Origin of the sequence: Streptomyces sp. NPDC028722 (assembly GCF_040637655.1) — a bacterium.
Lineage (GTDB): Bacteria > Actinomycetota > Actinomycetes > Streptomycetales > Streptomycetaceae > Streptomyces.
In genome coordinates, this window is record NZ_JBEZWU010000022.1 from 1 (window position 1) to 115,343 (window position 115,343).

At 73.0% G+C, this 115,343-nt stretch carries 91 protein-coding genes, 2 tRNA genes and 2 pseudogenes (1 of these 95 running past the window's edge); 51 read left to right on the forward strand and 44 right to left on the reverse strand.

What is annotated here, in order from left to right; translation table 11 throughout:
* Positions 1–97: 97 nt before the first annotated feature.
* From AB0F03_RS27900 to AB0F03_RS27970, 15 genes are all read right to left on the reverse strand, one after another.
* A complete protein-coding gene (locus tag AB0F03_RS27900) occupies positions 98–4,849 on the reverse strand; it encodes an Rne/Rng family ribonuclease (protein WP_361996728.1) in 4,752 nt (1,583 codons plus the stop codon).
* A gap of 262 nt (positions 4,850–5,111) precedes the next feature.
* Positions 5,112–5,888: a TIGR03936 family radical SAM-associated protein gene (locus tag AB0F03_RS27905; RefSeq protein ID WP_361996730.1), complete on the reverse strand. Its 777-nt coding sequence runs from the start codon at positions 5,886–5,888 to the stop codon at positions 5,112–5,114.
* Positions 5,889–5,934: 46 nt separating this feature from the next.
* Positions 5,935–7,056, reverse strand: a complete 1,122-nt coding sequence (locus AB0F03_RS27910) for a hypothetical protein (protein WP_361996731.1) — start codon at positions 7,054–7,056, stop codon at positions 5,935–5,937.
* Between the two features lie 37 nt (positions 7,057–7,093).
* Entirely contained in the window at positions 7,094–7,693 is a 600-nt protein-coding gene (locus tag AB0F03_RS27915) for a hypothetical protein (RefSeq protein WP_361996733.1), read from the reverse strand.
* Between the two features lie 323 nt (positions 7,694–8,016).
* Entirely contained in the window at positions 8,017–9,978 is a 1,962-nt protein-coding gene (locus tag AB0F03_RS27920; protein WP_361996735.1) for a TIGR03960 family B12-binding radical SAM protein, read from the reverse strand.
* A 70-nt stretch (positions 9,979–10,048) separates the two neighbouring features.
* The gene (locus tag AB0F03_RS27925; protein WP_361996737.1) at positions 10,049–11,551 is read right to left on the reverse strand and encodes a CYTH and CHAD domain-containing protein; all 1,503 of its coding nucleotides are present in this window, start codon (positions 11,549–11,551) and stop codon (positions 10,049–10,051) included.
* Between the two features lie 51 nt (positions 11,552–11,602).
* Entirely contained in the window at positions 11,603–12,799 is a 1,197-nt protein-coding gene (gene rodA, locus AB0F03_RS27930; RefSeq protein ID WP_361996739.1) for a rod shape-determining protein RodA, read from the reverse strand.
* A complete protein-coding gene (gene mrdA / locus AB0F03_RS27935) occupies positions 12,796–15,054 on the reverse strand; it encodes a penicillin-binding protein 2 (RefSeq protein WP_361996741.1) in 2,259 nt (752 codons plus the stop codon). The genes rodA and mrdA overlap by 4 nt, the downstream gene beginning before the upstream one ends.
* A 172-nt stretch (positions 15,055–15,226) precedes the next feature.
* Complete coding sequence (mreD, locus tag AB0F03_RS27940; RefSeq protein WP_361996743.1) at positions 15,227–15,904, reverse strand: rod shape-determining protein MreD; 678 nt, start codon at positions 15,902–15,904, stop codon at positions 15,227–15,229.
* Positions 15,905–15,916: 12 nt separating this feature from the next.
* Entirely contained in the window at positions 15,917–16,855 is a 939-nt protein-coding gene (gene mreC, locus AB0F03_RS27945; RefSeq protein ID WP_361996745.1) for a rod shape-determining protein MreC, read from the reverse strand.
* Positions 16,856–17,020: 165 nt separating this feature from the next.
* Entirely contained in the window at positions 17,021–18,040 is a 1,020-nt protein-coding gene (locus AB0F03_RS27950; protein WP_358688792.1) for a rod shape-determining protein, read from the reverse strand.
* Between the two features lie 220 nt (positions 18,041–18,260).
* Positions 18,261–18,674, reverse strand: a complete 414-nt coding sequence (gene ndk / locus AB0F03_RS27955; protein ID WP_356816305.1) for a nucleoside-diphosphate kinase — start codon at positions 18,672–18,674, stop codon at positions 18,261–18,263.
* A 65-nt stretch (positions 18,675–18,739) separates the two neighbouring features.
* Positions 18,740–19,102: a DUF4233 domain-containing protein gene (locus tag AB0F03_RS27960; protein ID WP_361996746.1), complete on the reverse strand. Its 363-nt coding sequence runs from the start codon at positions 19,100–19,102 to the stop codon at positions 18,740–18,742.
* 7 nt (positions 19,103–19,109) lie between these two features.
* Complete coding sequence (locus AB0F03_RS27965; protein WP_361996748.1) at positions 19,110–20,627, reverse strand: folylpolyglutamate synthase/dihydrofolate synthase family protein; 1,518 nt, start codon at positions 20,625–20,627, stop codon at positions 19,110–19,112.
* Positions 20,628–20,838: 211 nt separating this feature from the next.
* Entirely contained in the window at positions 20,839–23,463 is a 2,625-nt protein-coding gene (locus tag AB0F03_RS27970) for a valine--tRNA ligase (protein WP_361996750.1), read from the reverse strand.
* 137 nt (positions 23,464–23,600) lie between these two features.
* Between AB0F03_RS27970 and AB0F03_RS27975 the strand changes: the two genes are divergently transcribed.
* Positions 23,601–24,596 carry a hypothetical protein gene (locus AB0F03_RS27975; RefSeq protein ID WP_361996752.1) on the forward strand — a complete coding sequence of 332 codons (996 nt, stop codon included), beginning with the start codon at positions 23,601–23,603 and terminating at the stop codon, positions 24,594–24,596.
* A 64-nt stretch (positions 24,597–24,660) separates the two neighbouring features.
* Here AB0F03_RS27975 and clpX read toward each other — a convergent pair whose 3' ends face one another.
* The 5 genes from clpX to AB0F03_RS28000 form a co-directional block, all read right to left on the reverse strand.
* Positions 24,661–25,947 carry an ATP-dependent Clp protease ATP-binding subunit ClpX gene (gene clpX, locus AB0F03_RS27980; protein ID WP_361996754.1) on the reverse strand — a complete coding sequence of 429 codons (1,287 nt, stop codon included), beginning with the start codon at positions 25,945–25,947 and terminating at the stop codon, positions 24,661–24,663.
* Between the two features lie 171 nt (positions 25,948–26,118).
* Complete coding sequence (locus tag AB0F03_RS27985) at positions 26,119–26,784, reverse strand: ATP-dependent Clp protease proteolytic subunit (protein ID WP_361996756.1); 666 nt, start codon at positions 26,782–26,784, stop codon at positions 26,119–26,121.
* A 69-nt stretch (positions 26,785–26,853) separates the two neighbouring features.
* The gene (locus AB0F03_RS27990) at positions 26,854–27,459 is read right to left on the reverse strand and encodes an ATP-dependent Clp protease proteolytic subunit (protein WP_361996904.1); all 606 of its coding nucleotides are present in this window, start codon (positions 27,457–27,459) and stop codon (positions 26,854–26,856) included.
* Positions 27,460–27,764: 305 nt separating this feature from the next.
* The gene (tig, locus tag AB0F03_RS27995) at positions 27,765–29,171 is read right to left on the reverse strand and encodes a trigger factor (protein WP_361996758.1); all 1,407 of its coding nucleotides are present in this window, start codon (positions 29,169–29,171) and stop codon (positions 27,765–27,767) included.
* 181 nt (positions 29,172–29,352) lie between these two features.
* A tRNA-Pro gene (locus AB0F03_RS28000) sits at positions 29,353–29,429 on the reverse strand.
* Between the two features lie 160 nt (positions 29,430–29,589).
* On the opposite strand from AB0F03_RS28000, the gene AB0F03_RS28005 reads away from it, so the two are divergent.
* A tRNA-Gly gene (locus AB0F03_RS28005) sits at positions 29,590–29,660 on the forward strand.
* A 387-nt stretch (positions 29,661–30,047) separates the two neighbouring features.
* Here the strand turns inward: AB0F03_RS28005 and AB0F03_RS28010 are convergent.
* A complete protein-coding gene (locus AB0F03_RS28010; protein WP_361996760.1) occupies positions 30,048–30,242 on the reverse strand; it encodes a hypothetical protein in 195 nt (64 codons plus the stop codon).
* 439 nt (positions 30,243–30,681) lie between these two features.
* On the opposite strand from AB0F03_RS28010, the gene AB0F03_RS28015 reads away from it, so the two are divergent.
* The gene (locus tag AB0F03_RS28015; RefSeq protein WP_361996762.1) at positions 30,682–31,860 is read left to right on the forward strand and encodes an acyltransferase family protein; all 1,179 of its coding nucleotides are present in this window, start codon (positions 30,682–30,684) and stop codon (positions 31,858–31,860) included.
* Between the two features lie 45 nt (positions 31,861–31,905).
* Here the strand turns inward: AB0F03_RS28015 and AB0F03_RS28020 are convergent, their stop codons facing one another.
* Entirely contained in the window at positions 31,906–32,436 is a 531-nt protein-coding gene (locus AB0F03_RS28020; protein WP_361996764.1) for an HD domain-containing protein, read from the reverse strand.
* Between the two features lie 55 nt (positions 32,437–32,491).
* The gene (locus AB0F03_RS28025; RefSeq protein WP_361996766.1) at positions 32,492–33,664 is read right to left on the reverse strand and encodes a PP2C family protein-serine/threonine phosphatase; all 1,173 of its coding nucleotides are present in this window, start codon (positions 33,662–33,664) and stop codon (positions 32,492–32,494) included.
* Positions 33,665–33,825: 161 nt separating this feature from the next.
* Here AB0F03_RS28025 and AB0F03_RS28030 point away from each other — a divergent pair, with 161 nt between their 5' ends.
* Positions 33,826–35,067 (forward strand): GNAT family N-acetyltransferase, encoded by a 1,242-nt coding sequence (locus AB0F03_RS28030; protein ID WP_361996768.1) that lies wholly within the window; start codon positions 33,826–33,828, stop codon positions 35,065–35,067.
* Positions 35,068–35,170: 103 nt separating this feature from the next.
* On the opposite strand, the gene AB0F03_RS28035 is transcribed toward AB0F03_RS28030, so the two are convergent.
* Together AB0F03_RS28035 and AB0F03_RS28040 are read right to left on the reverse strand one after the other, a co-directional pair.
* Positions 35,171–35,980 (reverse strand): DNA-formamidopyrimidine glycosylase family protein, encoded by an 810-nt coding sequence (locus AB0F03_RS28035; RefSeq protein ID WP_361996770.1) that lies wholly within the window; start codon positions 35,978–35,980, stop codon positions 35,171–35,173.
* Between the two features lie 48 nt (positions 35,981–36,028).
* Positions 36,029–36,517: a ribose-5-phosphate isomerase gene (locus AB0F03_RS28040; RefSeq protein ID WP_361996772.1), complete on the reverse strand. Its 489-nt coding sequence runs from the start codon at positions 36,515–36,517 to the stop codon at positions 36,029–36,031.
* A 214-nt stretch (positions 36,518–36,731) separates the two neighbouring features.
* On the opposite strand from AB0F03_RS28040, the gene AB0F03_RS28045 reads away from it, so the two are divergent.
* Positions 36,732–38,150 (forward strand): amino acid permease, encoded by a 1,419-nt coding sequence (locus tag AB0F03_RS28045; protein ID WP_361996774.1) that lies wholly within the window; start codon positions 36,732–36,734, stop codon positions 38,148–38,150.
* A 75-nt stretch (positions 38,151–38,225) separates the two neighbouring features.
* Here the strand turns inward: AB0F03_RS28045 and AB0F03_RS28050 are convergent, their stop codons facing one another.
* On the reverse strand, positions 38,226–38,807 hold the full coding sequence (locus AB0F03_RS28050; protein WP_361996776.1) for a biotin transporter BioY: 582 nt from the start codon (positions 38,805–38,807) through the stop codon (positions 38,226–38,228).
* A 448-nt stretch (positions 38,808–39,255) separates the two neighbouring features.
* Between AB0F03_RS28050 and AB0F03_RS28055 the strand changes: the two genes are divergently transcribed.
* The 8 genes from AB0F03_RS28055 to AB0F03_RS28090 all read left to right on the forward strand — a co-directional run bounded on the left by AB0F03_RS28055 (position 39,256) and on the right by AB0F03_RS28090 (position 47,788).
* A complete protein-coding gene (locus AB0F03_RS28055) occupies positions 39,256–40,455 on the forward strand; it encodes an ROK family transcriptional regulator (protein WP_361996778.1) in 1,200 nt (399 codons plus the stop codon).
* A 205-nt stretch (positions 40,456–40,660) separates the two neighbouring features.
* Positions 40,661–41,704: an ABC transporter substrate-binding protein gene (locus AB0F03_RS28060; RefSeq protein WP_361996779.1), complete on the forward strand. Its 1,044-nt coding sequence runs from the start codon at positions 40,661–40,663 to the stop codon at positions 41,702–41,704.
* Positions 41,701–42,549, forward strand: a complete 849-nt coding sequence (locus AB0F03_RS28065) for an ABC transporter permease (RefSeq protein WP_361996781.1) — start codon at positions 41,701–41,703, stop codon at positions 42,547–42,549. Before AB0F03_RS28060 ends, AB0F03_RS28065 begins: the two co-directional genes overlap by 4 nt.
* Positions 42,525–43,259 carry an ABC transporter ATP-binding protein gene (locus AB0F03_RS28070; protein WP_361996783.1) on the forward strand — a complete coding sequence of 245 codons (735 nt, stop codon included), beginning with the start codon at positions 42,525–42,527 and terminating at the stop codon, positions 43,257–43,259. Before AB0F03_RS28065 ends, AB0F03_RS28070 begins: the two co-directional genes overlap by 25 nt.
* Positions 43,256–44,611, forward strand: coding sequence for an LLM class flavin-dependent oxidoreductase (locus AB0F03_RS28075; protein WP_361996785.1), 1,356 nt, complete (start codon positions 43,256–43,258; stop codon positions 44,609–44,611). The genes AB0F03_RS28070 and AB0F03_RS28075 overlap by 4 nt, the downstream gene beginning before the upstream one ends.
* A gap of 11 nt (positions 44,612–44,622) precedes the next feature.
* On the forward strand, positions 44,623–45,513 hold the full coding sequence (locus AB0F03_RS28080; protein WP_361996787.1) for a TauD/TfdA family dioxygenase: 891 nt from the start codon (positions 44,623–44,625) through the stop codon (positions 45,511–45,513).
* Between the two features lie 119 nt (positions 45,514–45,632).
* Positions 45,633–47,018, forward strand: a complete 1,386-nt coding sequence (locus AB0F03_RS28085) for an amino acid permease (protein ID WP_361996789.1) — start codon at positions 45,633–45,635, stop codon at positions 47,016–47,018.
* 122 nt (positions 47,019–47,140) lie between these two features.
* A complete protein-coding gene (locus tag AB0F03_RS28090) occupies positions 47,141–47,788 on the forward strand; it encodes a superoxide dismutase (protein ID WP_361996791.1) in 648 nt (215 codons plus the stop codon).
* 112 nt (positions 47,789–47,900) lie between these two features.
* On the opposite strand, the gene AB0F03_RS28095 is transcribed toward AB0F03_RS28090, so the two are convergent.
* Together AB0F03_RS28095 and AB0F03_RS28100 are read right to left on the reverse strand one after the other, a co-directional pair.
* Positions 47,901–48,515, reverse strand: a complete 615-nt coding sequence (locus tag AB0F03_RS28095; RefSeq protein ID WP_361996792.1) for a histidine phosphatase family protein — start codon at positions 48,513–48,515, stop codon at positions 47,901–47,903.
* A gap of 45 nt (positions 48,516–48,560) precedes the next feature.
* Positions 48,561–49,982 carry an FGGY-family carbohydrate kinase gene (locus AB0F03_RS28100; protein ID WP_361996794.1) on the reverse strand — a complete coding sequence of 474 codons (1,422 nt, stop codon included), beginning with the start codon at positions 49,980–49,982 and terminating at the stop codon, positions 48,561–48,563.
* Between the two features lie 178 nt (positions 49,983–50,160).
* Between AB0F03_RS28100 and AB0F03_RS28105 the strand changes: the two genes are divergently transcribed.
* Genes AB0F03_RS28105 through AB0F03_RS28140 form a run of 8 tightly spaced genes read left to right on the forward strand, consistent with a single transcriptional unit; the run spans position 50,161 to position 58,767 of the window.
* On the forward strand, positions 50,161–51,585 hold the full coding sequence (locus AB0F03_RS28105; protein ID WP_361996795.1) for an extracellular solute-binding protein: 1,425 nt from the start codon (positions 50,161–50,163) through the stop codon (positions 51,583–51,585).
* On the forward strand, positions 51,585–52,469 hold the full coding sequence (locus tag AB0F03_RS28110) for a sugar ABC transporter permease (RefSeq protein WP_361996797.1): 885 nt from the start codon (positions 51,585–51,587) through the stop codon (positions 52,467–52,469). The genes AB0F03_RS28105 and AB0F03_RS28110 overlap by 1 nt, the downstream gene beginning before the upstream one ends.
* A complete protein-coding gene (locus AB0F03_RS28115; RefSeq protein ID WP_361996799.1) occupies positions 52,466–53,290 on the forward strand; it encodes a carbohydrate ABC transporter permease in 825 nt (274 codons plus the stop codon). Before AB0F03_RS28110 ends, AB0F03_RS28115 begins: the two co-directional genes overlap by 4 nt.
* Complete coding sequence (locus AB0F03_RS28120; RefSeq protein WP_361996801.1) at positions 53,287–54,375, forward strand: ABC transporter ATP-binding protein; 1,089 nt, start codon at positions 53,287–53,289, stop codon at positions 54,373–54,375. Before AB0F03_RS28115 ends, AB0F03_RS28120 begins: the two co-directional genes overlap by 4 nt.
* Positions 54,372–55,199, forward strand: coding sequence for a DeoR/GlpR family DNA-binding transcription regulator (locus AB0F03_RS28125; protein WP_361996803.1), 828 nt, complete (start codon positions 54,372–54,374; stop codon positions 55,197–55,199). The genes AB0F03_RS28120 and AB0F03_RS28125 overlap by 4 nt, the downstream gene beginning before the upstream one ends.
* Positions 55,177–56,250, forward strand: a complete 1,074-nt coding sequence (locus AB0F03_RS28130) for an ABC transporter ATP-binding protein (protein WP_361996805.1) — start codon at positions 55,177–55,179, stop codon at positions 56,248–56,250. The genes AB0F03_RS28125 and AB0F03_RS28130 overlap by 23 nt, the downstream gene beginning before the upstream one ends.
* A complete protein-coding gene (locus AB0F03_RS28135; RefSeq protein ID WP_361996807.1) occupies positions 56,247–57,272 on the forward strand; it encodes a 2-hydroxyacid dehydrogenase in 1,026 nt (341 codons plus the stop codon). Before AB0F03_RS28130 ends, AB0F03_RS28135 begins: the two co-directional genes overlap by 4 nt.
* 34 nt (positions 57,273–57,306) lie before the next feature.
* Complete coding sequence (locus AB0F03_RS28140) at positions 57,307–58,767, forward strand: FGGY-family carbohydrate kinase (protein WP_361996808.1); 1,461 nt, start codon at positions 57,307–57,309, stop codon at positions 58,765–58,767.
* On the opposite strand, the gene AB0F03_RS28145 is transcribed toward AB0F03_RS28140, so the two are convergent.
* Positions 58,754–59,416, reverse strand: a complete 663-nt coding sequence (locus AB0F03_RS28145; protein ID WP_361996810.1) for a DsbA family protein — start codon at positions 59,414–59,416, stop codon at positions 58,754–58,756. The two genes, AB0F03_RS28140 and AB0F03_RS28145, sit on opposite strands and share 14 nt — an antisense overlap.
* A 140-nt stretch (positions 59,417–59,556) precedes the next feature.
* Between AB0F03_RS28145 and pepN (AB0F03_RS28150) the strand changes: the two genes are divergently transcribed.
* Positions 59,557–62,139: an aminopeptidase N gene (gene pepN, locus AB0F03_RS28150; RefSeq protein WP_361996812.1), complete on the forward strand. Its 2,583-nt coding sequence runs from the start codon at positions 59,557–59,559 to the stop codon at positions 62,137–62,139.
* 207 nt (positions 62,140–62,346) lie between these two features.
* Positions 62,347–63,402 (forward strand): hypothetical protein, encoded by a 1,056-nt coding sequence (locus AB0F03_RS28155; protein ID WP_361996814.1) that lies wholly within the window; start codon positions 62,347–62,349, stop codon positions 63,400–63,402.
* Positions 63,403–63,430: 28 nt separating this feature from the next.
* Here the strand turns inward: AB0F03_RS28155 and AB0F03_RS28160 are convergent, their stop codons facing one another.
* From AB0F03_RS28160 to AB0F03_RS28170, 3 genes are all read right to left on the reverse strand, one after another.
* On the reverse strand, positions 63,431–64,219 hold the full coding sequence (locus AB0F03_RS28160) for a hypothetical protein (RefSeq protein ID WP_361996816.1): 789 nt from the start codon (positions 64,217–64,219) through the stop codon (positions 63,431–63,433).
* Positions 64,220–64,374: 155 nt separating this feature from the next.
* Positions 64,375–65,517, reverse strand: a complete 1,143-nt coding sequence (locus tag AB0F03_RS28165) for a serine hydrolase domain-containing protein (protein ID WP_361996818.1) — start codon at positions 65,515–65,517, stop codon at positions 64,375–64,377.
* A 91-nt stretch (positions 65,518–65,608) separates the two neighbouring features.
* Positions 65,609–67,369 carry a TIGR03767 family metallophosphoesterase gene (locus AB0F03_RS28170; protein WP_361996820.1) on the reverse strand — a complete coding sequence of 587 codons (1,761 nt, stop codon included), beginning with the start codon at positions 67,367–67,369 and terminating at the stop codon, positions 65,609–65,611.
* A 468-nt stretch (positions 67,370–67,837) separates the two neighbouring features.
* Here AB0F03_RS28170 and AB0F03_RS28175 point away from each other — a divergent pair.
* Positions 67,838–67,978 (forward strand): annotated as a pseudogene (locus AB0F03_RS28175) (CGNR zinc finger domain-containing protein); the annotation flags it as partial.
* A gap of 156 nt (positions 67,979–68,134) precedes the next feature.
* A complete protein-coding gene (locus AB0F03_RS28180) occupies positions 68,135–71,434 on the forward strand; it encodes a S8 family serine peptidase (protein WP_361996822.1) in 3,300 nt (1,099 codons plus the stop codon).
* A 154-nt stretch (positions 71,435–71,588) separates the two neighbouring features.
* Here the strand turns inward: AB0F03_RS28180 and AB0F03_RS28185 are convergent, their stop codons facing one another.
* On the reverse strand, positions 71,589–72,470 hold the full coding sequence (locus tag AB0F03_RS28185; RefSeq protein ID WP_361996824.1) for a hypothetical protein: 882 nt from the start codon (positions 72,468–72,470) through the stop codon (positions 71,589–71,591).
* A 1-nt stretch (position 72,471) separates the two neighbouring features.
* Positions 72,472–73,020 carry a sigma-70 family RNA polymerase sigma factor gene (locus tag AB0F03_RS28190; RefSeq protein ID WP_361996906.1) on the reverse strand — a complete coding sequence of 183 codons (549 nt, stop codon included), beginning with the start codon at positions 73,018–73,020 and terminating at the stop codon, positions 72,472–72,474.
* 330 nt (positions 73,021–73,350) lie between these two features.
* Here AB0F03_RS28190 and AB0F03_RS28195 point away from each other — a divergent pair, with 330 nt between their 5' ends.
* The 3 genes from AB0F03_RS28195 (at position 73,351) to pepN (AB0F03_RS28205) (ending at position 77,677) form a co-directional block, all read left to right on the forward strand.
* Positions 73,351–74,370, forward strand: a complete 1,020-nt coding sequence (locus AB0F03_RS28195) for an aspartate-semialdehyde dehydrogenase (protein WP_361996826.1) — start codon at positions 73,351–73,353, stop codon at positions 74,368–74,370.
* A gap of 328 nt (positions 74,371–74,698) precedes the next feature.
* Positions 74,699–74,950 carry a hypothetical protein gene (locus tag AB0F03_RS28200; RefSeq protein ID WP_361996828.1) on the forward strand — a complete coding sequence of 84 codons (252 nt, stop codon included), beginning with the start codon at positions 74,699–74,701 and terminating at the stop codon, positions 74,948–74,950.
* 153 nt (positions 74,951–75,103) lie between these two features.
* A complete protein-coding gene (pepN, locus tag AB0F03_RS28205) occupies positions 75,104–77,677 on the forward strand; it encodes an aminopeptidase N (RefSeq protein ID WP_361996830.1) in 2,574 nt (857 codons plus the stop codon).
* 94 nt (positions 77,678–77,771) lie between these two features.
* Here the strand turns inward: pepN (AB0F03_RS28205) and AB0F03_RS28210 are convergent, their stop codons facing one another.
* Positions 77,772–78,737, reverse strand: a complete 966-nt coding sequence (locus tag AB0F03_RS28210) for an EamA family transporter (RefSeq protein WP_361996832.1) — start codon at positions 78,735–78,737, stop codon at positions 77,772–77,774.
* Between the two features lie 156 nt (positions 78,738–78,893).
* On the opposite strand from AB0F03_RS28210, the gene AB0F03_RS28215 reads away from it, so the two are divergent.
* On the forward strand, positions 78,894–79,394 hold the full coding sequence (locus AB0F03_RS28215; protein WP_361996834.1) for a MarR family transcriptional regulator: 501 nt from the start codon (positions 78,894–78,896) through the stop codon (positions 79,392–79,394).
* A gap of 71 nt (positions 79,395–79,465) precedes the next feature.
* Here AB0F03_RS28215 and AB0F03_RS28220 read toward each other — a convergent pair whose 3' ends face one another.
* Positions 79,466–80,983, reverse strand: coding sequence for an FAD-dependent monooxygenase (locus tag AB0F03_RS28220; RefSeq protein ID WP_361996908.1), 1,518 nt, complete (start codon positions 80,981–80,983; stop codon positions 79,466–79,468).
* Positions 80,984–81,332: 349 nt separating this feature from the next.
* Between AB0F03_RS28220 and AB0F03_RS28225 the strand changes: the two genes are divergently transcribed.
* On the forward strand, positions 81,333–81,923 hold the full coding sequence (locus AB0F03_RS28225; protein WP_361996836.1) for a TetR family transcriptional regulator: 591 nt from the start codon (positions 81,333–81,335) through the stop codon (positions 81,921–81,923).
* A gap of 149 nt (positions 81,924–82,072) precedes the next feature.
* Here AB0F03_RS28225 and AB0F03_RS28230 read toward each other — a convergent pair whose 3' ends face one another.
* The 3 genes from AB0F03_RS28230 to AB0F03_RS28240 form a co-directional block, all read right to left on the reverse strand.
* The gene (locus AB0F03_RS28230; RefSeq protein ID WP_361996837.1) at positions 82,073–82,360 is read right to left on the reverse strand and encodes a hypothetical protein; all 288 of its coding nucleotides are present in this window, start codon (positions 82,358–82,360) and stop codon (positions 82,073–82,075) included.
* Between the two features lie 178 nt (positions 82,361–82,538).
* Positions 82,539–84,632 (reverse strand): 4-alpha-glucanotransferase, encoded by a 2,094-nt coding sequence (malQ, locus tag AB0F03_RS28235; RefSeq protein ID WP_361996838.1) that lies wholly within the window; start codon positions 84,630–84,632, stop codon positions 82,539–82,541.
* Positions 84,633–84,887, reverse strand: a complete 255-nt coding sequence (locus AB0F03_RS28240) for a hypothetical protein (RefSeq protein ID WP_361996840.1) — start codon at positions 84,885–84,887, stop codon at positions 84,633–84,635.
* A 158-nt stretch (positions 84,888–85,045) separates the two neighbouring features.
* Here AB0F03_RS28240 and AB0F03_RS28245 point away from each other — a divergent pair, with 158 nt between their 5' ends.
* The 5 genes and pseudogenes from AB0F03_RS28245 to AB0F03_RS28265 all read left to right on the forward strand — a co-directional run bounded on the left by AB0F03_RS28245 (position 85,046) and on the right by AB0F03_RS28265 (position 89,779).
* Entirely contained in the window at positions 85,046–85,654 is a 609-nt protein-coding gene (locus tag AB0F03_RS28245) for an RNA polymerase sigma factor (RefSeq protein WP_361996909.1), read from the forward strand.
* The gene (locus AB0F03_RS28250; RefSeq protein WP_361996842.1) at positions 85,651–86,988 is read left to right on the forward strand and encodes a zf-HC2 domain-containing protein; all 1,338 of its coding nucleotides are present in this window, start codon (positions 85,651–85,653) and stop codon (positions 86,986–86,988) included. Before AB0F03_RS28245 ends, AB0F03_RS28250 begins: the two co-directional genes overlap by 4 nt.
* Before the next feature lie 109 nt (positions 86,989–87,097).
* Positions 87,098–87,852: pseudogene (locus AB0F03_RS28255) on the forward strand (ATP-binding cassette domain-containing protein).
* On the forward strand, positions 87,849–89,171 hold the full coding sequence (locus tag AB0F03_RS28260) for a hypothetical protein (protein ID WP_361996844.1): 1,323 nt from the start codon (positions 87,849–87,851) through the stop codon (positions 89,169–89,171). Before AB0F03_RS28255 ends, AB0F03_RS28260 begins: the two are co-directional and overlap by 4 nt.
* Positions 89,168–89,779 carry a hypothetical protein gene (locus AB0F03_RS28265; protein ID WP_361996845.1) on the forward strand — a complete coding sequence of 204 codons (612 nt, stop codon included), beginning with the start codon at positions 89,168–89,170 and terminating at the stop codon, positions 89,777–89,779. Before AB0F03_RS28260 ends, AB0F03_RS28265 begins: the two co-directional genes overlap by 4 nt.
* A gap of 16 nt (positions 89,780–89,795) precedes the next feature.
* On the opposite strand, the gene AB0F03_RS28270 is transcribed toward AB0F03_RS28265, so the two are convergent.
* On the reverse strand, positions 89,796–90,332 hold the full coding sequence (locus tag AB0F03_RS28270; protein WP_356816364.1) for an HNH endonuclease: 537 nt from the start codon (positions 90,330–90,332) through the stop codon (positions 89,796–89,798).
* Positions 90,333–90,671: 339 nt separating this feature from the next.
* Between AB0F03_RS28270 and AB0F03_RS28275 the strand changes: the two genes are divergently transcribed.
* From AB0F03_RS28275 to AB0F03_RS28345, 15 genes are all read left to right on the forward strand, one after another.
* Positions 90,672–91,760, forward strand: a complete 1,089-nt coding sequence (locus AB0F03_RS28275; RefSeq protein ID WP_361996911.1) for a mechanosensitive ion channel family protein — start codon at positions 90,672–90,674, stop codon at positions 91,758–91,760.
* Between the two features lie 322 nt (positions 91,761–92,082).
* Positions 92,083–92,703 (forward strand): Uma2 family endonuclease, encoded by a 621-nt coding sequence (locus AB0F03_RS28280; RefSeq protein ID WP_361996847.1) that lies wholly within the window; start codon positions 92,083–92,085, stop codon positions 92,701–92,703.
* Positions 92,704–92,957: 254 nt separating this feature from the next.
* On the forward strand, positions 92,958–94,166 hold the full coding sequence (locus AB0F03_RS28285) for an ROK family transcriptional regulator (protein WP_361996849.1): 1,209 nt from the start codon (positions 92,958–92,960) through the stop codon (positions 94,164–94,166).
* Positions 94,167–94,234: 68 nt separating this feature from the next.
* Entirely contained in the window at positions 94,235–95,578 is a 1,344-nt protein-coding gene (locus tag AB0F03_RS28290; RefSeq protein WP_361996851.1) for an ABC transporter substrate-binding protein, read from the forward strand.
* Positions 95,578–96,519, forward strand: coding sequence for a sugar ABC transporter permease (locus AB0F03_RS28295; RefSeq protein ID WP_361996853.1), 942 nt, complete (start codon positions 95,578–95,580; stop codon positions 96,517–96,519). The genes AB0F03_RS28290 and AB0F03_RS28295 overlap by 1 nt, the downstream gene beginning before the upstream one ends.
* A gap of 2 nt (positions 96,520–96,521) precedes the next feature.
* Positions 96,522–97,415: a carbohydrate ABC transporter permease gene (locus AB0F03_RS28300; RefSeq protein ID WP_356816369.1), complete on the forward strand. Its 894-nt coding sequence runs from the start codon at positions 96,522–96,524 to the stop codon at positions 97,413–97,415.
* A gap of 7 nt (positions 97,416–97,422) precedes the next feature.
* Positions 97,423–98,688, forward strand: a complete 1,266-nt coding sequence (locus AB0F03_RS28305; RefSeq protein ID WP_361996855.1) for a 6-phospho-beta-glucosidase — start codon at positions 97,423–97,425, stop codon at positions 98,686–98,688.
* The gene (locus AB0F03_RS28310) at positions 98,679–99,671 is read left to right on the forward strand and encodes a BadF/BadG/BcrA/BcrD ATPase family protein (RefSeq protein ID WP_361996857.1); all 993 of its coding nucleotides are present in this window, start codon (positions 98,679–98,681) and stop codon (positions 99,669–99,671) included. Before AB0F03_RS28305 ends, AB0F03_RS28310 begins: the two co-directional genes overlap by 10 nt.
* Positions 99,672–100,049: 378 nt before the next feature.
* Positions 100,050–101,393 (forward strand): hypothetical protein, encoded by a 1,344-nt coding sequence (locus AB0F03_RS28315; protein ID WP_361996859.1) that lies wholly within the window; start codon positions 100,050–100,052, stop codon positions 101,391–101,393.
* Positions 101,394–101,407: 14 nt separating this feature from the next.
* The gene (locus AB0F03_RS28320; protein WP_361996861.1) at positions 101,408–102,433 is read left to right on the forward strand and encodes a glutamate ABC transporter substrate-binding protein; all 1,026 of its coding nucleotides are present in this window, start codon (positions 101,408–101,410) and stop codon (positions 102,431–102,433) included.
* 41 nt (positions 102,434–102,474) lie between these two features.
* Positions 102,475–103,755, forward strand: a complete 1,281-nt coding sequence (locus AB0F03_RS28325; RefSeq protein WP_361996863.1) for a hypothetical protein — start codon at positions 102,475–102,477, stop codon at positions 103,753–103,755.
* On the forward strand, positions 103,752–106,535 hold the full coding sequence (locus AB0F03_RS28330) for a tetratricopeptide repeat protein (RefSeq protein WP_361996865.1): 2,784 nt from the start codon (positions 103,752–103,754) through the stop codon (positions 106,533–106,535). Before AB0F03_RS28325 ends, AB0F03_RS28330 begins: the two co-directional genes overlap by 4 nt.
* Positions 106,536–106,538: 3 nt before the next feature.
* The gene (locus tag AB0F03_RS28335; protein WP_361996867.1) at positions 106,539–107,864 is read left to right on the forward strand and encodes a PP2C family serine/threonine-protein phosphatase; all 1,326 of its coding nucleotides are present in this window, start codon (positions 106,539–106,541) and stop codon (positions 107,862–107,864) included.
* 97 nt (positions 107,865–107,961) lie between these two features.
* Positions 107,962–109,305, forward strand: a complete 1,344-nt coding sequence (locus AB0F03_RS28340) for a VWA domain-containing protein (RefSeq protein WP_361996869.1) — start codon at positions 107,962–107,964, stop codon at positions 109,303–109,305.
* Between the two features lie 58 nt (positions 109,306–109,363).
* A complete protein-coding gene (locus AB0F03_RS28345) occupies positions 109,364–110,995 on the forward strand; it encodes an FHA domain-containing protein (RefSeq protein WP_361996871.1) in 1,632 nt (543 codons plus the stop codon).
* Positions 110,996–111,001: 6 nt separating this feature from the next.
* On the opposite strand, the gene AB0F03_RS28350 is transcribed toward AB0F03_RS28345, so the two are convergent.
* Positions 111,002–111,979 carry a methyltransferase domain-containing protein gene (locus tag AB0F03_RS28350; RefSeq protein ID WP_361996873.1) on the reverse strand — a complete coding sequence of 326 codons (978 nt, stop codon included), beginning with the start codon at positions 111,977–111,979 and terminating at the stop codon, positions 111,002–111,004.
* A gap of 159 nt (positions 111,980–112,138) precedes the next feature.
* Here AB0F03_RS28350 and AB0F03_RS28355 point away from each other — a divergent pair, with 159 nt between their 5' ends.
* A complete protein-coding gene (locus tag AB0F03_RS28355) occupies positions 112,139–112,543 on the forward strand; it encodes a globin (RefSeq protein ID WP_361996874.1) in 405 nt (134 codons plus the stop codon).
* Positions 112,544–112,628: 85 nt separating this feature from the next.
* On the opposite strand, the gene AB0F03_RS28360 is transcribed toward AB0F03_RS28355, so the two are convergent.
* The 3 genes in view from AB0F03_RS28360 to ettA are tightly spaced (at most 6 nt apart) and all read right to left on the reverse strand, a layout consistent with a single transcriptional unit that may run on beyond the window.
* Positions 112,629–113,306 carry a hypothetical protein gene (locus AB0F03_RS28360; RefSeq protein WP_361996876.1) on the reverse strand — a complete coding sequence of 226 codons (678 nt, stop codon included), beginning with the start codon at positions 113,304–113,306 and terminating at the stop codon, positions 112,629–112,631.
* Positions 113,303–113,731: a thioesterase family protein gene (locus tag AB0F03_RS28365; protein ID WP_361996878.1), complete on the reverse strand. Its 429-nt coding sequence runs from the start codon at positions 113,729–113,731 to the stop codon at positions 113,303–113,305. Before AB0F03_RS28365 ends, AB0F03_RS28360 begins: the two co-directional genes overlap by 4 nt.
* 6 nt (positions 113,732–113,737) lie before the next feature.
* On the reverse strand, positions 113,738–115,343 hold the 3' portion of the coding sequence (gene ettA, locus AB0F03_RS28370; RefSeq protein WP_361996880.1) for an energy-dependent translational throttle protein EttA. Its footprint extends 59 nt past the window's final position; the window shows 1,606 of its 1,665 coding nt (coding positions 60–1,665); its start codon lies beyond the right edge, outside the window; it ends in the stop codon at positions 113,738–113,740.

A 115,343-nucleotide genomic window follows, 5' to 3' on the forward strand; every position in this document is an offset into this window, starting at 1 on the left:
CGTCGGTATCGCCCGGGCCATGGGCGACTCCGGGATGACCATGACCCAGACGGCCGCCGTGATCGGCACGGCGCAACCGGCCGCACACCCGCGGGCGTCAGCCCTCGTCGTCGGCGGTGGGGACCGTGGCGGTCTTCTTCGCCGTCGACTTCGCGGCGGCCGTCTTGGCGGTCTTCGTCGCCTTCTTGGCCGTCGTCTTCTTGGCGGCCGTCTTCTTGGCCACGGTCTTCTTGGCGGCGGCCTTCTTCGCCGGCGCCTTCTTGGCCGCCTTGCGGGCGGTCTTCTTGGCCGGCGCGACCTCTTCCGCGGTCTCCTCGGCCACCGGGGCCTCGGCCACCGCGGGCTCCGCCGGGGCCGACGGGACGACCACGACGGCCGCCTCCTCGGACGCGGTCGGCGCCGTGGCCTTGCGCACCGCACGGCGGCGCGGGCGGGCCGGTGCCGCGGCCTCGGCGGGCACGGGCGCCTCCTCGGCGGCCGGGACCTCGGCGACGGGCGGCGCGGCCGGCGCCTCGGCCACGGGCGCGGCCTCCGGCACCGTCACGACGGCCGCCTCGGCGCCCTCGGGCGAACCGGCCGGGGCCGACACCTTACGGGTCGCCCGACGGCGCGTACGGCCCTTGGGCGCGGCGTCCTCGGCGGCCGGAGCCTCGGCCTGCGGCGCCGGGACCACCTGGTCCTCGGCGGCCACGGGCTCGGCCAGCGCCTCGGCGGCCGGCTCGGGCAGCACCGGGCGCGTCGCCGCCTCCTCGGCGGTGACGTGCTGCGCGGTCGGAGCCGCGGCCGGCTCGGCCTCGGCGGCGGACCCCGCCTCGGCGGTCCCGGCCCACTCGGCCTCCTCGGCCCACTCGGACCTGGCTGCCCGCTCGGCCCGCTCGGCCCTGGATGCCCGCTCGGCCCGCTCCGGCTTCGGCGCGCCCGCCGGAGCCGACGCCCGGCGGCCCGCCCGGCGGCGCGAACGGCCACGGGTGGCCGCCGCCTCCGCCTCGGCGACGCTGCTGTACAGCTCCTCGTCCGGCGCGAACTCCGGCCCGGGCAGCGCGAGCGGCTCGGCGGCCTCGGCGGCCACCTCCACGGCCGTCTCCACCTCGGGCTCGACGGCCTCGCCGGTCTCCACGGCCACGGCGGCGGTCTCGTGCACGTGCTCCTGGGCGTCGCCGCCCCGGCCGCGCTTCTTGCGCTTGCCGCCGCCGCCGTTCGCGGTCACCTGCTCCAGGTGGACGACGACACCGCGGCCGTTGCAGTGGACACAGGTCTCGGAGAACGACTCCAGCAGGCCCTGGCCGACCCGCTTACGGGTCATCTGGACCAGGCCCAGCGAGGTGACCTCGGCCACCTGGTGCTTCGTACGGTCCCGGCCCAGGCACTCCAGCAGGCGGCGCAGCACCAGGTCCCGGTTCGACTCCAGGACCATGTCGATGAAGTCGATCACGATGATGCCGCCGAGGTCGCGCAGCCGCAGCTGACGCACGATCTCCTCGGCCGCCTCCAGGTTGTTCCTGGTGACCGTCTCCTCCAGGTTGCCGCCCTGGCCGGTGAACTTGCCGGTGTTGACGTCGATGACGACCATCGCCTCGGTCCGGTCGATCACCAGCGAACCGCCGCTGGGCAGCCAGACCTTGCGGTCCAGCGCCTTGGCGAGCTGCTCGTCGATCCGGTAGGTGGCGAAGACGTCGGTCTCGGACGTCCACCGCGACAGCCGCCCGGCCAGATCCGGGGCGACGTGCGCGACGTACCCGTGGATCGTCTGCCAGGCCTCGTCACCACTGACGATGACCTTGGAGAAGTCCTCGTTGAAGATGTCGCGCACGACCCGGACGGTCATGTCCGGCTCGCCGTAGAGCAGCGTCGGCGCACTCGAACCGCCGCCGTTCTTGGCCTTCTTCTGGATGTCCTCCCACTGCCCCTGGAGCCGCTCGACGTCGCGGCGCAGCTCCTCCTCGCTCGCGCCCTCGGCGGCGGTGCGCACGATGACGCCCGCGTCCTCGGGGACGATCTTCTTGAGGATGGTCTTCAGCCGGGCCCGCTCGGTGTCGGGCAGCTTGCGGCTGATGCCGGTCATCGAGCCCTCGGGCACGTACACCAGGTAGCGGCCGGGCAGGGAGACCTGGCTGGTCAGACGCGCGCCCTTGTGGCCGATCGGGTCCTTGGTGACCTGCACGAGCACGGGCTGCCCGGACTTCAGGGCGGACTCGATGCGGCGCGGCCCGTTGGCCATGCCCAGCGCACCGAAGTTGACCTCACCGGCGTACAGCACCGCGTTGCGGCCCTTGCCGATGTCGATGAAGGCGGCCTCCATCGACGGCAGCACGTTCTGGACCTTGCCCAGGTAGACGTTGCCGACGTACGAGGTCGACTGCTCCTTGTTGACGTAGTGCTCGACGAGCACACCGTCCTCGAGCACGCCGATCTGGGTGCGCTCGCCGTGCTGGCGGACGACCATCACCCGCTCGACGGCCTCGCGGCGGGCCAGGAACTCGGCCTCGGTGATGATCGGGACCCGGCGGCGGCCCTGCTCGCGGCCCTCCCGGCGGCGCTGCTTCTTGGCCTCCAGACGGGTCGAGCCCTTGATGGACTGCACCTCGTCGGACGGCTCGCTGGGCTTGCGCGGCTCACGGACCTTGACGACCGTGCGCTCCGGGTCGTCGACGGACGGCTCGGGTTCGGCAGCCGTGTCACCGGCCCGGCGACGGCGGCGGCGCCGGCGGCGGCTGGTGGAGCTGGAACCGGCGAAGTCGTCGCCCCGGCTGTCGTCGGCGTCCTCGTCCTCCTGCTCGGCGGTGTCCTCGGCGTCCTGCGCGGCCTGCTCGGCGGCGAGCTCGTCGCCCTCGGCGTCGGCGCCGTCGCCGTCGGACGCGTCACCGCGCCGGCGGCGGCGTCCGCCACGGCGGCGACGGCGGCGCGAGCCGGACTCCTCGAAGCCGTCGGCGCCCTCGGCGTCGTCGCTCTCGTCCTCGGCGAGGTCCTCGGCGGCCTCCGGAGCCTCGTCGGCGTCCTCGGGCTCCTCCGCTTCCTCGTCCTCGTCCTCGGCCACGGCCCGCACCGGCCGCGTCTCCTCGGGGGCGCCGCGGCGGCGCCGGCGGCGGCGCGAACCGGTCTCGGCGCGCTCCTCCGCGCGCTCCTCCCCGCGCTCCTCCGTGTACTCCTCGGTCTCCTCCGCACCGGCGGCCGAGACCGAGGCCGCGGCCTCGGCGGCGGCCCGCTCCGGGGTCTGGAACCTGGGCTCGGTGAACACCGGCGCCTGGAAGACGGCGACGGCGGGGCGGGCGGGCCGGCGCGGGCCGTCGGCGTCCTCGGCGGACCGGGACGCGGCCGGGCGGGCGGGCTCGGCGAACCCGGACGCGGCGCGCTCGCCCCGGCGGCGGGCGCGGCGCTGGGTCCCGCCCTCGGCGGCCGGCGCGGGGGCCTGCGTCGCCCGGGCGGGCTCGGCGGTCCGCGCGGTCTCGGGGACCTGCGGGGCCTGGGTCTGCACTGCGGGCTCCTCCGCCTGCTCGGCCTCCTCGCTCACGGGCGTACCGGTGGGCGCGGACACCCGGCGGGTGGCCCGGCGGCGCGTACGACGCGGAGCGGCCTCCTCGGCGGCGTCCTGGACGCCCTCCTCGGCGGCCGGGACCTGGGGGGCCTCGGGCGCCTCCGGCGCGACGGGAGCGGCCTCGGCGACGGCCGGGGTCTCCTCGGCACCCTGCGGGGCACCGGCGGGCGCGGACACCCGACGGGTGGCCCGGCGACGCGGACGCGCGGCGGGGGCGTCGGTCCCGGCAGGGGCGACCGCTTCGGCGGCGGGCGCCTCGGGCGCCTGCGGCGCGACGGGAGCGGCCTCGGCGACGGCCGCGGTCTCCTCGGCACCCTGCGGGGCACCGGCGGGCGCGGACACCCGACGGGTGGCCCGGCGACGCGGACGCGCGGCGGGGGCGTCGGTCCCGGCGGGTTCCTGCGCCGTCTCGGCGTCGGCGGCCGGGGCGGAGGCGGGCGCGGCGGCCGGGACCACGGTCTCGGCGGGCGCGGCCTCGGCGGGCGCGGCCTCGGCGGGCGCGGGCGCGGCGGTGGGTGCCGACACACGGCGGGTCGCGCGACGGCGCGGACGCCCGGCGGGGGCTTCCTCGGCGGGCTCCGCCGCGACAGCGGGCTCGGCGGCCTCAGCGGTCGGCGTGGTCCCGGAGGTCTCCGTGGCACCCGAGGCGGCACCCAGGGCGCCTTCGGTGGCCGTCGACACGCTGCGCGTGGCCCGGCGCCGGGTACGGCGCGGAGCGGCTTCCTCGGCAGGCTGTTCCGTCACGGAGGGCTCCTCCGCAGCAGCGGTGTCAGGGGACTTGGTGGGCTCGACGGTCCTGGCGGTCTCCGGCGCGCCGGCCGCCCCGTCGGTCGGCGTCGCCACGCTGCGCGTGGCCCGGCGGCGGGTACGGCGCGGAGCGGCTTCCTCGCCGACGATGACGACCCCGGCCTCGGCGACGGCGGCGTCCGCCGGCTCGGCGTCCGCGGACGCGGCCGGTACGACGGTCTCCGCGGTCTCGGCGGGCGCCGGGGAGCCCACGGGCGCGGACACCCGGCGGGTGGCCCGGCGGCGCGGACGCGCCGGTGCGGCCTCCTCGGCGGCGGGCGCCTGCGCGGCGGCGGCAGCCCCGGGCAGCTGTTCGGTGCCCTGGGTGTCCTCGGTGCTCTCGGTCACCGCGGCGACCTCGTCCGCGTCAGCGGCCGGTATGGCCGGCACGGTGACCTCGGCGGACGCCTCCGCGGGCCCGGCGGGCGGGCCCGCCGGGCGGGAAGCGGCACGGCGACGCCTGCGCGGCGGCAGGGTGTCGCTGGGGGTATTGAGTTCGGAACCCTCAGTGGGTTCGGTCGGCTCGAGCATGCGGGCGTTTCTCCCGTCAGGCTCCCGGGCGCCGCGCCTGGTCCGTCGGCGGTCTCTGGGGACCGTCCGCCGTTGACGTCCGCGGCCCGCGCGATACGCGGTGGCCGCCGTCCGGGGCGCGGGCGCCGCACGGGAGCACTCTGTGTCCTGTCTCGCCGGTTCCGTACGCCTTGTCGGTACGGCCTGGCGAAAGTCTTATGGTCGGTGCGCTGCCCGACCCAGGTGGCTCCCGAGTACGAGGGCGGCGCTACGACGTCCGTCCCTACGCGGAACCTTCCGGCGTCGGCGCCGTCGCGGCGGCAACCGGTGCGGCCGTAAGGGCCTGGGCTGCCTCGCGGTCGGGCGCGAGCGGGTCGGTCACCGTGCCGGTCTCTTCATCGAGCAGCCCCTGCGCCAGCCTGGTCACCGCAGCGGGGACCGGCGGCGCCAGGTCGGCCACGGCGCGGAGACCGGACAGGACGTCGTCGGGTCGTACGGCAGGCGTCACGTGCCGAACAACCAGCCGCAGTATCGCACAGGGCAGGTCCGTCGGCCTATCAGCCGGCGATCCGTGCGTGTCCAGGCTCACCACGGCGGGGCGGGCGTCGAAGGTACGGACGCCGTTCTTGGTCGTGCGCTGCACCTCGACGGCGTCGGCCGCGGCGAAGGCCGCGACCGCGCGTTCCGCGTCGGCCGGGTCGACCCCGTCCAGCCGCAGCTCCCAGACGGAGGCCGTCAGCCGGTCGGCGAGACCCGAAGTCCGCGCCTCCACCGCGTCGATGACGTCGAGCCCGGCGGGCAGCGACTCGTCGAGGAGGACGCGCAGGGTCTCCGGGTCGCGCGCCTGGGTGAGCGCGATCTCCAGGTACTCCGCCTCACTGCCCGTGCCGGTGGGTGCGGCATTGGCGTACGACACCTTCGGATGCGGCGTGAACCCCGCCGAGTACGCCATGGGCACCTCGGCGCGGCGCAGCGCACGCTCGAAGGCGCGCTGGAAGTCTCGGTGGCTGGTGAACCTCAGGCGGCCGCGCTTGGTGTAGCGCAGTCGGATGCGCTGCACCGCGGGTGCGGGCGGCGGGCCTTCGGGCTGTCGCTTGCCCAGTGTCCTAGTCCTTCGTGAGAGCGGTCGTACTGTTACCAAGACTACGTGCCGCGGCGCCCGAGGGTTCCCGCCGGTCGGCCGGACCCGGCCGGCCGGGTCCGCCGAACAGCATCCGGCGGGCCTCCGCGCGGGCCTGCCGCACGGTGGCGCGGGCCGTGGCCAGGGCCTCCCGGCCGGCCCGGCCCACGGCGCGCACGCCGTCGGCGACGGGCCGCAGGACGGCGTCCCGGACGACGTGCCCGACCGGAGTGAGGACGCTGCGGTACACCCAGAGCGCCGGCTCGACGAACATCCACCGCAAGAGGGTCCCGAGCGCCCGTCCGACGGCCCGGGAGATCCGCCCGGCGATCCGCCAGGCGTGCCCGAGCGCGTCCCCCACCTCGCGGGCGACGACCGTGAGGAACCGGCCGACGGGTGCGAGCACCCAGCGCCACAACGCCAGGGCGGGCAGGACGAGCAGGCCGAACAGGACACGGCCGGTCCAGTTCAGGGCCAGGCCGGCACCGGTGGCGAACAGTCCCAGCAGCCACCCCAGACCCCGCACGCACCAGGCGACGGCCCGGCCGGCGGGGGCGAGGACCCAGGTGTACAGCCACCGGGCCGGTACGACCAACAGGTGGCGCGCCAGCCAGGCGACGGCCGTGTACGTCCCGGTCCCGAGGACGGCGAGCACCGCGCCGACGCCCGTGAGCAGCCGGGCCAGCCCATGCCCGACCGGGCTGAGCACGCGCGCGTACACCCACGTCAACGCGGCGCCGGTCCCGCGCGCGAGCCGGGCGAGGGCATGGCCCACGGGGGTCAGGACCCAGCGGTACAGCCACACCGCCGGTACGCCGACGAGGACCGCAGCGAGCCAGGCCAGCGCCCGGCCGGCGGGCACCATGACGTAGCGCCACACCCCCACGAACGGCCACACGAACACCGCCCTGCCCAGCCACAGCAGGGCCCGCCCGAACGGCCTGAGCACGGTGTCCCGCAGCAGCCGCCCGGTGGCCACGAGGGCGTCCCACACCATGCGCACCGGCACGACCAGGACGAGCACGACGATCCGCACCGGCAGGCGGACGGCGACGACGAGGCATCCTTCGGGCTGCGGCTGCTCAGGGGGCGGCTCTCGGAGTTCCATACCCGGATAGACGCCGGGGCCGCCCGTTCGGATCCGGCTACAGCACCCGCGCTTTGTACGCCTCGGGATAGTGCTCGGTGAACTTCACGGCCACGACGAGCAGGGCGATGGGGACGACCCAGTTGAACCAGTCGTCCTGGGCCGGGTACCGGACGGCCAGCCAGGTCGAGACCGTCATCAGGGCGAAGACCGCGCCCCACACCGCCGTCAGCACCCGGTTGATGTGCCGGAAGACGGGCGAGTCCCACACGGCCCGGGGCGACGACTCGCGGGCGTACTGCGCGGTGAAGGGGTCGGCGAACAGCGATCCGAGCGCCACGAGGGCCACCAGTCCGTTGGAGATGACCTGGGCGTACGTCTCCACCCAGACCAGCTGCCCGCGGTCCAGGGCCAGCGCCAGGACCGAGAGCACGGCGAAGAACACGATGCCGGTGATGTCGAGGGGCCGGATCCTGCCGTTCAGGATGTCCCGCCCCGACAGGACGATCGCGGCGATCAGCGCGGCGAGGGCCGCGTACTCCCAGGTGGAAGGGCTGGCGACCACGCCGAAGATGATCCACGGCGCGAACGAGAAGAAGACGCCGCCGGTGCTCACGGGTTTCTTCGGCGGGGCCTTCGCCGCCGTCTGCTGAGCCATGGGAGCTCCTCCCGTCAGATCCGCGGCCACCCCCTCCACTCCATCGTGCCGTCACCGAACCCCGAGCCGCCCGTCGTGCGGCCCGGACACGGGCGCCCCAGCGGGAAAGACGGGGCCGGACGGCCGGCGGGTGTCGACACGCCCCCGGGGGAGCCGCCATGACCTGCCGGTGAACTTCAGCCAGTCGTGGGCCGCCAACGTCTCAGTCGTGGGCCGCCAACGTCTCACCGGAGTCCGGACGGTTGGTGTGCGCTTCGCACTTCGCGCGGATGCGGCACCGACGGGCGAGGGGGCGAGGCACTCGATCGAGCGCCCCGCTCACCTCAGTGCGTGTGGCCGCCCGAAGTCGGGGTCGGCGTCGCGTTCTTGACCGTGAGGGGAAGCAACTTCTTGCCGGTCGGGCCGATCTGGATGGACGTGTCCATCTGGGGGCACACGCCGCAGTCGAAGCACGGGGTCCAGCGGCAGTCCTCGACCTCGGTCTCGTCGAGGGAGTCCTGCCAGTCCTCCCAGAGCCAGTCCTTGTCCAGGCCGGAGTCCAGGTGGTCCCAGGGCAGGACCTCCTCGTAGGTGCGCTCGCGGGTGGTGTACCAGTCGACGTCGACGCCGAAGGGGGCCAGCGCCTTGTCCGCGCAGGCCATCCAGCGGTCGTAGGAGAAGTGCTCGCGCCAGCCGTCGAAGCGGCCGCCGTCGTCGTAGACGGCGCGGATGATCGCACCGGTCCTGCGGTCGCCGCGGGAGAGCAGGCCCTCGACGATGCCGGGCTTGCCGTCGTGGTAGCGGAAGCCGATCGAGCGGCCGTACTTCTTGTCACCGCGGATCTTGTTGCGGAGCTTCTCCAGGCGCGCGTCCGTCTCCTCCGCCGACAGCTGGGGAGCCCACTGGAACGGGGTGTGCGGCTTGGGCACGAAGCCGCCGATCGACACCGTGCAGCGGATGTCGTTGGCGCCCGAGACCTCGCGGCCCTTCTGGATGACGTGCATCGCCATGTCGGCGATCTGGAGGACGTCCTCGTCCGTCTCCGTCGGCAGGCCGCACATGAAGTACAGCTTCACCTGGCGCCAGCCGTTGCCGTAGGCGGTGGCGACGGTCCTGATCAGGTCCTCTTCGGAGACCATCTTGTTGATGACCTTGCGCATCCGCTCCGAGCCGCCCTCGGGGGCGAAGGTCAGGCCCGAGCGGCGGCCGTTGCGGGTCAGCTCGTTCGCCAGGTCGACGTTGAAGGCGTCGACGCGGGTGGAGGGCAGCGAGAGGCCGATCTTGTCGTCGGTGTAGCGGTCCGCGAGGCCCTTGGCGATGTCACCGATCTCCGAGTGGTCCGCGGAGGACAGGGAGAGCAGGCCCACCTCCTCGAAACCGGTGGCCTTCAGGCCCTTGTCGACCATGTCGCCGATGCCCGTGATGGAGCGTTCCCGGACGGGGCGGGTGATCATGCCGGCCTGGCAGAAACGGCAGCCGCGGGTGCAGCCGCGGAAGATCTCCACCGACATCCGCTCGTGGACCGTCTCGGCCAGCGGCACGAGGGGCTGCTTGGGGTACGGCCACTCGTCCAGGTCCATGACGGTGTGCTTGGACACGCGCCAGGGCACACCGCTGCGGTTCGGTACGACACGGGCGATCCGGCCGTCGGGGAGGTACTCGACGTCGTAGAACGCCGGGATGTACACCCCGCCGGTCCTCGCCAGGCGGAACAGGACCTCCTCGCGCCCGCCGGGGCGGCCCTCCGCCTTCCACTCGCGGATGATCCGGGTCATGTCGAGCACGGCCTGCTCGCCGTCGCCGATCACGGCCGCGTCGATGAAGTCGGCGATCGGCTCCGGGTTGAAGGCCGCGTGGCCGCCGGCCAGGACGATCGGGTCGTCGACCGTGCGGTCCCGGGACTCCAGCGGGATCCCGGCCAGGTCGAGGGCGGTGAGCATGTTGGTGTAGCCCAGCTCCGTGGAGAAGCTGATGCCGAACACGTCGAAGGCCTTCACCGGGCGATGGCTGTCCACCGTGAACTGCGGGACCCGGTGCTCGCGCATCAGCGCCTCCAGGTCCGGCCACACGCTGTAGGTGCGCTCGGCGAGGACGCCCTTCTGCTCGTTGAGCACCTCGTAGAGGATCATGACGCCCTGGTTGGGCAGACCGACCTCGTACGCGTCGGGGTACATGAGCGCCCAGCGGACATCGCACTCGTCCCACGGCTTGACCGTGGAGTTGAGCTCGCCGCCGACGTACTGGATCGGCTTCTGCACGTGCGGGAGCAGAGCTTCGAGCTGCGGGAAAACCGACTCGACAGGCATCTCGCGAACCTTCATGAGCTGACAGGGGGGACCCTTCAGCGTAACCCGGCCGGCGGCTCCCCCCGAACGCTCAGCCGGACGCCCCGGTCCCCGTCCCGCGCCACCGCGCGGGCAGCTCCGCCTGGGCCGCGGCCGCCCGTGCCTCCTCCCTGCCGTACAGCACCCCGTAGGTGAACGCGCTCTCCCCCGCCGCGTGCGCCACCGCGGCCAGCTCGCGCAGGACACGGCGGGCCATGACGCTGTCCTGGTGGCCGCCGAGGAGGGTGGTCAGGGACTTCATGTCCTTGGTCAGGGTGCGGGCGGGCGCGCCGAGGGCCGCGGTGGCCGCCTCGGCCGCGTAGCGGGTGCGCTTGGCCTTCTTGCGGGCCTCGTGCAGGGCGAGGTCGCGTTCCTCGCCGGGCGGCAGGCGCAGCGCGTGCCGCATGGCCCGCGTCAGCTTCTTCTCGCCCTTGTGCACGGCCTTGGCGAGGGTCTTCGCCGGTTTCTTCCCGGCCGCCTTCAGCAGCGGCGGGTCGGCGAGGAGGGCGTCCAGGCGGTCCAGCAGGCTGAGGTAGCGGCGGGAGTCCAGGATGCCGGTCAGGTGGGCGTGGGCGCCGGTGCGGCGGGGGTCCGCCCAGGCGGCGAGGCGTTCGCGGACGGGGCCGGTGACCAGGCCGGACGGCAGGGCGCCGAGGGCGGTCGTCAGCCGGTCGGCCAGCACCTCCTGGTCGCGGCCTGCGCCCAGCTCGCCCGCGAGCCACTTCAGCTCGGCACCGACGGGGCCGGTGACCTCGCGGTCCAGCACGCTGCCGAAGGAGCGCAGGGTGCTGCGGGCGCGCCGGGTGGCGACACGCATCCGGTGCACGGCGTCGGGCAGGCCGCGGCGCACGGCGGGGTCCAGCCCGACCAGGGCGTCCCGCTGGGCGCGGAGGTAGGCGAGGACGTGGTCGCCGGCGGTCCGGGGCGCCGGGGGCCCGCTGTTCCTCTCGCGGCGCTGACCGGCGGTGCGTTCCAGGGCGTGGGCCAGTTTGGACGGCGATGCGGAGGGGCGTAGGCCCGCCTTGCGCAGTCGTTTGTCCACCCGGTCGAGGAAGGCGGGGTCGCCGCCGTCGGCGAGTTCCACCTCTATCTCGGTCCACCGGGCGCTCCCGCCCGTGCCGGTGAGCCGCTCGGCGGTCACGGCGTCGACGCTCGCCTCGGCCAGCAGGGTGCCGTCGGCGTCGACCAGGTGGCTCACGTCCCGGGCGGAGCGCAGCCGGACGAGGGGGATCAGCTCGCGGTCCCGGACGCGGGAGCGGACGAGGGCGGCGATCTCCTCGGGGACGGTGTCGGACAGCGGGGCCCGGATCTCGTCGCGGACTCCGGGGGCGACCGGGAACTTCAGGTGCCAGCCGGCGTCCGAGCCGCCGGTGCGGCGGCGCAGGGTGAGCGAGGCCGCGGCCAGGCGTTCGTCGGCGGTGTCGTAGTAGGTGGCGTCCAGTTCGGCCAGGCCCTGGTCGAGGACGGCCGCCACCCCGGCGACTCCGGTCAGGTCGGGGAGCCCGCTGTCGTCGGATTCGTACTTGCGCTCGATCTCGCGTTTCGCGTCCGCCATGCCCCGAATCTAGTGCCCGGGGCGCCGGCGGGGCAGGGGGCCGCCGTGGGCCTACGCGGACATCGGACGCTGCACCTTGATCGACTGCAACAGGCCCAGCGCCACCCACACCGCGAACATCGACGAGCCGCCGTACGACACGAACGGCAGCGGCAGACCGGTGACCGGCATGATGCCGAGGGTCATGCCGATGTTCTCGAAGGACTGGAAGGCGAACCAGGCGACGATTCCGGCGGCGACGATCGTCCCGTACAGCTCCGTGGAGTCACGTGCTATCCGGCAGGCGCGCCAGAGGACGACGCCGAGCAGGAAGATGATCAGGCCCGCGCCGACGAAGCCCAGTTCCTCCCCCGCGACCGTGAAGACGAAGTCCGTCTGCTGCTCGGGCACGAACTGGCCGGTGGTCTGGGAGCCGTGGAAGAGCCCGGCGCCGGTGAGCCCGCCGGAGCCGATGGCGATGCGGGCCTGGTTGGTGTTGTAGCCGACGCCCGCCGGGTCGAGGTCGGGGTTGGCGAACGCCGCGAACCGGTTGATCTGGTACTCGTCCAGGATGTGCAGCTGCCAGATCGCGATGCAGCCGATCACCCCGGCGATGAGCAGGCCGAACACCCAGCGGTTGGAGGCACCGGAGGCGAGCAGCACGCCGAGGATGATCGCGACCATCGCCAGCACCGAGCCGAGGTCCGGCATGAGCAGCAGGATCAGGATCGGTACGGCGGCCAGGCACAGGGACTGGAACGCGGTCCGGTGGTCCGGGTACGGCCTGTCGCCGGCGTCGACCCGGGTGGCCAGCAGCATGGCCATGCCGAGGATGATCGCCACCTTGAGGAACTCGGCGGGCTGGAGCGAGAAGCCGCCGATGACGAGCCAGTTGCGCTGGCCGTTGATGGTGGCGCCGAGCGGGGTGAGGACGACCAGGGCGAGGAGCACCGACAGGCCGTAGAGCATCGGCACGGCGTTGCGCAGGGCCCGGTGGCCGAGCCAGACGGTGGCGATCATCAGGGCGATGCCGATGCCCAGGTTCATCAGGTGCCGGAGCAGGAAGAAGTACGGGTCGCCCTGGTTCAGCTCGGTGCGGTTGCGGGTCGCCGAGTACACCAGCAGCGAGCCCATCAGCGACAGGGCGGTGGCCGCGAGCAGTATGGGCCAGTCCAGCCGGCGGGTCAGCGAGTCGCGCGCGAAGATCCTGGTCCAGCCGGCCCGCTCGGGGCCGTACCCGGAGACGGAGAAGCTGTTCGTGCCGGTCATGAGGGCGTCCTCCGGCTTCCCGTCCCGCGGGACCGTCTGCGGGTCCTGCGGGTGTCGCGGTTGCCCGTGGTGGTCGGGGCGGTGCCCGCGGGCTGTTGGTCGTCGCCGTTGGTGGGGTTGCTCTTCTGGGCGGCCTCGGCGTCCTTCGCCGGGTCGCCGGTGACCTTGGGGGCGGCGATGGTGCCGTCCGGGCGGACCTTGGGCAGGCCCTGCTGCGGCTCGGACAGCATCGCGCGCTTCTTGTCGACGGTGCCGTCGGCCTGGACGCCGTAGAGCGCGCTGTAGATGTTGCGGACGGCCTCACCGGAGGCCCCGGAACCCGTACCGGCCTGGGCGATCGTCATGATCACCGTGTAGTCCTTGGAGTAGGTGGCCAGCCAGGACGTGGTCTGCTTGCCGTAGACCTCGGCCGTGCCGGTCTTGCCGTGCAGCGGGATCTTGTCCTGCGGCCAGCCGCCGAACTTCCAGGCGGCCGTACCGCGGGTGATGACGCCGGCGAAGGCGTCGTTCATGCCCTTGAGGGTGGCCTGGCTGACCGGCAGTCTGCCGCGTTTGGTCGGCTTGATCTCCTGGACGGTCTTTCCGTCGGCGCCGATGACCGCCTTGCCGATGGTCGGCTGGTACATCGTGCCGCCGTTGGCGACGGCGCCGTAGATCACGGCCTCCTGGATCGGCGTGACGAGGGTGTCGCCCTGGCCGATGGAGTAGTTGATCTCGTCGCCCTCGCGCATCTTGTTGCCCTCGAGGCAGTTCTCGTAGGCGATCTTCTCGACGTAGGAGCCGTCCTTCTTGCCGGACCGGCACCAGGCGTCCTTGTTGGCCTTCCAGTAGTTCAGCTTCCACTGGCGGTCCGGGACGCGGCCGGTGACCTCGTTGGGCAGGTCGACGCCGGTCTCGGCGCCGAGGCCGAACTGGTGGGCGGCCTTGAAGAAGTAGTCCTTCGGCCGGCCCTTCTTGGGGTTGATGCCGCCGTCGCGCTTCCACTCCCGGTCGGCGAGACCGTAGAAGACGGTGTCGCAGGAGACCTCCAGGGCGCGGCCGAGGGAGATCGGCCCGAAGTTCTCGCCCTCGAAGTTCTTGAAGACCTGGCCGCCCACCGAGTAGGAGCTGGTGCAGGGGTAGCGGCCGTCGAACGCGTAACCGGCCTCGACCGCGGCGGCCGTGGAGACCACCTTGAAGGTCGAGCCGGGGGCGGCCTGGCCCTGTATGGCCCTGTTGAGCAGGGGGTAGTCCGAGCCCTTGCCGGTGAGGGCCTTGTAGTCCTTGCCGGAGATGCCGCCGACCCATACGTTCGGGTCGTAGGTCGGCGCGGAGGCCATGGCGACGATCCGGCCGGTCCTGGCCTCCATCACCACGACGGCACCGGAGTCGGCCTTGTAGTTCTCGCCGGTGATCTTGTCGTACTGCTGGCGGGCGACCTTCATCGCCTTGTCGAGTTCGTACTCGGCGACCCGCTGGACGCGGGAGTCGATGCTCGTCACCAGGTTCGAACCGGACTCGGCCGCGTCCGACTTGGCCTTGCCGATGACCCGGCCGAGGTTGTCGACCTCGTAACGGGTGACGCCCGCCTTGCCGCGCAGCACCTTGTCGTACTGGCGCTCCAGGCCGGAGCGGCCGACCATGTCGGAGCGCAGGTAGGGCGAGTCGGTGTGCTGGGCCTGCTGGATCTCGGAGTCGGTGACGGGCGAGAGATAGCCGAGGACCTGCGCGCTGTTGGACTTGCCGGGCGCCGGGTAGCGGCGGACGGCCTCGGGCTCGGCGGTGATGCCGGGGAAGTCCTCGGAGCGCTCGCGGATCTGGAGGGCCTGCTTGGCGGTGGCCTCGTCCGTGATGGGGATCGGCTGGTAGGGCGAGCCGTTCCAGCAGGGCTGGGGGGTCTTGGCGTCGCACAGCCGGACCTTCTGCATGACCTCCTCGGGCTTGATGCCGAGGACGCCGGCCAGCTTGGCGAGGACGGCCTTGCCGTCGTCCTTCTGCTTCAGCAGGTCGGTGCGGGAGGCGGAGACGACCAGACGGGTCTCGTTGTCGGCGAGGGGCACGCCCCGGGCGTCCAGGATGTCGCCGCGCACGGCGGGGTCGACGACCTGCTGGACGTGGTTCCCGGAGGCCTCCTTCTGGTACGCCGCGCCCTCCCGGATCTGGAGGTACCACAACCGGCCGCCGAGCGTGCCGAGGAGGGAGAGGACGAGGATCTGGATCACGACGAGCCGGATCTGGACCCGTGGGGTCCGGCCGGTCTCGGGGATGTTGGTCACTGCGGTGTCTCCCCCTCTCCCTGTGCGGATGTGCGGGCGCCGGACGCGGTGCGGGGCGCGTGGGTGCGCGGCGCTTCTGTGCGGAACCGCTGCGGGTGTACGCATGAGGAACGGCCGGCCGGTGCGCCCGCGTTCCGCGCGAGCTGACCCGTTCGGGTGAACTTCCAGGCGGTCACAGCCGCTTGACCCCCTTGATGCGGCCGACCCGGGCGGACCGCGTGCGGGCCTTGGCCTTCAGGGCGCCGACCCCACCGCGCCGGCCGCCGACGCGCAGGCCGGTGCCGGAGGACAGCCAGCCCGAGGAGATGTCACCGGCCGTCGCCGCGGGGCCGGTCTCGGTGAGCGGGTCGTTGTCGGCGCGGCGGGCCAGCCACATCACCCCGGGCACCACGAACGGGGCGAGCAGCAGGTCGTACAGGGCGGCCGAGAACAGCAGTCCGGGCAGGCCGACATGGCGGGCGGCGGTGTCGCCGACCAGGGCGCCCACCCCGGCGTACAGCAGGGTGGAGCCGACGGCGGCGGCGACCACGACGGCCATCGGGCCGGTCGCCGACTTCAGCCGGCCGTTCTCCGGCCTGATGAGCCCGGCGGCGTAGCCGGTGACGCAGAGCACGAGCGCGTAGCGGCCCGCCGCGTGGTCGGCGGGCGGCGCCAGGTCGGCCAGCAGGCCGGCGCCGAACCCGACGAGGGCGCCGCCGACATGGCCGTACACCATCGCCAGACCGAGGACGGTGAGCAGCAGCAGGTCGGGGACGGCGCCCGGCAGGTGCAGCCGGGCCAGGACGCTCACCTGGATCACCAGGGCCACGACGACCAGTGCGCTGGAGAGCAGGATCCGGTTGACACGCATGGGATTCAGCTCCTACTGCTGCTGTTCGGTGGCGGGGGCACCGGCGGACGGGGTGACCGTGACGGTCACCGTCGGCGTCGGGTGCGGCTGGGACTTGGCCGGGAGCACGGTGTCCCGCGGGTCCTTCTTCGGGGCCGACACGACCACGCCGACGACGTCGAGCTTGGTGAAGCTCACGTACGGGGTGACGTAGAGGGTGCGGGTGAGGCCGCCGCCGGAGGGGTCGACGCGGGAGACCACGCCGACCGGGACGCCCGGCACGAACGGCTTGTCGGCCTGCGAGCCGAAGGTGACGAGCCGGTCGCCCTTCTTCACCTCCGCCTTGCCGTTGAGCAGTTCCACGCGCAGCGGGCGGTCGCCCTGCCCGGAGGCGAAGCCGAGTTCGTCGTCGCCCTCCATGCGGGTGCCGACGGTGAAGTCGGGGTCGTTGGCGAGCAGCACGGTGGAGGTGCTGGGGCCGACGGTGGTGACCCGGCCGACCAGGCCGTCACCGTTGAGGACGGTCATGTCCCGTTTGATGCCGTCGTCGGCGCCGGCGTCGATGGTGATGGTCCAGGAGAAGCCCTGCGCCGAGCCTATGGCGATGACCTGGGCGCCCTTGACGCCATACTGCCCCTCGCCGGCGGTCTTCAGCAGGCTGTCGAGCTGCCGGAGGCGGCTGCGGTTGCGGTCGTCGCTGCCGAGCTTGGCCTTGAGGGCCGCGTTCTCCTTCTCCAGCGCGGCGAGCCGGTCGTGCCGGCTGCCGGAGTTCCGGATCGCGGAGACGGCGTTGCCGACCGGGTCGACCGCGGAGGACAGCCCGTTCTCGACCGGGCCGAACACCGTGGCGGCGGCCTGCCGGGCACCGTCGACCGGGGAGTTGCGGCCCCCGCGGATGTCCACTGTGATCAGCGCGAACGCGATGGCGACCAGCAGGACCAGGAGCAGCCGGCTCTCTTTCGTGTCCCTCACGTGCGGCGGCCGTGCCCTTCCTCAAGTAGGAATGCGGGAGCCCCTGGGCAACGCGCGTGACGCGGCGTCGGCCCGGGAGGCCCATTCGTGGGAGCTTATGCCTCTATGTCAACGATCCGCCGCACGAGAGGAGAACATCTCGTACGGCGGACCGGAGGAGTCGCGTCATCTGCGCGGCTGGGCGTCCAGGACCTGCTGGAGCGCCTCGAACTCCTCGACGCACTTGCCGGAGCCGAGCGCCACGCTGTCCAGCGGGTCCTCGGCGATGTGGATCGGCATGCCGGTCTCGCGGCGCAGCCGCTCGTCGAGCCCGCGCAGCAGCGCGCCGCCGCCGGTCAGGACGATTCCCCGGTCCATGATGTCGCCGGACAGCTCCGGCGGGCACTTGTCGAGGGTCGTCTTGACCGCGTCGACGATCGCGTTGACCGGCTCCTCGATCGCCTTGCGGACCTCGGCGGCCGAGATGACGACGGTCTTCGGCAGTCCGGACACCAGGTCCCGGCCGCGGACCTCGGTGTGCTCGTCGGCCTCGAGTTCGTACGCCGAACCGATCGTGATCTTGATCTGTTCCGCCGTCCGCTCACCCAGCAGGAGGCTGTACTCCTTCTTGATGTACTGGATGATCGCGTTGTCCAGTTCGTCGCCGGCGACGCGGATCGACTGGGCGGTGACGATGCCGCCGAGCGAGATGACGGCGACCTCCGTGGTGCCGCCGCCGATGTCCACCACCATGTTGCCGGTGGCCTCGTGGACCGGCAGACCCGAGCCGATGGCGGCGGCCATGGGCTCCTCGATGATGTGCACCTGACGGGCGCCGGCCTGGGACGACGCCTCGATGACCGCGCGGCGCTCGACGCCCGTGATGCCCGAGGGCACGCAGACGACGACCCGCGGCCGGGCCAGGTACCGCCGCTTGTGGATCTTCAGGATGAAGTAGCGGAGCATCCGCTCGGTGATCTCGAAGTCGGCGATGACGCCGTCCTTCAGCGGGCGGACGGCCACGATGTTGCCCGGCGTCCGGCCGATCATCTTCTTCGCTTCGGCACCGACCGCGAGGATCCCACCCGTGTTGGTGTTGATCGCCACGACGGACGGCTCGTTCAGTACGATCCCGCGACCCCTGACGTACACCAGCGTGTTGGCGGTCCCGAGGTCGACAGCCATGTCACGGCCGATGAACGACATTGAGTTCCCCATCCGGATTCATCTGGCCTTCCTGAGCTTTGAGGGCATGTCAGGACGGCGAGGCGGGTGCTGTGACGTGAAGGCTTCCATCGTAAACGCGCCTGCACGAACACTGCGCGAGGGTCTCCGCCATTGTCACCAGATGGCGTGCCGCCTCGCTTGTGGAGAGGGGCGTTCGGGGACGTGCGTTCCCTCGATCGCCGGTACCGGCCCGCGGGTGTTACGCGCGGCCCGGGAAGAAGATCTTCACCTCGCGCTCGGCGGACTCCTCGGAGTCGGAGGCGTGGATCAGGTTCTCCCGGACGATCACGCCGAAGTCGCCACGGATCGAACCGGGCGCGGCGGCGATCGGGTCGGTCGGGCCGGCCAGTTGCCGCACACCTTCGATGACCCGCTCACCCTCGACGATCAGCGCGACGACCGGGCCGGAGGACATGAACTCCACCAGCGGCTCGTAGAACGGCTTGCCCTTGTGCTCGCCGTAGTGCTGTTCCAGCGTGTCCTGGTCCAGGGTGCGCAGCTCCAGCGCGGTGATCTGCCAGCCGGCCTTGCGCTCGATACGGCTGATGATCTCGCCGGTCAGGCCTCGACGGACGGCGTCGGGCTTGAGGAGGACAAGGGTGCGCTGGCTCACGAAGGGCTCCTTACGCGGCGGACGGGTGCGGTGGGACGAGATTACAGGGCGTGTCGGAGCCCCTGTCACGCAGCGTCAACCGGGGAGGAGGTGGACTCGGCCTGCGCCGCGAAACGGGCCTTCGCCTCGTCCACCTTTCTCCCGAAGTGCACCGATGCCCACCACAGGGCCGCGAAGACCGCGCCCAGGAAATACATGGTCGGGACGAAGACACCGGAGACGATCAGGGCGATCTGGAGGGCCCAGCCGAGGGCCACGCCGCCGGGCCGGGTGACCATGCCGCACAGCAGCACACACAGCAGCATGGCGATGCCGCTGACCAGCCACACCGTCGTCATGGACAGATCCGGGTCCTTCATGGCGACGAGCCCGGCGAAGCCGATGATGAAGAACTCGCCGATCAGCGTCGATGCACAGAGCGTACGCACGGGATTCTCAGCCCTTTCCCAGCAGCAGCCGGGCCTCGCCGACCGTGATGACGGAACCGGTGACCAGCACGCCGCCGCCGGAGAACTCGCCCTCCTCCTCGGCCAGCGTGATCGCGGCCTCCAGGGCGTCCGGCAGCCGCGGCTCGACCTGGACCCGCTCGTCGCCGAACACCTCGACGGCGATCGCGGCCAGCTCGTCCGCGTCCATGGCCCGGTGGCTGGAGTTCTGCGTGACGACGACCTCGGCGAAGATCGGCTCGAAGGCCTCCAGCACCCCCCGCACGTTCTTGTCGCCGCTCGCGCCGACGACCCCGATCAGCCGGCTGAAGTCGAACGCCTCCCGCACCGCCTCCGCGGCGGCCTCGGCGCCCGCCGGGTTGTGCGCGGCGTCCAGCACGACCGTCGGGGAGCGCCGTACGACCTCCAGACGGCCCGGCGAGGACACCGCGGCGAACGCCTTGCGGACGGTGTCGATGTCCAGCGGCTCGGCGCGCTGCGCGCCGACGCCGAAGAACGCCTCGACGGCGGCGAGCGCGACGGACGCGTTGTGCGCCTGGTGGGCGCCGTGCAGCGGGAGGTACACCTCGGGGTACTCGCCGCCGAGGCCGCGCAGCGTGACCAGCTGTCCGCCGACGGCGACCTGCCGGGCGACGATCCCGAACTCCAGCCCCTCGCGGGCGACCGTGGCGTCCACCTCGACGGCCTTCTTCAGCAGCACCTGCGCCGCGTCCACCGGCTGCTGGGCCAGGATGACCGTCGCGCCCTGCTTGACGATGCCGCTCTTCTCGACGGCGATCTCCGCGGGCGTCCCGCCGAGGCGGTCGGTGTGGTCCAGGTCGATCGGGGTGATGACGGCGACGTCGCCGTCGATCACGTTCGTCGCGTCCCAGGAGCCGCCCATGCCGACCTCGACCACGGCGACGTCGACGGGCGCGTCCGCGAAGGCGGCGTACGCCATGCCGGTCAGGACCTCGAAGAAGGACAGCCGGTACTCCTGGGCGGAGTCGACCATCTCCACGTAGGGCTTGATGTCGTGGTACGTCTCCACGAACCGCTCGGCGGAGACCGGGGCGCCGTCCAGGCTGATCCGCTCGGTGACCGACTGCACGTGCGGGCTGGTGTAGCGGCCGGTGCGCAGCTCGAAGGCGCCGAGCAGGGCCTCGATCATGCGGGCGGTGGAGGTCTTGCCGTTGGTGCCCGTGATGTGGATCGAGGGGTACGCCCGCTGCGGCTCCCCCAGCACGTCCATCAGCGCGGCGATCCTGGCGACCGAGGGCTCCAGCTTGGTCTCGCCCCAGCGGGTGGCCAGCTCCGCCTCGACCTCGCGCAGGGCCTTGTCGACCTCCGGGTCCTCCGGGCGCCCGGGTACGTCGGCCTGCGGGGCGCCGCCGCCCTGGGTGCGCAGGGTGCGGCTGCCGGCCTCGATCACCGCGAGGTCGGGGTCGCGGTCGGTCTCTTCCGCGATCAGCTCCTCGAAGGCGTCGAGGGGGTCGGGGGTGTCACTGGTGCCGGGGTGGTCGCTCACGGTGCCAGTCTACGGAGCGGGCGGGGACTCCGGGGCGCAGGTTCGGGGTGGCTCGTCCCGTGGCACCGGCCGCGGGTCCGTCGTGGCCGGTCGCGCGGTTCCCCCGCGCCCCTCGGGGGCATCCGCGCGGCCTGCGGGAGCGCCCGGCCCGGGGCACGCGAAGGCTCCCGGAGCCTCGCGGCCACGGGAGCCTTCGACGGCGTACGGGCGCCTACGCCTGCGGCAGCCTGTCCAGCTGGGACCGGAGGCGGGCGATGTCCTCCTCCGCCTTGGCCAGGCGGCCGCGGATCTTGTCCACGACGTTCTCCGGGGCCTTGGCGAGGAACGCGTCGTTGCCGAGCTTGGCGTTCGCCTGGGCCATCTCCTTCTCGGCGGCGGCGAGGTCCTTGGCGAGGCGCTTGCGCTCCGCGGCGACGTCGATCGTGCCGGACAGGTCGAGGGCGACCTCGGCGCCGGCGACCGGGAGGGTCGCCGTGGCCGTGAAGGCGTCGCCCTCCGGCTGGAGGCGGAGCAGCTGGCGGATGGCGGCCTCGTGCGGGGCGAGGGCCGTACCGTCGAGCGTCAGCCGGGCCGGAACCCGCTGACCGGGCTGGAGGCCCTGGTCGGCGCGGAAGCGGCGGACCTCGGTGATGACGGACTGGAGGGTCTCGATCTCCCGCTCGGCGGCCCGGTCCCGGTAGCCCGAGTCCGTGGGCCACTCGGCGATCACGACCGACTCGCCGCCGGTGAGCGTGGTCCAGAGGGTGTCGGTGACGAACGGGACCACCGGGTGCAGCAGCCTGAGCGTGACGTCCAGGACCTCGCCCAGGACGCGCTTGCTGACCTCGGCCGGCTCGCCGCCCGCCTGGAAGACGGTCTTGGACAGCTCGACGTACCAGTCGAAGACCTCGTCCCAGGCGAAGTGGAAGAGGGCGTCGGAGAGCTTCGCGAACTGGAAGTCCTCGTAGTGGGCGTCGACTTCGGCGACCACCGAGTTCAGCCGGGACAGGATCCAGCGGTCCGTCGCCGACATCGCCGACGGCTCCGGCAGCGGGCCCTGGACCGTCGCACCGTTCATCAGCGCGAAGCGGGTGGCGTTCCAGATCTTGTTGGCGAAGTTCCGGGAACCCTGGACCCAGTCCTCACCGATCGGGACGTCGACGCCGGGGTTGGCGCCGCGGGCGAGCGTGAAGCGCAGGGCGTCGGAGCCGTACTTGTCCATCCAGTCCAGCGGGTTGACCGCGTTGCCGAAGGACTTCGACATCTTCTTGCCGAACTGGTCGCGGACCATGCCGTGCAGGGCGATGGTGTGGAACGGCGGGGTGCCGTCCATCGCGTACAGGCCGAACATCATCATCCGGGCGACCCAGAAGAAGAGGATGTCGTACCCGGTGACCAGGACGGAGTTCGGGTAGAACTTCGCGAGCGACTCGGTCCGTTCGGGCCAGCCGAGGGTCGAGAACGGCCACAGGCCGGAGGAGAACCAGGTGTCGAGGACGTCGGTGTCCTGGTGCCAGCCCTCGCCGGTGGGCGGCTCGTCGTCGGGGCCGACGCAGACGACCTCGCCGTCCGGGCCGTACCAGACCGGGATGCGGTGGCCCCACCACAGCTGGCGCGAGATGCACCAGTCGTGGAGGTTGTCGACCCAGTCGAAGTACCGCTTCTCCATCTCCTGCGGATGGATCTTGACCTTGCCGTCGCGGACGGCGTCCCCGGCGGCCTTCGCGAGCGGGCCGACCTTGACCCACCACTGCATGGACAGGCGCGGCTCGATGGTGGTCTTGCAGCGGGAGCAGTGGCCGACGGAGTGGACGTACGGCCGCTTCTCGGCGACGATCCGGCCCTCGGCGCGCAGGGCGGCGACGATGGCCGAGCGGGCCTCCAGCCGGTCCAGGCCCTGGAAGGGGCCGTGCGCGGTGATGACGGCGTGCTCGTCCATCACGGCGATGGACGGCAGGCCGTGCCGCTGGCCGATCTCGAAGTCGTTCGGGTCGTGGGCCGGGGTGACCTTGACGGCGCCCGTGCCGAACTCGGGATCGACGTGCGCGTCGGCGACGACCGGGATGGAGCGGTCGGTCAGCGGCAGCCTGATGCTCCGGCCGACCAGGTGCCGGTACCGCTCGTCGTCGGGGTGGACGGCGACGGCCGTGTCACCGAGCATCGTCTCGGCGCGGGTCGTGGCGACGACGAGCGTCTCGTCACCCTCGCCGTACGTGATGGAGACCAGCTCGCCGTCGTCGTCCTGGTACTCCACCTCGATGTCCGAGATGGCCGTCAGACAGCGCGGGCACCAGTTGATGATGCGCTCGGCGCGGTAGATCAGCTCGTCGTCGTACAGCTTCTTGAAGATCGTCTGGACGGCCTGGGAGAGGCCCTCGTCCATGGTGAAGCGCTCACGGGACCAGGCGACACCGTCACCGAGGCGCCGCATCTGACCGCTGATCTGACCACCGGACTCGGCCTTCCACTGCCAGACGCGCTCGACGAACGCCTCCCGGCCGAGGTCGTGCCGGGACTTGCCCTCCTTGCCCAGCTCCCGCTCGACGACGTTCTGCGTGGCGATACCGGCGTGGTCCATGCCGGGCTGCCACAGCGTCTCGTAGCCCTGCATGCGCTTACGGCGGGTGAGGGCGTCGATGAGGGTGTGCTCGAAGGCGTGCCCGAGGTGCAGGCTGCCCGTGACGTTCGGCGGCGGGATGACGACGGTGTACGGCGGCTTCTCGCTCTTCGCGTCGGCCTCGAAGTAACCCCGCTCCACCCAGCGCTCGTACAGCGGCCCCTCTACATCGGCCGGCGCGTACTGGGTCGGCAGTTCGGAGTCGGGCGCGGGTGGCTGCTGCTGAGCGTTCTCGGTCACGGGGCTCAGTTTAGGGGTGTCACGGGGCCGTCCCGAAACGGGTTTGTTCTGTAACGGTGCGGCCCCCGGTGCCGTGGCTTTTCCGGGCCTGGGCCAGGATGTCGTGAACACATAAGCTTCTGGAGGGGACCCCAGCAATGAGCAACGACCAGCCGGGCCCGTACGGCCAGCCGCCCCAGCAGCCGGGCCCGTACGGCCGGCCGGGGCAGCCTGGGCCGTACGGCCAGCCGGGCCCCTACGGCCAGCAGCCGCAGGCTCCGCAGCCCGGCTACGGCTATCCCCAGCAGGCCCCTCAGGCCCCTCAGGCCCCTCAGGCCCCTCAGGCCCCGCAGCCCGGTTACGGCTACCCGCAGCAGGGCGCGCCGCAGCGGCCCGGCGCGTACGGCCAGCAGCCGCCGACCCCGCCGTACGGCCAGCAGCAGCCCCAGTACGGCGTGCCGCAGGCGCCGCAGGCCGGCGGGGGGAAGAAGAAGACGGGGATGATCATCGGCGCGGTGGCCGTGGTGGCCGTCGTGGCGGTGGGCGCGTGCTTCGTGCTGGGCGGCAAGGACGGCGGCGGTGTCGCGGACGACGGTCCGCACAAGCTGACGACTCCGCCGACGGTGCTGAGCGAGTACAAGAAGGCCAAGAGCCAGTCGGACAGTATGACGTCGAGCGACCTCAAGGACGCCGAGAAGTGGGGTGTGCACGACCCCAAGGACGTCACCGCCGACTACGAGTCCGGCGACCCGGCCAACCCGCTGAGCAAGAAGCAGATCAAGTTCGGCGGGGTGTACGGCTCGATCGACGATCCCGAGAAGGCCGTCGACGCGATGTTCGCCTACATGAAGAAGGAGAGCACCAAGGAGAGCGCCGACGGTGTCGGCCTGGTGGGCGAGCCGAAGCAGTACAAGCCCGCCGCCCTGGGCGGGGCGGTCCTGAAGTGCCAGCAGATCAAGGGCCAGAACCCCAGCAGCTCGTCCGGGGGTCCCAAGGAGATGACGTTCGACGTCTGCATCTGGGGCGACAAGAGCACGCTCGGCATGGTCATGCCGATGGACATCGCCACCCTCGCCTCCGGCCGGGGCAGCGACCCGGCGGCCGACGCCGAGCTGACGGCCAAGTTCCGCAACGAGGTCCGCGTCAAGGCCTGACGCCGCCGCGGGACACGCGAAGGGGCCCCGGCCGGTCGGCCGGGGCCCCTTCGCGTGCGAGCGGTCACGCCGTCTTCTGCTCCCCCGGACCCCGGCCCCGGGCGTCGCGCGGGATGAGGGTCGGGTTGACGTTGGAGAGGACCACGTCGGCGGTGATGACGACGCGGGCGACATCCTTGCGGGACGGGACCTCGTACATCACGCCCTGGAGGACCTCCTCCATGATGGCGCGCAGGCCGCGGGCGCCGGTCTGGCGGAGGATGGCCTGGTCGGCGATGGCCTCCAGCGCCTCACGCTCGAAGTCCAGCTCCACGCCGTCGAGTTCGAAGAGGCGCTGGTACTGCTTGACGAGCGCGTTGCGGGGCTCCACCAGGATCTTCAGCAGCGCCTCGCGGTCCAGGTTGTGGACGCTGGTGATCACGGGGAGGCGGCCGATGAACTCGGGGATCATGCCGAACTTGACCAGGTCCTCCGGCATGATGTCCTCGAAGACGTCCTTGGCCTCGAGCTCGCGCTTGGACAGGATCGTCGCGCCGAAGCCGATGCCCTTGGCGCCGGCCCGGGACTCGATGATCTTCTCCAGTCCCGCGAAGGCACCGCCCACGATGAACAGCACGTTCGTCGTGTCGATCTGGATGAACTCCTGGTGGGGGTGCTTGCGGCCGCCCTGCGGCGGGACGGAGGCCGTGGTGCCCTCCAGGATCTTCAGCAGGGCCTGCTGCACGCCCTCGCCGGAGACGTCCCGGGTGATCGACGGGTTCTCGCTCTTGCGGGCGACCTTGTCGATCTCGTCGATGTAGATGATCCCGGTCTCGGCCTTCTTGACGTCGTAGTCCGCCGCCTGGATCAGCTTCAGCAGGATGTTCTCGACGTCCTCGCCGACGTAACCCGCCTCGGTCAGCGCCGTCGCGTCGGCGATCGCGAAGGGGACGTTCAGCATGCGCGCCAGGGTCTGCGCGAGGAGGGTCTTGCCGGAGCCGGTGGGGCCCAGCAGGAGGATGTTCGACTTCGCCAGCTCGATGGCATCGTCCCGGCTGCTCCCGCCGCCGTTCTCGCCCGCCTGGACCCGCTTGTAGTGGTTGTACACCGCGACGGAGAGGGCTTTCTTGGCGGCCTCCTGGCCGACCACGTAGCCCTCGAGGAACTCGTAGATCTCGCGGGGCTTGGGCAGCTCCTCCCAGCGCACCTCGCTGGTCTCGGCGAGTTCCTCCTCGATGATCTCGTTACAGAGATCGATGCACTCGTCGCAGATGTACACACCGGGCCCTGCGATGAGCTTCTTGACCTGCTTCTGGCTCTTGCCGCAGAACGAGCACTTGAGCAGATCGCCGCCGTCACCGATGCGTGCCACGGTGTGCTTCCCCTTCGCCTGGGAGACGCCTGGACGCTTACGAGTCCAGCGACTCCTGGTGCTGCCTTATGTCCGACGGTACCTTGCCGGGCCGGGTGTTCGGGCCCCCCTTGGCAGGGTTCACTTTGACGTGCACCGTGCCAAGAGGGACTCAGAGTGCCGCGTTCCGCTTCAGCGGACGGCGCTGTTGTTCAGCTTGCGGGTGGAGATGATCTGGTCGACGAGGCCGTACTCCAGCGCCTCTTCGGCCGTGAGGATCTTGTCGCGCTCGATGTCCTCGCGGATCTTCTCGATCGGCCGGCTGGTGTGCTTGGCCAGCATGTCCTCCAGCTGCTCACGCATCCGGGTGAACTCGTTGGCGATGATCTCCAGGTCGGAGAGCTGGCCGCGGCCGGTGGAGCCGGCCGGCTGGTGGATCAGCACGCGGGAGTTCGGCAGCGCCATGCGCTTGCCGGGCGTACCGGCGGCCAGCAGGATGGCCGCGGCGGACGCCGCCTGGCCCATGCAGACCGTCTGGATGTCCGGCTTCACGAACTGCATCGTGTCGTAGATCGCCGTGAGGGCGGTCATGTCGCCGCCGGGGCTGTTGATGTAGATGGAGATGTCCCGGTCCGGGTCCATCGACTCCAGGCACAGCAGCTGCGCCATGACGTCGTTGGCCGAGGCGTCGTCGATCTGGACACCCAGGAAGATCACGCGCTCCTCGAAGAGCTTCGCGTACGGGTCGTACTCGCGGATGCCCTGGGAGGTGCGCTCGACGAAGCGCGGGATGACGTAACGGTTGTCCGGGCGGGGCCCTTCGTACATGCCGTTGGCGGCGCCGGGGAAGTTGCTCATGGGGTGTTCACCGTCCTGGTGGCGTTCTGGGGGCTGGGGTCTAGGCGGTGCGTGGCGTGGCCGGGCCGGTCAGGCACCGGTGCCGCCGCCTCCCGGAACACCCGAGGCGTGCGTGATGATCTCGTCGATGAGACCGTACTCCTTGGCTTCTTCCGGGGTGAACCAGCGGTCGCGGTCGCCGTCGCGGATGATCGCCTCGACCGACTGGCCCGAGTGCCGCGCGGTCAGCTCTGCCATGCGCCTCTTGGTGCGCAGCAGGTACTCGGCCTGGATCTTGATGTCGGAGACCGTACCGCCGAGGCCGGCGGAGCCCTGGTGCATCATGATGTCGGCGTGGGGCAGCGCGAAGCGCTTGCCCGCGGCACCGCCGGTGAGCAGGAACTGGCCCATCGAGGCCGCCATGCCCATGGCGATCGTCACCACGTCGTTGGGGATGTACTGCATGGTGTCGTAGATCGCCATGCCGGCCGTCACCGAGCCACCGGGGCTGTTGATGTAGAGGTAGACGTCCTTCTCCGGGTCCGCGGCCAGGAGCAGCAGCTGTGCGGTGATCTTGTTGGCGATGTCGTCGTCGACCTGCTGGCCGAGGAAGATGATCCGCTCGCCGAGCAGCCGGTTGTAGACCTGGTCGCCGAGGCCACCACCGAAGGAAGGCTCGCCGGCGGCGGAGGGCATCAGATTCGTCACGTATCCACCTGCTCGTCTTACGACGGCGCCGGGCCGTCTCACGTCGTCCTGCCGGAGGCTTGGCGGGGGGCTTCAGGAGACTCCCCTGCCCCCGTATTCATGGACCCTAACGCTCAGGTCCCCTCGGGGAATCCCGGAGATGGGGGTGTTCGCCGGGGGCGTAGAGGCTCCACCCGGGCACCGGCGCGGTTCCCGGGCGTGGCGCGCGGGCCGGGCGGCCGCGCCGGTACGCCGACGGGCCCCGGGGAAGCTCCCCGGGGCCCGTCGGGCGTGCGTCAGAGGCGCCGCGGGACTCAGCCCTCGGTGCTCTCCTCGGTCTTCTCGTCGGCCTTCTCGTCGGTGGCGGCCTCGGTGGCGGCGGCCTCGGCCGGCGCCTCCTCGGTCTCCTCCTCGTCGTCCAGGTCGACGACCTCACCGTTGGTGTCCTTCACCGTGGCGGACTCGACCACGACGGCCAGGGCCTTGCCGCGGGCGACCTCACCGACGAGGAGCGGCACCTGGCCACCCTCGACGACGGCCTGGGCGAACTGGTCGGGGGACATGCCGGAGGAGGCCGCACGCCGCATGAGGTGCTCGGTGAGCTCCTCCTGGTTGACGTTGAGCTGCTCCTTCTTGACCAGCTCGTCCAGGACGAACTGGGTCTTGATGCCCTTGACCGCTGCCTCGCGGGTCTCGGTCTCGAACTCCTCGGCGGTCTTGCCCTGGATCTCCAGGTACTTGTCGAGGGTCAGGCCCATCTGGCCGAGCTGGTGGTGCTCCAGGTTGTGCTTGCGGGTGTTGATCTCGTCCTCGAGGAGCTTCTCGGGGACCGGGACCTCCACCAGCTCCAGCAGCTTCTCCAGGACGCGCTCCTGGGCCTGCGTGGCCTGGTCGAACTGCTTCATGTTCGCGAGGCGCTTACGGCTGTCGGCCCTCAGCTCCTCCAGGGTGTCGAACTCCGAGGCGAGCTGCGCGAACTCGTCGTCCAGCTCGGGCAGTTCGCGGGCGGCGACCTGGGTGACCTTGACGGTGACCTCGGCCTCCTTGCCCGCGGCGGAGCCACCCTTCAGCTCGGAGGTGAAGGTGGCCTCGCCACCGGCCTCCAGGCCCTTCACGGCGTCGTCGATACCGTCCAGCAGCTCACCGGAGCCGATGGTGTAGGAGACGCCGTTGGCGATGCCGTCCTCGAGGACCTCGCCGTCGACCTTGGCCTCCAGGTCGATGGTGACGACGTCACCCTCCTCGGCGGCACGCTCGACCGGGGAGGTCGAGGCGAAGCGCTCGCGCAGCTGCTCGACCGACTTCTCGATGTCCTCGTCGGTGACCTCGACGGCGTCGACCTCGACCTCGATACCGGAGTAGTCCGGGATCTCCAGGGCCGGGCGGATGTCGACCTCGGCGGTGAAGTTCAGCGTCTCGCCGTCCTTCAGCTCGGTGATGTCGACCTCGGGCTGACCCAGGGGGTTCAGGTCGGCGCCGTTGACCGCCTCGGTGTAGAACTTGGGCAGCGCGTCGTTGACGGCTTCCTCCAGCACCGCACCGCGGCCGAACCGCTGGTCGATCACGCGGGCCGGGATCTTGCCCTTACGGAAGCCCTTCACCGTGACCTGCTGGTTGATCTTCTTGTACGCCGCGTCGAGGCTGTCCTTGAGCTCCTCGAAGGGCACCTCGACAGTGAGCCGAACCCGGGTCGGGTTCAGGGTCTCCACGGCGCTCTTCACGGTTCGGTCTCCTTGTGGCTGACTTCTTGGTTTCTGCCGGAGCCAGACTGGTCCCGGCGGATCTAGCCGCCCGGAGGAGTTCGTAGGCCGAGTGGGCCGGGACACACGGGCGCGCAGCTTGCATAGTAACCGCAGCCGGTCAGCGCCCCCAAAAGGCGGGCATCACGACGTCAGAGCCTGATGGTCGGGGTGGCGGGATTTGAACCCACGGCCTTCCGCTCCCAAAGCGGACGCGCTACCAAGCTGCGCCACACCCCGTCTGGTGCGACACGTAGGGTACATGCCCGGCCCCTTCTCGGCGGCCGTATTCTCCTGGACGGCGGGCGCGCCACCCCCGGTGCGCGACTCGTTGGCCTCGACGGCGGGCGACCCGCTACGATGCTCCAGTGCCGAGGTCACCGACCTGCGGCGCGACACTGCGGGCGTAGCTCAATGGTAGAGCCCTAGTCTTCCAAACTAGCTACGCGGGTTCGATTCCCGTCGCCCGCTCTGTACGACTCAGGGCCAGGCCGGAGGATCACCCCTCCGCCTGGCCCCGGTCATTTCCGCAGCCGCGTCCGGCCCGCCGTGCCCCCGGCGTGCCCCGTCGCTCCCGCCCTCTGTCGAGCAGGTCGGCCGAGCCGGGGCCGGGACCGCGCAGGGGGATGATCCGCTCATGCGCATACGACGAGGGGCCCGCTGGGTCCTGTGGGGGCTGTGGGCCGCGTGCCTGGCGTTCAGCGTCTGGTTCTTCGCGGAGGTGACGATGCTGTTCCTGGAGGCCGAGTCCTGGTGACGCCGGCGAGGTGCGGACGGCTCAGAGCCGGGCCGAGGTGGATCCTCCGCCCGGCCCTGATCGTTTTCTTCGGGCCGCGCGCTGCCGCGGGGCCCGGCGGGTCAGAATCTGATCGAGTTGATCGACTCCGCTATCGAGTGCATGAAGCGGTTGATGGACGGCGCCATGCCGGTCGAGGCGAGGAAGAAGCCGAAGAGGATCGCGACGACGGCGGGGCCGGCCTTGATGTTCCCCCCTCGGATCAGCACCACGAGGATGATCGCCAACAGCAGCACAACGGACAGTGAAATGGCCACAACTGATCCCACCCTCGGTCGGTCCGCTCTCCCGGCCCGGAGGTACGGCCACGCACCCCCGCCAGGACCATCGTGCCACCAACCCGGCCTCAGTATGCGGCGTGTGACAGAACGTCGGGCGGCGGACCGCCGCGGACGACGCCCCGCACGGCAATTCGAGCGGGCCCGGGCACACGACTCGCGGCGGAATTCCCCGACTTCGTTTCCGTGTCCACACATCCCGTGCGCAGGTAATTCGAATTGGGGACATCGAGGCCGCGTATGCCCCAATTAGTCGGCATGAATCGGGACATCACGGGTGAACAGCCGGCATCCACGGGCGCACCCTCACGTGGACAGGGGTGGCACGTTCCGCCAATCAGTGGGTACCCGGGGGCGATAACCAGGAATGACTGCGGGCGTTTCACGGAATGCCGCAGACGACGCTAGGGTGCCTGAGATGTTTGAAGCCGCCTCGTCCCACGGCCAGAACCGCAGGCCACTCCCCCCGGCACAGCCGCCGGCGGACGGAGTGCCCGGCCCGCGCACCCCGGTGAGCGCGCAGGAGGGGCGGACGCGGGCGGACAGACCCGGCCGGCAGCGGGACGCGTTCTTCGACAACGCCAAGTACCTGGCCATCGTGCTGGTCGCGATGGGGCACGCCTGGGAGCCGCTGAAGGGCGACAGCCGGATCCTGGAAAGCGTGTACACCGTCGTGTACTCCTTCCACATGCCGGCGTTCATCATCATCTCCGGCTTCTTCTCCCGCAGTTTCGACATGCGCCCCGACCGGCTGAAGCGGCTGATCACCGGGGTCGTCGTGCCCTACGTCCTGTTCGAGTCGGCGTACCCGCTCTTCAAGAACCTCGTCACCGGCTCCCACGAGGAGATCACCCTCCTCGATCCCTGGTACCTCACCTGGTTCCTGGTCGCCCTGTTCGTCTGGCGGCTGACCACGCCCATCTGGAAGCTGGTGCGCTGGCCGCTGCCGCTGGCCCTCGGCCTGGCCATGCTGGCCACCGTCTCCCCGGCCATCGGCGACGACCTCGACCTCCAGCGCGTCCTCCAGTTCCTGCCCTACTTCGTGCTCGGCCTGTGCCTGAAGGCCGAGCACTTCCACCTGGTGCGCCGCCGCTGGGTGCGGATCGCCTCGGTGCCGGTGTTCGCGGCGGCGCTGGCGGTCGGCTGGTGGGCGGTGCCGCGGATGAACACCGCCTGGTTCTACCACCGTGACGCCGCGCAGGAGCTGGGCGCCCCCTGGTGGTGCGGCCCGGTGATGACGCTCGCGCTGATGGGCTGCTCGCTGGTGCTGACGGCCTGCTTCTTCGCGTGGGTGCCGAGCCGGACGACGTGGTTCACCACGCTCGGTGCGGGCACCCTCTACGGCTATCTGCTGCACGGCTTCCTGGTGAAACTCGGCGACTACCGCGGCTGGTTCGAGCAGCCCTGGCTGCACCGCCCGCTCGGTGAGATCGCGGTGACCGTGCTCGCCGGCGCCGTCGTCACGGTGCTGTGCACCCGGCCCGTACGGCGCGTGTTCCGCTTCGCCATGGAGCCGAAGCTGGAGTGGGCGTTCCGGCAGGACGCGGCGGCGCAGGCCCGCGAACGGCAGAGCCGGCGCGAGACGGTCAGCGTCTGAGGCCCGGGACGGCCGGCGTCCGAGCGGTTTGCGTCACGGTGCCGCTCACCGTTCCGTCACCGGTCCCTCCACCCGCTCCGCTTCCGGCTCCGTCGCGCGTTCCGCTTCCGGTCCTGCCCCGGCTTCCGGCGCCGGGTCCGGGCCGAGGAGGGCGCGCATCCGGGCGTACTTGGCGGTGAGCCGGGCGCGGGTCGGCCCGTCGAGGGCCGCGAGGCGGCGGGGGTCGGCGTTGTGCGCCAGGTCGGCCTCCTTCACCAGGCGCGCGCCCGGCGTGGCGAGGACGCGGCGCGCGTAGGCCTCCGGCGGCTCTCCCGGCCGCCTGGTGAGGGCGCGCACGATCGCCTTGGTCCGCGGGGACAGCGCGGCGTCCGCCAGCCACTCCTCGCTCAGCGCGTCGTCCTCCACGGCGTCGTGCAGCCAGGCCGCCGCGATCTGTTCCGGGTCACCGCCCCGGGCGCGTACGCCCTCGGCGACGGCCGCGAGGTGTTCGGCGTACGGCCGCCCCGCCTTGTCGGTCTGCCCCTGGTGGGCGGTGCGCGCGAGGGCCTCGACCTCGGCCGGCGTGAGCTGGGTCATGGCCCCAGTGTCCCCCGGGGCCCGCGCGCGGCGGTGCCGGGGCGGCGACGGGGGCTCAGCGGGCGCTCACCGAGGACTCGTGGCAGATCAGCAGCAGCGCCCGGTCGTCGTTGACGTCCTTGGCGACCGCCTCGATGAGGTGCCAGGCGGCGCCGTGGAAGCCGCCTGCGACATAGCGGTCGGCCTCGCCGGTGAGCCGGTCGATGCCCTCCACGATGTCCCGTTCGGAGGTCTCCACCAGCCCGTCGGTGAACAGCATCAGCACGTCTCCGGGCCGCAGCGAGCCCTTCACGGGGTCGAACTGGGCGCCGTCGTACACGCCGAGCAGGGGTCCCTCGGCGGCCTTCTCCTCCCAGCGTCCGCTGCCCGCGCTGAGCTGGAGCCCCGGCGGATGGCCGGCGGAGTACAGCTCGTAGTCCCCGGAGTCGAGGTCCAGGACGAGGTGGATGGAGGTGGCGAAGCCCTCCTCCCAGTCCTGGCGCAGGAGATAGCCGTTGGCGGCCGGGAGGAAGGCGTGCGGGGGCAGGGAGCCGAGGAGGCCGCCGAAGGCGCCGGACAGCAGCAGGGCGCGCGAGCCGGCGTCCATGCCCTTGCCGGACACGTCGGTGAGGACGACCTCCAGGGTCCGGCCGCCGTTCGTGCGGGCCGCGACGACGAAGTCACCGGAGAAGGACTGGCCGCCGGCCGGGCGCAGCGCCATCTCGTGGTGCCAGCCCCGCGGCAGTTCGGGGAGCTTGCTCTGCACGCGGATCCGCTCGCGCAGGTCGAACAGCATGGTGCCGCCGCGCCGCCAGGGCACGCCGACCCGGCTGCGGAACTGCGCGGTGAGCAGCCCGAAGAAGCCGCACGCGGCGACCACCAGGACGATGCCCGGGGTGACCCGGGAGGGGCCCTCGGTGTATGGGCCGAGCCGCACCGACTCCACGATCAGCGCGGTGGCCGCCGCCGCGTACAGGCCGAGCAGGCTGGCCGGGCGCAGCAGCAGGCCGCCCGCGACGATGGGCAGCACCAGGGTGGCCGGTGAGCACCACACCGAGTCGACCAGGGTCATGGCCGCGAGCAGGGGGACGGTCAGCAGCAGTCCGGCGAAGGCGATCCAGTCGGAGCCGTCGCCGCGGAAGTAGTCCACGGCGCTTCTGCGCAGCCCGACGCGGGCCCGGTGCCACTGCATCTTGCACCGGGCCGTGAACGTCTCGGCCTTCGCGCGCCGCGCTCGTCCTGCTGCCATTAGTCCGGGACCCTATCCAGCGGACCGGCCGCTTGGCACGGGAGGTCCCACTTGTCCCCCGTGCGGGGCTCCGCTTCGCCGTCCCGCCGCCTGCCGGGTGCCGGAGGGTGCCCGGGGGATATTCGCTGGCCCGTCCCCTGCCGCCCTGATAGGCATGGCGCATGGGGACTGACCGCGAGACCGGGCCGAGGGTGCTGCGCGAGGACGAGTGGGACCGGTGGTACGACGCCTTGTACCGGTCCTTCGGTGCGGGGCCGGCGCCGGCCGAGGAGCGGGCGCTGGACCGGTCCGTGACCGAGTTCGACCGTTCTCTCGCCGTCTGGGACGGGGACGCGGTCGTCGGCACGGCGGGGGCGTTCAGCTTCCGGATGACCGTGCCGGGCGGGGCCGCGGTGCCCACGGCCGGGGTGACGATGGTGGGCGTGGTGGCCACCCACCGCCGGCGCGGGGTGCTGACCTCGATGATGCGCCGCCAGCTGGACGACGTCCGCGCGCTGGGGGAGCCGCTCGCGGTGCTGACCGCGTCGGAGCCGGCCATCTACGGCCGGTTCGGATACGGCGCGGCGACCTTCCGGGTCGGCGCCGAGATCGACACGAGCCGGGTGACGCTGGACGTGCCGGCCGGTACCGACGAGGTGCGGCTGCGGTACGCGGAGCCGGCCGATGTCCTGGACGCCTGCGAGGCCGTGTACGCGGCCCTGGTGCCGGGGCGGCCGGGCATGCTGGCCCGGCGGCCCGGCTGGGAGCGGGCCGGGCTGCTCGACCCGGAGAGCCGGCGCGAGGGCGGGTCGGCGCTGCGGTGCGTGGTCGCCGAACGGGACGGCAGGACCAGCGGTTACGTCCGCTTCCACACCCGCGGCGCCTGGAACGAGAGCGGTGCCGACGGCACGGTGCACCTGCGGGCCCTGGCCGCGCTCGATCCCGTGACCGAGGCCGCGCTGTGGCGTTTCCTGTTCGGCATCGACCTGATGACGACGGTGTCGGTGCGGTCGCGGCCGGTGGACGACGCCTGGCGGTACCTGGTCTCCGACACCCGCCGCTGCAAGCCGCGGCTGGGTGACGACGCCTATGTGCGGCTGGTGGACGTGGGGCCGGCCCTGTCGGCGCGCACCTATCAGGTACCGGTGGATGTCGTGTTCGAGGTGGCGGACGCCTTCTGCCCGTGGAACGCGGGGCGTTGGCGGCTGACGGGTGACGCGAAGGGAGCGAGCTGCGAGCGGACGGCCGACGCGGCCGATCTCGCCCTGTCCGTACGGGAGCTGGGCGCGGCCTACCTCGGCGGGGTGAGCCTGCTGTCGCTGGCGGCGGCCGGGCGGGTGCGGGAACTGCGGCCGGGGGCGCTGGCGGAGGCGTCGTCGGCGTTCGGCTCGGCGGTGGCCCCGTGGCTGCCGCACGGCTTCTGAGGGCACCGGCGCCCGGGTCCGGTGCGGGGGCGGTGCCCGGGTTGCCCCGCGGCCGTCGGCGTCACCGGCGCCGGTGACCCGGCCGGCCGCACCGCTGCCGACGTCAGTGTCGCTGGCAGCCGGGGCACCAGAAGAGGTTGCGGGCGGCGAGGCCGGCGGTGCGGATCCGCTCGCCGCAGACGTGGCAGGGCAGGGTGGCGCGGCGGTAGACGCACACCTCGCCGCCGTGGTCGTCCACGCGGGGCGGGCGGCCCATCGCCTCGGGGGTGTGCTCCGGGCGGACGGTGTCGATCCGGTTGTTCCGCACCCCCTCGCGCATCAGCGTGGCCAGGTCGGCCCAGAGGGCGTCCCACTCGGCCGGGGTGATGTCCCGGCCGGCCCGGTAGGGGTCGATGCCGTGCCGGAAGAGGACCTCGGCGCGGTAGACGTTGCCGACGCCGGCGACCACCTTCTGGTCCATGAGCAGCGCGGCGATCGTCGTTCGGCTGCGGGAGATCCGCCGGTACGCGGCGCCGGGGTCGGCGTCCTCGCGGAGCGGGTCGGGGCCGAGCCGGTCGTGGACGGCCCGCTTCTCGGCGTCCGTGATCAGGGCGCAGGTGGTGGGGCCGCGCAGGTCGACGTAGGCCGTGTCGTGCGCGAGCCGGAGCCGGACGGTGTCCGTGGGCGGGGGCGCGGGACCGTCACCGAAGCCGACCTTGCCGAAGAGGCCGAGGTGGATGTGGACCCAGTCGGCGTCCCGGAAGCCCAGGAAAAGGTGTTTGCCGTGGGCCTCGGTGGCGGTCAGCCCGGTGCGGTCCAGGAGGGCGGCGGCGTCGGAGAACTTGCCCTGGGGGCTGGTGACCCGCGGGGCCGTGCCCAGGAAGCGGGCGGCGTAGTCCTGTGCCAGCCGGTGGATCGTGTGCCCCTCTGGCACGGTCGCCGTTCCTTCCCCTCCTGCGGTTCCGCCTGCTCCCGGGGAGCGTCAGTCCTGCTGCGGGTGGTGGGCGGGGATCGGCGGGAGGTCGCCCGTGGTCTCGTACGCCGCCAGCATGTCGATGCGGCGGATGTGGCGCTCGTCACCGGAGAAGGGGGTGGCGAGGAAGACCTCGACGAACCTGGTCGCCTCCTCGGTGCTGTGCATGCGCGCGCCGACGGCCACCACGTTGGCGTCGTTGTGCTGGCGGCCGAGCGACGCCGTCTCCTCGCTCCAGGCCAGCGCGGCGCGCACGCCCTTGACCTTGTTCGCGGCGATCTGCTCGCCGTTGCCGGAGCCGCCGATCACGACACCGAGGGCCTCCGGGTCGGCCGCCGCCTTCTCCGCGGCGCGCAGGCAGAACGGCGGGTAGTCGTCCTGGGCGTCGTAGAGGTGGGGCCCGCAGTCGACGGGCTCGTGGCCGGCGGCCTTCAGCCACTCGACGAGGTGGTTCTTGAGTTCGTAGCCCGCATGGTCGGAGCCGAGATACACGCGCATGCCACGAGTGTGACACGCCCGTTCCGGGGCAGCAGCCCCGGGTGCCGCGGGCGAAGAGGATCTCGGAACTGTGAGGGGCACCATAGAACCTCAAGGAAACCTCAGGTAACAATCCGGATTCAGAGGTTCCCGAATTGGTTGGCCTCAGATTCACTGGACCGACTCGTACACCGCTCGTACGGGCAGCTCCACCTGGCGCAAAGGAAATCCGTCCATGACCCCTGGTTCGGGCCTCCAAGCAGGACTCAAGAACCGCCATCTGACGATGATCGCGATCGGCGGCGTCATCGGAGCCGGCCTCTTCGTCGGCTCCAGTTCCGGTATCGCCACCGCGGGACCCGGCATCCTCCTGTCCTACGCCCTCGTCGGCACGCTCGTCGTGCTGGTGATGCGCATGCTCGGCGAGATGTCCGCCGCCAATCCGACCTCCGGCTCGTTCTCCGCGCACGCCGACCGTGCGCTGGGCCGCTGGGCCGGGTTCTCCATCGGCTGGCTGTACTGGTTCTTCTGGGGCGTCGTGCTCGCCGTCGAGGCGACCGCCGGCGCGAAGATCCTCGAAGGGTGGGTGCCGAACATCCCGCAGTGGGGCTGGGCACTCATCGTGATGACCGTGCTGACCGCGACCAACCTGGTCTCCGTCGGCTCCTACGGCGAGTTCGAATTCTGGTTCGCCGGCATCAAGGTCGTGGCGATCGGCGCGTTCATCGTCATCGGTCTGCTCGCCGTGTTCGGCGTGCTGCCGGGCGTCCACGCCGACAAGGCGTCCTTCGGCAACCTCACCTCGCACGGCGGTTTCCTGCCGCACGGCCCGGGCGCGATCCTCACCGGCGTCCTGCTGGTCGTCTTCTCCTTCATGGGCAGCGAGATCGCGACCCTGGCGGCCGGGGAGTCCGAGGACCCGCAGCGGGCGGTCACCAAGTCGACCAACAGCATCATCTGGCGGATCGGCGTCTTCTACCTCGGCTCGATCCTCATCGTGGTCGCGCTGCTCCCGTGGGACGACGCCTCCATCGCGAAGGACGGCTCCTACGTCGCCGCCCTGAACTCGCTGGGCATCGCGCACGCCGGCGAGATCATGAACGTCATCGTGCTGACCTCGGTGCTGTCCTGTCTCAACTCCGGCCTCTACACGGCCTCCCGGATGGCCTTCTCGCTCGGCGAGCGGGGTGACGCCCCGAAGGCGTTCGCGCGGGTCAACAGCCGGGGCGTGCCGATGACGGCGATCCTCGCGTCGGTCGTGTTCGGCTTCGTCGCCGTCTTCTTCAACTACCTGTCCCCGGACAAGATCTTCCTCTTCCTCGTCAACTCCTCCGGCGCGGTCGCCCTGTTCGTGTGGCTGGTCATCTGCTTCTCGCAGCTGCGGATGCGCAAGATCATCGAGCGGGAGGCGCCGGAGAAGCTCGTCGTCCGGATGTGGCTCTACCCGTACCTGACCTGGGCGACGGCCACGCTGATCGTGGGCGTCCTCGTCTACATGCTGTTCGACACCGAGCACGACGGCCGCGAGACCGTGCTGCTGTCGCTGCTGGTCGCGGCGGTGGTGCTGGTGATCGCCCTGGTGAAGGAGCGGCTCGCCGCGCGCCGTGCGCCCGCGGCGGCCGAGGCCCCGGCCGACAAGGTGTCCATCGGCTGACCCGGCACCACGAGCGGCAGGGCCGCACCCCCCGGCATACGTCGGGTGGTGCGGCCCTGCCGCGTTCCGGGTGCCTCAGCGTTCGCCGGTGAGCTTCCAGGCCGTGGGCAGCGCGCCCATCGCCAGGGCCGCCTTGAGGGCGTCGCCGACGAGGAACGGGGTGAGGCCGGCCGCGACCGCCTGGGACGCCGACAGGTGGGCGGCCAGGGCCAGGTACGGCACGCCGACGGCGTAGATGACGGCCTCGCCGAGGATCATCGTGCCCGCCATGCGCAGCGGCGAGCGGTCGGCGCCGCGCCGGGCCAGGGCGCCGACGAGGGCGGAGGCCAGCAGCATGCCGAGGACGTAACCGAAGGAGACCAGACCGGCGCCGGAGGCACCGCCCGCGAACCACGGCACGCCGGCCACACCGGCCAGCGCGTACAACGCGAGGGAGAGGAAGCCGCGGCGGGCGCCGAGCGTGGTGCCCACGAGCAGCGCGGCGAAGGTCTGGCCCGTCACCGGCACCGGGGAGCCGGGCACCTGGACCGACAGCTGGGCCGCGAGGCCGGTGAGCGCGGCACCGCCGAGGACGAGGACCGCGTCGCGGACGCGGGACGCGGGGAGCAGGTCGGCGAGGACTGCGCCGGGGCGGGCGGTGGCGGTGGCGGTGCTCATGGGGACTCCGCGAGGTGGTGTGGACATGTCGGGACACCGCGACGCTATCCCAGCGCCCGGACGCCGATCACCGTCGGCGCTCGACAAAGGGAGGAACGGCCGCTTGGTGTGCTTCGCACAAAGGAGGCCACCGACACCTGTGCGGGCGTGATACCGGTCACTGAGGCAGGGACGCGCCGCTCACTCCCCCACCCGGGCCGACGACTGTAGGGACCCACCAAAAGCCCCTCGCGTGTCCGTCTCGCCCGTCGGTCGCCGTCTGGGCAGCGCGGGGGCGTTTTGCTAGCTTCGCTCGCATGGTTGCCCAGGCCCGGTACTTCACCTCGCGTCGCTATGTCGACCTGCGACGCCAGGGCACGGCCACCTGTCGCCGTCCCGGGTAGGGGCGGGCTGCGGCACGCCCCTGTCCTCCGTGACGTGTCGGCCCCGTTCCCGAGGACGGTTCTCCATGCCCCGTACCGCGGCATCCACCCTTGTCTCCCCCGTTCCGCGTGCCGCCGACAGCGACCGGCGGCGCACCAGCGCCAGCCTCGTGCTGCGCTCCGTCCTGGAGCACGGCCCGGTGGCGCGCAGCACCATCGCCCGGCTGACCGGCCTGTCGCCCGCGTCGGTGACCGAGCACTGTGCCCGGCTCACCGGACTCGGGCTGATCCGCGAGTCGGCCGCGCCCCGCCGCTCGGGCGGGGTCGGCCGGCCGCACGTCCCCGTCGAACTGGACGACGCCCGTTTCCTGGTCGCCGGGGTGCACGTGGCCGTGCCGTACACCACGGTCGCCCTGCTCGATCTGCGCGGCCGGGTGGTGGCCCGGCGGGAGCTGAAGCACGAACGCACCGATCCCGGCCGGGTGCTGGCGCGGGCCGCCGAGGGACTCGGGGCGCTGCTCGCCGGGGTGCCGGGCCGGCGCCCGCTGGCGGTCGGGGTGGCGGTCGGCGGCTGGGTGGACCGGGAGAGGGGCACCGTGGTCGAGCACGAGCTGCTGGGCTGGCGGGACGTGCCGGTGCGGGAGCTGCTCGGTGCCCGCACGGGTCTGCCGGTCCGCGTGGACGGGCACGCGCGGGCGCTGGTGAACGGGGAGCGGCTGTTCGGGCGGGCCCGGGGCAGCCGCAGCGTGCTGCACCTGTTCGTGGGCAACGTGGTGGACGCGGCCTTCGCCACCAACGACGAGGTGCACCACGGGCCGCGTTCGGCGGCCGGGGCGATCGGCCATCTGCCGGTGCCGGGCGGCACCGAGCCGTGCGCGTGCGGCGGTACCGGCTGCCTCCAGGCCGAGCTGAGCGAGCGGACGCTGTGCCGGCGGGCGCGGGCGGCCGGGGTGACCGACTCGGCCAATCCGATGCACGTGGTGGCCGCGGCGGCGGCCGGGAACGCGGTGGCCCGGCGGCTGCTGGTGGAGCGGTCGCGGATGACCGGGCGGGCGGCCGGGCTGCTGCTGGACGTGCTGAACCCGGAGACGGTCGTGGTGACCGAGGTCGGGGTCATGCACGTCGACGGCTGCCTCGGCGCGTTGCGGGAGGCGGTGGGCACCACCCGTTCGGCGCACGTCCTGCCGACGAGTTTCCCGGACCACGTGCTGGCGACGGCGGGCGGTTCGGTGGCGCTGGACACTTTGTTCCGGGATCCATTGAGCACGTCACCTGAGGCTATTTAATTCAGAAACTCGGAATGTTGACAGGGGCCGTCCATGACCGGGAACATCCTGGTCATGGACACGCATATGAGCTGTCGCACCTTCTGTTGCTGACACATTGCCGCGCATGAAGCGCGTGTTTCCGTTGCGTGTTCCCCCTTCTTCCGGCCTGCCCGCCCGGAATTCTTTCTGTCTTTCCTTTTTTCCACTCCCAGGGAGTGCTCCCATGCACCGTCGTGTCTTTCTCACCTCCCTGCTCGGCGCGTCCGCCGCCGTGGCGGGTCTCAGCGGCTGCGCCGACGGCGAGGCCACCGCCGCCACCCCGGGCGCGGCCACCAGGCCGCTCGCCGGCAAGGTCCCGGCCGGCACCAGTCTGAAGATCGCCTCGTACCAGAACGTGCAGCAGTTGCAGTTCCGGCTGGCGAAGCTGCCCCGGCTGCCGTTCACGGTGTCGAGCTGGGCGAACATCGGGGCGGGCCCGGATGTCATCAACGCCTTCCGCGCCAGGTCCCTGGACGTCGCCAACAACGCGGGCATCCCGCCGATCCAGGCGCACTACCAGGGCTTCGACGCCAAGATCGTCGCGATCGACATCACCCGCAGGCCCAACTACCTCTTCGCCACCAGGCCGGGCAGCGGCATCCGCACGGTCGCGGGCTTCCGGGGCAAGCGGCTCGCCTTCTCCCAGGGGCAGGCCCAGGGCGTCGTCCTGCTGCGGGCGCTGAAGCAGGCGGGCCTGAAGTACGACGACGTGACACTGGTCCCGCTGACCAGCAACCAGTTCCTGACCGCCCTCCAGTCCGGCCAGGTCGACATCGCCCCGCTCGCCAACAACCAGGCCCCGGCGTACCTCAAGCAGTACGGGGACGAGGGCGCCCACGCCATCAGGACCGACGTCGTCGACCTGCTCAACCTGCTGTGGGCCCCGCAGTCCGTGCTGGACGACCCGGCGAAGGCCGCCGCGATCGCCGCCTACATCCCCGAGTGGGCCAGGGGCCAGGTGTGGCAGTACGAGCACCCGGACGTGTGGAACGAGGAGTTCTTCGTCAAGACGCAGAACCTCAGCCCGGACCAGGCCAGGTCCATCACCGCCCTCGCCAACAAGCCGCTCTTCCCGCCCAGTTGGGACGAGGCCGTCAAGTGGGAGCAGGAGACCGCCGACCTGCTCGCCGAGGGCGGCTTCGTGAAGAAGTTCGACGTGTCCTCCCTCTTCGACCACCGCTTCGAGTCCATCGCCGCCAAGGCCGTACCCGAGGAGTACCGGAGGTGACCACCGTGACCACGACGACGACCGCGCCGCCCGCGGCAGCGGCCGGGGAACTCCCCCAGGTCCGCAGGCGCCGCCGCCTCTCCCCCGGCCGCCGGCTGCCCGCCGCCCGGCTGGCCGGACCGCTGGTGGTGCTCGCCCTGTGGGCCGGCGCCTCGGCGGCCGGGCAGCTCGACCCGGGCGCGATCCCCGCACCCTGGACCGTCCTGCGCACCGCCGGCCACCTGTGGACCGACGGCACGCTGCCCACCGATGTGCTGACCTCCCTGGAACGGGCCGGGTACGGCTTCGCGATCGGACTGACCGCCGGGGTGCTGCTCGCGCTCGCCGCCGGCCTCAGCCGGACCGGGGAGGCGCTGATCGACGGCACGGTGCAGCTCAACCGGGCGATACCCACCCTCGGGCTGATCCCGCTGTTCATCCTCTGGCTGGGCATCGGGGAGACGTTCAAGATCGCCGTCATCGCGATCGTCGTCTACGTCCCGATCTACCTGAACACGCACGCCGCGCTGTCCGGCATCGACAGCCGCTTCGTCGAACTCGCCGAGGTGCAGGGCCTGTCACGGCTCGCCTTCGTCCGCCAGGTGGTCGTCCCCGGCGCGCTGCCCGGATTCTTCGTGGGACTCCGGCTCGGGGTGACCGGCTCCTGGCTGGGCCTGGTGGTGCTGGAGCAGATCAACGCCACCAGCGGGCTCGGCTACCTGATGTTCCAGGCGCAGAACTACGGCCGGACCGACGTCATCCTGGTCGGCCTGCTCATCTACGGCGTCTTCGGCCTCGTCTCCGACAGCGTGGTCCGTCTGATCGAACGGAGGGTGCTGTCGTGGCGCCGCACACTGAGCAACTGACCCGGTCCGCCGTCCGGCTGCGGGGCCTGACCCGGTCGTTCGAGGGCCGTACCGTCCTGGACGGCATCGACCTCGACCTGCCCGCCGGCCAGTTCACCGCCCTGCTCGGGCACAGCGGCTCCGGCAAGTCCACCCTGCTGCGGGCGGTGGCCGGCCTGGACCACGGGGTGGCCGGCAGCGGCCGGCTCACCGCGCCCGAACGGGTCTCGGTGGTGTTCCAGGACTCCCGGCTGCTGCCCTGGCGCCGGGTGCTGGACAACGTCCTGCTCGGCCTGGACGGCAAGGACGCCGAGGAACGCGGCCGGGCGGCGCTGGCGGAGGTCGGGCTGAAGGGCCGCGAGCGGGCCTGGCCGGGCCAGCTGTCCGGCGGCGAGGCCCAGCGCGCCGCACTCGCCCGCTCCCTGGTCCGCGAGCCCGAACTGCTGCTCGCCGACGAGCCGTTCGGCGCGCTGGACGCGCTGACCCGGATCCGGATGCACCACCTGCTGCGCGAGCTGTGGAAGCGCCACCGGCCCTCCGTGCTGCTCGTCACCCACGACGTCGACGAGGCGATCGTGCTCGCCGACCGGGTTCTCGTCCTGGACGAGGGCCGGATCGGTCTCGACCTGACCATCGACCGTCCCCACCCGCGCTCCTACCGGGAGCCGGTGCTGGGCGAGTACCGCGAGCGGCTGCTGGCCGCCCTCGGTGTCACGGAGGACCACCGATGACCACCAGACAGCTCCACCTGAACGCGTTCCTGATGAACACCGGCCACCACGAGGCGTCGTGGCGGCTGCCGGAGAGCGACCCGTACGCCCACGTCGACCTCGCCCACCACGTCAGGCTGGCGCGGATCGCCGAACGCGGCACGTTCGACTCCCTCTTCCTCGCCGACGGCCCCCAGCTGTGGAGCAACCTCGCCCAGCGGCCGGCCGGTGCCCTGGAACCGCTCACCCTGCTGACCGCGCTGGCGACGGCCACCGAGCACATCGGGCTGATCGCCACCGCCTCCACCTCCTACAACTCGCCCTACAACCTGGCCCGCAAGTTCGCCTCGCTGGACATCATCAGCGGCGGCCGGGCCGGCTGGAACATCGTCACCACCGCCGGCGCGGAGGCCGCCCGCAACTTCGGCCTGGAGCACGAGCCCGCGCACGCCGAGCGGTACGCCCGTGCCGCCGAGTTCCTCGACGTGGCCCTTAAGCTGTGGGACAGCTGGGAGGACGACGCGGTCGTCGCCGACAAGGCGGCCGGTGTCTGGGGCGACGACAGCAGGATCCACCCGCCCCGGCACCGGGGGACGTACTTCAGCGTCGCCGGCGCCCTCAACGTCCCGCGCACCCCGCAGGGCTATCCGCTGCTGGTGCAGGCCGGCTCCTCGGAGGACGGCAAGGCGTTCGCCGCCCGGTACGCGGAGGCCGTGTTCACCGCGCAGCAGACCCTCGCCGACGCGCAGGCCTTCTACCGCGACCTCAAGGCCCGCACCGAGCGGGCCGGGCGCGACCCGGAGCACGTCAAGGTGTTGCCCGGGATCGTCCCCGTCCTCGGGTCGACGGAGGCCGAGGCGCGGGCGAACGAGCAGGTCCTGGAGGACCACATCGTGTACGACCACGGGGTGGCCCGGCTGGAGAGCCTGCTCCAGCTGGAACCCGGCACGCTGGAGCTGGACGCCCGGCTGCCCGCCGACCTGCCGCCCGAGTCGGCCGTCGAGGGCGCCAAGAGCCGCTACACGCTCGTCGTGGAGCTGGCCCGGCGCGACAGGCTCACCGTCCGGCAGCTGATCGGCCGGCTCGGCGGCGGGCGCGGGCACCTCACCTTCGCCGGGACGCCCGAGCAGGTCGCCGACCAGATCGGGACCTGGTTCACCGAGGGCGCCGCCGACGGCTTCAACATCATGCCGGCCGTGCTGCCCTCCGGCCTGGAGGTGTTCGTCGAGCACGTCGTGCCGATCCTGCGCGCCCGGGGCCTGCTGCGCACCGCGTACGGCCCCCGGCAGACCCTGCGGGAGCGCTACGGCCTGCCCCGCCCCGCCAACCAGTACGTGACCGCCGCTACCTCCCCCGCCCCCGCGCTCGTCTGAAAGGACCCGTCATGTCCCTGGAGATCACCAAGGTCACCGCGCGCATCGGCGCCCGGGTCACCGGCGTCGACATCACCCGGCCGCTCGCCCGGGAGCAGGTCGCCGCGCTCCGCGAGGCCCTGAACACCCACAAGGCGCTGGTCTTCGACGCCGGCGACCTGGACGACGCGGGCCAGCAGGCCTTCGCCCGCCACTTCGGCGACCTGACTACCGCGCACCCGACGGTCGGTGCCGTCGACGGCGCCCCGAACGTGCTGCCCGTGGACAGCGAGCGGGGCCGGGCCAACCACTGGCACACCGACGTGACGTTCGTGCTGAACCCGCCGCAGGCCAGCACCCTGCGTTCGATCACCGTCCCGCCGTACGGCGGCGAGACCCTGATCGCCAACGCGGCCGCCGCCTACCGGGACCTGCCCGAGCCGCTGCGCCGCTTCGCCGACACCCTGTGGGCCGAGCACACCAACGACTACGACTACGCGGTGCCGGAGGAGGAGATCGACGAGGAGCGGGCCGCCCAGCGCGCCCGGTTCACCTCCATCTCGTACCGCACCGTCCACCCGGTGGTCCGCGTCCATCCGCTGACCGGTGAGCGCGGGCTGTTCGTCGGCGGGTTCGCGCAGCGGATCGTGGGCCTGTCGGCGGGCGAGTCCCGCAAGGTCCTGGACCTGTTCCAGGCGTACGTCACCCGGCCGGAGAACGTACTGCGCTGGCGCTGGTCGGAGCGGCAGCTGGTCCTCTTCGACAACCGCATCACCCAGCACTACGCCATCGACAACTACGACGGGCAGCCGCGCCGGCTGCACCGGGTGACCGTGGCCGGTGACATCCCGGCCGGCATCGAGGGCAAGGAGAGCTACTCGATCGAGGGCGACGCCTCGCACTACACGCCCGTGGCGGCGTGACGGTCCCTGCACGCTGCGTGCGGCAGATGTCCGGATAGTGGGCGGCCCCTTCGCGTCAGCGGACGGGCCGCCCAGACTGGCGGGGTTTTTATCCTTCCTTGACCGGGAGAGCCGCGCCCATGCCCAGCAGCACGACCACGAAGACGCCGCCGGACCAGCAGACGGACGGCTCCCTCTCCCACGGCCTCAAACAGCGCCATCTGTCGATGATCGCCCTCGGCGGGGTCATCGGCGCGGGCCTGTTCGTCGGTTCCGGGGCGGGGATCGCCGCCGCCGGACCGTCCATCGTCATCGCCTACGCCCTCTCCGGCCTCCTGGTGATGCTGGTGATGCGGATGCTCGGCGAGATGTCGGCCGCCTACCCGTCCTCGGGTTCCTTCTCGGCGCACGCCGAGCGGGCGATCGGCCCGTGGGCGGGCTTCGCCGCGGGCTGGTCGTTCTGGGTGCTACTGTGCACGGCCGTCGGCCTGGAGGGCATCGGCGCCGCGCACATCGTGCAGGGCTGGCTGCCGGGCACCCCGCAGTGGGCCTGGGTCGCGCTGTTCATGGTGGTGTTCTGCGGGGCGAACCTGGCCGCCGTGAAGAACTTCGGCGAGTTCGAGTTCTGGTTCGCGGCGCTGAAGGTCGGCGCGATCAGCCTGTTCCTGATCCTGGGCGTGCTGGCCATCGCGGGCGTGCTGCCGGGCACGGACTCCCCCGGCGCCTCGCATCTGTCCGACTTCCTGCCCCACGGCAACGAGGGCCTGCTGGTCGGACTGCTCGCCTCGGTGTTCGCGTACGGCGGGCTGGAGACGGTCACCATCGCGGCGGCGGAGTCGGAGGACCCGGTGCGGGGTGTGGCGTCCGCCGTCCGCACGGCGATGTGGCGCATCGCCCTGTTCTACATCGGCTCCATGGCGGTCGTCGTCACGCTCGTCCCGTGGGACTCCAAGGAGGTCGTGGAGAAGGGCCCGTACGTGGCCACCCTGGACCACCTGGGCATCCCCGGCGCGGGTCAGCTGATGAACGTGGTCGTCCTGGTCGCCCTGCTGTCCGCGATGAACGCCAACATCTACGGCTCCTCGCGCATCGCCTACTCGCTGGTCGGGCGCGGCCAGGGCCCGAAGGCGCTGGCGCGGCTGTCCGGCGGGGTCCCCCGGATCGCGGTGCTCACCTCCTGCGTCCTCGGTTTCGTCTGCGTGATGCTGAACTACTGGCGTCCGGACGACATCTTCCGCTGGCTGCTGAACATGATCGGCGCGGTCATCCTGGTCGTCTGGATCTTCATCGCGGTCTCGCAGCTGCTGCTGCGCCGCCGGATCGAGCGGGAGGCGCCGGACAAGCTCGTCGTGCGCATGTGGGCGTTCCCGTGGCTGACCTGGGCCGCGCTGGCCGGCATGGCGGCGATCTTCGTGCTGATGGCCCGGGAGCCGGACACCCGGGTGCAGCTGTACTCGACGGGCACGATGACCCTGGCCCTGGCGGTGGCGGGTTATGTGTGGCAGCGGGTGCGCGCCCGCCGCTGATCCGGCCCCCGCACGCGACAGGCCCCCATGGACGACACGTGGGGGCCTTTGTGTTGCCCGGGCGTTCTTGTTGCTAGCGTGTACCTGCAAGTGACTTGCAATAAGGTTGGAGGGGATCACCCATGCCCGTCTACACGCTGCCCGAACTGCCCTACGACTACTCCGCGCTGGCCCCCGTGATCAGCCCCGAGATCATCGAGCTGCACCACGACAAGCACCACGCGGCCTATGTGAAGGGCGCCAACGACACCCTGGAGCAGCTCGCCGAGGCACGGGAGAAGGAGGCGTGGGGCTCGGTCAACGGCCTGGAGAAGAACCTGGCCTTCCATCTGTCCGGGCACATCCTGCACTCGGTCTACTGGCAGAACATGACCGGCCCGAAGGACGGCGGCGGCGAGCCGCTGGCCGCCGACGGTGTGGGCGCACTGGCCGACGCGATCAAGGAGTCGTTCGGTTCGTTCGCCGCGTTCCGGACGCAGCTGTCCAAGGCCGCGGCCACCACCCAGGGTTCGGGCTGGGGCGTGCTCGCCCACGAGCCGCTGAGCGGACGCCTGATCGTGGAGCAGGTCTACGACCACCAGGGCAACGTCGGCCAGGGCGCCGTCCCGATCCTGGTCTTCGACGCCTGGGAGCACGCCTTCTACCTCCAGTACAAGAACCAGAAGGCCGACTTCATCGAGGCCATGTGGCAGGTGGTGGACTGGCAGGACGTCGCACGCCGTCACGAGGCCGCCAGGTCCCGCGCGGACGTGCTGCTGCTCGCGCCCTGACCGGCCGCTGATCGTCCTGCCTCGTGATCGTCTTCTCACCCTTCACGGCGGCAGGCGGATGAAGGGAGGGCCCCCGCGAGGACGTGACTCGCGGGGGCCCTCCTGTCGTGCGTCAGTCGCAGGGCACGTTCAGCGACAGCAGCGCGGCCCGGTCGCCGTCGACGCGGATCTCGGACAGCGCCGCGTTGCGCAGCCGCGGGAACACCCTGCGGTACTCGGCCAGGGGGATGCCCAGCAGGGAGCACAGGACGAGCCGCAGCAGGGTGTTGTGGGCGACGACCAGGACCCGCCCGCCGGGGTGCGCGGCGGCGATGCGGCGCAGGGCGGCGGCGCCGCGCCCGGCCGCCGCGCGGGGGTCCTCGGCGCCGGGGAACGGGTGCGCCACCGGGTCCCGCCGGAACGCCTCCGCCGCCTGCGGGTCCTCGGCCGCGAACTGCGCGAGCGTACGCCCCTCCACCACGCCGAAGTCGCATTCCCGGAGGTCCGGTTCGCGGTGCGGGGTGACGCCCAGGGCCCGGCAGGCGGGCCCGGCGGTGGCGCTCGCCCGGGACAGGGGCGAGGTCCACACGGCGTCCACCGGGTGCGCGGCGGCCCACCGCCCCAGCGCCTCGGCCTGGGCACGCCCGGTGTCGGTCAGGGCCACGTCGCTGACCCCGGCGTACCGGTTCCGGGCGTGCCAGACGGTCTCGCCGTGACGGGAGAGGAGAAGCGTGGTGGGGGTGGTCATGGCCGCCAGTATCGCGGTCACCCCCGCCACCGCGCCGCCCCGTCGCTACATCCGGGCCCGCGCGTGGCCGGCCACCGCACCCGGCAGCCAGCCCCGGGCCTCCAGCTCCGCCACCAGCCGCGCGTACGGCTCGGTGAACCGCGCCGTGCGGCCGGGCCGCGGTTCGACCGTCGTCCCCGCCCGCACCATGCCCTCCGCCGTCTCGGCGAGCGTCGGCGCCGCCCCCGTGCCGTACGCGGCCAGCGCCGCCATGCCCAGCGCCGGCTCGGTGCGGGCCGGCACCCGCACCGGGCGGCCCAGGACGTCGGCGCGCAGCTGGGTCCAGTAGGCGCTGCGGGCACCGCCGCCGGTCAGGGCGAGGGTGCCGTCCAGGGGGGCGCCCAGGTGGTGGAGGTAGTCCAGGCAGAGGCGCTCGGTGAAGGCGACGCCCTGGAGGAGGGCCGCCCACAGGTCGGCGTCCGACTCCGGGTCGCCCAGCAGCAGCGAGGTGGCGTGCGGGGCGTGGAAGGGGAAGCGTTCGCCGGGCGAGACGAGAGGGTAGGCCACGGCGTTCGAGGGTTCGAAGGCGGCGGCGCGGGCGTCCAGGGCGGCCGGGTCGGCGCCCGGGAAGCGGGCGGTGAGGACGCCCGCGCCGACGCTGGAGGCGCCGCCGGGCAGCCAGGTGCCGTCCGGGCCGCGATGGTTGTAGACCACGCCGGCCGGGTCGGCCACGGGCTCGGTGGCCGCGCCCTTGAGCACGAGTGTCGTGCCCAGCACCGAGTTCCACGCGCCGGGGCGCAGCGCCCCGGCGGCGATCTGTGCGGCGCAGCCGTCGGTCATGCCCGCGATGACGGGCGTGCCGGCGGGGATGCCGGTGGCGTCGGCGGCGGCCGGGCCGACCTCGCCGAGCCGGGTGCCGGGGGGCACGACGGGCGGGAGGGCGTCCGGGGGCAGGCCGGTGAGCTCCGGCCAGGCGTCGCGCCGCAGGTCGTAGGCGGTTTTCAGGGCGTGGCTGGAATCGCTGGGCACCCGGTGCCCGACCAGCCGGGCGGTGATCACGTCCGGCTGGTGCGCGACCCGGCCGGGACCGTGCCGGGCGGTCAGCCAGCGGGCCTTGGGCAGCGCCCAGGTGTCCTGGACCGCCAGCCCCGCCGACCGCAGCCTCGCACCCTCGGCCGCGGCCCGCCGGTCGTCGTACATCAGCGCGGGCCCCAGCGGGCGGCCGGCGTCGTCCGTGAGCAGCACGGTCCCGGAGGTGCCGCACACCGCCACCCCGGCCACCGGAGTCCGCACCCCGTCGAGCGCGGTCCGGGCGGCCGTGCGGACCGCCTCCCACCATTCCCCGGGGTCCTGCTCGTGCCGTGCCCCCTCCCGGCGGCCCCGCACGAGCGGCGCCGATCCGGTGCCGAGCACCTGACCGTCGGCGGTCACGAGCAGGGCCCGTACGCCCTGGGTGCCGAGGTCGATCCCGAGCCACGCCGACGCCATACCCGCCTCCGCAGTTAGCGACCACCCGTGTGAACTTCCCACGCTCCCCCGAGATTTCCCCCTCGTTTCCCCGTGCGCAAGGGATTGACGGTCTTCCGTCCCCGTTACACGCTCTGTTGTCGAGCCGACTCGCACGGTTGACCGCCCGACCCCACCGCCCCACCGACGGAGGTCCCGGATGGACAGGCACGTGCACGACCGCAGACGCTTCCTCGCGCTCACCGGCACCCTCGCCGCCACCCCGCTGCTCTCCGCCTGCGGCACCGGGTTCGGGGGCGGCCGGCAGGACAAGGGCGGCGGTTCGGCCGCGGACGACGTCACCGGGTCCTTCGACTGGAAGCGGGAGAAGGGCACGACCGTCAAGGCGCTGCTGAACAAGCACCCCTACACCGACGCCCTGATCGCCGACCTGAGGTCGTTCACCGAGAAGACCGGCATCGAGGTGACGTACGACGTCTTCCCCGAGGACAACTACTTCGACAAGCTCACCGTCGACCTGTCCAGCGGACGCGCCTCCTACGACGTGTTCATGCTCGGCGCCTACATGGTGTGGCAGTACGGGCCGCCGGGCTGGCTGGAGGACCTGGGCCCCTGGATGCGCAACTCCTCGGCCACCGCCGCCGAATGGGACCGGTCGGACTTCTTCCCCCACCTCCTCCAGGCCGGCCGGTGGTCGCTGAAGGCGGGCGAACCGCTGGGCCGGGGCGGGCAGTACGCGCTGCCGTGGGGCTGGGAGACCAACGTGGTCGCCTACCACACCGGGGTCTTCCGCAAGCTGGGGCTCAGACCGGCCGAGACCTTCGAGGAACTGCGCGAGCTGGCCGGGGTGATCAAGCGGAAGGCGCCCGGCGCCGGGTTCGACGGGATGTACGGGATCGCGGTGCGCGGCTCACGGAGCTGGGCCACCATCCACCCCGGGTTCATGACGATGTACGCCCGCAACGGCCTGCGCGACTTCACCGTCGAGGGCGGCAGGCTCACGCCCGCCATGAACTCCCCCCGGGCGGTCGCCTTCACCGAGGACTGGGCGGACATGGTGCGGCGGGGCGGGCCGCCGTCCTGGACGTCGTACACCTGGTACCAGTGCTCCAGCGACCTCGGGGCGCAGAAGGCCGGGATGCTCTTCGACGCCGACACGGCCGCCTACTTCCAGGCCGTGAAGGGCGCGAGCCCCGCCTCCGGGCAGATCGCCTTCCATCCGGGGCCGAAGGGACCGGACGGCTCGCTCGCCACCAACATGTGGGTCTGGTCGCTCGGCATGAACTCCCGGAGCCGGCGCAAGAGCGCCGCCTGGCTGTTCCTCCAGTGGGCCACCGGCCGGGAGCACCTGCGCAGGGCCGCCCTCACCGGCAACCACATCGACCCCGTGCGCCGGTCGGTCAGCCAGGACGGCGCCTACAAGGACCGGATGCGGCACCTCCCCGGTTTCCTGGAGACCTTCGAGACGGTCGCCGGCCGGACGCGGATCCAGTTCACCCCGCAGGCGCAGTTCTTCGACACCACCACCAGCTGGGCGGCGGCCCTCCAGGAGATCTACGGCGGGAAGGGCGCCCGGTCCGTGCTGGACGGGCTGGCCGGTGACCTGAAGACGAAGGCCGGCTGATGCGCCGGCGCCCTGGGCTGCGGCCGTACCTGCTCGTGCTGCCGGCGCTGCTGCTGACCTGCGGGATCCTCTACCCGTTCGCGCTCGGCCTGTACTACACCCTGTTCGACTTCTCGGCGGCGAAGCCGCAGCCGGACCTGGTGCGGCTGCACAACTACGCGACGCTCCTGACCCAGGACGCCTTCTGGAACTCGGCGTGGGTGACCGTGCTGTACGCGGTCGGCGCGGCCGGTGCGGAGACCGTGCTCGGGGTGTCCGTCGCCCTGCTGCTGCACCGTTCCTCCCCGGTGGGCCGGGTCCTGGAGAAGATCCTGATCCTGCCGTTGATGATCGCGCCGGTGATCGCGGCGATCATCTGGAAGCTGATGCTCCAGCCGTCCGTGGGGGTGGTCAACCATCTGCTGCGGCCGTTCGGTCTGGGCGGGGTGCAGTGGACGGACACACCGGCGGGGGCGCTGCTGTCGTCGATCGCCGTGGACGTGTGGGTGTACACCCCGTTCGTGGCGGTCCTCGCGCTGGCGGGGCTGCGGTCGCTGCCCGGCTCCCCGTTCGAGGCGGCGGCGGTGGACGGGGCCGGCCGGTGGTACACCCTGCGGCGGCTGACCCTGCCGATGCTGTGGCCGTACGTCCTGGTCGCCGTGATCTTCCGCTTCATGGACTCGCTGAAGGTCTTCGACATCATCTACGCCCTCACCGAGGGCGGCCCCGGGGACTCCACCATGGTGCTCCAGATCCGGGCCTATCTGGAGGCGATCCGGTTCCAGCGGTACTCGTTCGGGATCAGCTACACGATCGTGCTGTGGGCCGTGGTGTACCTGGCGGCGATGGTGCTGGTGCGGCGCCTGGGGCGGATCCAGCGCGGGGCGGCGGAGGTGTCCGGGTGAGAAGACGCCTGCCCGGGTGGCTCGCGGACGCCGCCCTGATCCTCTACTTCGTCTTCGCGCTGTTCCCGGTCGCCTGGATGGTGGTCCTGTCCCTGAAACCGGCCGACCAGCTGTTCAGCACCTACTTCTCCTTCACGCCGACCCTGGAGTCGTACCGGACGGTGCTGGGTGACAGCGAGGGCATCCCGTTCACCCGGTTCTTCGTCAACAGCCTGGTGGTGTCGGTGGGCGCGGTCGCGCTGTCGCTGGTGGTCGGGCTGCCGGCCGCGTACGCCTCGGCGCGCTGGCGGTTCAAGGGCTCGGAGAACCTGATGTTCACGCTGCTGTCGTTCCGCTTCGCCCCCGAACTGACCGTCATCATTCCGCTGTTCGTGCTCTACCAGAAGCTGGGCCTGTTCGACACGTACGTCGGCATGGTGTGGGTGCTCCAGCTGGTCACCCTGCCGCTGGTGGTGTGGATCATGCGGTCGTACTTCGCCGACCTGACCCCGGAGCTGGAGCAGGCGGCCCTGCTCGACGGGTACACGCGCCGGCAGGCGTTCTTCCGGGTCGCCCTGCCGCTGGTCAGGCCGGGCGTCGCCGCCGTGTCGCTGCTGGCGTTCATCTTCGCCTGGAACAACTTCGTCTTCCCGCTGATCCTCACCTCCCGCGAGGCCCAGACGGTGACCGTGGGCGCGCTGTCCTTCCTCGGCGGCGACCGCCCCCGCTACAACCTCACGGCCGCTGCCGCCCTCGTCTCCGTCGTCCCGCCGCTGCTGCTGGCGCTGACCATCCAGCGCTACCTGGTGCGCGGGCTGTCGTTCGGGGCGGTCAAGTCATGAGCATCACCCTGCGCGACGTACGCAAGTCGTACGGCCGGACCAGCGCCCTGGACGGGGTCGCACTCGACGTACGGGAGGGCGAGTTCTTCTGCCTGCTCGGGCCGTCGGGCGCCGGCAAGACGACCACCCTGAAGACGGTCGCCGGGCTGGAACGGCCGGACGCCGGCACGGTCGAGATCGGCGGCCGGGACATGCGGGACGTGGAGCCCTACGACCGGGGCGTGGCCATGTGCTTCGAGAGCTACGCCCTGTACCCGCACCGGTCCGTGTACGACAACCTGGTCTCGCCGCTGCGCTCCCCGCGCCACCGGCTGCCCGCCGCCGAGGCCCGCGACCGGGTCGGTGCCGTCGCCGAACTCCTCGGCATCAGCGGCCTGCTGGACCGCTCCCCCGGCCAGCTGTCGAACGGGCAGCGGCAGCGGGTCGCGCTCGGCCGGGTGCTGGTCCGCCCGGCCCGCGCGTTCCTGCTGGACGAGCCGCTGTCCCACCTCGACGCCAAGCTGCGCCAGCGGATGCGGGCCGAGCTGAAGGCGATCGGCGCCGTCCGGCGTACCACCACCCTGTACGTCACCCACGACTCCGTGGAGGCGCTGGCGCTGGGCGACCGGATCGGGGTCATCCGCGGCGGCCGCATCGTGCAGACCGGCGCCCCGGAGGACATCTGGTACCGGCCGTACGACACCGAGGTCGCGCGGGCCTTCGGCCGGCCCCGGATCAACCTGCTGCCGGGAGTGGTCACCGAGTCCGGGGACTTCCGGTCGGCGGACGGGGCGCTCACCCTGCCGCTGCCGGTGCGGGCCGCCGCCGGCACCGGGGTGCTGGTCGGGGTGCGGCCCCGGGACGTGTCGCTGACCGGCGGCGGACACCGGATCGCCGGGAGCGTGTACGTCACCGAGGTGCTCGGCCGGTCCGTGGAGGTGACCGTGCGGATCGGCGCCCAGCACCTGTCGTTCGTCGCGGACCGCGCCGAGGCGGCCGGACTGCGTCCCGACGACCCGGTCCGCCCGGCCGTCCGGCCTGAGAACCTGCTGGTGTTCGAGGCCGACCGGCCACAGCGCCCAGGACGACGGATAGAGCAGAGATGAGCAGCAGCGGTGCACAGCAGGGACCCGCGGCCCGGCAGGCCGCCCTGGCCGAACGCGTCCTCGCCGAGGGCTCGGCGAGCGCGGCCGAACTGGCCGAGCGGTTCGGGGTGAGCCTGATGACCATCCACCGCGACCTGGACGAACTCGAACGGCAGGGCATCGTGCGGAAGTTCCGCGGCGGGGTGACCGCGCAGCCCTCCGGGGTGTTCGAGTCGAACGTGCAGTACCGGCTGAAGACCATGCGCGCGCAGAAGGCCGCGCTCGCCGCGCACGCCCTGAGGCACATCGAGCCCGGCATGGCGATCCTGCTCGACGACTCCACCACCACCCTGGAGATAGCCCGCCTGCTGCGGTCCGGGGAGATCACCCCGCTGACCGTCGTCACCAACTTCCTGGAGGCCGTCAACCTGCTCGCCGGCCGGCGGGGCATCCACCTGGTCGCGCTCGGCGGCGACTACGACCGGCTGCACTCCTCCTTCCTCGGGGTGTCCTGCGTGGACGCGGTCGGGCAACTGCGCGTCGACGTCGGGTTCGTGTCCACCTCCGGGGTGCACGGCGGCCACGCCTACCACCAGGAGCAGCACATCGTGTCCGTGAAGCGGGCCATGCTCGACTCGGCCGCCCGCACCCTGCTGCTGGCCGACCACACCAAGCTGGGCCGGGTCGCCCTGCACCGGGTCGCCCCGCTCTCCCGCTTCGACCTGCTGCTGGTGGACGACGGCGCCACCCCGGAGGCACTGCGCGACCTGGACGAGCACAAGGTGCGCTACGAGGTGTGCGCCACCGGCACGAGGGAGGGCGATGACCGCGCTGGAGTTACGTGAGCTGCGCAAGACCTACCGGCCGCGGGGCCGCCCGCCGGTGGAGGCGGTCCGGGGCATCGACCTGCGCCTGGACTCCGGGGAACTGCTCGGCCTGCTGGGCCCGTCGGGCTGCGGGAAGTCCACGACCCTGCGGATGATCGCGGGTCTGGAACCGGTGACCGGCGGCGACATCCTGGTCGGCGGCGCCTCCGTGGCCGACCGGCCGGCACAGCGGCGGAACGTCGGGGTGGCCTTCGAGAACTACGCCCTGTATCCGCCGCTCACCGTCGCGGAGAACCTGGCGTTCGGACTGCGGGCCCGCCGCGGGAGCGACCGGGACGACGTGCGGCGCCGGGTCGCCCGGATCGCCGAGCGGGTCGGCCTCACCGACGTCCTCGACGCCCGCCCGGCCGGCCTGTCCAGCGGGCAGAAACAGCGCGTGTCCCTGGCGCGCGCCCTGATCCGGGAACCGGACGTCCTCCTGCTGGACGAGCCGCTGTCCCACCTGGACGCCGCCCAGCGCGACAGCACCCGCCGCGAACTCAAGCGCATCCAGCGGGACCTGGGCCACACCACCATCCTCGTCACCCACGACCAGGAGGAGGCGCTGTCCCTGGCCGACCGGATCGCCGTCATGCGGGACGGCGTCGTCCAGCAGCTCGGCACCCCGTACGAGATCTACGACCGTCCCGCCACCACATTCGTGGCGGACTTCGTCGGCGAACCCGCGATCAACCTGCTGCCCGGCGTCGCCGACGGCGACGGCCACGCCCGGCTGTCCCCAGGGGTGCGCGTCCCGCTGCCGGCGGCGGTGCCGGCGGGCCGGCCGGTGGTGGCCGGCATCCGCCCCGAGGACCTGGGCCTGACCGGCGCCGACGGCATCCCCGCCCGGGTCGTCGCCCACGAACCCCTGCTGGAGTCCGGCATCGCCACCCTCGCCCTCGCCGGGGTGGCACGGCACCTGGTGGTCCTCACCGGGCCCGGGGTGCGCCTCGCCCACGACGAACAGGTCCGGGTGGCGGCCGGGCTCGTCCATGTCTTCGACGCCGAGACAGGAGATTCACTGCGATGACCAACGGTGCCGTACGTGTGGTGGCCGCCGGCGACCACTTCGTCCTGCCGTCCCTGATCACCCGCGCCCTGGCGGAGGAGACCGACGTCGAGACGCGGGAGCTGACGCTCGGCTGGCCGCTGGAACCGTTCGGGCCGGTCGCCGAGGTGAGCGAGGCCAGCGACGCCGAGGAGGAGCTGATCGGCGCGCTCGACGGCGCGCAGGTCCTGGTCACCCAGATGGGACCGGTCACCGAGCGGGTCCTCGAAGCCTGCCCGGCGCTGCGGCTGGTCGTCGTCTGCCGGGGCGGCCCGGTGAACGTCAACCTGGACGCGGCACGGCGGCACGGCGTGCTGGTGTGCTTCGCGCCCGGCCGCAACGCCGCCGCCACCGCCGAGTTCACCGTCGGCCTGCTGCTCGCCGCCCTGCGCCGCATCCCGCAGGCCCACGACCTGCTGGCCCGGCAGGGAAGCTGGGCGGGAGCGACGTACTACACGTACGAGCACAGCGGTCTGGAGCTGGAGGACCTGCCCGTCGGGCTCGTCGGCTACGGCGCGGTCGGCAGCCGGGTCGCCCGGGTGCTGTGCGCGTTCGGGGCGCGGGTGATGGTGTACGACCCGTATGTGCGCGGCGAGGTGCACGGGCTGCGGCTGACCTCCCTGGACGACCTGCTGCGCCGCTCGGCCGTGATCAGTCTGCACGCCCGGCTCACCGAGGAGACCCGCGGTCTGATCGGCGCCCGCGAGCTGGCGCTGCTGCCGCCGGGCGCGGTGGTGGTCAACGCGGCCCGGGGTCCGCTGCTGGACGAGGACGCGCTGTGCGACGCGCTCGGGCAGGGGCGGCTGTCGGCGGCGGCCCTGGACACCTACGCCCGCGAGCCGCTCCCGCCCGACTCGCGGCTGCGTCCGCTCGCCGGCCGGGTCGTGCTCACCCCGCATCTGGGCGGGGCGAGCCGGGCGGTGGCGCAGAAGGCCGCGCGGATCGCGGCGGCCGAGGTGGGCCGCTGGGTGCGCGGGGAGCCGCTCGCGCACTGCCTGACCTGAACGGGCCCGGCACACGAGAGGGAGGAGGGGTGTCATGTTCGTCGGGATCGATGTGGGCACGTCCCTGGTGAAGGCCGCGGCCTTCGACCGTTCCGGCCGGGCGCTGGCCGTGGAGGCCCGCCCGGTGCGGCTCGACCTGCGCGGCGGGGCGGTGGAGCAGGACGCGGACGAGGTGTACGCGGCCGTCACCGCCATGCTGGAGGCGCTGATCGCGCGGGTGCCGGAGCCCGTGGAGCTGGCCGGGCTGACCGGGCAGGGCGACGGGCTGTGGCTGGTGGACGCGGCGGGCCGGCCGGTGCGGGCGGCGATCTCCTGGATGGACGGCCGGGCGCACGAGCTGGTGGACCGCTGGCTGGCGGACGGCACCGTCGAGGCCGTCTTCCGGCGCACCGGCGGCGCGCTGTTCCCGGGCAGCCCGGGTCCGCTGCTGGCCTGGCTGGACCGGCACGAGCCGGCCGCCCTGGACCGGGCCGCGGCGGCCGTGTGCTGCAAGGACCTGGTCTTCCAGCGGCTGACCGGCGCCGGGCGGGCGGTGACGGACGTGTCCGACGCGTCGATGCCGTTCCTGGACCCGCGCACCCGGTCCTACGACGACGGGGTGCTGGAGCTGCTCGGGCTGAGCCACCGGCGGGAGCTGCTGCCGGAGATCGGCGACCCGGTCGCGGCCGGCGGGGCGGCCGGCGAGGGGCTGCCCGCCGGGACGCCGCTGGCGAACGGACCGTACGACCTGGCCGCCTGCGCGCTGGGCGCGGGGGTCACCGCGCCCGGCGACGGGCTGCTGATCGTCGGCACCTGTCTGGCGAGCCTGGTCGTCACCACCGGGCTGGACCTCGGCGGCGAACCGGCCGGCCTGTACATCTCCACCGACCGGCCGGGCCACCGGCTGCGCGCGATGCCCGCGATGGTCGGCACGGCGGCCCTGGACTGGGTGCTGGCCACGACGGGCGCCCGCCACCAGGAGCTGGAGGCCCTGCTCGCCGAGGCGCCGCCCGGCTCGGCCGGGGTGCGCGTGCTGCCGTACTTCGCGCCCTCCGGCGAACGGGCGCCGTTCGTGGAGCCGGGGCTGCGAGCCGACCTGCTCGGTGTGTCCCTGGAGACGCGCCCCGCCGACCTGGTCCGGGCCACCTGCGAGGGCATCGGCTACGCGGCCCGGCACTGTCTGGCGGCGGCGGGTCTGACCGGGACGCTCGCGGTGTGCGGCGGCGGCACCCGCAGCCCGGCCTGGACACAGCTGCTGGCCGACGTGCTGGGCCGGCCGCTGCGGGTGGTGGAGGGTGAGGTCGGCGCGCGGGGCGCGGTGCTGGCGGCGGCCGGGCGGTACGGCGTGCCGGTGGACGCCGGGGCGTGGACGCGGCCCACCCGGCTGGTCGACCCCGACCCGTACCGGGCGGCGTACTACGCACAGGGCTACGCGGAGCACCTGGAGCTGCTGGCCGGGGCGCGGGAACGGGCCCGGCCGCGGACCGGGCCCGTCACCGGTGTCACAGGTTGCTGAAGTCGGGGCCCTTCGTCCGGGACCGCTTGATCTCGTAGAAGCCCGGCACGGAGGCCACGGCGAGCGTGCCGTCCCACAGGCGGGCCGCCTCCTCGCCCTGCGGCGCGGGGGTGACGACCGGGCCGAAGAAGGCGATCTGCTCGCCGTCGGGGCCGGGGACCGCGATGACCGGGGTGCCGACGTCCTGGCCGACCTTCTCGATGCCCTCCTTGTGGGAGGCGCGCAGCTCGGCGTCGAACTCGAAGTCCTCCTGGCCGGCGTAGTCGATCAGCTCGGCGGGCAGGCCCACGTCGGCGAGCGCGCCGGCGATCGCCTCCAGGGTCGGGCCCTCCTCGTTGTTGTGGATGCGGGTGCCGAGCGCGGTGTAGAGCGGGCCGAGGACGTCGGCGCCGTGCTTCTGCCAGGCCGCGGTGACCACGCGCACCGGCGGCCACGCCTTGGTCCGAAGCAGGTCGCGGTACTCCTCGGGCAGCTCGTCGAGCCTGTCCTCGTTGAGCACGGCGAGGCTCATGAGGTGCCAGCGGACCTCGATGTCGCGGACCTTCTCCACCTCGAGCACCCACCGGGAGGTCATCCAGGCCCACGGGCACAGGGGGTCGAACCAGAAGTCGACGGGGGTCTTGCCGGACGGGCTGGCGGTCTCGGACACGGAAGGCTCCTTGGACGGACGTCGTTTGCCTGGACAACGAGGTCACCGCCCGTCGCATTCCCCGCTGTCCGCCGTCAGGACCGCATGGCAGGATCGGTCCTGTTCCGCCACCATCACGCGATCACAAGGGAGTGCCGTCCGTGCCCGGTGAGAATCTGTCCCGCGACGAGGCCCGGGAGCGGGCCGCCCTGCTGTCCGTCGACGGGTACGACGTGTTCCTCGACATCCGGTCCGCCGTCGGTGACGACGGCGGCGAGCCGCGCACGTTCCGCTCGGTGACCACCGTCCGCTTCCGCTGCGCGGAGCCGGGCGCGGCGAGCTTCGCCGACCTGATCGCCCCCGGCGTCACGGCCGTCTCGCTCAACGGCCGGGACCTGGACCCGGGCGAGGTCTTCGACGGCTCCCGGATCCTGCTGGAGGACCTGGCCGCGGAGAACGAGCTGGTGGTGGACGCCCGGTGCGCCTACTCGCGCACCGGTGAGGGCCTGCACCGCTTCGTCGACCCGGAGGACGGCGAGGTCTACCTGTACACCCAGTACGAGCCGGCCGACGCCCGCCGGGTCTTCGCGAACTTCGAACAGCCCGACCTGAAGGCGCCGTACCGCTTCGAGGTGCGGGCACCCGAGGGCTGGACGGTGTGGAGCAACGGTGCCGGTGAACTCGCCGACGGGGTGTGGCGGTTCGCGGAGACCAAGCCGATCTCGACGTACATCACCTGTGTGGTGGCGGGCCCGTACCACTATGTGACGGACTCCTACACGCGGACCTTCGAGGACGGCACGAAGCTGGAGATCGCGCTCGGCGCGATGTGCCGCAGGGGGCTGGCGCCGCACTTCGACGCGGACGACGTCTTCCTGGTCACCAAGCAGGGCCTGGACTTCTTCCACGACCACTTCGACTTCCCGTACCCGTTCGGCAAGTACGACCAGGCGTTCGTGCCGGAGTACAACCTCGGCGCGATGGAGAACCCGGGCCTGGTGACCTTCCGCGAGGAGTACATCTTCCGCGGGAAGGTGACACAGGCGTCGTACGAGGCGCGGGCCAACGTCATCCTGCACGAGATGGCGCACATGTGGTTCGGCGACCTGGTCACCATGGTCTGGTGGGACGACCTGTGGCTGAAGGAGTCCTTCGCGGACTTCATGGGCACGTTCGCGAACGTGGGCGCGACCCGCTTCCGGGACGCCTGGGTCACCTTCGCCAACCGCCGCAAGGCCTGGGCGTACCGGGCGGACCAGCTGCCGTCCACGCATCCGGTCACCGCGGACATCCGCGACCTCCAGGACGCCAAGCTGAACTTCGACGGCATCACCTACGCCAAGGGCGCCTCGGTGCTGAAGCAGCTGGTGGCGTACGTCGGCCAGGACGCGTTCCTGGAGGGTGCCCGGCGCTACTTCAAGCGCAACGCGTACAGCAACACGCGCCTGGGCGACCTGCTGTCGGTGCTGGCCGAGACCAGCGGCCGGGACATGTCGGGCTGGGCGCGGTCCTGGCTCCAGACGGCCGGGGTGAACGCGCTGACCCCGCAGGTGCTGCTGGACACCGAGGGCGGCCGGATCGCCGAGCTGGCGGTGGTGCAGGAGGCGGCCGAGTCGCATCCCGAACTGCGTCCGCACCGGGTCGCGGTGGGCCTGTACCGCACCACGCCGCAGGGCGTGCTCGAGCGGTACGCGCGCGTGGAGACGGACGTGGCCGGTCCCCGGACGGTCGTGGCGGAGCTGGCGGGCGAGCAGGCACCGGAGCTGGTGCTGGTCAACGACGACGACCTCACCTACTGCAAGATCCGTTTCGACGAGACCTCGCTGATGACCCTGCGCGCCCGGCTGGGCGCGCTCACCGACCCGCTCGCCCGCGCCCTGTGCTGGTCGGCGCTGTGGAACCTGACCCGGGACGGGCTGCTGCCGGCCCGGGACTTCATCGCCCTGGTGCTGCGCTTCGCGGGCCGCGAGTCCGACATCGGTGTGCTCCAGATGCTGCACGCCTGGGCGGACTCGGCACTGGTGCACTACGCGGCGCCGGCGTGGCGGGAGACGGGCGGGCGGCTGCTGGCGGAGGGCGCGCTGCGGGAGCTGCGGGCGGCCGGACCGGGCAGTGAGCAGCAGCTGGCGTGGGCGCGGTTCTTCGCGGCCGTGGCCGCTTCCGAGGGCGACCTCGCTCTGCTGCGGGACCTGCTGGACGGCACCACCGGGATCGACGGCCTGGTGGTGGACCAGGAGCTGCGCTGGGTGTTCCTGGAGCCGCTGGCGGCGCACGGGGTGGCCGGCGAGCGGGAACTGGCGGCCGAGCTGGCCCGGGACGACACGGCGTCCGGCAGGCGGCACCAGGTGCGCTGCCTGGCCGCCCGTCCGTCGGCGGCGGTCAAGGCGCAGGCGTGGGCGCAGGTGGTGGAGTCGGAGGCGCTGTCGAACGCGCATGTGGAGGCGACGATCGCGGGCTTCGCCCGGCCGTCGCAGCGGGAGCTGACCGCGCCGTACGCGCAGCTGTACTTCGCGGCGATCGAGCGGGTGTGGCGGGAGCGGTCGATCCAGATCGGCATGGACGTGGTGCGGGGTCTGTTCCCGGCGTACCAGGACCGCCCGGAGACGCTGGAGGCGACGGACGCGTGGCTCCGGGCGCACGCGGACGCCGCGCCGGCGCTGCGCCGGCTGGTGCTGGAGGCGCGGGACGACCTGGCGCGGGCGCTGCGGGCACAGGAGTGCGACGCGGCGGCGGCCGGCCACTGAGCCTTGGCCTGAGCCTGCCCGGTGGGTGACCGTTACGAGATGTGGTCACACATCACCGTGACCCCTGGTCCGCACCCGATCGGACCAGGGGTTTCCCGTTCCTACTCGGCACCCGAACACCTGACCTTTAGTCCCGTCCTGTCCGCATTGTTCGACGGCCGTGTAACAGCGGTTAGAGGAGGGGCCCGGCGCGGGAATCCCCCCGCCATGACGCACGACGCCCCGCTCTCCCCCCGCTCCCTGAGCCACCTCTCCGACGTCCACCGCCGGGTGCTGACGGCGGTTCAGCTCCGCGCCCACGGTGTGACACCGGCCGAGCAGACCGAGCAGTGCCGTCCCGGCGGCCCCTGGCGGGAACTGCTGCCGAACGTCGTCCTGCTGCACCCCGGCCCGCCGACCGGCGAGGAACGGCTGCACGGGGCCCTGCTGTACGCGGCCCGCGCGGCGGCGCAGGCCGTACCCGTCCAGCCGACGTCCGCGTCGGCGCACCGGCCCCGGTACGCGGAGGCGGTGCTCACCGGCCTGGCGGCGCTCACCCTGCACGGCTTCTCCCACACCCCGGCGCCGGACGCCCTGGACCGGGTGGACGTCCTGGTCCCGCGGCTGCGCCGGCTGCGTTCCACGGGCTACGTCCGCGTCCTGCGCACCGCCGACCTGCCCGTGCCGCACCCGGTGTCGGGCCTGCCGGTGGCGCCGGTGCCGCGGGCGCTGGCGGACGCGGTGGCGGAGCTGACGGACGCGGAGGCGGTACGGCGGCTGCTGACCGAGGCGGTGCGCGGGGGGCACTGCGAACCGGTGGCGGTGGTGCGGGAGCTGACCCGGGCGAAGCTGCTGGGCCGGGCGCACGTGGTGGCCGCGGTGGACTCGCTGGTGGCCGAGGGCCGCTCGGCCGCCGAGGACCGCCTGTACCGGATGGTCCGCGAGTGCGGGCTGCCCGACCCGGTGTGGAACGTCGACCTGCGCCTGCCCGGCGGACCGCACCTGGGCGGCGTGGACGCCTACTGGCCCGACCACGCCGTCGCCGTCGAACTGGACACGCGCGCCCCCCTGCCGGACCACCGGGACGACGACGCGCTGTGGTCGGAGTACGCCCGCAAGCGCGAGCACCTGGAACGGCTGGGGATCACGGTCGTCTACACCACCCCGAAGAAGCTCCGGGACTGTCCGGAGCAGCAGGCGGCGGTGGTGCGGACGGCGCTCATGGCGTCCGGCGACCGCGATCCGGCCGCGTACGTCGTGGTCCTGCCCCGGTGGCCGGGGTGACCCTACAAAGCACCGGGGGCCGGGGCGGTCACCGGCGGTGACTCGGACGCAGCGAGGCGGGCAGCGGCTCCAGCGACGCGCACAGGGCGGCCGGGAACGCGGGCTCCACGCGCCGTACGTCCCGGCAGCCCCCGGCCGCGCCGTCCAGGACCGGCACCCATCCGGACTTCCGGGCCCGGAAGAACCAGCGGGCGCCCAGCCGGGACGAACAGCCTGGTTCCGAGGTGTCGTCGCACGCCGGACCGGTGCGCCACGAGAGGTCCAGCACCAGCCACTTGCCGTCGCACCGCTCGGCGTCCCGGTAGGTGTGGTGGGGCACGTCCGCCGCCAGCACCGCCTGGTCGTAGGAGCCGGCGGTGCACCCGGTCCTCGGCGGGTCGCAGCCCAGCCGCCCGCACAGGCGCAGCGCGGACGGCCCGGCGCCGTGGCGGGTGAAGTGCGTGTAGTGGTCCACGATCACGTCCAGCCCGCCCAGCGGCTCCGGCAGTCTCACCCGGGTGGTGGCGGGCTTCTCCCGCGTGCACCCCGAACCGCGATCCCCCGACGGGGAGGAGTAGGTGACCTGCACCCACACGGCGCCGTTCACCCGGTCGGTGGCCACGGCCCTGAGGTCCCGCACGCAGGCCGCGGCGCCACTGGGCACGGGTACGTCGACGCTGAGCGTGCGGTCGTCGGCGCCGACGCGGACGGCGGTGACCGAGGAGGGCTGCATCGTGGTCCACGGCAGGTGCGCGGCCCCGCCGGGCGCGCCGGCCCGCAGGGTGCCGCACGCCCCGAGCAGCAGCGCGGCGACCGCGACGAGCAGGGCGGCCACCACCGCCGCGCCACGCCGTCCTCCGTCTCCGCCGCCGGACCGTGGACCCACTGGGCATCCCCCCTGATGCGCCGACCCGGCCCCGCCGTTCGGGGCGGGGCCGCTGCCACGGTACCCGCGCCGAACGGCGGGGCGGGACCGGGGGACCGGGACGGTGGTCAGCAGAACTCCGCCCGCACCACCGCCTCCGGGTCCCCGGTCCAGTCCGCGTTCAGGTTCAGGGCCAGGGAGTGCCGGCCGTCCTCGGTCGTCGCCGCGTCGGACAGGGAGCCGTGGATGCCGCCGTCATGGCCCCAGACGCGCACCCCGCAGTCCAGCACGGTCTCCTGGAGGCCGAGGCCGTAACCGGTGCGGGGCGCCTCGTCGCTCTTCACGGTGGTCTTCATCTCCGTCAGCTGCCGCGGCGGCAGGAGCTTCCCGCGCAGCAGGGCGCTGTAGAAGCGGTCCAGGTCGGCGGAGTCGGAGATCATCTCACCGGCGGAGGAGGCGAGGGAGGGATTGAGCTCCGTGACGTCGTACGTCGGGCCCGTCGCCGTCTCGGCGAGCTTGCCGTAGGCACGGCTGCTGGGCCGCGGGACGGTGACCCTCGTACCGGGGACGGAGGTGGCCGTCAGGTGCAGGGGCTCGATGATGCGGCGGCGGATCTCCGTGGCGTAGGGGTGGCCCGTCACCTTCGCGATGACCATGCCGGCCAGGACGTAGTTGGTGTTGGAGTAGTGCCAGGACGCGCCCGGCGTGAAGTACGGACCGTGCCGCATCGCGATCGCCACGAGGTCCTGCGGGGCGAGCGTGTCGTAGCGGTGCCGCAGGAAGCCGTCCTTGAGGAAGTAGGTGCGGGCGAACTCCTCGTCCTCCGTGTAGTTGTGGATGCCGCTGGTGTGGTTGAGCAGCTGCCGGACGGTGATCGCGCGGCCGTCGTGGCCGTGGCCGCGGACGACGCCCGGCAGCCACGCGTCCACCGTGTCGTCCAGGGAGAGCCGGCCCTCCGCCTCCAGCTGGAGCAGGACGGTGGCGACGAAGGTCTTGGTGATGCTGCCGACGCGGTAGCGGTCGGCGGCCGAACGCGGCGCGCCCGTGCGGGTGTCGCCCACACCGGCGGTCGCCGACCAGGTGCCGTGGGCGTCCCGCGCGGTGGCGGTCACCCCGGGCACACCCTCCCGGACGACCGCCTCGACGGCCTCACGGGTCGCGGCGTGGCCGTGCCCGTGGCGGGCGGGGCCGGCCGCCGCCACGGCCGGGGCCGCGAGGGCCACGGAGAGCAGCAGGGCGGCGGTGCCCGCCAGAGTCGTCCATACGCGCATGTCTTCCCCCAGGGAGTGGAGCCGGTGCGTCGCGGGAAGGGACCGCGGCCGGGGCGCGGGGGTTGCGCGGGTTGGGCCGGTTGAGTGATTCTCAGCCCTTCTTGAGGACCAGTTCCGTGTTCCGGTCGGCCGCGTGGCCCGCGAGGGCCTTGTTGGCGCCGGGGGCGTTGTAGGACAGCTCGCGGTAGAGCGCGGCGAGGCCGGTCTGGGAGAGGTCGGCGTAATCGGTGCGGTGCGGGGCGGCGGCCTCGATCAGCGTCGTGAACAGGGAGATCGTGCCGTCTTTGTTGTCGGCCAGTTCGATGACCCGGGCGAGCTGGGGGAAGTCGACGTGCGAGGCGGTGGAGACCTCCCAGAAGGAACGGCCGCCGGAGGCCCGGTGCGGGGTGACGACGTTCTTGTGGATGTGGCCGTTCACCCAGGCCAGCACGTTGGCGTGGGCGGACAGCACGGAGATCACCTCGGCGCCGCCGTGCCGCTGCTCGCCCGGACGGGCCGGGTCGGGGCGGGTGTTGGTCATCGTCGTGCTGGTGTGGTGGCTGAAGACGACGGCGTACGAGTCCTTGTGCTCCTTCAGCGTCCTGTCGAGCCACTTCAGCTGGGCGGTGCCGATCGAGCCCTCGTAGTGGCCGCCGGCGTCGGTGGTGTCGAGGCTGATGCCGATGACGTCGTCGGAGACACGGAAGGCGTAGTACTGGGTGCCCGCGTCCAGGTTGGCCGAGGAGTAGCCGTGCCCGACCGGGCCGGCACCCTGGTGGGCGGGGTCCAGATGGGCCTTGAGGTAGTCCGCCTGGGTGTACGGGGCCCGCTTCTCGTCCGGCGTGACCGCGCGCATGGAGCGGGCGTGGGCCTTGAGGAAGTCCCGGTAGCCGGTGCCCCGGGGGTCCTTGGCGTTCTTGATGGCGTCCTGGAGCTTCTTGGCGTCGGCGGCGGGGACGCTCAGCAGCTTCCGGCCGCCGATGGCCGCCTCGGTGAGGTAGGGGTCGCCGTGGGAGCCGTAGCAGCCGAGCGGGAGGGCGTCGTGGTTGCCGGCGGTGGAGTACCAGGGCAGGTCGAGGCCGGGGCTCCGCACCTCGCGGATCGCGGCGGCCAGGAAGCCCTTCAGGTAGGGGAAGCCGAGCGCCTTGTCGTGGTCGCGGGCGCCGGAGCCGGGCTGCCAGTACAGCGGGAGACCGCTGTTCTGCACGCCCTCGTAATGCTTCGGGTCACCGGAGTTGGGGGTGATGCGGCCCCCGCTCATCACCTTCATGAACCACTCCAGCTCGGAGTGGGCGTTGTTGTCGGTGTTGTCGCCGGTGGTCATCACGAAGTGCAGCGGGGCCCCGGTGACGGGGGCGCCCCGCAGCGCGTTGACCCGCTCCACGAGGGAGACGGCGCCGGGCACGGTGAGGGCCTCGTGCGGGCGCCAGGCATGCACGTCGTGGGAGCGCAGGTACTCCAGGCGCAGCGGGTGCTGGACGTCCATCAGGTGCAGGTCGGTGAACTGCACGAACGCGGCGAGGGCCGTACGGCGGGCGGCGCGGCCGGATCCGGGCGTCGCCAGCTCGGTGCGCACGACCCGCTGCCAGCCGGGCCCGTCGCCGAGGCGGCGGTAGCCGGAGCTGTTCCGCGGGGTGGCGACGGAGGCGACGGTGGTGCCCTTGGTGAAGGGGGCGAGCGGGGTGGTGGCGGCCTGCCGGGAGTGGGCGACGGGCGTTTCCTCCGCCGCCCCGGCGGCGGTGGCGGCCCGGCTGTCGGTGGGGCGGAGGGCGTAGCCGGCGCCCGCGGAGAGCGAGACGGCTGCGGCGGCGGCGAGGACGGTACGGCGGTCGACCCCTGCGGCAAGGGCGGCGACAGAGCGTGTGCGCGACATGGCGCGATCTCCCCGGGTGCGAACGCGTCGGCAGTGGTCGCGGGCCGTCACGGACGCGAACGTCCCGCTCACCATGGATCGTTGGCAGCGGGGATGGCCTGCGCGTGAACGCGGTGGCAACGCGTGACGCCGATCACCGTACGTGGATCACGGGGTACCGGGCGCGGCCATGGAGTGGATCGCGGACCGCCGGAGACCGGTCACTCCCCGTTCACTTCCCTGGGTAGGGGAGGGATTTCGGCCGGTGCCGGCGGAACCGGCGCACGCACCGGAGGAGTTGCCCGTCGGCGGCCTCGCGCTCGCGGACGGTCGGGTGGGAGGAGCCGGCACACCGGGGCCGGTCACCGCGGCACGGCGACCGGTCCCCCTTGCCGGCCGCCCGAGGAACCCGGGTTCGCCGACCCGTCCTGGGGGCCGGCCCTGCTCGCCGCGCGGGCCGTCCGGACCTGCCGGCCCGGGCCCCGGAAGCGCGTCCGAACCTGCTCCGGCACCGGCCGCGTCCCGTGCTTCTTCGACACGTCCCGCGACGGCGCCCGGCGCTGGTGCTCGATGGCCGGGTGCGGCAACCGGGCCGAGGCGTCCCGGCATTACGCCTGTTCCAGGAGAACCGAGCGGAACCCGGACGACTCGGGCCGGACCGGTGCACATCCCATCGCGGGTTTTCCCCATATATTCATATCGATTCGGTCAACGGCCCCTCAAGGACGGGCCCTTGCGTGAAGCTGAGCGCTCTCGTCCGCTCGTTTCTTCACCTGAGGGATGCCGATGACCCACACGCCCGAGCGTGATCCGATACCCGGCCCGAGACGCCTGACCCGCATGGCCATGGCCGTGGGTGTCGTGGCCGCCCTCTCCGCGGCCGGACCCGTCCCGCTGGCCCTCGCCGCGGACACGCCGTCCGCCCCGGCCACCGCCGGCCCCGGCGTCAAGTCCGCCGACGACAAGCTCGGCCCGGACGACGCCGCTCTGCTCGCCGACGCCAAGGCCGACGGCGCCAAGACCGTCACGATGATGATCGCGACCTCGCCGGGGAAGACCGAGCAGGTCGCCGGGGAACTGGACGCGGTCCAGGGCGGTCTGGTCGGCCGTACCGACGACAAGCTCGGCTACGTCCGCGCCACCGTCCCGACGAGCCGGGCGGACGCGGCCATCGCCTCCGCCGCGAAGCTGCCGACCGTGCGGGCCATCGACCTCAAGCAGGAGATCCCGCTCGACGACCCGACGCCCCAGGGTGCCAAGTCACCGGCCGGCAAGGCCGCTTACCCGGGCCCGGACCGCAGGACCCCGGCGGAGAACCCGTACAACCCCTCCTTCGAGACCGGTGCCGTCGACTTCGTCGCGGACCACCCGAAGGCCGACGGCCGCGGCATCACCATCGGCATCCTCGACTCCGGCATCGACCTCGGCCACCCGGCGCTCCAGAAGACCACCACCGGCGAGCGGAAGATCGTCGACTGGGTGACCGCGACCGACCCGGTCACCGACAGCGACGGCACCTGGCGGCGCATGACCACCGCCGTCTCCGGCCCGTCCTTCTCCCTCACCACCCCCTCCCAGGGCACCGAGAAGTTCACGGCGCCCGAGGGCTCGTACAAGTTCAACTACATGTACGAGTCCGCCACCGCGGGCGGCGACGAGAAGGGTGACCTCAACCGCGACGGCGACACCACCGACGCCTGGGGCGTGCTGTACGACCCGGTCGCCGGCACGGTCCGCGTCGACACGAACGACAACCTGGACTTCACCGACGACACGCCGATGAAGCCGTACAAGGACGGTTACCAGGTCGGCTACTTCGGCACCGACGACCCGTCGACCGACGTCGCCGAACGGGTCCCGTTCGTGGTCGAGACCCGCAAGGACGTCGTCTACAACGCCGCGGGCGCCAAGGCCGACTACGTCAACATCGGTGTCATCGAGTCCGAGCACGGCACCCACGTCGCCGGCATCACCGCCGCCAACGGCCTGTTCGGCGGGAAGATGAACGGCGCGGCCCCCGGCGCCAAGCTCGTCTCCTCCCGGGCCTGCACCTGGACCGGCGGCTGCACCAACGTCGCCCTCACCGAGGGCATGATCGACCTGGTCACCAAGCGCGGCGTCGACATCGTCAACATGTCGATCGGCGGCCTGCCCGCGCTGAACGACGGCAACAACGCGCGCGCCGAGCTGTACACCCGGCTCATCGACACCTACGGCGTCCAGCTCGTGATCTCCGCCGGCAACTCCGGCCCCGGCGCGAACACCATCGGCGACCCCGGCCTGGCCGACAAGGTCATCTCGGTCGGCGCGGCCATCTCCAGGCAGACCTGGGCCGCCAACTACGGCTCGGCCGTGGAGACCAAGTACCAGATGATGCCCTTCTCCTCGCGCGGCCCGCGTGAGGACGGCGGCTTCACCCCGACCCTGACCGCGCCCGGCGCCGCCATCAACACCACCCAGACCTGGCTGCCGGGCTCCCCGGTCGCCGAGGCGGGCTACGCGCTGCCGGCCGGCTACTCCATGCTCCAGGGCACCTCGATGGCCTCCCCGCAGGCCACCGGCGCCTCCGCGCTGCTGCTGTCCGCCGCGAAGCAGAAGGGCATCAGCCTGACGCCCGCCGGGCTGCGCACGGCCCTGACCTCGACCGCCGACCACATCAAGGGCGTGCAGGCCTACGAGGAAGGTGCGGGCCTCATCAACGTCGGGGACGCCTGGGAGTCGGTCGAGGACGGCGCCGCCGCCCACGACTACACCGTCAAGGCACCGGTCGACACCGCGCTCGACGGCGCCCTGAAGACCCCGGGCTACGGCACCGGCCTGTACGACCGCGAGGGCGGCCTGAAGGCCGGGCAGAAGAAGACGTACGACGTCACCATCACCCGCACCTCCGGCCCGGACCAGGCGGTCCGGCACGAGCTGCACTTCGAGAACAACGCCGGCCACACCTTCCGGATCGTCGGCGACGACGTGGTGCGGCTGCCGCTGAACCAGCCGGTGACCGTCCAGGTCCGGGCGGCCCCGGCGTCGGCGGGCATCAAGAGCGCGATCCTGGAGGTCGACGACCCGCGGACCGAGGGCATCGACAAGCAGGTCCTCGCCACGGTCGTCGTCGCCGACCCGGTCCACTACGCCTTCTCGGCGTCGGACTCGGTGCAGCGCAACAGCACGCGGTCGTACTTCCTGGCCGTCCCCGAGGGCGCGAAGTCGCTGGAGGTCGCCATCGGCGGGCTCAAGGACAAGAGCCAGACCCGGTTCGTCGCCATCCACCCCTACGGCGTCCCGTCGGACAACACCGGCACCCCGTACTGCTACAACAACTACCTGGACGGCAACGGCTGCAAGCCGGACGTGCGCGCGTACGCCGACCCGCAGGCCGGCGTCTGGGAGGTCGAGGTCGAGGCCCGGCGCACCTCGCCGCTGCTCGACAACCCCTACCGGCTGGACGTCTCCGTCCTCGGCGCCGCCTTCGACCCCGAGACCGTGACCGTCCCCGAGGCCAAGGCCGGCACGCCGACCGCCGCCTCCTGGAAGGTCACCAACAGGTACGCGGCACTGGACGGCAAGCTCACCGGCGGCCCCCTCGGCTCCGCCAAGACGGCCCGCCCGGCCATCAAGGAAGGCGAGACGCAGACCACCACGGTCGACGTCCCGGCCGGCGCCACCTCGCTCGACGTCGCCATCGGCGGTGTCTCGGACGCGGCGGCCGACCTCGACCTGACGGTGTACGACTCCTCCGGCAAGGAGGTCGGCAAGTCCGCCGACGGCGACTCGGAGGAGGCGGTCTCCGTGCCGACCCCGGCCGCCGGCACCTACACCGTCCAGGTCGCGGGCTACTCCGTCCCGTCCGGCTCGACCGACTACGACTACCGGGACGTGTTCTTCTCCACCGCGCTCGGCTCCGTCACGGTCGACGGCTCCGCACCGGTCAAGCTCGGCACGGGCGATTCCGCCACGGTGACCGGCCAGGTCACGGCCGCCACCGAGGCCCCGGCCGGCCGGGAGTTCTTCGGCCGGGTCCAGCTGGTCGACGCCCGCGGCACCGTCGCGGGCACCGGCAGCGTGAAGATCGGCAAGGTCACGCCGTAACGGGCTGACACAAGCGGGGGCGGGCATCCTGACGGAGGCCCGCCCCTCTTCTTTGGTTTCTCCCGACCGCGCCGGCTCCTTGCCCGGCTCCACCACCAGCCGGCCACGTCACCGGCCTGGCTCCGCGACGCCGGGATGATCCGAACGAAAGACCTCAGGGGCAGGGCAGGTGGCGGGAGGCGGGCAGGGCGTCGGTGATCCAGGCGCGGGCGGCGGCCACCTGGGCGTCGCCGACGGCCCACAGGCTCGCCTGCTCCTCGCCCCGGCCGACCCGGACGAGGACGTGCTGTCCCGTGCGCGGCGCCGGCCGCGTGCCGCCGTCCAGCAGGAAGCCGACCTCGGCCGGGCCGTGCGCCGGCTTGTACGAGCGGAGCACGGTCAGCGTGATCCGGCCGGCCGGGGAGTCCGGCAGCCGCCGCACCTCCGCCACGGTGCCCTCCACCACCAGCCGGGCACAGGCCAGCTCGCGCTCCGCGTCCGCCGGCCGCCCACCGCTCCGGGCCTCCTTGCCCACGGAGTCGGCGGCACTGTCGTCCGCTCCCCCGCCGGCCCGCGTCACCAGCCAGCCGAGGCCGAGGACCAGGGCGAAAGCCGCGACGCCGGCGAGCGAACCGACCGCGACCCGCAGCACCCGCCGCGACCGCCGCCCCGGCCGTCCCGGGGGCCTGGTAGGACTCCGCCGATCCCCGGCGCCCGCAGGGCGAGCCTCCGCGTCCCCGGCGGCCCTGGCGGCCCCGGTCGCCGGAGCACCGGCACCCGCGGACCGAGCCCCTTCTTCCCCGGCCGCCGCAGGTCCCGCCACCGCGGATCCCGCCGCCGCGCCCCCGTTCGTCCGTTCCCCCGTGAGTGCCTCGGCCAGCCAGTGAAGTCGGTCGCGCAGGAGGGCCACGTCGGCCTCGGCCGCGCGGCGGCCGGTGCGGAAGGCGGGGTCCCGGTGGGCCTCCTCGGGGAGGGGGTCGCCGGTGATCGCGGCCATGAGCGCGTCCATGCCGCCGTACTCCCGCGCGCCGTCCGCGCCCTCGTGTTCGGCGGTCACGTCACACCACCTCGTCCTCGTGCAGCCGGTCGCGCAGCGCGCGGACCGCCGTGTGCAGCCTGCTCTTGACCGTGCCCTCCGGTATGCCCAGCTCCCCGGCGATGTCCCGCACGGGCAGGTCGGCGAAGAAGCGCAGGACGACGACCTGCCGCTGGGCGGCGGGCAGTTCGTCCAGGCCGCGGGCGACGGCCAGGGAGAGCAGGCTGGTCTCCTCGCCGGAGGGATGCGCGGACTCGTGCAGGGCGACGAGCCGCTCCCCCAGCCGTTCCCGGCGCCGTTTCGCCCGGTGCCAGTCCATGGCCAGGTTGGAGGCGACGACCGCCGCCCACGCCGACACGTCCCGCGGTGCCTCGCGGCCGCTCGCGGTCCGCTCCAGCAGCCGCAGCCGGACCTGCTGCACCCCGTCCGGCAGGTCCGACTGCGGCACTCCGCCGAGCGCGAGCACCGCCCGCACCCGGCGTTCCTGGGCCGCGTCCAGCGGATCGCCGACGCCACGGTCCGTACCGTCGGCGTACGCCCCCTGGTCGCGGCGCGCCCTTCCGCGCAGCACAAGCCACCCCCTCACGCGTCTGCCCCTACGACGCGGCGGCGGGCCGGAACGTTCGGCCGGCGCCGCGCGGGTCCAGAGGCGTACGTCACACCCTCGTATGGCCGGAGCCCCGACGGGCAGGGGCGGGACAGCACAGCTTGCGGCGCGGGCCCGTCGGGGACGGAATATCTCCAGCTCAGCGGGGTTGCCGGGGGGATGTACGGAACTGTGCGCCGGTGAATCGTGTCCCACTCCTCGGGCACGCGCGGCAAAGAACTGGACAGGTGGGCCGGGGTTCGCCGCATGATGGAAAAGCCCCGGTCGGGCAAGAGACACGTAGAGGGAGTCGCTGTGAGGGTCGGAATCGTCGGAGCCACCGGTCAGGTCGGCACGGTCATGCGCAGGATCCTCACGGAGCGCGACTTCCCGGTGACGGAGCTGCGCCTGTTCGCCTCGGCCCGTTCGGCGGGGACCGTGCTGGACGGCGTGACGGTCGAGGACGCGGCGAGCGCCGACTACACCGGCCTGGACATCGTGCTCTTCTCCGCGGGCGGCGCGACCTCCCGGGCGCTGGCCGGGAAGGTCGCCTCGCAGGGCGCCGTCGTGATCGACAACTCCTCCGCCTGGCGCATGGACCCCGAGGTTCCGCTGGTGGTGTCCGAGGTGAACCCGCACGCGGTCGCCGACCGCCCCAAGGGCATCATCGCCAACCCGAACTGCACCACCATGGCCGCGATGCCGGCGCTGAAGGTGCTGCACGAGGAGGCCGGTCTGGAGGCGCTGGTCGTCGCCACCTACCAGGCGGTGTCCGGCTCGGGTCTCGCGGGCGTGGCGGAGCTGCACGGCCAGGTGCAGAAGGTGGCCGCCGAGGCCGACAAGCTCACCCACGACGGCGCGGCGGTCGACTTCCCCGAGCCGCAGGTCTACCAGCGCACCATCGCCTTCAACGTGCTCCCCCTCGCAGGCAACCTCGTGGACGACGGTCTGAACGAGACCGACGAGGAGCAGAAGCTGCGCAACGAGTCCCGCAAGATCCTGGAGATCCCCGCGCTGAAGGTCTCCGGCACCTGTGTGCGCGTCCCGGTCTTCTCCGGTCACTCCCTCCAGGTCAACGCCCGTTTCGCCCGCCCGGTCAGCCCCGAGCGCGCCACCGAGCTGCTCGCGAAGGCGCCGGGTGTCGCCCTGTCCGACATCCCGACCCCGCTCCAGGCGGCCGGCCAGGACCCCTCGTACGTCGGCCGTATCCGCCGCGACGAGACGGTGGACAACGGCCTCGCCCTGTTCATCTCCAACGACAACCTGCGCAAGGGTGCGGCGCTGAACGCGGTGCAGATCGCGGAGCTGGTGGCGGCGGAGCTGTCGGGCCGGTGACCCGCGTCCGCGACCCGCGCGGATCACAGGGAGGGGCGGCCGGGAACGGCCGCCCCTCCCGCATGTCCGGCTCCCGCCCCGGGGCCGTCGCCGCCCGAGATGCTGAGTCCCCGGCGGGCGGCTAGCGTGAAGGGAAAGGGCCGCGACCGGGGCTGCGCCCACGTCGGCGAGTGCCCTGTCCACCGGGGCGGGCCGCCCACGCGGCGCAGGCCGTGCTTCCCGCCCCGCGCGGCAACACCTACATCCGCGGCTCACGCACCCACCACGGCCGCGGCGATCGCCCCCGTACCGGCAGCACCTCACGAGGGCGTGGAAGGAAGGCAGGCCCATGAAACCACTACGCGCGAGGCGACTGTTCGCGGGATCCGCGGTCGCCGTTCTCCTGGCCGGCGGCGCCGCGATCGGCGCGGCGGGCACGGCCTCGGCAGCCACCCCGGCCCACGTGCCCACCAACCGTGGCTGCTTCGACCGCGGCAACGGCTGGTTCGACAACTGCGACAACTTCGGCAACCGTTTCCAGAACGGGAACTTCTTCCCCAGCGGTGTCGGCAGCGGTGTCGTGGTGATCGTGCTGAACTGAACGCGGGCCGTGAGCCGGGCGGGTCCCCGTACCCGTCCGGCTCCGCCGCGTCACGGCCCGCAACCGCCACCGGCCGGCGGGGCGGGGACATCGCATCGTGTGTGGATCGCATGGAAGGATGGCGCGACCTACCCATAACGAGGAGATGACCGCGTGCCTGGCACAAACCTGACTCGCGAAGAGGCGCAGCAGCGGGCCGAGCTGCTCACCGTTGACTCGTACGAGATCGATCTCGACCTCTCCGGCGCGCAGGAGGGCGGTACCTACCGGTCCATGACCACGGTGCGCTTCGACGTGGCCCGCGGCGGCGCCGGGTCGTTCGTCGACCTGGTGGCCCCGGCCGTCCACGAGGTGGTCCTCAACGGTGACCACCTGGACCCCGCCGAGGTCTTCGCCGACTCGCGGATCGCGCTGCCGGAGCTGCTGGAGGGGCGCAACGTCCTGCGGGTGGTCGCGGACTGCGCCTACACCAACACCGGCGAGGGTCTGCACCGCTTCGTCGACCCCGTGGACGACCAGGCCTACCTCTACACCCAGTTCGAGGTGCCGGACGCCCGCCGGGTCTTCGCCTCGTTCGAGCAGCCGGACCTGAAGGCCACCTTCCAGTTCACCGTGAAGGCGCCCGACGGCTGGACCGTCATCTCCAACTCGCCGACGCCCGAACCGGCGGACAACGTCTGGGTCTTCGAGCCGACCCCGCGGATCTCGACGTACATCACCGCGCTGATCGCCGGCCCGTACCACTCCGTGCACAGCGTGTACGAGAAGGACGGGCGCAGCGTGCCGCTCGGCATCTACTGCCGGCCCTCGCTCGCCGAGTTCCTCGACTCGGACGCGATCTTCGAGGTCACCCGGCAGGGCTTCGACTGGTTCCAGGAGAAGTTCGACTACGCGTACCCGTTCGCCAAGTACGACCAGCTGTTCGTGCCCGAGTTCAACGCGGGCGCCATGGAGAACGCCGGCGCGGTGACCATCCGCGACCAGTACGTCTTCCGCTCCAAGGTGACCGACGCGGCGTACGAGGTGCGCGCGGAGACGATCCTGCACGAGCTGGCCCACATGTGGTTCGGCGACCTGGTCACCATGGAGTGGTGGAACGACCTGTGGCTGAACGAGTCGTTCGCCACCTACACCTCCATCGCCTGCCAGGCCGCCGCGCCGGGCTCCCGGTGGCCGCACTCGTGGACCACGTTCGCCAACTCGATGAAGACCTGGGCGTACCGGCAGGACCAGCTGCCGTCCACGCACCCGATCATGGCGGACATCCGCGACCTGGACGACGTCCTCGTCAACTTCGACGGCATCACGTACGCCAAGGGCGCGAGCGTGCTCAAGCAGCTCGTCGCGTACGTCGGCGAGGACGAGTTCTTCAAGGGCGTGCAGGCGTACTTCAAGCGGCACGCCTTCGGCAACACCCGCCTGTCCGACCTGCTGGGCGCCCTGGAGGAGACCTCCGGCCGCGACCTGAGGACCTGGTCCAAGAAGTGGCTGGAGACGGCCGGCATCAACATCCTGCGGCCCGAGATCACCACCGGCGCCGACGGCACCGTCACCTCCTTCGCCGTCCGCCAGGAGGCCCCGGCGCTCCCGGCCGGCGCCAAGGGCGAGCCCACCCTGCGCCCGCACCGCATCGCGGTCGGCCTGTACGACCTCGACGGCTCCGGCAAGCTCGTGCGCACCGAGCGGATCGAGCTGGACGTCGACGGGGAGCTGACCGACGTACCGCAGCTGGCCGGCAGGCCCCGTCCGGCGGTCGTCCTGCTCAACGACGACGACCTGTCCTACGCCAAGGTCCGCCTGGACGAGGAGTCGCTGAGGACGGTCACCGAGCACCTCGGCGACTTCGCGGAGTCCCTGCCGCGCGCCCTGTGCTGGGCGTCGGCCTGGGACATGACGCGGGACGCCGAGCTGGCCGCCCGTGACTACCTCGCCCTCGTGCTGTCCGGCATCGGCAAGGAGTCCGACATCGGCGTGGTGCAGTCGCTGCACCGCCAGGTCAAGCTGGCCATCGACCTGTACGCCGCCCCGGCCGCCCGCGAGGCCCTGCTGACCCGCTGGACCGACGCCACCCTGGCGCACCTGCGCGCGGCCGAGCCGGGCAGCGACCATCAGCTGGCCTGGGCGCGGGCGTTCGCGGCGACCGCGCGCACCCCGGAGCAGCTGGACCTGCTGGAGGCGCTGCTGGACGGCACGCAGACGGTGGAGGGCCTGGCCGTGGACACCGAGCTGCGCTGGGCGTTCGTCCAGCGGCTCGCGGCCGTCGGCCGGTACGACGAGGCGGAGATCGCGGCCGAGTACGAGCGGGACCGGACGGCGGCCGGCGAGCGCCACGCGGCCACCGCCCGCGCGGCCCGGCCCACCGCCGAGGCCAAGGCGGAGGCGTGGGCGTCGGTCATCGACTCCGACAAGCTGCCGAACGCCGTGCAGGAGGCCGTGATCGGCGGCTTCGTCCAGACCGACCAGCGCGAGCTGCTCGCGCCGTACGCGGACAGGTACTTCGAGGTCGTCAAGGACGCCTGGGACTCCCGTTCGCACGAGATCGCCCAGCAGATCGCCATCGGCCTGTACCCGTCGGTCCAGGTCTCCGAGGAGACCCTGGCCCGCACGGACACCTGGCTGGCCGAGGCCGAGCCGAACGCGGCCCTGCGCCGACTCGTCTCGGAGGCCCGCTCGGGCGTCGAACGCGCCCTGCGAGCCCAGGCGGCCGACGCTTCGGCAGCCGAATAACACCTCGAGGGCGCCCGGTGTGACACCGGGCGCCCTCGCGCTTTCCCATCGGCGCAGCCCCGGCCCACCGCCCGGCCGGGGCTTCTCGTCGTCCTCAGCCTCGCGGTGCCGGGACCGGCAGGGCCGTCGTGGTCGCGTGGCCCGTGTTCCCGGTGGGAGCGGTGTTCCCGGCGGGAGCGGACGGGCGGTGGCGTCGGTCGCCCGTGAACTGTCCGGCCAGGGTCGCTCCGGTCGCCAGGGCCATGCCCGCGATCTGCACCGGTGTGAGCGCCTGGCCGAGGGCCGCCCAGCCGACGACCGCCGCGGTCAGCGGGGACAGGGGACCGAGGAAGCCGGCCTGGGTGGCGGTGAGCCGGCCGATGCCGCGGAACCAGAGCCAGTAGGCGACGGCCGTGTTGGCCAGGGCGAGGTAGAGGTAGCCGCCGACGGCCGGGGCGTCGAGGGCGGGCGGGGCGCCCTCGGCCAGCAGCGCGACCGGTGCGATGAGCAGGCCGCCGGCGGTGAGCTGCCAGCCGGTGAGCGCCAGCGGGCCGACACCGTCGGGGCGGCCCCAGCGCTTGGTCAGGACCGTTCCGGCGGCCATGGAGCCCGTGGAGGCGACGGCCGCGAGGACGCCGGTGAGGTCGAGCGCGCCGGCCCCCCGCAGTACGACGAGACTGACGCCGAACGCGGCCACCAGCCCGGTGAGCAGCGTGCGCAGGGCCGGCCGCTGCCCGAGCAGCAGCGCCGAGAGCCCGACGACGAACAGCGGTCCCGCGGAGCCGACGACCGCGGCCGTCCCGCCGGGCAGCCGGTACGCCGCCACGAACAGCAGCGGGAAGAAGGCGCCGATGTTCAGGGCTCCGAGCACGGCCGCCTTCACCCACCAGGTGCCGCGCGGCAGCACCCGGGTGAGGGCGAGCAGCAGCAGGCCCGCCGGCAGGGCCCGCGTCAGCGCCGTGAACAGGGGGCGGTCCGGCGGCAGGAACTCGGTGGTGACCGCGTAGGTCGTGCCCCAGGAGATGGGCGCGAGTGCGGTGACGGCGATGACGGCGCTGCTGCCCGGGCGGCGGGTGGCCATGGGAGGGCCCCTTCCGGTGAGGCGGTGACGGATCCGGTTGGATCAGCAGTGATTAGCTTAGTCGTGAGCTACTTAGTGTCAAGCGGCTTACTCATGTTCCAGATTCTTGTGGGCCAGTTTCTTGCGGACGAGTGGAAGCAGGCCGATACTTCGCCCATGCAGCAACAGCCAGCGGACCCCGTCGACGTGATCACCGAGCAGTGGGCGCGGGTGCGGCCCGACCTGGACACCCGGGCGATGGAGGTGTTCGGCCGGATCTTCCGGCTCTCGCGCGCGATGGGCGACCGCATGGAGGGGGCGTACAAGCCGTACGGCATCTCCCGCGGCGAGTTCGACGTCCTCGCCACCTTGCGCCGCTCCGGCGAGCCGTACACCCTCTCGCCCCGCGAGCTCTCTGCCACCCTCATGCTGACCACCGGTGGGATGACCGGCCGCCTCGACAAGCTGGAACGGGCCGGCCTGCTGCGCCGCTCCCCCGACCCGCACGACCGGCGCGGCCTCCAGGTGACCCTCACCGAGGAGGGGCTGCGGCTGATCGACGAGGCGGTCGGCGCGGGTCTGGCGGAGGAGAACGCCGCCCTGTCCGCGCTGAGCACCGAACAGGCCGATCACCTGGCCGGCCTGCTGCGGGCACTGCTCGACGCGACGTCCGAATAGCCGCCGCCCGGCATCAGGCGGTGGGGCCGAGGTGCCCCGGCGTCAGGCGGTGGGGCCGAGGTGCCCCGGCGTCAGGCGGTGGGGCCGAGGTGCCGGGCGAGGGCCGCCGCGGTCCGCGCCGGGGTGGCCGCGTCGGCGGCCCAGGCCGCGTATCCGTCGGGGCGCACCAGCACGGTCGTACGACGGCCGCTCGCCCACCGCGCCACGGCCAGCCGGTCCGCGCGTCCGGGCCCCGCCTCGTACGGCTCCGGCGTGATCAGTACGAACCGGCCGCCGCGCAGCGCCTCGTGGAGCCGGCCGCCGCCGGCGAGGGCGACGTCCGGGACACGGGCGCCGGTGAGCGGGTGGGCGCCGCGCGGTGCCGGGTAGCGGTATCCGATGCCGGTGACCTGGCCGACGACCCTGCGCCGCACCGGGCCGACCGCGCCGAGGAACGCGATGAGGGCCGCGCGGGCCCCCAGCGTCCAGGGGCGCCTGGCCATGGCGAGGCGGACGATCCCGCCGCTGCTGCGCAGCACCGTCCTGCCGACGGGATGCCGTTCCCCCTGGTAGCTGTCGAGCAGTGCGGGGTCGGCGTGACCGCCCGCGACCGCCGCGAGCTTCCAGCTCAGGTTCGCCGCGTCCTGGAGCCCGGTGTTCAAACCCTGACCGCCGGCCGGCGTGTGGACGTGCGCGGCGTCCCCGGCGAGGAAGACCCGCCCCGCCCGGTACGCCGGCGCCTGCCGCTCGTCGCTGTGGAAGCGGGACATCCAGCGGGCGTCGTGCATGCCGAAGTCCCGGCCGAGCGCGAGGCGAACGGTCTCCCTGACCTCCTCGAGGTCCAGCGGCTCGCCGTCCGGCACGTCGCGGGCGCGGTTCCAGCCGATCACCCGGTAGTAACCGTCGCCGAAGGGCACGAGGAAGGCGAAGGCGTCACCCACGGCGTTGGCGGTGAGCACCGTCGGGGGCCGTTCGGCGAGCCTGACGTCCGCGAGGACGACGGAGCGGATCACCGACCTGCCCGGGAAGGGCAGCCCGACCGCCTGCCGCACGGCGCTGCGCATGCCGTCGGCGCCGACGACGTACGCGGCCCGGAAGGTCTCCGCACGCCCGTCCGCGGGCCCGTCCGCGGGCCCGTCCGCGGGCCCGTCCGCATCCCCTTGCGTGCGCCCTTCCGGTCCGCGGGTCAGGACCGTCACACCGGTCGCGTCCTGCGTGAGGCCGGTCAGCTCCGTCTCGTAGCGGATGTCGGCGCCCGCCTCGACAGCGCGCCGCTCCAGCACCTTCTCCACCTCGTACTGCGGGAGGACGAGGAGGTGGTTGAAACGGGAGTGGAGGCCGGTGAGGTCGATGGTGAGCCCGCCGAAGAGGCCGAGCCGGTCGAGGGGCTGCCCGAGGGCCTCCAGCTCGTCGGCCAGGCCGCGGGCGTCGAGCTGTTCGAGGGTGCGGGCGTGCAGGACGAAGGCGCGGGAGAGGTTGCTGATCCGGTGGGGGCGCTTCTCCAGGACGGTGACCGGGATGCCGGCGGTGGCGAGGTCACCGGCGAGGAGAAGACCGGTGGGGCCGGCGCCGACGACGAGGATGCGGGGGGTGGCGGTGCCGTCCGGCATGCCCGGGGTGTCCGGGGCGGCTCCCGTGACGGTCTTGCCGGTGGTGGTCTTTCCCGTGGTGCCGGTCATGGTGGCCTCCTGGGTGCCAACGTCTGTTGGCCAACGCTCGGTGCCCGGATCGCGCCGCCAACGTCCGTTTGCCCACAGCGGTGGGCCAACACCCGTGGTCGACATCCGTGGTCACCACCTGTGGGGCCAACACCCGCGGGCAATCGACCGTTGGCCTACCTCCGTTGGTCAACGTCCGTGGGTCAACGTCCGTGGGTCAACGCTTGTTGGCAAGCGTAGAACGCCCCACAGCACCGGTCAACACTTGTTGGCCCACACCCGTTGGCTTACGCTCGTCCCCATGACGGCCAGCATCCAGGAGAACCAGTCGGCCCCCCGGCCCCGCCGCTCCGACGCCACCCGTACCGCCATCCTCGCCGCCGCCCGCGAGCGCTTCGCCGCCGACGGCTACGAGCGGGCCACCATCCGGGCCGTCGCCGCCGACGCGCGGATCGACCCGTCCATGGTGATGCGCTACTTCGGCAGCAAGGAGGGACTGTTCGCCGCGGCCGTCACGCTCGATCTGCGGCTGCCCGACCTGGCGCGTGTGCCGTGCGAGGAGGTGGGCCGTGCGCTGGTGGGCCACTTCCTCGGCCTGTGGGAGGGGAACGAGGAGCTGAGGGCCGTCCTGCGGGTCGGTGTCACCAACCAGGCCGGGGCCGAGCGGATGCAGGGCATCTTCCGGGAGCAGTTGCTGCCCGTGGCCCGGCAGGTGTGTCCCGATCCCGAGCAGGCCCCGGCGCGGGCCGCGCTGTGCGCCGCGCAGCTGCTCGGGCTGGCCCTGACGCGTTATGTGCTGCGGCTGCCGCCGGCCCGGGAGCTCACCCGTGAGGAGCTGGTGGCGTGGCTGGGGCCGACGGTGCAGCGGTATCTGACCGCGCCGCATCCCTGACCGGCCCGGCCCGGCCCGGCCGGCCGGTGACGGAGAACGCCGGGGGCGCCGGTCTCCCCCGGGTACGGCGTGCGCGCGTACCGGCGGGGAGGACGGGCGCCCCCGGCGACAGGACCGGTGAGCCCGGTCAGGCCTCGGCTCGCCGAAGCTCAGGCCTTCGCCTGGGCCTGGGCGTCGGGCTTGATGTCGATGTTGGACGAGGTGGTGTCCTTCTTGGCCCGCGTCTTGTCCAGCAGCATCACCAGACCGGCGATCACCGCGAACAGCGCCAGCGGGGCGAAGACGTACAGGCCCAGCGTCTCGATGACGCTCAGGCCCTTGCCGGGGTCGTCACCGTCGTCGCGGGCCAGCGCGAACGCGGGGGACGACATGAGCAGCATCATCAGCGTCGTACCGGCGGCCAGGGCGCCGGCGCGCAGGGCGTTGTTCTTGTCCACGGTGCCAAGTTAGCGAACGGCCGTGGAGTGTGCGCGCCCGGGGTGCCGCTAGCGGCCCGGGCGTCCGCCCGGCGGAGCCCCGGGGACCGCCGTCCGCGGAGCCCTGGGGACCGCCGTCCGCGGAGGCCCGGGGACCGCCGTCCCGGGGCTCCGCCGCGGCCGGGTGCCGGCTCCGTCGTCACTGTGCGGAGGGGCCGGGTTCGCGCAGTATGCCGAGCAGTCCCCGCAGCCGTGGGGAGGCCACCAGTTCCTCCAGGGGTACCGGCCGGCCCTCGGAGTCCGCGATCGGCAGGCGCCAGTTCGGATACTCGTACCAGGTGCCCGGGAGGTTCTGCGGGCGGCGGTCACCGATGCCGTCCGGGAGCCAGACGCCGATCAGGCGGGCGGGGGTGCGCAGCAGGAAGCGGTGGACGGCGCGGATCTCCTCCTCCTCGTCGGAGCCGGGCGGTCCGGCCGCCGGGCTGTCCAGCAGGCCGAGGCTGCCGAGCAGGGCGAGCCACTCCGCGGTGTCGGCGGCGACCTCCGCGCGTTCCTCGGCCGCCGAGCGGGTCAGCAGGCCCAGGCGGTCGCGCAGGTCGACGTGGTCGCCGGTGAGCCGGGCGGCGGTGGGCGGCAGGTCGTGGGTGGTGGCGGTGGCCAGGCAGTCGGCGCGCCAGCGTTCGGGGGGCAGGGGGCGGCCGTCGCCCTCCCAGTCCCGTTCGAACCAGAGCACGGAGGTGCCGAGGACCCCGCGCCGGGCCAGTGTCTCGCGTACGCCGGGTTCCACGGTGCCCAGGTCCTCGCCGATCACGACGGCCCCGGCGCGGGTGGCCTCCAGGGCGAGGATCGCGAGCATGGCGTCGGAGTCGTAGTGGAGGTAGGTGCCCTCGGTGGGCGGGCTGCCCTGGGGGATCCACCACAGCCGGAACAGGCCCATGACGTGGTCGATGCGCAGGGCGCCGGCGTAGCGGAAGAGGGCGCGCAGCAGGTCCCGGTAGGGGGCGTGGCCGCAGGCGGCCAGCCGGTCGGGACGCCAGGGCGGCAGACCCCAGTCCTGGCCGCGGGCGTTGAAGGCGTCCGGTGGCGCGCCGACGGACATGCCGGCGGCGAAGACGTCCTGCTGGGCCCAGGCGTCGGCGCCGGAGGGGTGCACGCCGACGGCGAGGTCGTGCACGATCCCGACGGACATGCCGGCCTCGCGGGCGGCGCGCTGGGCGGTGCGCAGCTGGCCGTCGGTGAGCCAGGCGAGGCGGGCGTGGAAGTCGACGCGATCGGCGAGATCGCCGCGGGCGCGGGCGGTGGCGGCGGAGCGGGGGTCGTGCAGCCCGTCCGGCCAGTGCTGCCAGTCGGGGCCGTGGACCTCGGTGAGGGCGTACCAGGTGGCGTGGTCGTCGAGGGCCTGGCCGTGGGCGGCGCGGAAGGCGTCGTAGGCGGCCTGCCGGCCGGGGGCGAGGGGGACCTGGAGGACGAGTTCCAGTGCCTCCCGCTTCAGTTCCCACACGGCGTCCCGGTCGATGAGGGCGCCCTTGTCGAGGACGTCGGCGCGCAGCCGGTCGGCCCGCTCCAGCACGGTGTGCAGGCGGTCGCGGTCCCGTACGTAGGCGAACTCGGGTACGTCCTCGACGCGCAGGTGGACGGGGTCGGGGAAGCGCCGGGAGGACGGGCGGTACGGGGAGGGATCGGTGGGTGCCCCGGGTACGGCCGCGTGCAGCGGGTTGACCTGGACGAAGCCGGCGCCGGCGGTGCGTCCGGCCCAGCCGGCCAGCTCGGCGAGGTCGGTGAGGTCGCCCATGCCCCAGGAGCGGCGGGAGAGCAGGGAGTACAGCTGGACGAGGAGTCCGTGGGAGCGGCCGGGCGGGGCGGGCAGCCGGTCGGGGGCGGTGACGAGGTGGGCCGTCCCGGTCCGTCCGTCGGGGGCGGTGGCGGTGAGGTGGTGCACGCCCAGGGGCAGGTCCGCGGTGTTCTCGCGTTCCTCCCCGTCCTCGGTCAGGACGCGCAGCCGGGTGCCGGCGGGCAGGGCGGTGAGGGCGGCGGGCGGTTCGGCGCCGGCCCACTGGACCACGGTCGGGGGCAGCAGGCGTTCGCGCAGCTCACGTTCGCGCGCGGCGAGGGCGGTGCGTACGGCGTCCGGGCCGGCCGCGTCGACGCCGAGGGCGGCCAGCGCGGCGGTGACGGCGGAGGCGGAGACCTGGACGATGCGGTCGGGAGCGGGGCGGTAGGAGGTGGCGACCCCGTGCAGCTCGGCGAGCCGGGCGAGGTCGGGCGCGGGGTGCTCGTCGGGCGCCGCGGCCATCTACAGCCCCGGTGCGAAGGAGGCCGGGACCGGGTCGGACTCGCTGCTCGGCGGGACGGTCTCGGCGAGCGGGGGCTCGCTGGTCAGGGGTTCGGCGTCGGGCAGCGGCGGCTCGCTGGTCAGCGGTGTCTGCGCGTACGCGGTCTCGGAGCTGGAGGCGGACAGCCATGCGGCGTCGGTCTCGGCGGAGGGCTCCGCCACGGGTTTGCACTGGGCCGGGATCTGGGCCGGGATCGAGAGAGCCGGTGCGGCCACGGAGGCCTCCTTGTCGGTGCGCCGGAGCTACGGCTGTGGACGGGTTACGGGCAGGCCTACCCCGTGACGCCGTCGCCACGCGCGGCACCGGGCCGGTGCCGGGGTGATCCGGTTCCGGCCGGCCGACCGATAGAGGGGGTGTGAGACTGTTCCGCCCCATGGGGGGCCAGCGGGAGGACGACGACGCGAGCGGCGGGGACGCGGCCCTGCTGCGGGCGGTGGCACGGGGCGACGCGGCGGCGATGGGCACCCTGTACGACCGGCACGCCGGGTGGCTGCACGCGCGGCTGACCCGGCGGTGCGCCGATCCGGAGGTGGTGCGGGAGGTGCTCCAGGACACGTTCGTCACGGTGTGGCGGTCCGCGGCCGGGCATCGCGGGCAGGAGGCCGGCGGCTGGCTGTGGACGATCGCCGCGCGCCGGCTGGTCGACGCGCGGCGGGCGCAGGAACGGGCCGAGCGGGTCGCGGGACCGCCGCCGGAGCCCGGGTTCCCCGGCCGGTACGAGCCCGCCGCCGCGCCGTCCGCCGAGGACCGGGTGCTGGCGGGACTGGAGTACGTCGATGTCGGCACCGCGCTCGACCGGATCTCCCCCGAGCTGCGCGAGGTGCTGCGGGCGACGGTCGTCGACGGGCTGAACACCCGTGAGGCGGCCCGGCTGCTCGGTATCCCGGAGGGCACGGTCAAGTCCCGGGCGCGGCGCGCCCGCGCGGAACTGCGCGACGCCCTCGACCGGTTGAACCCGTCCCCGGTGGGAGGCACGGCATGACGCACCCCGACAGGCGGCCCTGGCACGCCTGCGACGACCTCGTGACCCGCTACGCCGAGGGCGCGCTGCCGGAAGCGGAGGCGTGGTCCCTGGAGAAGCACGTGGAGACCTGCACGGGCTGCGCGTCCCGGGTGTCGGCCGCGGTACGCGGTACGGCGGCGGGGACGGTGCTGGCCCAGGTACGAGCGGCGGTACTGGACCCGACGCGGGCGCGGACGGCAGTACCGGAACGGGCGCACGCACCGGCAGCCGTGCCGGAACCGGCGGCGCAGGCACGGGCAGCCTTGCCGGAACTGGCGGCGCAGGCACGGACGTCAGTGCCGGAACCGGCGCCCGTGCGGGGGCCGGTGCGGGGGCCGGCGGAGGTGCCGGAGCCGGGCCCGGCGTGGCAGGCGGGCGCGGCACCGGAACCGCGCGCTGGCTGGAGGTCCGGGCAGACGGCGCCGTCACGATGCGCGCCGTCGCGGTTCGCGCCATCGGTCGCGCCGCCGCGGTTCGTGCCGTCCCGGCTCCTGCGGCTGCCGTGGGCCGCCGGGCCCGCCGTGCGCGGGGGGTGGCAGCCGGCCGTGGCCGCGCGGGCAGCGGCTGCGGTGCCGGGCGCGGACGTGGCGGAGGACCCGGGGGCCGGCCGGGCTCCCCGGCGGACCGGGCCGTCCAGGTTCCTGCGGCTGCCGTGGGCCGGCCGGGCCTTCGGGCGGACCGTGCCGTCGCGGTTCCTGCGGCTGCTGTGGGCCGCCGGGCCCGCCGTGCGCGGGGCGTGGCTGCCGGCCGTGGTGGCGGTGGCCGTCGGTGCGCTGGTCCTGGCGTACGGGGCCGGGTACCCGGGGGCGCGGGCGCTGCTGCTGGCGGTCGCCCCCCTGGTGCCGGTCGCCGGGGTGGCCCTGTCCTACGGGCCGCACGCCGATCCGCTGCACGAGGTGGCCGCGGCCACACCGGGCGGCGGACTGCGGCTGGCGCTGACCCGTACGGTCGCCGTGCTCGCGGTGAGCCTGCCGCTGCTGACCCTGGCCGGGCTGCTGCTGCCCGCCTCGGGCGCCCCGGCCGCGGCGGCCTGGCTGCTGCCCGGGCTGGCGCTGGCGCTGGCCACGCTGACCCTGGCCTCCTTCACCGGGTGCCGGACGGCGGCCGGGGTGACGGGGGGCGGCTGGCTGCTCGCCGTGCTGGCAGCGCCGGTCACGGCACCGGGCGGTGCGGCCACCGCGCGGCTGGCCGGTCAACTGTCCCGATGCCTGGACGGGGCCGCCGCGCAGAGCGGGTGGGCGGCGGCGGCCGCGCTGAGCACCGTCCTGCTGCTGGCGCGCCGCCCGGTGTACGACCGCCCACTGCGCCCGTGACGGCGTCCACCGCGCGGCCCTCGGCGCGCACCTCCCCCGGTTCCGGCCCGCGGCACGCCCTCCCCCTGTTCCTGATCCTGATCCTGGAGAGACTGTGAGTTCGCTCCGTGTGACCGGCCTGCGGGTCCGGCACCGCAAGACCCTGACCCTCGACTCGCTCGACCTGACGCTGGGCACCGGTGTGCACGGGCTGCTCGGGCCGAACGGAGCGGGGAAGACGTCGCTGATCCGGGTGCTGGCCACGGTGGCGCGGCCGGACGCCGGGCGGGTGGAGCTGCTCGGTGAGGACGTCGCCGGCCGGCGCGGCCGGACCGGGGTGCGGCGCCGGCTCGGCTATCTGCCGCAGGAGTTCGGCTACTACCCGGGCTTCACCGTACGGGAGTTCGTGGCGTACATGGCCTGGCTGAAGGAGGTGCCGGCCGCGCGGGTGCCGGCGGCCGTGGAGCGGGCCGTGGCCCGGTGGGCCTCGGGGACCGTGCCGACGCGCGGATCCGGACGCTGTCGGGCGGCATGGTCCGCCGGGTCGGGATCGCGCAGGCCATCGTGAACGACCCCGCGCTGCTGCTGCTGGACGAACCGACCGCCGGTCTGGACCCGGAGCAGCGGGTGGAGTTCCGGGAGTTGCTGCGCGAGCTGGGGGTCACGGCGACCGTGGTGGTCTCCACCCACCTGGTGGAGGACGTGGCCGCCGCCTGCACGGGGGTCACCCTGCTGGACGGGGGCCGGATCGCCTACCGCGGTACGCCCCGTGCGCTCAGCCTGCTCGGTGAGTCCGCCGGCGGGCCGGGCGACCACCCGATCGAGCGCGGGTACACGGCGGCGCTGCGGGCGCACCGTACCGCGGGCGCCCGGGAGGCGGTGTGAGGACGCCGGTCATCACCCGGGAGGCTCGCGTGCGGGCGCCGCATCCGGTGCGGACCGAGGGGGTGCGGGGGTTCGCGCCGTGGGCCGGGGCCGCGGTGCTGCTGACGGACGGGGCGATGCTGTCCGGGACGGCGGACCGCTGGCAGGGCGGCTGGTCGGAGACGGCCGTCCAGACGCACACCGCGCTGCTGCTCACGGTTCCGCTGGCCGCGGCGGCGGGCTGCTGGCAGGGCGGCCGGGAGCGGCGGCGCCGTACCGAGGAGCTGTGGACGACGACCGCACGCACTCCGCTGGCCCGTCTGCTGCTCGCCGCCCTGCCCGTCGCGTTCTGGGCGGTCGCCGGCTATCTGGTCACGACGGCCGTGGCGCTCCTCGCCACCTGGCCCTGTGCGCGGGGTGACCGGCCGCACCTGGCCCTGCTGCCGGGGGACGCGGCCGCCGTCGCGGCGAGTGCGCTGGCCGGACACGTGGTGGGGCGGGCCGTACCCACGCGGCTGGCGGCTCCGCTGCTGGCGATGACCGGGTACGTGGGGCTGGGCGTCCTGGCGGCCGACGGCCCGGCGGCCGGCCGCGCGCTGAGTCCCGCCGCCCTGGCCGGAGTCGGGGAGCTGCCGGTGTGGTGGCAGCCGTGGGCGATGGCGGTGTGGACGGGCGGCCTGGCCTGCGCCGCCGTGCTGGCATACGCGGCCCGGCGCCGGGCGGTGGCCCTGCTGCCGCTGGCCGCCGCGCTGGCCGCCGGGACGCCGCTCGCGCAGAGCGGGGACGGCCTGTGGCACCCCGATCCGCTGACCCGGCGCCAGGTGTGCGACACCTCCCGCACCCCGGCGGTGTGCGTGAACGCCCGGTACGGCGGGATGCTTCCGCAGATCAGCGATGCCCTGTCGGGGGTCACGGACAAGCTGGCGGGCGTGCGGAACCTGCCGGTGCGCTGGGCGGACCACGGAGGCGCCCCGCGCGCCGACGAGGCGGCGCTGCCGGCGGTCACGCCGCTCGGCTGGTCGGCCGTGCGGGGGCGGCTGACCGATCCGGAGCAGTACGCGTGGGAGGCGGCCGGTGCGCTGGTGCTGCGCGGCGACTGCCCGGACGAGCAACTGTCCGGCCGGGTGCTGACGGCGGACGACGCGGTGAGGCACTACCTCGCGCCGAGCCCGGTGCGGGACCGCCTCGACGGGCCCGAGCCCCATGACGCCTGGCTGCGCGAAACCCGCGCCGCGCGGGCCGGGTTGGCCGGAATGGACGAGCACGAGCGCCGCGCGTGGCTGTCGGCGTACTTCGCGGCCCGGACGGCCTGCCGTACGAAGGGGATTCCCGCACTGTGACGACGCTCCACGGACCGCTGCTCCACGCCCGTTCCCGGGCACTGCCCCTGGCCCTGGCCGCGCTCACTGCCACGGCCGCCTTCGCGGTGTGGGCGGCCGGCCGGCTGGACGCCTACCTCGATCCCGACCGCCGGGTGCCGGTCGTCGCCCTGGCGCCGCTGCTGGCGTCGGCGGTGATCGGGACGAGCCTGTACAGCGCCTCGGACGAACTGGACCGCACCGCCGTACGGCCGTGGTGGCCGCGCCGGCTGACGCAGCTGGCGGCCCTGACCGCGCTGGCCGCGCTGCTGCTGGTGCCGGCCGTGCTCGGCCACACGGGGACCTTCGGGCCGCCGGCGGTGCTGCGCAACACCCTGGGATGTACGGGGATCACCGCGGCGGCGGCCGTCCTGCTGGGCGCCCGTGCGAGCTGGCTGCCCGCGTTCGGCTACGTCACCGCGGTGTACCTGGGCTCCCACGGCGCCCACGGCCGCGCGGCCACGGTGTGGGCGTGGCCGGTGCAACCGGGCGCGCAGCCGGGTGCGTGGGCGGCGGCGTCGACGGCGTTCGCGCTGGGCGCGGCCGGGTACGCCGTGCGGGGCGCCCGTCCCGAGGGGCCCCGCGGCTGACACCGGCGCTGCCCGCCTAGGCGGAGATGCCGTCGATCCGGGCCAGCGCGTCGTCCGCGCCGTACGGCTGCAAGTAGGGGAGCCAGCGCGGATCCCGGTGCCCGGTGCCGATGATGCGCCAGGCCAGGCCCGAGGGCGGGGCCGGCTTGTGGCGCAGCCGCCAGCCCAGCTCGACCAGGTGGCGGTCGGCCTTGACGTGGTTGCAGCGGCGGCAGGAGGCCACCACGTTGTCCCAGACGTGCTTGCCCCCGCGGCTGCGCGGGATGACGTGGTCGACGCTGGTTGCGATGCCACCGCAGTACATGCACCGGCCCCCGTCGCGCGCGAAGAGCGCCCGCCGGGTCAGAGGGACGGGCCCCCGGTAGGGAACCCGCACGAACCGCTTGAGCCGGACCACGCTGGGGGCGGGGAGGGTGACTGTCGCGCTGTGCAGATAGGCGCCGGATTCCTCGAGGGAGACGGCCTTGTTCTCCAGGACGAGGACGAGCGCGCGGCGGAGCGGTACGACACCGAGCGGCTCGTACGACGCGTTGAGGACCAGGACATGCGGCACGGGTGCCTCCTTGGGCGTCGGCGGCGCGTGGCTCGCGCCGGGACGATCTGAGGTCAGTCTCCCTTGACGCCTGGTGGAAGCGCCACCATGTGCCGGTAACGGGCTGGGAGTGTTTTCGACCACACCTGATGCATCCCCCGGAGCACCGCCCGTTCATGCCCGCGTGAGCCGTGTCTCTCCTGCGCGCCTCCTGTGCGGAACGGCCGGAGGCACCCACGATGCCCCGTTAGTGTGGTGGTTCTGTCCGCCCGGTGACCTTTTCGTGACCTGACCGCCCGCCGGCGCGGACCGCGCAGCACCTTGGAGGTACCTGCCGTGTCGTCCCTGCCCATCGCCCTGATGGCCGCCGGCGCGTCCCCGTCACCGTCCCCGTCCCCGTCGCAGTCCACGGCGCCGGCCGTGCCGTCCCTCCAGGACGCCCAGGACAGCGCGACGAACGCGGCGAGCTGGGTCGAACAGAACTGGTCGACGTGGCTCGCGATGGGTCTGCAGATCCTGCTGATCGTGATCGTGGCGGTCTCGCTCAGAGCGGTGGTGCGGCGGGCGATCACCAAGCTGATCGACCGGATGAACCGGACCGTGCAGGCCGTGGACGGCAGCGCGCTGGGCGGGCTGCTGGTCAACGCCGAGCGGCGGCGGCAGCGGGCGGCGGCGATCGGCTCGGTGCTGCGGTCGGTGGCCAGCTTCCTGATCCTCGGCACGGCCGCGCTGATGGTGCTGGGCACCTTCAAGATCAACCTGGCGCCGCTGCTGGCGTCCGCCGGTGTCGCGGGCGTGGCCATCGGTTTCGGCGCCCGGAACCTGGTCACGGACTTCCTCTCCGGCGTGTTCATGATCCTGGAGGACCAGTACGGCGTCGGTGACGTGATCGACGCGGGTGTGGCCACCGGCGAGGTGATCGAGGTCGGGCTGCGTGTGACCAAGCTGCGCGGTGACGGCGGCGAGATCTGGTACGTCCGCAACGGCGAGGTCAAGCGGATCGGCAACCTCTCCCAGGGCTGGGCGACGGCCGGCGTCGACGTGACCGTGCGGGCGAGCGAGGAACTGGACCGGGTCCGGGCCACGCTGGACGAGGTCGCCGAGAAGATGAGCAAGGAAGAGCCCTGGAACGAGCTGCTGTGGGGCCCGGTCGAGGTGCTCGGCCTGGACTCCGTGCTGATCGACTCCATGGTGGTCCGCGTCTCGGCGAAGACCATGCCGGGCAAGTCGGTGACGGTCGAACGGGAGCTGCGCTGGCGGATCAAGCGGGCGTTCGACGCGGCGAGCATCCGCATCGTGGGCGGCGCGACGGCCCTGGAGGACGCGGAGAACACCCCCGACCCGACGGCCTCCGTCGCGGCCCCGTCGGCGTACGCCAACGCGGACTCCCCGCAGGCGGCCGCGACGGCCCCGATCGCGGCCCAGCGTCCGGCGCCGCCGGCGAAGTAGCGGAACGGTTCAGCACGCTCGTTCGAGTGAACGAATGGGCCATTCCGACGCGCAACGCACCCCGGCCGCCCCATCGTTCTCCCGGGGCCCCCAGCGCGGGCCCAGAGCCTGTCTTCCGGATCCTGCCGGCGTCGCGGGCCCTGGCACGCACATCTGCGGCGTTGTCGTCACTCGCCGACGCTCCGCGTCGACTCCCTCCTCCGCCTTGCAGCTGCACGCACCAGGGCCCGCTCGGGTCGGCCAGGAGGCGCGGTCGGCTGAAACCGGCCTGATCCGGAAGAAAGGCCCTAGCCTGGCACCAGTGCAGCAAGGAGAACCAGCGATGAGCGCCGAACCGATCATGGAGCCGGTGATGACGCAGGTGGACCCCATCGACCTGTTGAGCGCGATCGAAGAGGCAACCTCGATGCCGATTCGACCCGAGTACATCGAGGGGACGGCCATCGTGCCGCCGCAACCGAACGACGATCACAACGACGGCGCTTTCGAGCTGAGTTTCCAGTTCCGTGCGGCCGGGTTCCGCCTCGTGGGCATCGGTAACGGCTACCGCGCCGCACACGAAGACGGCAAGACCATGGCCCTGGTCGTGCCGGACTTCTACGTCCGCCGTCGCAGGCCGACCGAGCTCGACGAGTCGTACCGCAAAGCCCACAAGGGCTGGTACCCCATCGACATGCTCGCCCTCGTCGGGGAGGTCACCTCCACCAACCACGAGACGGACACCGGTCCCAAGCTGCGCGCCTACGCCGCCGCCGGCGTCCCCGTCTACGTTCTCGTCGACCGTCACTCCAGGACGGCCCACTGCTACACGGAACCGGTCCTCCCCGGCGACGACCCCACCGAGGCGTACTACGGCACCGACACCAAGGTCGACCTCGGTGAACCCCTGCCGCTCCCGGCGCCGTACCCCACCCTGGAGACGGCCCCGTTCGTCACCGGCTGAGCGGGCCGCAGGCCAGCCGGTAGGCGGCGCCGGCCGGGATCCCCGGCGCCCGTACCGCGCATGCCCCCGAGGTAACGACTCCGTTGCCTCGGGGACGGTGTCTATTGACGCCCCCTTCGTCCTGGGCTTACGTTCCTCCCACCCGAATAGGAAACTTTCCTAACAGTGATCTCCCGGCGGCCGGCGATCAAGACTGGACGCCGTCCCCCGGTCACTGAAAAGCTGGGCGGCTGGAAAGGCAGGTGTCGACCCCCATGGCAGGAACCGCCGGTACGCCGGGCACCCCGCGCGTCCTGCGCGCCATGAACGACCGTGCCGCCCTGGACCTGCTGCTGGAGCACGGGCCGTTGTCGCGCACCCGGATCGGCAAGCTCACCGGCCTGTCCAAGCCCACCGCCTCCCAGTTGCTGGCCCGCCTGGAGGCCGCCGGGCTGGTCCGGCTCACCGGCACCAGCGAGGGCCGGCCGGGCCCCAACGCCCAGCTGTACGCGATCGACCCCTCCGCCGCGTACGCCGCCGGGCTCGACGTCACCCCGCACCGCATCCGGGCAGCCGTCGCCGACATCACCGGCCGCACCGTCGGCGAGTACCGGCTGCCCACCCCCGGCCGACGGCCCGCCCGGCCCGTCGTCCAGCAGGTCACCGACGCGCTGGACGGTGCCGTCAAGGCCGCCGGGCTCGCCCGGTCCGACGTGCACCGGCTGGTCATCGGCACGCCCGGCGCCTTCGACCCGGGCACCGGCCGTCTGCGCTACGCCTCCCACCTGCCCGGCTGGCACTCCCCCAGCCTCCTCGGCGAACTCGCGGCGGCACTGCCGATACCGGTCGAGTACGAGAACGACGTCAACCTGGCGGCCATCGCCGAGCAACGCCTCGGCGCGGCCCGCGACCACGCGGACTTCGTGCTGCTGTGGAACCAGGAGGGCCTCGGCGCCGCCCTGGTCCTCGGCGGCCGGCTGCACCGCGGCTGGACCGGTGGCGCGGGCGAGGTCGGCTTCCTGCCGGTGCCGGGCACCCCCCTGGTCCGGCAGGTCACGAAGGCCAACAGCGGCGGCTACCAGGAGCTGGCCGGCTCCCAGGCCGTACCGGTGCTGGCCCGCGAACTCGGCATCGACGTGCCGCCGGGGCCGTACGCCGAGGCCGCCACCGCGCTCGTCGCCCGCGCCGCCGACCACGCCGGCGGCCCCCACCGGGAACTGCTGCGGACCTACGCGACCCGGCTGGCCACCGGTCTCGCCTCGCTCGTCTCCGTCCTCGACCCCGAACTCGTCGTCCTCAGCGGCTCCGCCCTGACGGCCGGCGGCGAGGTGCTGCGCGCCCTCGTCCAGGCCGAACTGGAGGAGCTGGCCGCGGCCCGGCCCCGGCTGGTCGTCGGTGACGTCCGCGAACATCCCGTCCTGCGCGGCGCGCTGGAGTCCGCGCTCGCCGCCACCCGCGACGAGGTCTTCGACACCTCGCGCTGAGCCCCACCGCACCCACCGCACCTCGGTAGCACTCTCCGTTCCGCCCACCCGCCCCGGGAGACCTCGCCATGCCCGACGTCATACCCTCAACTGTCCGAAAGACGGCTTTTGCCCTGACCGCGTCGCTGGCCCTGCTCACCACCGCCTGCACCGGGCAGTCCGGTACGGGCGCCACGGACGACGCCTCGAAGAACACGACGATCAACTTCTGGCACGCCTGGAGCGCGCCGAACGAGGTGACGGCCGTCCGGTCGCTGATCGCCGGCTTCGAGAAGGCGCACCCCAACATCCATGTGAACGTCGTCGGCAACATGACCGACGACAAGATCAACCAGGCGCTGCGCTCCGGCGGCGGCAACGCCCCGGACGTGATCTCCTCGTTCACCACCAACAACGTGGGCAAGTTCTGCTCCTCCGGCGCCCTGGTGAACCTGAACCCGTTCTTCGAGAAGTCCCGGATCGACCCGGGCACGACGTTCCCGAAGGCGATGAACGAGTACACGAGCTTCGAGGGCAACCGCTGCACGGTCCCGCTGCTCGGCGACGCGTACGGGCTCTACTACAACAAGACGGCCTTCCGGAAGGCGGGCATCACGGCGCCGCCCCGCACCTGGTCTCAGTTCACGGCCGACGCGAAGAAGCTGACGGTCCGCAAGGGCGACGGTTACCAGCAGCTCGGGTTCATGCCGGACTACCACGGCTGGGAATCCACCACCGAGCACTACCTCGCCCAGTTCTCACCGACGTACTTCGACCGGAACGGCAAGTCCCAGGTAGCCAAGGACCCCGCGTTCCAGCGGGGGTTCACGCTCCAGAAGAAGCTCGTCGACGAACTCGGCGGGTTCCGCAGGCTGGAGCGGTTCCGGTCCACCCTCGGTGACGAGTGGGGCGCCCGGCACCCCTTCCACACCGGCCAGGTCGCCATGCAGCTCGACGGCGAGTGGCGGCTCGGCATGGCGGAGGAGGCCAAGCCGGACTTCGAGATCGGCGTGGCCCCGCTGCCCGTACCGGACGACCGGGCCGGCGAGTACGGCAAGGGCTACATCACCGGCACCGTCGCGGGCATCGCCGCCACCAGCCACAAGCAGAACGCGGCCTGGGAGCTGGTGAAGTACATGTCCACGGACACGGACGCGGTGGTCGGTTTCGCCAACGCCATCCACAACGTGCCCTCCACGCTGGCCGCGCTGAAGTCCCCGAAGCTCACGTACGACCCGCGTTTCAAGACGTTCCTGGACATCGCCGCGAACCCGCACTCCACCACCACGCCCGCCTCCCTCAACGGCGGGGTGTACCTGGTGACGATCCAGCAGTTCGGCTACGACTACGAGAGCGGCAAGGTCACCGATCTGAAGGCCGGGCTGAGGAAGACGGCCGCGCAGATCGACACGGACATCGCGCAGGCCCGGTGATGAGCACCGTCACCCTCGCGTCCAGGCGCCGGCGCTCGGCCCTGCGCACGCTCGCCTTCATGTCGCCGTGGCTCATCGGCTTCGCGGTCTTCTTCGCCTACCCGCTGCTCTCCACGGTCTACTTCTCCTTCATGCACTACGACGGCTTCCAGCCGCCGCGGTGGACCGGCGGGAAGAACTGGACGTACGTCTTCGCGCACTACCCGCTGTTCTGGCCCGCCCTGCGCAACACGCTGTGGCTGGTCGCGGTCATGGTGAGCCTCCGGGTGCTCTTCGGACTCGGCGTCGGCCTGCTCATCACGAAGATCAAGACCGGTACGGGCGTCTTCCGCACCCTGTTCTACCTGCCCTACCTGGCCCCGCCGGTCGCGGCGACCATGGCCTTCGCGTTCCTCCTCAACCCCGGCACGGGCCCCGTCAACTCGCTCCTGGAGAAGACCGGCATCCCGGCCCCGGGCTGGTTCAGCGACCCCGCCTGGTCCAAGCCCGCGCTGACCCTGCTCGCCCTGTGGGGCATCGGCGACCTGATGGTCATCTTCATGGCCGCGCTGCTGGACGTGCCCACCGAGCAGTACGAGGCGGCCGAGCTGGACGGCGCCTCGGCGTGGCAGCGGTTCCGGTACGTGACCCTGCCGAACATCTCGCCGATCGTGATGTTCGCCGTCGTCACCGGCGTGATCCAGGCCATGCAGTACTACACCCAGCCGCTGGTCGCCGGGAAGGTCGCCTCCGGCGTGATCCAGGGCGCGGGCACCCAGTTCGAGCCCGGCTACCCCGACAAGTCGACCCTCACCCTCCCCCAGCTCGTCTACAACCTCGGCTTCCAGCGCTTCGACTACGGCTCGGCCTGCGCGGTGGCGCTGGTGCTGTTCGCCCTGTCGATGGCGTTCACCGCGCTGCTGATGCGGCGCCGGGGCGGCCTGATCCAGGCAGGTGACTGACCATGACCCACGTACTGGACCAGCCCGTGCGGCCGGCGCCGTCCGTCTCCGCGGCCGGGCGCGCCGCCCGCCGCAGGGCGCTGCTGGAGTGGGTCGCGGTCCACTCCCTCGGCGTCGCCGCCGCGCTGTTCTTCACCCTGCCGTTCGTGTTCGTGGTGCTGACCTCGCTGATGAGCGACAGCCAGGCACTGAGCCGCGACCTGATCCCGCACACCTGGGAGTGGGGCAACTACCGGAAGGTGTTCGACACCCCCGGCTTCCTCACCTGGTGGCGCAACACGCTGGTCTACGCCGGCCTCGGCACCGTCCTGACCGTGGTGTCCTCGGTGCCGGTGGCGTACGCGCTCGCCAAGTTCCGCTTCCGGGGCCGCAATCTGTCACTCATGCTGGTGATCTCGATGATGATGCTGCCCCCGCAGGTGGTCGTCATCCCGATGTACCTGTTCTGGGCGAAGCAGCTGGACCTGTCCGGCACGCTGTGGCCGCTGATCGTCCCGATGGCGTTCGGGGACGCGTTCTCCGTCTTCCTGCTGCGCCAGTTCCTGATGACCATCCCGAACGAGTACCTGGACGCGGCGAAGGTCGACGGCTGCGGCGACCTGCGCACCCTCGTCCGGGTGGTCCTGCCCATGGCCAGGCCGGGCATCGCCGCCGTGGCCCTCTTCCAGTTCTTCTACGCCTGGAACGACTACTTCGGCCCGCAGATCTACGCGTCGGAGAACCCCGGCGCCTGGACCCTGTCCTACGGCCTGGAGTCCTTCAAGGGCGCCCACCACACCGACTGGAACCTCACCATGGCGGCGACCGTGCTCGTCATGGCCCCCGTGATCCTCGTGTTCTTCTTCGCCCAGAAGGCGTTCGTCGAGGGCGTCACCCTCACCGGAGTAAAGGGTTGATCTGGCTGTGAAACTCACCGTGGTCGGCGGCGGCTCGACCTACACACCCGAACTCGTCGACGGCTTCGCCCGCCTGCGCGACACCCTGCCGCTGGAGGAACTCGTCCTCGTGGACCCGGCGGCGGACCGGCTGGAGCTGGTCGGCGGCCTGGCCCGGCGCATCTTCGCCAAGCAGGGCCACCCCGGCCGTGTCGTGACGACGTCCGACCTGGACGCGGGGATCGACGGGGCCGACGCGGTGCTGCTCCAGCTGCGCGTCGGCGGCCAGGCGGCGCGGCAGCAGGACGAGACCTGGCCGCTGGAGTGCGGCTGCGTCGGCCAGGAGACGACCGGCGCCGGCGGCCTGGCGAAGGCCCTGCGCACCGTCCCCGTCGTGCTGGACATCGCCGAACGGGTCCGCCGCGCCAACCCGCGTGCCTGGATCGTCGACTTCACCAACCCGGTCGGCATCGTCACCCGCGCCCTGCTCCGGGAGGGCCACCGGGCGGTCGGCCTGTGCAACGTGGCGATCGGCTTGCAGCGCAAGTTCGCCGCACTGCTGGGCCTGGCCCCGGCGGAACTCCACCTCGGCCACGTCGGCCTCAACCACCTCACGTGGGAGACCGGCGTACGGCTGGGCGGCCCCGAGGGCGACGACGTCCTGCCCGGGCTGCTGACGGAGCACGGCGAGGCGATCGCCGCCGACCTCCGCCTCCCCCGCGCCCTCCTGGACCGCCTCGGCGTCGTCCCGTCGTACTACCTGCGGTACTACTACGCGCACGACGAGGTCGTCCGGGAACTCGCCACCAAGCCCTCCCGGGCCGCGGAGGTGGCCGCCATGGAGGCCGAGCTGCTGACGATGTACGGCGACCCGGCCCTGGACGAGAAGCCGGCCCTGCTGGCCAAGCGCGGCGGCGCCTTCTACTCGGAGGCCGCCGTGGACCTGGCCGCGGCCCTGCTGGGCGGTGGGGGCAGCCCCTACCAGGTGGTGAACACCCTGAACCGGGGCACGCTGCCCTTCCTCCCCGACGACGCGGTGATCGAGGTCCAGGCGGCGGTCGGCCCGGCGGGTCCGGTCCCGCTCCCCGTCCCCGCCCTGGACCCGCTGTTCTCGGGCCTGGTCGCCAACGTGACGGCGTACGAGGACCTGGCCCTGGACGCGGCGCTGCGCGGCGGCCGGGACCGCGTCTTCCGCGCGTTGCTGGCGCATCCCCTGATCGCCCAGTACGCGTACGCCGAGACCCTCACCGACCGTCTCATCGCACACAACCGGGAGTATCTGGCGTGGGCCTGACCGCAGCCGAACCGCCGACGGTCCTCGCCGTCGACGCGGGCAACAGCAAGACCGACGTGGCCGTGGTCACCGCCGCGGGCGAGGTCCTGGCCACGGCCCGCGGCGGCGGTTTCCGCCCGCCCGCCGTGGGGGTGACGGCGGCGCTGGACGCGCTGGCGGAGCCGGTGACCCGGGCGTTCGCGGACGCCGGGGTGACCTCCGTGACCCATGTGTCGGCCTGTCTGGCCAACGCCGACCTCCCGGTGGAGGAGGAGCGCCTGGCGGCAGCGCTGCGCGCACGGGCCTGGGGCACGACGGTGGAGGTCCGCAACGACACCTTCGCCGTCCTGCGCGCGGGCGTCGCCGAACCCCGTGGCGTGGCAGTCGTCTGCGGCGCGGGCATCAACTGCGTGGGCATGCGCCCCGACGGCCGCACCGCCCGCTTCCCGGCCATCGGCCGTATCTCCGGCGACTGGGGCGGGGGCTGGGGCCTGGCCGAGGAGGCGCTGTGGCACGCGGCCCGGGCGGAGGACGGGCGCGGCGAACCGACCGCCCTGTCCCGCACCCTGCCCGCGCATTTCGGCCTGCCGACCATGTACGCCCTCATCGAGGCCCTGCACCTGGAGCACGTCGCGCACGACCGCCGCCACGAGCTGACCCCGGTCCTGTTCGCCACGGCCGCGGCCGGCGACCCGGTGGCCGGCGCGCTCGTCACCCGGCTCGCCGAGGAGGTCACGGTCATGGCCACGGTCGCCCTGACCCGCCTCGACCTGCTCACCGAGGAGACCCCGGTCGTCCTGGGCGGCAGCGTCCTGACGGCTGGCCACGCCCGGCTGGACGACGCGATCCGCACACTGCTGGCCGCCCGCGCCCCCAAGGCCACCGTCCGGGTGGTCACGGCCGGCCCGGTCCTGGGCGCGGCCCTGCTGGGCCTGGACCGGCTCGGCGCCGGGGCCGGGGCCGGGGACCGGGCACGCGGGTACTGGGAGAACGCGACCCGGTGACCGCTCCCCCCGGGGTGCCGGCCGCACCCCGGGGGGAACCGATCCCCCGTTACCAGCGTGTTCCTCACCGGGGGGTGGTGCGCCCGGCGGCACACGCCCCCGGGCACACTGCGATCCGATCAAGATCCCGTGAAGGCCGGTGCGGACGCCGGTGCCGACGGCGATACTGGGCGGCGAACGGATGACCACGGGGGAGGTCGAGTGACACAACCGCCGAAGAGCAGCGCGGTGCCACCACCGGCCCGCCCGGCCGTACCCGCCGGCGCGAACGGCCTTCACGGTGCCCCCGGCCCGCACGGTCCGCCCGGCACACCCGGCGCTCCCGCTGCTCCCGGCGCCCCCCGGGTCCCCGCCCGGGCCGGCCGCCCCGGGGAACCCGTGGCCGTCGCCCCGCCGGTGCCGCCCACCCGGCGGACCGCGTTCGCCGAGGGCGCCGAGCGGCTGCGCGCCGCCGCGACGACCGAGCCGGGACGGCTGCGCGTGATCGGCGCCGTACTCGCCCTGCTGGTCCTCGCGTTCGGGGCGGTCACCGCCTGGCAGACCAGTGCCCGGTCCGCCGCCGCCGACGACGTGCTGCACCGCAGCCAGCCGCTCAGCGCGGGCGCGGCCGGGATCTACCGGTCACTGGCGGACGCCAACACGGCCGCCTCCACCGGCTACCTGGCGGGTGGGCAGGAGACCCCGGACTCCCGGGACCGGTACGAGAAGGACATCAGGACCGCCGCCACCGGACTCGTCACCGCCGCCGCCAACGCCGAACCCGGCTCGGCCTCCGAGGCGACCATCGCCCGGCTGAACCGGCTGCTGCCGGAGTACAAGGGCCTGGTCGAGCGGGCCCGGACGTACAACCGGCAGGGCTACCCGGTGGGCGGCGCCTATCTGCGCTACGCCAACGAGAAGATGCAGAAGCAGATGCTCCCGGCGGCGGAGGACCTCTACTCGACGGAGAACCGGCGGCTCACCGGCGACTACGGGGACGCGACACCGTACCCGTGGGCGGCGATCACCCTCGGCGTGCTCGCCCTCGCCGCGCTCGGCCGGGCCCAGCACCGCATGTACCGGCGCACCCACCGCGTCCTCAACCACGGCCTGGTCGCCGCGACCGCCGCGACCACCGCCGCCCTGCTGTGGCTGGTCGTGGGGCACGCGTTCGCCCGGTCGGGGCTCGACGGCTCCTACGAGCACGGCATCCGGTCGCTCAACGTCCTGCACGACGCCCGGATCGCGTCCCTGAAGGCACGCGGCAACGAGAACCTGAGCCTGGTGTCGCGCGGCGCCGAGACCGTCACGGTCGGCGGCACGTCCTACGACGCCTACTACCACGACTTCGACAAGGACATGGCCGTGCTCGGCAAGGGACTGACCGAGGCCGCGAGGCTCGCCGACGACCGGGAGGGCTCCACCCCGGTCAAGGCGGCCGAGACCGACATGGCGGTGTGGAAGCAGCGCCACGCCGCGGCGCGGGCCGAGGACGAGAACGGCAACTACCAGCAGGCGCTCGACAAGGTGATCGGCGCGAAGGGCGCAACCGGCGAGTGCTTCGACGGCGTGGACCGCAGCCTCGTCCGCGCCATCGGCCACGAGCAGGCCGAGTTCCGGCAGGCGGCCGGTGACGGCCGCGACGCCATGACCGGGCTGCCGGCCGGCGCGGCCGCACTCACGGTGCTGGGCGCGGCCGGTGCCGTCGCCGGTGTCGGGCGCCGGCTCTCGGAGTACAGGTGACAGGGGGCGGGGCGATGGACACGGCACGTGCACGGGCCTCGCTGCGGGGCTGGGGCGGGGTCGCCACCATGGCGGTGCTGTGCGCGCTGGCGCTGGCGTTCGCCCTGCTGCTGCCGTGCACCCAGACGCCGGTGCCCGAGCGGGCCGTCCGGCGGACCGTCACCGCCACCCAGGCCCGCGCCGACGGCTGCCGGGACGCGGACGCCCACCGGCGCACCCTCGCCCCGTCCGGCGCCGACGGGCCGGTGATCGACGCCATCAAGGCCCGTACGGGCGCCCGGCGCAAGCTGATCGTCGGCGTCGACCAGAACAGCTACCGCTGGGGCTACCGCAACCCCAGCGCCGAGGGCGCGGAGCTGGAGGGCTTCGACATCGACCTCGTCCACCGGATCGCCCAGGACATCCTCGGCGACCCGGAAGCGGTGCAGTTCAAGGCCATCCCGACCAGCCAGCGCATCACCGCCATCGAGAACGGGCGGGTGGACATGGTCGTACGGACCATGACGATCACCTGCGACCGGCTCGCCCATGTCGCCTTCTCCGCGCCCTACTTCAAGACCGGGCAGCAGGTCCTCGCCCCCAGGTCGGCAGCGATCACCGGCTACGACGGCTCGCTGGCGCACAAGAAGGTCTGCACGGCGGCCGGTTCGACCGGGCACACCAAGCTGGACGCGGACCGCAAGGACGGCCGGCTGCCCGCCTCCACCGACATCTCCACCACCGTCCCCAGCCAGCTCGACTGCCTGGTCCGGCTCCAACTCGGCGAGGTGGACGCGGTGGTGACCGACGGCGCGCTCGCCGCGAGCCAGGCGGCCCAGGACCCGACCGTCGCACTGAAGGGTGAGGCGTTCACCGAGGAGTACTACGGCGTGGCGATGCGCAAGGACGCCACCGACCTGGTACGCCGGGTCAACCGCGTCCTGGTGGACTACCGCGCGAACGGCTGGCAGGCGTCGTACGACAAGTGGCTGTCGGCGACACTGGGTAAGGATCCGGCCGCGTCGAAACCGCCCGTGCCGCAGTACCTGCACGGCGGTTGAGCCGCACCCGACCGGAACACACAGCGAGTAAGAGGTGATCGATGGGCGTCACGGACCCCGCCGGGCCGGTGATGGACCGGGACGAGGTGGACCGTGCGCTGGCGCGGCTCGGCCAGGAGCACGAGGCGATCGAGACCTCGCTGCTGGCCCTCCAGGACCACGCGGGCCGCAGGCTCCTCGAAGGGGCCGCCCTGACCGGTGTCACCGAGGAGCGCTGGCAGGCCGCGGAGGCCCGGATCACCTCGCTGTGGGCGTGCTTCGACGCGTACACGGCCGCGCTGCGCGGTGCCCGGCAGATCCGCGCCCGGCGCCGCTGGTCCAGCCGCGAGGACCTGGCGCAGCTGACCGGGCTGCTGCGCGGCGCGTCCGTGACCGTCCCCGACAGCGGCACCGGCAGGCTGAGCGAGACGTTCACGCTGTCCGCGCTGGTGGACCGGATGAACGAGCTGTACGCGACGAGCCTGGACGTGATCGTCGCCGCCGACGCGGTCTGGTCGGCGCTGCCCGCGCGGATCGATCTGCTCGCCGAGGAGCTCCAGCGCACCCGGCAGCTCGCGCACTCCGTGGGGGTGCGCCCCGGCGAGCACCCGGCCGGCGACGACCTGGAGCGGATCACGCGCACGCTGACCCGGCTGCGCGAGGACGTCGTCTCGGACCCGCTCGCCTTCTGGGTGCCGGCGGCGGGCAGTTCCGCGCCCGGTGGCGGACGTCCGGACACGACGGTGTACGACCGTGAGGCGCGCGCCCTGGAGGACGTACGGCGGGAGATCGACGCGGTGCTGACGGTGCGTCAGGACGCGGAGGCGCGGCTGATCCGGCTGCGGGACATCCTCTCGCGGGCGGACCGCACCCTCGCCGAGGCCCGTGCCGCGCGCGGCGAGGTGCTGGCGAAGATCGCCGCGACCGAGGTGCCGGTGGTCAGCGGGCCGCCGACCGCGCTCCACGAGCAGCTGAGCACCGCGGCCGAGTACCGCAGGCAGGCCCGCTGGCACCGGCTCTCCCCACTGCTGGAGGAACTGGAGCGCAAGGCGGAGGACGAACTGCTGCGCGCCCGCGAGTCGCTGACCGCGGTCACCGCGCCGCTCGCGGTCCGCGCCGAGCTGCGCGGCCGGCTCGACGCCTACCGGGCCAAGGTCGCCCGGCACGGACTCGCTCAGGACCCGCTGCTGGTCGAGCGGTACGACGCGGCCCGGCGCATGCTGTGGAGCGCGCCCTGCGACCTGCGCGTCGCCGAACAGGCCGTCCTGCGCTACCAGCGGGCGGCGGCCGAGGCGCTGGGCGGCGCGAGCGCGCCGCAGGACGGCAGGGGGGACCAGTCATGAGCAAGCCGGGGCAGACCTGCCAGCGGCCGGGCTGCGGCGGAGCGTACGAGGACGTCGGCGGCGGCGAACTGTACTGCGACACCTGCGGTCTCGCGCCGGTCGTCTCCGCGACCGGGTCGGTCGGCTCGCCACCCACCGGGGTCACCAGGGGCTCCGCGCAGAGCGGCAGTTCCCGCAGCGCGCGAACGTCGTCCCAGTCGTCGAGGTCCCGGCGCTCGGTGTCCGGGCGGCTCTCCCGGTCGCTGTCGGGCGCGTCCGCCGGCCGTTCGGTGTCGGTGCGCAGCTCCGGCTCGTCGTCCGGTCCGTCCACGCGCGGGCGGCTGGGCGCGGGTCTGGTCGCCGTCCCGCAGGTGCCGCGGCCGGACCCGCGCGCGATGGTGCTGGACCACCCGGAGGTGCCGGAGCGCAAGCGGTTCTGCTCCCGCTCGGACTGCGGGGCGCCGGTGGGCCGGGCCCGGGGCGAGCGGCCGGGCCGCACGGAGGGCTTCTGCACCAAGTGCGGGCACCCGTACTCCTTCGTGCCCAAGCTGCGGGCCGGGGACATCGTGCACGGCCAGTACGAGGTCGCCGGCTGCCTCGCGCACGGCGGGCTCGGCTGGGTCTACCTCGCCGTGGACCGGGCCGTCTCCGACCGCTGGGTGGTACTCAAGGGCCTGCTGGACACCGGCGACCAGGACGCGATGGCCGCGGCGATCTCCGAACGGCGGTTCCTGGCGGAGATCGAGCACGCCAACATCGTGCGGATCTACAACTTCGTGGAGCACCTGGACCAGCGCACCGGCTCCCTCGACGGCTACATCGTCATGGAGTACGTCGGCGGCAAGTCACTGAAGGAGATCGCCAACGCCCGCCGCACCGCCGACGGCCGGCGCGACCCGCTGCCGGTGGAGCAGGCGTGCGCGTACGGCATCGAGGCGCTGGAGGCGCTCGGCCACCTGCACAGCCGCAACCTGCTGTACTGCGACTTCAAGGTCGACAACGCCATCCAGACCGAGGACCAGCTCAAGCTGATCGACATGGGCGCGGTGCGCAGGATGGACGACGACGAGTCGGCCATCTACGGCACGGTCGGCTACCAGGCACCGGAGGTCGCCGAGACCGGCCCGTCGGTGGCCAGCGACCTGTACACGGTGGGTCGTACGCTCGCCGTGCTGACGTTCGACTTCCAGGGCTACACGAACGTCTACGCGGACCGTCTGCCCGACCCCGACAGCATCGAGGTCTTCCACCGGTACGAGTCCTTCTACCGGCTCCTGGTCCGCGCCACCGACCCCGACCCGGCCCGCCGGTTCGCCTCCGCGCAGGAGATGGCCGAGCAGCTGACGGGCGTGCTGCGGGAGGTCGTGTCGCTCCAGACCGGACACGCCCGGCCCGCGCTGTCGACGCTGTTCGGACCCGAGGTGAAGGTCACGGACGCGGAGTTGTTCCCACGGCTGCACGGGGAGGTGTCCCGGCTGGGGGCACGCCCGGTGCGCGGCCGGAAGCGGGGCAGGGGCGCTGGGAGTGGGGCGGTGGTGGCTGCGGTCACTTCGGGTGCGGCTCCGGCAGTGGGGGGCGGGGTGCCGCCGACCCCGGGGGCGGCGACTTCGGTTCCGGCTCGGCCTCCGGTCGTAGCGGCTTCGGGGACTTCGGCCCCGGCTCCGGCGACTCCGGGTCCGGGTCCGGGTCCGGCCGTGGCGGCGCCGGGCTCGGCGGTTTCGGGCGTGGCGGCGCCGGGCGTGGCCGTTTCGGCTGCCGCGGTGGCCGTTCCCGGAACGCCGGCTCCGTCGGTGGCGGCTCCTGGGATGCCGGCTCACGGGACACCGGTTCCCGGCGTGCCCGTTCCGGTTCCGACGGCCCTGGTCAGGCCCGTCGACACCCCCGCCGCCGCGCTGGCCCTGCCGGTCCCGCTGGTCGACCCCACCGACCCCGACGCCGGTTTCCTGGCGGGCCTCATGGCCTCCGCGCCGGCCGAGCTGCTCGGTGCCCTGGCCGCGGCGCCCGCCCGGTCCGTCGAGACCCGGCTGCGGCAGATCCGCGCCCGGCTGGAGAGCGGCGACCACCGGGCCGCGCTGACCGGCCTGGCCGAGCTGGACGAGGAACGGCCCGACGACTGGCGGGTGGTCTGGTACCGGGGCGTCGCCGCCCTGGCCACCGGCGACTTCGAGGGCGCCGCACCCGCCTTCGACGCGATCTACGACGCCTTCCCCGGCGAGGCCGCGCCCAAGCTGGCGCTCGGCCTGTGCGCCGAGGTGCTGGGCCAGCCGGACAACGCGGCCGAGTACTACCGCCTGGTGTGGACGACCGACCCCAGCTATGTGAGCGCCGCGTTCGGCCTGGCCCGGGTGCGGCTCGCGGCCGGGGACCGGCGCGGTGCCGTGGCGACGCTGGAGTCGGTGCCGGAGTCGTCCATCCACTACACGGCCGCCCGGGTCGCCGCCGTCCGGGCCCGTCTGAGACAGCGCACGGCGAGCGCCGGCGACGTACCGTTCCTGGACGACCTGACGGCAGCCGCCGGGCAGATCGAGGCGCTCCAGGTGTACGGTCTGGACCCGGCCCGGCGCGAGCAGTTGACGGCGGAGGTGCTCGGCTGCGCCCTGGACTGGATACTCTCCGGAGGCCAGGACACCGGCCCCGCCGCCGGCGGCCGGGTGCTGCTGGGCAGCGGTCTGGACGAGCGGGGCCTGCGCTTCGGCCTGGAGCGCGCCTACCGCACGCTGGCCCGGCTGGCGCCCGGCGGCGACGAAAGGATCGAGCTGGTGGAACGGGCCAACCGTTACCGCCCCCGGACGTGGGTGTAGTCGATGTCGCAGATGCCCCAGCAGGCCGCACTGCCGAAGTGCCCGAGCTGCGCGGAGCCCGTCGAGCGGGGTGACCTGTTCTGCGGAGCGTGCGGGTACGACCTCTCGGTGGTCCCCGCTTCCCCGCAGGACCGGCCGGCCGTCACCATGACCGGCCCCGGCGCGCCCGGCGACGGCGTGGACTGGCCGGCCCCCGAACCGCCGGGCTCCGCCGGGACCGCGCCCGGGGTGCACCTGCCGGCCGACCTGCCCGGCACCGACTCGGGCGGCACACCGCTGTCCGGGCACGAGTCCGACGCCGAGCGGTCCACCGGCCCCGGGGTGCGGCTGGACCGGCCGGCGGAGCCCGAGGAGTACGCGCTCCAGGCACCGGACCCACGGCTGTCCCCCGGTCCCGGCGCCCCGGCCGGTCCGGCGACGGTGTGCGTGGCCTGCCGGACGGGCCGGGTGGACAGCGACGGCTACTGCGAGAACTGCGGACACGCCCAGCCCCGCGAACGCGACCACGTGGAGCGGGAGTCGGGTCCGGTCGCCGCCGTCAGCGACCGCGGGCTGCGCCACCACCGCAACGAGGACGCCTTCGCCGTCGGCCACACCACGCTGCCGGACGGCACCCCCGCGGCGCTGGCGGTCGTCTGCGACGGCGTGTCCTCCGCGACCCGCCCCGACGACGCGTCCCTGGCCGCCTCCCGGGCGGCCGGTGACATCCTGCTGGCCGCGTTGCCCCGCGGCACCCACCCGCAGCAGGCGATGCACGAGGCGATCGTCGCCGCCGCGCAGGCGGTCAACGCGCTCGCCGAGGAGCCCGCCACGGCCCGCGAGCAGGCCCCGCACCAGAACGCGCCGGCCTGCACGATCGTCGGCGCGGTGGTCACCTCCGGGTTGCTGGTCGTCGGCTGGGTCGGCGACAGCCGGGCCTACTGGGTGCCCGCCGACCGGGGCGCGCCGCCCGCCCGGTTGACCGAGGACGACTCCTGGGCCGCGCAGATGGTCGCCGCCGGCCTGATGAGCGAGGCCGAGGCGTACGCCGACGAGCGCGCCCACGCGATCACCGGCTGGCTCGGCGCGGACGCCTACGAACTGGACCCGCACACCGCGTCGTTCAAACCGGACCGGCCCGGCACCGTGGTGGTGTGCACCGACGGACTGTGGAACTACGCCGAGTCGGCGGAGGAGTTGTCCGAGGTCGTGCCCGCGGACGCGGCGGTCCGTCCACTGCACAGCGCCCAGGTGCTGGTCGGCCACGCCCTGGACGGCGGGGGCCACGACAACGTAACAGTGGCCGTGCTGCCGTTCCCGGCGCCGCCCCAGGGGGCAGGATCGGCCTGAGGCCGGAACGGGGAGGCCTCGGCGGACCGGAGGGGACCGGTCCGCTCAGTTGCGCTGCCTCGCTTGCGCGGGGTGTCCGAGGGGGATGTGAACCAGCATGGCCAGTTTCGCGAAGCCGAACGTGCCGCAGTTCTCGGTGGACGTGTACCAGAACGAGTACCTGCCCGAGGGCGGCAGCGAGGTCAACGCCGTCGTCACGGTGACGGCGACCGGCGGCGGCACCGTCGGCACCGCACCCACCGCATCCGGCCACGCACCGGGGTGGCAGCCGTCCGCCGCGGTGGCGGTCATGGTCGACTGCTCCGGTTCCATGGACCACCCGCCGGCCAAGATGCGCAACGCGCGGGACGCCACGGCCGCCGCGATCGACACCCTGCGCGACGGCACGCACTTCGCGGTGATCGGCGGCACCCACGTCGCCCAGGAGGTCTACCCGGGCGGCGGACGCCTCGCGGTCGCCGACTCCGTCACCCGCGAGCAGGCCAAACAGGCACTGCGCCGGCTGAGCGCGGGCGGCGGTACGGCCATCGGCACCTGGCTGCGGCTCGCCGACCGGCTGCTGTCCTCAGTGGACGTCACCATCCGGCACGGCATCCTGCTCACCGACGGCCGCAACGAGCACGAGCCGGCGGACGACCTGCGGGCCACGCTGGAGGCGTGCGCCGGACGGTTCACCTGTGACGCGCGGGGCGTGGGCACCGACTGGGAAGTGAAAGACGTCACAGGGATCGCCTCCGCGCTGCTCGGCACCGCCGACATCGTCGCCGACCCGGCCGGCCTGGCCGCCGACTTCACGCGGATGATGGAGACGGCGATGGGCAAGGAGGTCGCCGACGTGGCCCTGCGGGTGTGGACGCCGGTCGGCACGGCCATCCGCTTCGTCAAGCAAGTCGCGCCCGCCATGGAGGACTTGACCGGCCGCCGCACCGAGGTCGGGCCGCGCGCCGGGGACTACCCCACCGGGTCCTGGGGCGACGAGTCCCGCGACTACCACGTGTGCGTCGCGGTCCCGCCGGCCGGGATCGGACAGGAGATGCTCGCCGCACGGGTGTCCCTGGTCGTCCCACAACCGGACGGAACGGTACAGAATCTCGGCGCGCAGGGGCTCGTACGGGCCGTGTGGACGGACGACATGACGGCCTCCACCTCGATCAACCCCCAAGTCGCCCACTACACCGGGCAGGCCGAACTGGCACAGGTCATCCAGAAGGGTCTCGACCTTCGCAAAGCGGGCGATTTCGACGGAGCAACGGCCAAACTGGGGCGCGCCGTTCAGCTGGCGAGCGCCTCGGGGAACGCGGATACTGCGAAACTGCTTGCGAAGGTGGTGGACGTGGTCGACGCCGCGACAGGTACTGTGCGGTTGAGGACGAGGGTCGCGGAGGCGGACGAGATGACTCTGGAGACCCGGTCCACCAAGACCGTCCGTGTGAAGAAGTGACTCCTGGAAGCGATTGCAGCGATCCAGACGGACCCTCAGGAGAAGGGGAAGCACCGACATGCCGACCTGCCCGAACGGACACCAGTCGGGTTCCGACGACTGGTGCGAGGTCTGCGGTCACCGCATGGCCGGTGCCGTACCTCCGCCCCCTCCGCCGCCGCCCGGCGGTGGCTACGGCTTCCCGCCGCCCGCCGGCCCCGGTGGTCCCGGCGGCCGGACCGGCGCCGGACGCCCGCACCCGTCCGCCGGGTCCGCCCCGGAGCCGGAGCTGTGCCCGCAGTGCCGTACGCCCCGCGAGGGCGGCGCGCCGTTCTGCGAGGAGTGCCGGTGGAACTTCCTGACCAACACGGCGACCTCCTACACCCCGGCCGCCCCGCGCTCGCCGCAGCCCCGGTTCCAGCCGCCGAGCGCGACGTACGGCGGCGGTGACGGGTACGAGTACCAGGGCTCCCGGCCCTCGCAGATGAACCGGCCCGCCGAGCCGATCCCGTCCTTCACCAGCGAGCCGTCGGGTCCGACGCCGTTCGCCGGCGAACGGCGCTCCGCCGGCCCGCCGACCACCCCCGGCCCCACGGGCGCGCCCCCCTTCGCCCCCGGCGACCAGCGCCGCCCCGGTCCCCCGCCGCCCTTCCCCGGCACCCCGGGCCAGCCCGGCCAGCAGTCCGCCTTCGGCGGCGGTCAGGGTCAGAGGCAGAGTCAGGGCCCCCAGGGTCCCGGTGGCCCGTCCGGCTTCGGCAGCGGTCAGGGCCAAGGTCCCGGCGGCCCCGGCGGCCCCTCGGGGTACGGCGGAAGCCAGGGGCAGGGTTCCGGCGCACACTCCGGCTTCGGCGGCGGTCAGGGCCACGGCCAGGGGCCCGGTGGCGCGTCCGGCTTCGGCGGCGGTCAGGGTGGCTCCCAGGGCCCCGGCTCCGGTGGACCTTCCGGCTTCGGCGGGGGTCAGAGCCAGGGGCAGGGCCAGGGTCAGGGCTCCCAGGGTCCTGGCGGTCCGTCCGGCTTCGGCGGCGGTCAGAGCCAGGGTCCCGGCGGTGCCCCGCAGGCGTTCCAGCAGGCCGGTGCCCCGGCTCCGCCCGCGTTCCCGCGCGAGGGCGGCCGGACCCGGGCCGGTGACGACGACTGGGTGCTGCCCCCGCCGTCGGGCTCCGGTCCGTCCGGACCCGGCCAGGGCCCCGGCGGCCAGGGCGGCGGCTACGGCTACCCGCAGCCCGGCGCCGGCCAGGCCCCCCAGAGCCCCGGCGGCTTCCCCCAGGCCCCGCACGGCCAGCACGGCCAGCACGCGCAGCAGTCGGCCACCTGGACCGCGACCATAGGCCCGGACCGCGAGTACTTCATGGCGATGATGCAGCGCTCCGGCCCCGAGGCCGCGGGCCTGAACCTGCCCGCGTACTCGCCGGAGCAGCGGCGCACGCTCACCGGCAACCAGGTCACCATCGGCCGCCGCCGGCACTCCACCGGCGACACCCCCGACATCGACCTGTCGGTGCCGCCGGAGGACCCGGGTGTCTCGCACCAGCACGCCGTGCTGGTGCAGCAGCCGGACGGCGGCTGGGCGGTCGTGGACCAGAACTCGACGAACGGCACCACGGTCAACATGTCGGAGGAGCCGATCCAGCCGTTCGTGCCGGTGCCGCTCCAGGACGGCGACCGGGTGCACGTGGGCGCCTGGACGTCGATCACCGTCCGCCGGGGCTGAGGGAGATCACGGCAGGGGCCAGAGGTACGGCCCCTCCGGGTCGTCCAGCCACGCCCGGACACGGCCGCCGCCGACCGTGACGCCGTACCGTCCGCGGTCCGGCCTGCCCTCGCGCTCCCACAGCGCGTACGCCTCCCGCGGATCGAGGGCGCCCCGGGTCAGCCAGAGCAGGAAGCGGAACGGCTCCTCCGCCCGGGCCCGGCCCGGCAGCCCGGCGAAGGAGACGTCCTCGGGTTCCGCCCGGCCCTCGCCGCGGAGCGGTACGAAGAAGGCGGCCGTGGGCAGGAAGCGGCCCTCGGCGTGCTCGGGGCCGTGCACCGTGAGGGCCAGCAGTCCGGTGGCCAGCGGGGTGAGGACGCGGGCGCCGGGGCGGCACTGGGCGAGCCAGGCGCGCGGGACGGTCGGCAGCTCGCAGGTGGCGATGATCCGGTCGAAGGGGGCGCGTTCGGGTGCCCCGCGGGCGCCGTCGCCGGTCACCACGACCGGGTGGTAGCCGGCCGCCGCGAGGTGCTGCCGGGCCGACTCGGTGATCTCCGGCTCCAGGTCGATCGTGGTGACGAGGCTGTCGTCGCCGAGCCGGTGGGCGAGCAGGGCCGCGTTGTAGCCGGTGCCGGCGCCCACCTCCAGGACCCGGTCGCCCTCCCTGATGCGCAGCGCGACCAGCATCTGCGCCATCAGCGACGGCTGGCTGCTGGAGGAGAGCAGCTCGCCGTCGCGCAGCCGGGTGGCGAGCGGCACGTCCGCGTAGGCGCCGCGCACCCAGCGTCGCCGGGCCTGCCGGTCGCTGCTCTCGCCCCAGCGGCGCTCGTAGCCGCCCGGTCCGGCGACGTAGTAGTACGGCACGAACAGGTGCCGGGGCACCTCCGCGAACGCCTCCCGCCACACCGGGTCCCCGTCCCAGACCCCGTCGGCGTCGATCTCCCGCACCAGCGCGGCCCGCGCCGCGGCGGCGAGTTCCTCGGTCTCCGTGTCGTAGGCGCCCATGTCTCCACACTAGGGGCGCGGCGGCCGGTCCTAGGCCCGAAGTCCTGGGTCACCGCGTCTGAGACGATGGACGGGTACTGCAATTCCCGGGGGCGTCCCCGGACCCCCGGCCGAACAAGCCCAGGGGCGGACCGGCACACAGATGTGAGGCAATCCAACGTGACCGAGATTCGGCGCGGCACGCTTCAGGAGCAGACCTTCTACGAGCAGGTCGGCGGGGAGGACACCTTCCGCCGGCTCGTCCACCGTTTCTACGAGGGAGTCGCCGGGGACCCGGTCCTGCGGCCGATGTACCCGGAGGAGGACCTGGGTCCGGCCGAGGAACGGCTGGTCCTGTTCCTGATGCAGTACTGGGGCGGCCCCACGACGTACAGCGCGAACCGCGGCCACCCCCGGTTGCGGATGCGGCACGCCCCGTTCACCGTGGACCGGGCGGCGCACGACGCCTGGCTGCGGCACATGCGGACGGCCGTCGACGAGCTGGGGCTGTCCGAGGAGCACGAGCGGACGCTGTGGAACTACCTGACGTACGCCGCCGCGTCGATGGTGAACACCCCCGACTGACCGCACCGGCCCCCGGCCCGGCTCACTGCCGAGGACCGAGGCCCCCACGGCGCACGGTGCGCCGCAGGGAAGGCCCGCGCGCGGCTCAGCGCACGCTGAGCCCGAAGGATTCCCGTCCGGTCTGCCGGACCGCGACGGACCCGTAGGGGGTGCGCAGCCGGAGCCACGCCCCCGAGGAGAACAACCCGGTGTCCCCGGGGCCGGTCCCCGGCCGCAGGAAGCCGAGGGACTGGGCCGCGTGCACGGCCCGTACGGGCAGCCGGGTGCCGTCGATCCGCCGGGACCAGATGTCCCGCCCGATCCGGTCCAGCTCCGCGCGGGTACGCCCGTGCGGCCCCAGCTCCTCGGTACGCGAGCGGAATTCGGCCACCGCGGCGGCGACCGTGGCGCGCAGCGCGTCCGGCGCGGGCAGTCCGGGCTCCGGCTGCCAGCCCGACCGCTGCGGCAGCACACCGGCCCACGGCGGCCCCGTGACGGCGCCCGGGACGGCGGCGGTGGCGGCCCGCTCGTCCACGGACTCCAGGAACTCACCGGCGGACACCGTCACGTCGAGGGCGACGTCGAGCCCGTGCTCGTACGGCTTGGCCAGCCGCACCGCACGGACCGCCAGCACCTCGAAGGACGGCGGCCGGCCGAAGACGGCGAGCGCCGTGCCGGCCGCCTGGAGCCGCACCGCCGCTCCACGGTCGTAGCGGAGCAGCCGGGAGAGGAAGGCGGCGAGGTCCGCGGCCTCCGTCTCGTCGGCCAGGTGGAGGACCGTCATGCGGCGACGGCCTCCCCCTCGGTCTCGGTGTCCTCGGCCGCGTCCATGTACTCCCGGAGGAACTCGCGCTCCTCCGCGGTGATCCGCCGCGGACGCTGGCCCTCGAAGTCGAACGGGACGATGACCGTCGAGGCCCGTACGTACACCAGGTCACCGTCCTTCACCTCGTAGGAGAGGGTGAAGGACGCGGCCCTGATCTCGGTGATCCACAGCTCGATGTCCACCGGCGCGTGCCGGTGGACGAGCTGCCGCTTGTAGTCGATCTCGTGGCGCGCCACCACGGACCCCTGCTTGAAGTCCTTGTCCGGGCGGAACAGGAAGTCGATACGCGCCTCCTCCAGGTAGCGGAGGAAGACCACGTTGTTGACGTGGCCGTACGCGTCCATGTCCGCCCAGCGCAGCGGGCAGCGGTAGATGTGGCGCAAGACCGATCAGCCCCGGGTCAGCTTCTTGTAGGTGGCACGGTGCGGACGCGCGGCGTCCGGGCCGAGCCGCTCGACCTTGTTCTTCTCGTACGACTCGAAGTTGCCCTCGAACCAGAACCACTTCGACTCACCCTCGTAGGCGAGGATGTGGGTGGCGACCCGGTCCAGGAACCACCGGTCGTGGGAGACGACCACGGCCGCGCCCGGGAACTCGAGCAGCGCGTTCTCCAGGGAGGACAGGGTCTCCACGTCGAGGTCGTTGGTCGGCTCGTCGAGGAGCAGCAGGTTGCCGCCCTGCTTGAGGGTGAGCGCGAGGTTGAGACGGTTGCGCTCACCGCCGGAGAGCACACCGGCCGGCTTCTGCTGGTCCGGTCCCTTGAAGCCGAAGGCGGAGACGTAGGCCCGCGAGGGCATCTCGACCTGTCCGACGTTGATGTAGTCGAGCTCGTCGGACACCACGGCCCACAGCGACTTCTTCGGGTCGATGTTCTCGCGGCTCTGGTCGACGTAGGAGATCTTGACGGTCTCGCCGACCTTGATGCTGCCGGAGTCGGGCTGCTCGAAGCCCTGGATCATCTTGAAGAGCGTCGTCTTGCCGGCGCCGTTCGGCCCGATCACCCCGACGATCCCGTTACGCGGCAGCGTGAAGGAGAGGTCGTCGATGAGGACCTTGTCCCCGAAGGCCTTGCTGAGGTTGTTGACCTCGACGACGACACTGCCGAGGCGCGGCCCCGGCGGGATCTGGATCTCCTCGAAGTCCAGCTTCCGCATCTTGTCGGCCTCGGCGGCCATCTCCTCGTAGCGAGCGAGACGCGCCTTGGACTTGGCCTGGCGCCCCTTGGCGTTGGAGCGCACCCACTCGAGTTCTTCCTTGAGGCGCTTGGCGCGCTTGGCGTCCTTCTGCCCCTCGACCTTGAGACGGGTCTGCTTGGTCTCGAGGTACTTGGAGTAGTTCCCCTCGTAGCCGTGCAGTCGGCCGCGGTCGACCTCGCAGATCCATCCGGCGACGTTGTCCAGGAAGTACCGGTCGTGGGTGACGGCGACGACGGTGCCCGGGTACTTCGCGAGGTGCTGCTCCAGCCAGTTCACCGACTCGGCGTCGAGGTGGTTGGTGGGCTCGTCGAGGAGCAGCAGGTCGGGCTGCTCCAGCAGCAGCTTGCACAGCGCGACTCGGCGCCGCTCACCACCGGAGAGGGTGGTGACCGGCCAGTCGCCGGGCGGGCAGCCCAGCGCGTCCATGGCCTGCTCCAGCTGGGCGTCGAGGTCCCAGGCGTTGGCGTGGTCCAGCTCCTCCTGGAGCTTGCCCATCTCGTCGAGGAGCGCGTCGGAGTAGTCGGTCGCCATCAGCTCGGCGATCTCGTTGAACCGGTCGAGCTTGCCCTTGACCTCGGCGACACCCTCCTGGACGTTCTCCAGGACGTTCTTCTCCTCGTTCAGCGGAGGTTCCTGGAGCAGGATGCCGACGGTGTAGCCGGGCGACAGGAACGCGTCGCCGTTCGACGGCTGCTCGAGGCCCGCCATGATCTTCAGCACGGTCGACTTACCGGCACCGTTCGGACCGACGACGCCGATCTTCGCCCCCGGCAGGAAGCTCAGGGTGACGTCGTCGAGG

Coding starts and splice junctions, on each gene's coding strand:
- AB0F03_RS28090 (WP_361996791.1), top strand. CDS start 47,141: ATGCCCGTCTACACGCTGCCCGAACTGCCCTACGACTACTCCGCGCTG.
- mreD (WP_361996743.1), bottom strand. CDS start 15,904: ATGCGTGTCAACCGGATCCTGCTCTCCAGCGCACTGGTCGTCGTGGCC.
- AB0F03_RS28030 (WP_361996768.1), top strand. CDS start 33,826: ATGGGGACTGACCGCGAGACCGGGCCGAGGGTGCTGCGCGAGGACGAG.
- AB0F03_RS28250 (WP_361996842.1), top strand. CDS start 85,651: ATGACGCACCCCGACAGGCGGCCCTGGCACGCCTGCGACGACCTCGTG.
- AB0F03_RS28275 (WP_361996911.1), top strand. CDS start 90,672: ATGGCCGCCGGCGCGTCCCCGTCACCGTCCCCGTCCCCGTCGCAGTCC.
- AB0F03_RS28025 (WP_361996766.1), bottom strand. CDS start 33,664: ATGGCAGCAGGACGAGCGCGGCGCGCGAAGGCCGAGACGTTCACGGCC.
- AB0F03_RS28050 (WP_361996776.1), bottom strand. CDS start 38,807: ATGAGCACCGCCACCGCCACCGCCCGCCCCGGCGCAGTCCTCGCCGAC.
- AB0F03_RS28075 (WP_361996785.1), top strand. CDS start 43,256: ATGACCACCAGACAGCTCCACCTGAACGCGTTCCTGATGAACACCGGC.
- AB0F03_RS27975 (WP_361996752.1), top strand. CDS start 23,601: ATGAGCAACGACCAGCCGGGCCCGTACGGCCAGCCGCCCCAGCAGCCG.
- AB0F03_RS28290 (WP_361996851.1), top strand. CDS start 94,235: ATGCCCGACGTCATACCCTCAACTGTCCGAAAGACGGCTTTTGCCCTG.
- AB0F03_RS28125 (WP_361996803.1), top strand. CDS start 54,372: ATGAGCAGCAGCGGTGCACAGCAGGGACCCGCGGCCCGGCAGGCCGCC.
- AB0F03_RS28020 (WP_361996764.1), bottom strand. CDS start 32,436: ATGACCCAGCTCACGCCGGCCGAGGTCGAGGCCCTCGCGCGCACCGCC.
- AB0F03_RS27915 (WP_361996733.1), bottom strand. CDS start 7,693: ATGGCTCAGCAGACGGCGGCGAAGGCCCCGCCGAAGAAACCCGTGAGC.
- AB0F03_RS28085 (WP_361996789.1), top strand. CDS start 45,633: ATGCCCAGCAGCACGACCACGAAGACGCCGCCGGACCAGCAGACGGAC.
- AB0F03_RS28210 (WP_361996832.1), bottom strand. CDS start 78,737: ATGGCCACCCGCCGCCCGGGCAGCAGCGCCGTCATCGCCGTCACCGCA.
- AB0F03_RS28200 (WP_361996828.1), top strand. CDS start 74,699: ATGAAACCACTACGCGCGAGGCGACTGTTCGCGGGATCCGCGGTCGCC.
- AB0F03_RS28350 (WP_361996873.1), bottom strand. CDS start 111,979: ATGGGCGCCTACGACACGGAGACCGAGGAACTCGCCGCCGCGGCGCGG.
- AB0F03_RS27910 (WP_361996731.1), bottom strand. CDS start 7,056: ATGGAACTCCGAGAGCCGCCCCCTGAGCAGCCGCAGCCCGAAGGATGC.
- AB0F03_RS28320 (WP_361996861.1), top strand. CDS start 101,408: ATGGACACGGCACGTGCACGGGCCTCGCTGCGGGGCTGGGGCGGGGTC.
- AB0F03_RS28045 (WP_361996774.1), top strand. CDS start 36,732: ATGACCCCTGGTTCGGGCCTCCAAGCAGGACTCAAGAACCGCCATCTG.
- AB0F03_RS28215 (WP_361996834.1), top strand. CDS start 78,894: ATGCAGCAACAGCCAGCGGACCCCGTCGACGTGATCACCGAGCAGTGG.
- AB0F03_RS28300 (WP_356816369.1), top strand. CDS start 96,522: ATGACCCACGTACTGGACCAGCCCGTGCGGCCGGCGCCGTCCGTCTCC.
- AB0F03_RS28280 (WP_361996847.1), top strand. CDS start 92,083: ATGAGCGCCGAACCGATCATGGAGCCGGTGATGACGCAGGTGGACCCC.
- AB0F03_RS27925 (WP_361996737.1), bottom strand. CDS start 11,551: ATGGCGGACGCGAAACGCGAGATCGAGCGCAAGTACGAATCCGACGAC.
- AB0F03_RS28165 (WP_361996818.1), bottom strand. CDS start 65,517: ATGCGCGTATGGACGACTCTGGCGGGCACCGCCGCCCTGCTGCTCTCC.
- AB0F03_RS28155 (WP_361996814.1), top strand. CDS start 62,347: ATGACGCACGACGCCCCGCTCTCCCCCCGCTCCCTGAGCCACCTCTCC.
- AB0F03_RS28100 (WP_361996794.1), bottom strand. CDS start 49,982: ATGGCGTCGGCGTGGCTCGGGATCGACCTCGGCACCCAGGGCGTACGG.
- malQ (WP_361996838.1), bottom strand. CDS start 84,632: ATGGCCGCGGCGCCCGACGAGCACCCCGCGCCCGACCTCGCCCGGCTC.
- AB0F03_RS28220 (WP_361996908.1), bottom strand. CDS start 80,983: ATGCCGGACGGCACCGCCACCCCCCGCATCCTCGTCGTCGGCGCCGGC.
- AB0F03_RS27985 (WP_361996756.1), bottom strand. CDS start 26,784: ATGAGCAACTTCCCCGGCGCCGCCAACGGCATGTACGAAGGGCCCCGC.
- AB0F03_RS28325 (WP_361996863.1), top strand. CDS start 102,475: ATGGGCGTCACGGACCCCGCCGGGCCGGTGATGGACCGGGACGAGGTG.
- AB0F03_RS28015 (WP_361996762.1), top strand. CDS start 30,682: ATGTTTGAAGCCGCCTCGTCCCACGGCCAGAACCGCAGGCCACTCCCC.
- AB0F03_RS28285 (WP_361996849.1), top strand. CDS start 92,958: ATGGCAGGAACCGCCGGTACGCCGGGCACCCCGCGCGTCCTGCGCGCC.
- AB0F03_RS28360 (WP_361996876.1), bottom strand. CDS start 113,306: ATGACGGTCCTCCACCTGGCCGACGAGACGGAGGCCGCGGACCTCGCC.
- AB0F03_RS28180 (WP_361996822.1), top strand. CDS start 68,135: ATGACCCACACGCCCGAGCGTGATCCGATACCCGGCCCGAGACGCCTG.
- AB0F03_RS28040 (WP_361996772.1), bottom strand. CDS start 36,517: ATGCGCGTGTATCTCGGCTCCGACCATGCGGGCTACGAACTCAAGAAC.
- AB0F03_RS28110 (WP_361996797.1), top strand. CDS start 51,585: ATGCGCCGGCGCCCTGGGCTGCGGCCGTACCTGCTCGTGCTGCCGGCG.
- AB0F03_RS28135 (WP_361996807.1), top strand. CDS start 56,247: ATGACCAACGGTGCCGTACGTGTGGTGGCCGCCGGCGACCACTTCGTC.
- AB0F03_RS28140 (WP_361996808.1), top strand. CDS start 57,307: ATGTTCGTCGGGATCGATGTGGGCACGTCCCTGGTGAAGGCCGCGGCC.
- AB0F03_RS27900 (WP_361996728.1), bottom strand. CDS start 4,849: ATGCTCGAGCCGACCGAACCCACTGAGGGTTCCGAACTCAATACCCCC.
- AB0F03_RS28225 (WP_361996836.1), top strand. CDS start 81,333: ATGACGGCCAGCATCCAGGAGAACCAGTCGGCCCCCCGGCCCCGCCGC.
- AB0F03_RS28335 (WP_361996867.1), top strand. CDS start 106,539: ATGTCGCAGATGCCCCAGCAGGCCGCACTGCCGAAGTGCCCGAGCTGC.
- AB0F03_RS28295 (WP_361996853.1), top strand. CDS start 95,578: ATGAGCACCGTCACCCTCGCGTCCAGGCGCCGGCGCTCGGCCCTGCGC.
- AB0F03_RS28095 (WP_361996792.1), bottom strand. CDS start 48,515: ATGACCACCCCCACCACGCTTCTCCTCTCCCGTCACGGCGAGACCGTC.
- AB0F03_RS28080 (WP_361996787.1), top strand. CDS start 44,623: ATGTCCCTGGAGATCACCAAGGTCACCGCGCGCATCGGCGCCCGGGTC.
- AB0F03_RS28105 (WP_361996795.1), top strand. CDS start 50,161: ATGGACAGGCACGTGCACGACCGCAGACGCTTCCTCGCGCTCACCGGC.
- AB0F03_RS27950 (WP_358688792.1), bottom strand. CDS start 18,040: ATGTCGTTCATCGGCCGTGACATGGCTGTCGACCTCGGGACCGCCAAC.
- AB0F03_RS27990 (WP_361996904.1), bottom strand. CDS start 27,459: ATGCCCTCCGCCGCCGGCGAGCCTTCCTTCGGTGGTGGCCTCGGCGAC.
- AB0F03_RS28245 (WP_361996909.1), top strand. CDS start 85,046: ATGGGGGGCCAGCGGGAGGACGACGACGCGAGCGGCGGGGACGCGGCC.
- AB0F03_RS28330 (WP_361996865.1), top strand. CDS start 103,752: ATGAGCAAGCCGGGGCAGACCTGCCAGCGGCCGGGCTGCGGCGGAGCG.
- AB0F03_RS28345 (WP_361996871.1), top strand. CDS start 109,364: ATGCCGACCTGCCCGAACGGACACCAGTCGGGTTCCGACGACTGGTGC.
- AB0F03_RS28055 (WP_361996778.1), top strand. CDS start 39,256: ATGCCCCGTACCGCGGCATCCACCCTTGTCTCCCCCGTTCCGCGTGCC.
- AB0F03_RS27920 (WP_361996735.1), bottom strand. CDS start 9,978: ATGCCTGTCGAGTCGGTTTTCCCGCAGCTCGAAGCTCTGCTCCCGCAC.
- AB0F03_RS28060 (WP_361996779.1), top strand. CDS start 40,661: ATGCACCGTCGTGTCTTTCTCACCTCCCTGCTCGGCGCGTCCGCCGCC.
- AB0F03_RS28120 (WP_361996801.1), top strand. CDS start 53,287: ATGAGCATCACCCTGCGCGACGTACGCAAGTCGTACGGCCGGACCAGC.
- rodA (WP_361996739.1), bottom strand. CDS start 12,799: ATGACCGGCACGAACAGCTTCTCCGTCTCCGGGTACGGCCCCGAGCGG.
- AB0F03_RS28130 (WP_361996805.1), top strand. CDS start 55,177: ATGACCGCGCTGGAGTTACGTGAGCTGCGCAAGACCTACCGGCCGCGG.
- AB0F03_RS28340 (WP_361996869.1), top strand. CDS start 107,962: ATGGCCAGTTTCGCGAAGCCGAACGTGCCGCAGTTCTCGGTGGACGTG.
- AB0F03_RS28170 (WP_361996820.1), bottom strand. CDS start 67,369: ATGTCGCGCACACGCTCTGTCGCCGCCCTTGCCGCAGGGGTCGACCGC.